This is a genomic window from Micromonospora antibiotica (genome assembly GCF_017599305.1).
GTDB lineage: Bacteria > Actinomycetota > Actinomycetes > Mycobacteriales > Micromonosporaceae > Micromonospora > Micromonospora antibiotica.
The window spans coordinates 288,357-403,699 of sequence record NZ_JAGFWR010000004.1 but is presented as its reverse complement, the minus strand read 5'-3'; the positions used below and the strand labels follow the sequence as shown (position 1 = coordinate 403,699).

The window sequence follows — 115,343 nt, the reverse complement described above, 5'->3', positions numbered from 1 at the left end:
ATAGGAGCATCATCCAGATTTGCCGCCCGTCGGATACGGCAGACCGACTGCGAGGCGACAGGGGTTCGTAGCATCGCGTCATGATGGGAAGTCGAGCTGGGCACCTGCGCCCGTCCGTTCCCACCGCCGATCCGCGCGGCGCCCATGCCGCCGGCCCTTCCACGGCACGTTCGGACGTTGTAGCCCCACCACCCCCACCACCCCCACCACCCCCACCGCCAGGTAGCAGGCGGACAGGTCGCACACCCGCAGGTCGGCGAGCCTGTCGCCGCGTCGGCCGTCGGGGGCGTCGGCCGACGAGGCGAGGGTCGTGGGAAGCAGAAGGGCGCCGCAGGTCAGGGTCGTCAGTGCGCGCCGAAATCAGATAGGTGCGGAATTGGTAGTGGGAGAGGACATCATGGGGGCGAACCTAGGGATCTGCTGCGGGCATGTCCTGATTAGTGCGTACTCAAACGTCGGCCGCACAGCGCGGTGATCGTCCCGGCCGCCGTGTGACGCAGTTCGAGGCCACCCCGGCGACCGCCGCGTTCGCCCGCAGCGGTCACCCGGCCAGCTCGGTGTCACCGCCCCGATGAACCGCAGTCCTGCCGCTGCGAAGCTCGACAGGTCCGTCCTCGACCAGGAAGTCGTCGACTGGGTCAGCGCCTGTTCCACCCGCTCCTGGACCCCGCTGACCAGGTCGACGTGCGGCTCCGTCGCTGCCGAGTGGATCATTGGCGGGGACCTGCGGGGCGGTCCTGCGACGACAGGCCTCTGACACCGTCACGGAGCGCCTTGCGATTCGCGTACCCGGTCTTGAGCAGCAGGCTGGCGACGTGTTTCTCCACGGTTCGCGGTGAGATGTGCATACGCAGGGCCAGATCCTGGTTGTCGTGGCCGTTGATCAGCAGTAGGAGAACCTCGTACTCGCGGACGGTCACCCCGAGATCGCGCAGCCGGGCCGGGATCCGGTCATGGCCGGAGCGTCGTTGCCCCCGAGGGGCCCCTGCCTGACGGAGCATTCCGCGACAGGCTCCGGCGATCACCAGCACCTCGGCGTTGTGGAAGTACTCCTCCGCTGCCCGCAGCCAGGCGACAGGATCGCCCCAACCGTCGGCGAGCGCGGCCTCAGCGACCAGCCGCAGCCCGAGGTGGTGAGCCATCGGGTACGGTGCCGCCGCCTCCAGAGCCAGGGTGATCTCGGCGGCGGCAAGGTCGACATCCCCCGTACGTCCGAATGCCACCGCCTTCGCCAGATGCAAGAACTGCCGGTTCCAGCGCAGAGTCGCCGCCGACGTGGCTGCCACTGCCTCCAGATCCGCCGAGTCAGCCGTGCCGCCCAACGCGTCGAGTAAGGGCCGAAGGCCGCTGCGGCCCGTCATGTAGTACGTGTTCGGGTGCTGGTCCTCCCACGCCCGGGCCAGGTCGAGGGCAGCTATCGCCCCCGCACGGTCCTCCTCGAGAAGCGCGCAAACAGCCTCGCAGAACCCGAACGCGAGAGGGATCTGACTCGACTCGCCCCCTCCAGCGGCACGGAAATCATCGAGTCTCTGCTCCATCAGCCGCCGCTGGCCACGGTGAGCAGCCGAGGCGGCGGCGGTGACCAAAGCGAACTGTTGGTCGTCAACATTGCGCAGACGTGCGGTGGCGGCGGCGCAGCGGGCGGCGATCTCGTCGCCCCTGCGGTAGTCGCCCTGCATCACGGCGTGCATGGCGTACACAACCTCGATGCTGTAGCCGAGCAGGATGGCCCCGGACAATTCAGCCGCCCGTTTCACCTGGTCGAGTAGCGTCTGCTCACTGGTACGCATGCTCTGGTTGACCCCGAGCCGGAACAACGCGCTGATCCGCCAGAGGGGAAGTCCGTGCTCCTCAGATATCGCCAGCATCCTGGTCAGGTAGCCCTCTGCTTCGTCGAAGCTCCTGCTGCGGGCAATCATGGCCAACAGTTGCAGCGCCTGGCAGGCGGTCTCGGCCAGCGGTGCCCGCTCCGCCACGGCGAGCGCCTGTTGCGCCAGCCGCTCGGCCAGTGCCGTCCGGTCACCGCCATCGCCATTGCCGAAGATCAGATGCGCCTCGACAACGTCGACCTGGGCGGCCCGCGCGGCTGGTGGGTCACTGCCGAGGATCGCGCGCGCGATGCGCACCTGGGCCGCACCGTCGGACCACCGGCCGGTGACGACGGCGACCCACGCCAGGCGGGTCCGCAGCAGCACGTGCTGCTCGACGCCGAGCGTCGAGGCGTTGATCCAGGTGGCCTGGTCGACGAGTGCGAAGGCTCGCTCGGCCTGGCCCACCTCGGCGAGCGCGTACAGCAGCGACTCGAGGATGCCGGCTCGCGCGTCCGGGTCGGGCTGGTCGGACATCAGCAGGTAGGAGCGCTCGAGCAGGGTGACGGCGGAGCTCGTCGCCCCGTCAGCGAGCGCACGGCGGCCGGCTTCGGCAAACAGCAGCGCGGCGCGGCGGTGGTCGCCTGCCATCTGCCGTAGTCCGGCCGCGAGCTGGCACCAGTGCCCGGGCAGCCCGGCGTGTTCCGGCTCCAGGGCGTCGGCGGCCCGCTGCGCCAACGCAGACTGCTCGGTAGGGGTAAGTGCGGTCAGGATCGCGTCGGCCGTGAGCGCATGGCGGAAGGAGTACCAGTCGGGCGTCGACCGGTCGGGGATGATGATCTCCGCGTCCACGCCAGCGCGCAGGTGGCCGAGCAGGGCGCGTTCCTCGATGCCGGTCGCCGCTCGAACCGCCGCTACAGGAAAGCGTCTGCCCAGCACGGCGGCGGTGTGCAACAAGGTCCGTGCCTCCGGGTCGAGGCCGTTCATCCGCCGGGTGACGCTGTGGGTGACGGTGTGTGGCACCGCGATGGCGGGGCTGGCGGTGAACCGCCAGCGGCCATCCCGCTGCACCAGCGCGCTGGCACTAATCATGCCGTTGAGCAGTTCCTCGGCGACGAACGGGTTGCCCTCGCTGTCGCGCACCAACCGGTCGATCAGCTCGTCAGGTAGGTCGTCGGCGTCCAGGCAGGCGGCGGCGAACTGGTGGACCTCCCGAGCAGACAAGGGACCGAGCTCAATGACGGTCGCACACCGGCGGGCAGCCGCAGCCCACGCCAGGTCGGTCGCCGGGCTCCGTCCCGAACGCATCGTGGCCATCAGCAGCACCGGCAACTCCGCCAGGTTGTCGATCAGGTACTCCACCACGGCATGGGTTTCCGCATCGGCGTCGTGGAGATCTTCCAAGATCAGTACGCTGCCCCGCTGACCGGCCACTGCGGTGAGCAGACGCAGCACGGCCTCGGCCAGTTCGACGACCGAGGCCACCCGGTCCCGCACGGCCGGGTCCCGCCACTCGGGTACGAGCCGGGCAAGAGTCGGCCGGTAGGGTGCCAGTTCCGCGTTGTCGGGCAGGCGGCCGGTACGCGCCAGCGACAAGACCGCCTCCGCGAGGGGACGGAACGGGACGACAGGACCGGTGGAGCTGCTGCGGCCACGCAGCAGCTCCATCCCGGCCGCTGTCGCGGCATGCGCGCATTGTTCTGTAAGTCGGGTCTTCCCGATGCCTGCCTCACCGACCAGGAACACTGCCCTGCCGGAGGATGCTCTCGCCGCCGATAGCCGGGCATCGATGACATCCAGTTCGGTATCACGGCCGATCACCACGGGCGACGAAAGGCGCATGCCGGCAGGCTAGCGCGCTGAGCAACATCTCGTGTCCTCAGCGTGACATCATCGCGAGGTCAGATACCGACTGATGTCAGCTTATACAAGGGTATAGCTGGTGTTACCGTCGTCCAGTATGGACGCTATGACGGGCGTCCAGAGCAGCAGGCCGGTCAGGAGGATGGATCGCCTTCCCGCCTGTGCGAGGAAACCGAGCTTGACCTCGCCCACCGGGTGCTGGTCCGCCGATTCGTCGCCCCCGACCGGCCCCTGCTGAACTGGCTCCGACAGCTCGTCCTGCATGCAGTCCTCCAACCTTCTACTTCTCGGCACCATGTCGTGGTGTCCTCGTCGGCTCGGCCTGCAGGAGCAGCACCGAGGGCACTTGGTCGGCGAAACCGGCCCGGAGAAGCCCGTAGCCGATTCCTGCCAGGCCGTCCAGTAGGCCGGGGACGACGACGCCTCCGGCTACGCCGCATCTCGGACCGCGGTGGTCCAGGTCGGCGAGCAGTTGTCCGGCCTGCACGATCCGGGCGGTGAGCGCAGCCGGTCGGCCCTGCGCCGCCGCAATCGTCAGCACTTCCTGCCTGCCGAGCTCGCCGTGGCAGAGGCTGTGGTCGCGAAGCAGTCCCGAACTGGGCATGGCTGCGGCGACCCGGTCCACGACGGTGGCCAACACGGGGTCCGCCAGCGACTCCCCCCGGTCGGCGACGGCAGCAGCGATCCCCGGAAGACCGTGGCACCACGTGTGGGCTGCCTCCGGCCCGGTTGGGTCCTGCGCGGCGCGGGCCAGCAGAGCGGTGCCGGCAACGCCACACCGTTCGTCGGCGGTGGCGTCGGCGAACCGCAGCAGGGCCCAACCGACCCCTGCCGCGCCGGTGGCGAACCCTGATCGGGTGGGCGCGGGCACCGTCAGGAGACGCTCCGCGCACTCCCGGGCGGTCTCGGCGGCAAGCGGCAGTCCGGTCAGCTCGTTGACGGAGAGCATCGCCGCGAGGCAGCCGGCGAGCCCCTCGAACATGCCCGTGCCGGTGTCCGTCGTAACGGCGAGCCCTGCGAGACGCACTGCCGTCTCGACGCAATCGCCGAGTACCGCGTCGCCGAGCAGAGCGGCGAGCCGGGCCGCCGAGTACGCCATGCCTCCGAAGCCGACGAAGCCGCCGCTTCCGATCTCGCCGGCCACATCGGGTCTTTCATTGAGCGCGGCGAGCAGCACGGGGAGTTGACGCGCCGCGTGGACGGCGGTCTCGGCGTACCGCCCGACGCCCGTGAGCCGGGCCAACTCGGCGAGGAAGAGGGCGACCCCCGGATATCCGGTCGCCAGCCCTGCCCCTAGCGGCAGCACGGTGCTGTGCCGCTCGTCCACCGGCTCCAGCCCGAGCCAGTTCGCGAAGTTCCCGTCGTCATAGGCGTCGGAGATGACCGCGTCGGCGATGCCGCATGCGACGGCGAGCAGCCGACCCGGGTCCGGCGCCGTCGCCTCCCGACGCACGCGAGTCGGCTCGGCACACCCGTGACGGGCCCCGCCGAGACGGGCGGCCAGCGCCGCCCGGATGACCCACTCCTGGTCTCGTTGATCGATCGCCGCCATACTGGCGATCTTGCGGCGTGCCGCGACGAGTCCCGATTCAGCGAGCACGCCGACCAGCGGAACGCCGTCGCCGCCGGTCAGATCATGGCTGTCGGGGCATCCGGTGAACACTGGGATGTCGCCGTCCCACAACTGCGTGGTCTCATGGCGCACCAGGTGGTTGCGCAGTTGGTCGCGCACCGACGCCGCCCACAGCAGGTCGAAGATCTGCTCCCGGTCCAGGGCGTCGCGCAACACGTCAGGGTGGGTGGACTCGGTCAACAACACCGCGTAGATCTGCGTCGGCCGGGGGATCACCCGCAGGTCGACGCCAGAGAACCGCTGCAGCAGACCGTCCGGTCCGGCGAGTTCGTCGCGTCGTCCCGCCACGGCGTGGTAGGCGGCCCGGAACCCGGCGAGCAGTTCGGTGCTGTAGTCGGCGGCGTCAGCGGGAACCCCCTGAAGCGTGGGTCGGTTCTCTCCCCGCCCCGCGGAGGTGGCCCGACGCACCAGCCGCATTCGGTCGGTGCCGGGCTCTGACCAGTCGACGGTGTCAAGGAACTGCTGTGCGACAGGATCACCGCCCAGCCCGGAGAAATCCAGCACACCTCGTTCCCCGAGGAACGGTCGCGGAAGAAGGGCAGTGCGGTACACGGACGCCCGCAGCGCCCGGGCCGCGGGATCGGGCACCGCACCCGGAACGGGGAGATCGGGATGCAGCAACGTCTCCACGTCGACGAGGACAGGCTGGTCACCGCAGGCGAGAACGTTCTCCCGGTGGACGTCCGTCATGCCCAGGAGGTAGAGCACCGCCAGTAGTGCCCCTTGGCGGTGGTAGAACAGGCCGACCTGCCCGGCGTTGGCACAGGGCGCGGGATCGACCAGCTCGATCCAGCCGTACCCTGAGCGTTCGAGCACGCTCAGGGTACGCAGTTGCAGGTCCGGCAGCAGGCCGTTCAGCCAGTCCAGCACCACGTTGAACCGGGTGTGGGCGGTGACCGGTCGCGGCCGGTAGACCAGCCGGGCTCCTGAGGTGAACTGCAGGATCGTCACGGCGCGGCCTCTCCCGTGAGGGTCACCCACCGCCTCGAACCCGGTCAGGAGACCAGGATCCTTGCCGGCGAGCACCGCCTGGAGTATTTCGCCACGGTCGGCCACGAACCGCGTTGTCAGTTCGGCCGCCGCTTCGGTCGCGTGCCGGCATGCCGTGGCCAGTATCCGGGCCAACACGGGATAGTCGACGAACAGCGCGGTCAGCCGGGCGCGGCCGCTGAGGCCGGTCGCGAAGGCGGCGAATCGGTGCTCGGGCGTGGGTCCGGCCAGTTGGCCGGCCTCGCGGGCGAGGTTGAGTTCCAGGACGAGAGTGCGGGAGGCCATCGCCACGAGCCGAGCACGGAGCCCGTCGGCGAAGGCCGCGGTGACCGCGGACGGGTCGAGTGCGCCGGGAAGATCTGCTGCCCGCATCTGGTGTCTCAGGTCCGCGCAGGCGGTCTCGATGAGCGGGGCGAACACGCGGCCGAACGCCGCGCTCCACGGGATATCGGCCGCAATCGTGACGGGCGGGTCGGGAGCGAGGGCGAGGGCACGCTCGACGAACTGGGCCCACTTCGGAGGGTCTGCCACATCTACGGCCGGCCACGTCGGACGGTCGAGCATCGCCAGCAGCTGTCCCTCGGTGACCCCCAGATCGGCCAGCCGGACCGCAAACTGCCCGGTCGCCGCCAGCCCGTGCGCGGTGCGCCACTGCTGCAACCGCAGGTGAGCGGTCTCGGAGGGAGGGGCGGCGCCGGTGAGGCCACCGGAACCGGCCGCCCGAACCCGCTCGACGAGCGTGCGGGCCTTGGCCCACCAGGGCCCGCCCGCGCCGCTCGGCGTCCCCGTCCGCCGCTGCCGCGATCTGTCCATGCCGGAATGATGCTGGTGCCCGTGGTACGGCGCATGGGTAGCGGCTACCACCATTCCCCGTAGACCACACCCACCACGAGTGACAGTCGAGTCACCAGAGGTCACTGGAGTTCCTCTGCGGCTCGCCGAACACGATCGCCCGGGCCGCGCCGCCACCGACACCCCGGCCGGCGGCCCGTCACCGACGGTTGGCGCGAGCCGGGCTGTCGCACCAGCCCGCGCGGGGTGGTCTGCCGTCTACGGATCCTCGGTGACGCGGCGGTCGTCGACTCCCCACCCACGTTCTTGGGAAAGCGGGGGGTCGCTGCCCATCTGCCCGATCGCCAGCGCTGGCATCGTCGGGTGAGGGCGGATCCACAGGCCGGGTCGAATCACCTTCGTCACCAGCCCTCGCCGGCCGACAGCCGGCCCTCTCCATGTGCGGTGCCAGCCGGGCTCCGGCCGATCCCGGCAGCACCGACGGTGCCGTCGCTCATACCCCACCCCTCCCGAGAGGAGCCCGACATGACCCACGTTTCGACCGTCGTTCGCCGCGCGACCGACGGGGACGAGACCGCGTGGCAGCAGCTCGTCGAACGTTACGGCCCGATGCTGAGCGCCGTCGGCGGCCGGTTTCGGCTGCGGGCCGGTGATGCTGAGGACGCCGCCCAGTTGACCTGGCTGGGGCTGTTCCAGAACGTCGACCGGATCAACGACCCGGAGAGCATCGGCGCTTGGCTGGCCACGACCATGCGGCGCAACTGCCTACGCCTGATCAGCCAGCGCCGCGACGAGCCCATGGAGGACTGGATGTGCGACACCCTGCCGGACGACCGGCGCGCAATCGACAGCAGCCTGCTGGCCCGGGAACGGGATCAACTCCTGTGGCGCTATGTCAGCCGGCTCCCGCCCCGGCAGAGCCTGCTGATTCGGGCCTTGTTCACCGGATCGGTCCCGTCCTACGACCGGATCGCCCGGGAGCTGTCCATCTCGGTGGGCACCATCGGCCCCACCCGGCAGCGGGCTCTACGGCAGCTCCGTCTGTTGCTCGACGAGTCCGGTGTGCAACGGCACGAGCTCGACGTGGCGTCCTGAGCAAACCCAGTGCCTGCAGCCGGGTCCACCGGCACGAGCGGCGGGGACGCGTGTCCGCGACGACACGCGTCCCCGCCGCCTGGTCAGGACTTCGCCAGGATGCTGGCCTGCACGGCCTGCGCCATTGCCGAGATGGTGGGGCCCTCGAACAACGCCCGCATCGGCAGCTTCACGCCGAACGTGGTGCGCACCCGCGCCATGAGCTGCGCGGCCACGAGCGAGTTCCCGCCGACCTCGAAGAAGTCGTGCGTCACCCCGATGCCGGTGGTTCCGGTCGCCTCCTCCCACAGGCGCACCAGCTGCTGCTCGACCTGATCCGACGGTGCCGCGTAGTCCCCGTCCGCCCTGATGTCCACGGCGTCCGCGGTCGGCACCTCGGACGCCACGTCGTCAACCTGAGCCAGGTCCGCGCGGGACACCCGGTCGATCAGGGTGGGCAGGTGTAGAGCGGTGACCACGACCTGCGGCCCGATGTTCAGCCCGAGCAGGCGGGCGAACGCCTCGCCCCCCTCGGTGGGTCGGATACCAATGGCATCGTCGCCGTCGGCCGACTGCCGACCCGTCGGATCACCGGCGGTCAGCCCGCTGCTTTCCGCGGGCGAGGTACTGCCCACGGTGGCGTCCACCGTCGCCTCGCCCGAAGCGGCGTCCCGGCCGATGGCGACGCCCTGCACGGCCGTGGAGACGGCACCGACATCGATGCGTCGCAGCATGAAGTCGCCGATCTCGACAAGCACCGTGCCGTTCTCGTCGACTAGGGTGAGATCGCAGGTCAACAGCTCAGGACCGACACTGTCCCGGTGCCGTAGGTGGCTGTACACGCGGGAGGGCAGCGGGCCCCGCACGATCAGCTGGCCGTAACCCAGCGGTAGGTACTGCCCCTCGGCACCGCTGAAGTCCCCGAAGCTCGTCGCCTCGTCCAGGACCGCCGGGTGCATCCAGTAGTCCGCCAGGTCGCCCGCGACGGCACCGCATGCCTCCAGCAGGGCCAGCTCCTCCCCCGCGCCGACGGTCACCTGTCGAAGGTTGCTCCACCGGGGACCGAACGTCAGCAGCCCACTCGCCGAGGGTCGCGCCTCCCGGCTGATGCGCCCACACCGCTCGCGCAGGGCCGCGAGGTCAACGGGTGGCACGGGTGCCGGGTCGGCCAGCTGAACGTGGCCGCGTACGTGCTCCCGCCGTACCCCGTTGTCCCAGCTCTCCACCACGAACGGCCCACCCGCCGCTGCGTCGGTGAGCACGACGCGCACCTCACGGCTTTCACCGTCGGGCACGCTCAGCGGGGTCAGGAACACCACGTCCCGCAGCTCGACGGCTCGGCCGGGATGGCTACGCCCGAAGGCCGCTCGCACCAACTCCAGGTGACCGGTGCCGGGCACCGTCGGCGTGCCGGCGATGCGATGTTCGTCGAGTAGCCAGTGCAGCTTGGGCGTCAGCCGACCCGCGCAGACCACGCGGGTGTCCGTGTCGCGGGTCTCGACCGTCTCCAGTTGGGGATGTCCCATCGGCTCGCGTCGTACCCCCCGCTCCAGGTCGCGGAACGCGGTGGGCGCCCACGTCTCGGCGGCCATACCGACCTCCAGCCAGGCACCCCAGTTGATCGAGATAACCGGCCAGGGGTGCGACCGGACGTGCGCGAACGCGTCGAGAAAGAGGTTCGCGGCGCAGTAGTCGACCTGCCCGAGACCGCCCGCGACGGCGGTGACCGACGAGCAGACCGCGAAGAAGTCGAGCCGGTCACCGTCGAAGGCGTCGGCCAGTGCCAGGGTGCCGTACACCTTGGGGTCGATGACCGCAGCCATGGTCTCCCGCGACTGGGCCTCAACGAGGGTGCCTCCGGCGATTCCCGCCGCGTGGATGATCCCGTCAACCGTGCCGAAGCGGGCCAGCGCTGCCTCGCGAACCAGGCGGGCCTGATGCGGATCCGTCACGTCGGCGGTCACGACGTGCACCTCACCGCCGAGCTGCTCGATCTCGCACAGCCGGGCCGCCTGCCAGCCCCGCTTGCCGCCAGCGTTGGCCAGCCGCGCCCAGTCCCCGCGTTCCGGCGGTGCCGACCGGCCCACCAGCACCACCCGGGCCTGCACCCGCCTGGCCAGCGACTCGGCGATGCTCAGACCGACGCCGCCGAGACCGCCCGTGATCACGTAGGTGCCGCGCTCACGCAGCGGCGCACGCACCGCCGCGTCCGCGTCCGCCCGGACCGCGTCGAAGTGTGGCACCCAGCGCCGACCCCGCTGGTACGCGACGAGCGGAGTGTCATCGGCCGCCACCTCCGCCAGTAGCGCCCCGGCGCCCGCTGCCGGATCGTCGATGTCGATCATCCGGCAGCGCAGCCCCGGGAACTCCATCGGCAGCACGCGCAGCGGCGCGCCCACCATGGCCCGGGCGGGGCTGCGTAGGCCGGCACCGTCAACGTCCTGGGTACCTCGGGTGACAACGACGAGGTCCAGTTTGTCGGTGAGGCTGCGCGCCGCGAACGCCTGCACGAGCCAGAGCAGCCCGGAGAAGGCCACCTCCACCGTCTCGCGGACCGCTGCCGGTGCGAGCTGGTCCGCGTCGCACTCCCCCGCCGCCCAGGCGTGCAGCACCCGCCGCGGCACGATCGAGTCCTGCACCAGCGCGTCGAGGACTCGCTCATGGTCGCCCGGCCGGTCCGCAGCGATCACGAAGTCCAGGCCCTGCCGGGCATACCCGCCACCCGGGGTCACCGTCGCCACCGGGCCACCCAATCGGCGCAGCTCGGCGACCAGCGGATCCGTCGATCCGGCGGGGTCACGCAGGACCAGCCAGGGTTCGGTCGACATCGACCCGGCGGGTGGCGGGGCGATGGTCTGCCGCCACAGCGGCACCCAGAACCAGTCCTCCATCGGTAGCTTCGCCGTCCGCGGTGGCACCTCCGGGGAGGCTACGCCGACCGTTGCGCCCGTCGGCGGCTCGATCCAGAATCGCTCCCGCTCGAAGGGGTGCCCCGGCACCGGTACCCGGCGACGGTGCGCCTGGTGGGTGGCGGCCCAGTCCACCTCGACGCCGAGCGTCCACAGCCGGCCTGCGGCACCCAGCATCATCTCCTGCTCGTCACCCGTAGTGGCCGGCAGCGAGGTCACCGGGTCCGGGGTGTCCGGCCGGGGTTGCATCCGGGCGAGGCCCGACAGGCTGGCACCGGGGCCCACCTCGCAGAGCACCGCCGGACCGTCGGCCAGCAGCGTCCGCAGGCCGGCCCCGAACAACACCGGCGCGCACAGGTGCTCCACCCAGTAGGCCGGGCTGGTCGCCTGCTCGTCGGTCAGCCAGTCGCCGGTCACGTTCGACACCACCGGCACCTGCGGCGGGCGCAGCTCGACACCCGTCAGCACCTCAGTGAACTCGTCGCGCAGCGGTGCCATCATCGCGGAGTGGAACGCGTGCGAGGTCCGTAGCCTCGTCACCGGCACCCCCGAATCGGCCAGATCCGACTCGAACCTGTCCACCGCGTCGGGCGGTCCGCTCACCACGCTCATCGTCGGCGCGTTGACGGCGGCCAGGTCCAGGCCGGTGTCCGCGAGTTCCAGGTCCTCAGCGGGCAGGTGAACCGCCAGCATCGCGCCGGCCGGTCGGCTCTCCATGAGGCGAGCCCGCATGGCGACCAGGCGCAGCCCGTCGGTGAAGGTGAAGACGCCGGACAGGCAGGCGGCGACGTACTCGCCGAGACTGTGGCCGAGCATAGCGGTCGGCTGGACGCCCCATGAACGCCAGAGCTGGGCCATGGCGTACTCGACGAGGAAGAGCACCGGCTGGGTCGTGCCGGTGCGCCGCAGCCGCTCGGTCGCGGCGGCCACGTCGTCACCGGAGGCGAAGAGTACCTCGGCCACGTCGAAGCCGAGCACGGGACGCAGCACCTCCCGACCCCGGTCGACGTGCTCACGCACCACCTCGTAACGCTCGTAGAGCCCACGGACCATGCCGACGCGCTGGGTGCCCTGCCCGGGGAAGAGGAACAGCAGCCGGGGTGCGGCGGTGGCCTTACCGGCAAGCAGGCGTCGGGGTGATGCGCCGCGGAGCACGCTGACCGCGTCGCCCGCACCGCTCGCCACCAGCGCCCTGCGGTACGGCATCTCCCGACGCCCCACCTGCAGGGTGTACGCGACGTCGTCGAGGACGGGGGCGGGGTCTCCACTCAGGTGGGTGGCGAGCGCACCGGCCATGTGTTCCAGCGCCGAAGGCGTCCGGGCCGACAGCAACAGGACCTGCGGCCCATCGGTAGGTGCGGGCTCGACGGCAGGTGCCTCCTGAAGTACCGCGTGGGCGTTTGTGCCGCCCATGCCGAAGGAGCTGACCCCGGCCCGGCGCGGCCGTTCCCGACGCGGCCACGGCTCGGCCTCCCGCACCACCCGGAACGGACTGTCGTCCAGGGCTGCGGCGGGATTGGGGCTGCGGAAGTGCAGCGTCGGCGGGAGCGTCTCGTGCGACAGCGACAGGGCGGTCTTGATCAGACCGACCACGCCAGCCCCGGCGGCAAGATGACCGATGTTGGTCTTGACCGTACCCAGCCGGCACGAGCCCGGTTCCCGACCGTCGAACACCTCCGACAGGGCGCGGATCTCGATGGGGTCACCGACCGTGGTGCCCGTGCCGTGCGCCTCGACGTAGTCGATGCCATCCGGCGTGACCTGGGCGACCCCGAGCGCCTGGCCGATGACCGCAGCCTGGCCCGAGACACTCGGCGCGGAGAAGCCGACCTTGTCGGCGCCGTCGTTGTTGACCGCCGAACCGAGGAGCACAGCGTGCACGGTGTCGCCGTCGGCCAGCGCCTGGGACAGCCGCTTGAGCAGGACGATGCCGCCGCCGCTGCCCCAGATGGTGCCCTGGGCGTCGGCGTCGAAGGCCCGGCAGTGGCCGTCCGGCGACAGGATGCCGCCCTCGTGGTACTGGTAGCCGCGGTACTGGGTGATCTCCACCGAGACGCCGCCCGCGAGCGCCATGTCGCACTCACCGTTGCGGACCGCTTCGGCGGCCAGGTGCACGGCGACCAGGCTGGTCGAGCAGGCCGTGGACACGGTCACCGCCGGGCCCCGCAGGTTCAGCCGGTACGACACGAGGTTGGCCACGTAGTCGGTGTTGTTGGACAGGGAAATTGCCATCCGGCCCACCGAGTTGAGCACGGACGGGTTGCGGAGCAGGTGATACCACTGGTACTCGCCTGTGCCGACGCCGCCGTACACGCCGATGTCCCCCCGGTAGCGGGCGGGGTCGTAGCCGGCGTTCTCCAGCGCCGCAACGGCGCACTCCAGGAAGATTCGGTGCTGCGGGTCCAGGATCTCCGCCTCGCGGCGGGTGAAGCCGAACAGTCCGGCGTCGAATTCTTCGATGTGGTCCAGCACGGGGGCGGCCAGCACGTACTGCGGGTCGCGGACCGACTCCGGGTTGGCTCCGGCCGCGAGCGCGATCTCGGGACCGAAGAACGTGACCGACTCGGTCCCCGAGCGCAGGTTCCGCCAGAACTGGTCGATATCCGCCGCGCCGGGTACCCGACAGGCCATTCCGACGATGGCGACGGGCTCCACGTACGTTGCCTGATCGCTGGTTGACTGCGTGTTCACACCAGGTCCTCTCTGCCGATGCTCGATGGGATGGGGCGGTAACGACGGGCGCGGCCGGCCAACCGGTCCGCGATCCGTCGTGTGGTCCGCTCGCGGGTCGCTCCGGTGGGGGCGTCGCCCGACAGGTGGGCGGCGAACAGCCGGATGGTCGGGTACTGGTACAGATCCACCACCGACAGCGCGCGCTGCAGGCCGGCCTGGAGGCGGGTCTGGACCGTGACCAGGCTCAGGGAGCTGCCGCCCAGGTCGAAGAAGTTGTCGTCGAGTCCCACGGTGGGCAGCGCGAGCACGTCGCGCCAGGCCGCCGCGATGAGTTGTTCCACCGGGCTACGTGGCGGGCGGTACGCCGGCACGCGCAGGCGTCGTCGGGGTGGGGATGGCAGGGCCGTCAGGTCGATCTTGCCATTGACTCCGATGGGTAATCCGTCGATCATCTGGATGGCGGTCGGCACGGCGTACGGCGGTAGGAATGCGCGGACGTACCCGTCCAACTCCTCGACCCGCACATCGTGACCCTGCTCGGCGACGGCGTAGCCGACGAGTTCGGGCTCACCGCCGGGTCCCACTGTCACCGTCGCCACAGCCCGCGCCACGTCCGGGTGTGCCTCCAGCATGGCGGTGACCTCAGCCAGCTCCACCCGGTAGCCACGGATCTTGACCTGTCCGTCCCGGCGACCGGCGAACTCCACCCTCCCGTCGGGCAGGTAGCGGCCCAGGTCACCGGTGCGGTAGCGGCGGTCGCCGGGGGTCGGCTCGACGAAGCGGTCAGCGGTCAGCGCGGGGTCACCGACGTATCCGAGCGCCACGTGGGGGCTGCGTACGACGATCTCGCCGAGTTCACCGACGCCGGCGAGTGCACCTGCGGCGTTCTCGATCAGCAGTTGAACGTCGTCGATGCCGTGACCGACCGGCACCCGGGGGCGCCCGCCCGCCTCCGCTGCGGCCTGCCACGCCATCGCCTGTGGGGTCTCCGTGGCCCCGTACAGGGCCACCACCCGCGCTTGCGGCGCCAGCGTGGCAAGAGCGGTGACGTCGGTCGCGAGCAGGACGTCGCCGCCGGTGGCGACGAGTCGCAATGCGGGTAGCCGGATCGGCTCGCCACCCGGGGGTCCGGTGGCGGAGCTGGCGAGCAGGCGTCCCAGCTGCGGGGTGCTGTGCAGGACGGTGACCTTCCGCTCGCCGAGCCATCGGGCGAGTTGGTCGGGAGCCCGGTGCACCTGTGGTGGGGGGACGTGGACGGTCGCCCCGAGGCACAGCGGCACCAGCAGGTCTCGTAGCACGGGGTCGTGGGCGACGCCGGAGGTGACGGCGAAGCGGTCGTCGGGTCCCAGCCCGAACTGTCCCGCGTACCAGTCGACGAAGTGGGCCAGCGACCGGTGCGCTGCCAGCACCGCCCGGGGCGTTCCGGTCGATCCGGAGGTGAACAGGATGTGGGCGGGATCGTCGGGCTGCGGATCGGGCCTGGATGGCGTGTCGTTGTCGGCCCGAACGTCATCTGCGGGCTCGTCCTGTCTTGGCCGTGACGACGCCTGCTGCAGGGTGGCGGCCACGTCGACCCTGCGCACGCCGGTGGAGTCGAGGTATCCGGCCAGAGCCGCTGGTGGAGTGGCACCGTCCACGGTGAGCCATGCGGCCGGGGTGACCGCGTGCAGCATCGCGGTCAGTCGGGCCGGGGGGTGGGCCGCGTCGAGGAGCGCCACGACGGCCCGGCTCTTGAGCACGCCGAGCAGCGCGGCCGCCATGCGGGCGGCGCGGACAGCGGGCACGGCGACGATGTCACCGTGCCCCACACCCGCGGCGGACAGGGCGTCGGCGAGCCGGTCGCTGTCCCGTTCCAGTTGCCCGTAGGTCATCGTGGCATCGGGGCCGGTGACCGCGATCGCATCCGGTGTCCGCCGCGCGGCGGCCCGCACCCGTGTCACGACCGTGGGGCCGCCCGCCCCGGACAGTGACCTGCCCGGGTCGGGCAGCGCCCCGGCGTCGTGTCCGGCGGCGCGGAGGCTCAGCTCGACAAGCCGCCGCCCGGGTTCGGTCACCGCCTGCGTGAGCAGCTGCACGTACTGTCCGAGTAGTACGCGCATCCGCTGGTGGTCGAACAGGTCGAGGTTGTAGACCAGTTCGAAGGCCAGCTCGTCGCCGTCCTCGCGGGCGTAGAGCGTGAGGTCGAGCAGGGAGCCGGGTGGGTCCAGCGGGATGGGGGTGACCTCGACGCCGTCCATCGACAGCCGCTCCGGCGGTTGGTTCAGCAGGTTGATGCCGACCTGGACGAGGGGATGTCGGCTGGCCGTACGCGGTGGCCGTACCGCCTCCACGACTAGGTCGAACGGAACGGAGGCGTGGGCCATCGCCGCCAGCAGCTGCTCGCCGACACGGGTCACGAGCTGGTCGAGGTTGGGCGTGGCGGACAGGTCCGCCCGTACGGGCACGGTGTTGACGAACAGCCCGACGACCCGTTCCAACTCCGGTTCGGGCCGGCCGGCCATCGGGGCGGCCACGACCAGGTCGTCCACGCCGGTGAGCCGGCCGAGCAGCGCGGTGAAGACCGCCAGCAGGCCGACGTACGGGGTGACCCTGTGTTGGGCGGCCACCGCACGCAGCGGGTCCGTCACCTCCCGGCCGACGCGGACCGCCAGCCTGCCGGCACGGTAGCTCTGCACGGGTGGCCGGGGCCGGTCGGCGGGTAGCTCCAACACCGGATCCACGCCGGCCAGCGTCCGCGTCCAGAAGTCGAGCTGCCGTTGGTGCCGTGCGCCGCTCAACGTCGCCCGTTGCCAGGCGGCGTAGTCGCCGTACCCCACCTGCGGTGCCACGAGGTCCGTGGGCGTGCCGGTGGTCCGGCCGTGATAGCGGCGGCCGAGTTCGTCCAGCAGGAGGCTCAGCGACCAGCCGTCGGCGACCGCGTGGTGGACCACAAACAGCAACGCCCAGTCCGAGTCGCCGCAGTGCACCAGGCGGGCCCGCCAGAGCGGACCCGAAGCAAGCACGAAGGGTAGTTCCGCCTCGGTCCGGGCCAGTTCTCCCAGCGCCGCGTCTCGGCGATCGGCCGGCACGTGTCGAAGGTCGGTGTGGGTCAGCAGGATCGGTGCCGGCTGGTCGACCCGCACCCGGGGTTCACCGTCGGCGGCCGGGAACGACATTCTGAGCGCATCATGCGTAGCCACGACGTCGCCCAGCGCCTGGGCCAGTGCGGCAGGATCGACCGTGCCGCGTAGCCGCAACGCGACCGGCAGGTTGAACGCTCCTCGGGCCGCGCCGAGCTGGTCGACGAACCAGAGTTGACGCTGGGCGTGGGACAGCGGCGCCGGTTCGTCGGGGTCGAGGCGCCGCAGCAGCGGCCGGTCAGGGTCGGCCGGTGTCGCCGCATCGATGTCGCGGGCCTGGCCGGCGACGGTGTCACCACGCAGCAGTGCGGCCGGGGGCAGTTCGACTCCGAAGACGCGGCGGACCCGGGCAAGCACCTGCATGGCCAGCAGCGAGTTGCCGCCGGCGTCGGTGAAGGGGTCGTCGACCCCGATCGGCCCGGGCGGAAGCACCTCCTGCCAGATGGCGAGCAGCTGCTTCTCGGTGGTGGTGCGTGGGGCGGCGCGCTCTCCGGCGGCCGGCCCGGGGGGCGGCAGGGCCGCCCGGTCGACCTTTCCGCTCATCGTCAACGGCAGGGAGTCGACGGTGACGAAGACCGATGGCACCATGTAGCGCGGCAGGTGCGTGGCGCACCATGCGTCGAGCTCGTCACCGCCGGGCGATGCGTCGACCGGGACGACGTAGCCCACCAACTGGCCGGCTACGACGGACACCACGGCGTCGGTGACTGCGGTGTGGGCCCGCAGCCGGGTCTCGACGTCGCCCGGTTCGATCCGGAAGCCACGCAGGTTGAGCTGCACGTCCACCCGGCCGAGGAACTCCAGCGTTCCGTCCTGGTTCCAGCGGGCGCGGTCACCGGTGCGGTACCTTCGCCCGCCCGGGGCGTCGCCCAGGTGGTCGGGGCGGAACCGCTCGGCGGTCAGCGCCGGCTGCCCGAGGTACCCCCGGGCGACCCCGGGGCCGGCGACCCACAGCTCACCTGGCATGCCCGGCGGCACCGGCAGCCCATCGTCATCGAGCACGTACACCCGGTGGTTGGGCATGGGCCGGCCGATCGGCACGCTCGGAAGGTCCTGCGCGGGACAGTCCATCATGGTGGCGGTGACGGTGGTTTCGGTCGGGCCGTAGTTGTTGATGACCCGCTTGCCGGCACGCACCCAGTGGGCGGTCACCAGCGGGTTCGGTGCCTCGCCGCCCAGGGGGACCAGCCGGATGTCGGGCAGCTCGGCAGGGTCCAGCAGTCCGAGCACCGACTGCGGCACCTCGGCGACCGTGACCCGCTCGCGGCGCAGCAACCGCCGCAGCCGGTCCACCGAGAGCCGGTCGTCGTCGGCGGCGATGACGAGCGTCGCCCCCACCGCGAGCGCGGTGAAGATCTCCGCGACCGACACGTCGAAGCCGAGGCTCGCCAGTGCGAGCATCCGGTCGGTGGGGCCCACCCCCCAGCATTCGGCGTTGGCGAGCACGAAGTCGACCACCGACCGGTGCTCGACGCAGACTCCCTTGGGGCGGCCGGTGCTGCCGGAGGTGTAGAGCACGTAGGCCAGGTCGCCGGGGTCGCCGTCGGGCAGGCGCTGTGGCGGGGGTGTCCCGGCATCGTCGGGTTCGTCCGTCATCAGCTCCCACGGGCCCGGTGGCAGGAGGTCCCGGGTGTCGTCGTCGACGACGCAGACGCCGACCGACGCGTCGGCGAGCATCAGCTCCATCCGTTCGGCGGGGAGTCCGGTGTCGAGTGGCACGTAGTAGCCGCCGGCCCGCAGTACCCCGAGCAGGGCCACCACCATGAACGGGGTGCGGCGTACACAGACGCCCACTGCGGTCTCGGGCCCCACGCCGTGGGCACGCAGGCGGTGGGCGAGCCGGTCGGCGGCCCGGTCGAGTTGCTGGTAGGTCAGCCGGCACGCTCCACCCACGAGAGCTGTCGCGTCCGGCCAGCGCGCTGCGGTCCGGGCCACGACGCCGGGAAGGGTTATCGGGGGGATGTCGGTGACCGGGCCCCGGCCCCACGCCAGCACCCGGTGCCGGTCGTCGAGGGCGGGCCCATCCTTGTTCGGCCAGTCCATACCCGAACAGAGCCCACCACGGTGCGGCCTGATGCCCGCCCGTCGGATGTCGGCATCGGCGCATCATCGGCGTCCGTCGGGTGCTCCCCCATGAGACGACCCGCAGGGAGCGCTGATGGCTGAACGAGTGGAACCGAGTACCGCTGTGTCGGTGTCCGGGCTGTTCAAGCGGTACGGACCACGTACCGCGGTGGCTGGGATCGATCTTGATGTCGGGGTTGGGGAGGCCTTCGCGCTCCTCGGACCGAACGGGGCCGGTAAGACCACGACGGTGAATGTCTGCACCACCCGTTCCCTACCCAGCGGTGGACGGGTGCGGGTGGCCGGTTGGGATGTGGCGTCGCAGGGGGTGCGGGTACGCCGCGACATCGGTGTGGTCACGCAACACAACACGCTGGACCGGTCGTGCTCGGTGGAGCAGAACCTGTACCTCCATTGCCGGCTGTTCGGCATGGGGCACCGGTCGGCGCGTACCCGCACCGTGGAGCTTCTGGAGACGTTCCGGCTCGCCTCCCGTGCGAGGGTCGACCCGACGCGGCTCTCCGGCGGCATGGTGCAGCGGCTGCAGATCGCCCGGGCGATCGCGCACCGGCCCCGGGTGTTGTTCCTCGACGAGCCGACGACCGGGTTGGACCCCCAGAGCCGGCTGTCCCTGTGGGAGCAGATCGATCTGCTTCGGCGGGAGGGGACCTCGGTACTGCTCACCACGCATCACATGGAGGAGGCGGAGCGGCTCTGCGACCGGGTGGCCATCATGGATCACGGCCGGGTCCTGGTCTGTGGTACCCCGGACGCCCTCAAGCGGGAGTGCGGCGTCGACACGGTCGTCGCCCTGACGCTCGCTGACCCCTCGGCGGTGCCCGCAGCCCGGCTGTCCGCCCTTGCGCACGTGCGAAGCGTCGACACCGTCGAGGGTGGCTACCGGATCGGGACCACGGCCGGGCAGGCGCACGTCGCGCAGATCGTGACGGCCGCGCTCGACGGCACCATCCTGCACCTGTCCGTGACCGAGCCGACCCTGGAGACGGTCTTCATCACCCTGACCGGGAGGGAACTGCGTGACTAGATCGAGTGTTCCGACGGTACCGGCGCAGAATCAGCCCACGACGACGGCAGCGCATGTCCCGGACGGCCCGCAGGGTGTCGGGCTGGGCCCGCTGCAGCTCCGGTCGTTCCTCGCGTTGCTGCTGCGAGACCTCACGGTGCTGCGCCGCAACGTGCCGGAGTTCGCGCTTCGGACGTTGCTGCAACCGGTGCTGTTCAGCTTCGTCTTCGCCTACCTGTTCCCACGCATCGGGCAGGGGCTCAGCAGTCAGGCCAACTTCGCCGACGTGCTCGTTCCCGGCCTGGTCGCGGTGACGGCCGTATTCTGCGGAGTCTCCACGGTGAGCTTGCCACTGGCGATCGAGTTCGGTGCCACCCGGGAGATCGAGGATCGGATCATGGCACCGGTCCCGGGCTGGGCGATCGCCACCGAGAAGATCGTGTTCGGAGCCGTACAGAGCCTCGCCGCCGGCCTGCTCGTGCTGCCGGCCTGTGTGCTGACCTCGGCCACCCCGGTGAACGTCGAGGTACGCGATCCGGCTCTGCTGGTGGTGGTGGCGCTGCTCGCGTGCTGGATCTCCGGGGCGCTGGGCCTGGTGGTCGGCACCGTGGTCGAGCCGAAGCGGATGGGTCTCGCGTTCTCCACCCTGATCGTGCCGCTGACCTTCTTCGGCTGCGTCTACTACCCCTGGCAGGCACTCACCCCGCTGCCCTGGCTGAAGGTCGCGGTGCTGGCCAACCCGGTGGTCTACCTCAGCGAGGGGTTACGGGCCGCCCTCACCCCGTCGGTGCCGCACATGAGCACAGCCGCCTATCTCGGCGCCGGAACGGCGTTCGCCACCGCGATGACGGTGCTGGGGCTTCGCCTGTTCCAGCGCCGGGTCAGGCTCTGACCGACGTCGTGCGGTTCCCGACCGGACAGCCGGGAACCGCACGGCGGGTCAGGCCTGCGGCGTCCTGACACTCGACCGCCAGGCCGCGACGTCGACGCCGGCCCCGATCTCGGCCAGGTGGGCGGTCCAGCGGGTGGCCTGCACGTCGTCCCAGTGGACGCACCTGCGGGCAACGTCGGATTCCCGCCCGGGTCCCCGCCCCACCAGCAGCGACCAGCGGGGCTCCACGAGCGCCCCCCGCCACACCTTCGCCGCGAGGTTGCTCGGGCCGATCACGTACCGGCCGATGCCCCGCTCGTACGCGAGGCGCATCGGTACGTGGTATAGCAGGTTGAAGAACGCCGCGGACTCCCCTCGCAACGATTCCCGGGCGGCGACCGCGCGTACGTACCAGGTGTCGGACCATTCGTAGATCAGCAGCGCTCCGTGTACGTCACCGCCACGCTGACAGAGCAGCACGCGGCTGCACCCGTCGAGGTGCTCGGCCTGTTGCCGCAGGTGTGCGGTCAGCATCTGCGGGGTGTCCTGGTGGCCGTAGCGGTGGTGGTGCGCGGCGAGCAGATCGGCGACCACACCGACCGTCTCCGACAGCCGGGCCTCACGGACCGTGAAGTCACTGTCGGCGAAGGCGCGGACCTCGGCGCGGACCCGGGCCCGGCGGCGCTTGGGCAGCGCGGCCACATGTTCCTCGAACGAGGCGGCGGTCGCCAGCGGCACCACCGCGATGGCCTCGGTGAGCACCGGGCTCGCCCCGAGCACCGGGGCCAACTCGGCCGCGGCGGCGGATGTCAGGTGCATGAACGCCGACAGCTGGACGTTCCACGCATCGGCCAGCCGGTGCGCCCGCGCAACGAGTGCGGCGAGCACGGTCGCCCGCTGCGGCAGCGGCAGACCCGGCTGTAGCAGCAGTTCCCCGTCGTATCCGGTCCGCGTGCCGGCCAGTAGCGCCGGACGCCAGCGGTGGGCTTGCGCCGGGTCCGACCCGGCAAGGACGGTCGCCGGATCGTAGTAGCCGTCGGAGCCGGCAGAGGCGGTCCCCGACGACAGGTACACCGGCAACAGTCCGAGAAGGTCGTCCCGTTCGTCCTTGGCCGCCAGGTACCACACGTCGTGCCATGGGTCGTCCTCGAGTGACCGCAGCCAGGGGCGGGACGTGTAGAGGCCACCGCCGGCGGCCACTGTGGCCCAGTCGGTCTCGTCGATTTCGTCGATGTTGTCCAGCACCTGGACGCGGATGTTCCCCGGTGTCGTTTCCACTCGCCTCATCGCCCATCTGCCTCGTCCGATCCGTCACCAGGACAGAGAACGTTCGGATCCTCGGCGATGCCTGTATCTGGCCGCGTTGTCCGACGCTCCATGTTGGTGTAGTCCGACGACCAGGAGGGGCAGATGTATCCGACCCAGGAACTGAGTGCCACGGCGGAGCGGTGGATCACCTACCCGAGCCCCGCGCCCGCTGCCCGGACCAAGCTGCTCTGTCTGCCGTACGCGGGCGGTGGGGCTTCGCTCTACCGTTCCTGGCCGGCTCTGCTGCCGGGGGTGGAGGTGGCCGCGGTGCAGATGCCCGGGCACGAGTCGCGTCTGGGCGAGCCCTCGCACGACCGCATCGAGCCGTTGGTGGACGCGCTCGCCACGGCCGCCGCACCGCACCTGGACAAGCCCTATGCGATCTTCGGACACAGCCTCGGTGCCCGTGTCGGGTTCGAGCTGGCCCGGGAACTTCGCCGCCGGTGCCTGCCCGGCCCCGTCATGCTCTTCGCCTCCGCCTGCCGGGCACCACACGTGCCCCGGATGCCCCATCCGCCGGTCCATGCGATGTCGGATCCGGCTCTGCTGCGCATGCTTCGGCAGATGCAGACCGTGCCGCCGGAGGTCCTCGACGACCCCGACCTGGCATCGGTGCTGCTCCCGGTGATGCGCGCCGACCTGAACATAGTCAACTCGTACGAGTACACCGACGAGCCGGCGCTGCCCTGCCCCATCCGGGTGTTCGGTGGTACGGGGGATCCGGAGGTCCGCGAGGACGACCTGTACGGCTGGCAGGCACACACCACATCGTCGTTCGCTGTGCGGATGCTGCCCGGCGGACACCTGATGATCCGGCAGCGGGCTCGCGAGATCACCCAGACGGTCGGTCAGGCCATGGCCGGAATCGGCTGCTGATCATGGAAGGACTGATGCGGGAGACGGAACTCCCGCTGACGACGGATCCCCTGACCCGGGACTACGTGCACCGGTGCCAGTCGGCCGCGGAACCGCTGCGCAGCGCTGTGGCGGACGCCGACCTGCCGCCGGCCCTGCTCGCGTCGTTCGGGGATCGCCTACTGCCGCGACCGCTGTTCGCCGAGCGGACGCAGATGCTCCGGTTCGCCGAGGACGTCACCGGCCTGTTCCACCTGATCACGTCGCTACCCGAGCGCCTGTACGACGGTGATCTTCGCCGCTACTGCGCCGACCTGGGTCTGCACGGCCGGGCCGCTGCGCTCATGTGCAGCCTCGGTGGGGTGGCACCGCCGCTGTATGCCCGTGCCGACATGTACCACGACGGCACGGAATTCAAGCTGCTGGAATTCAACATCGCCAGCGAGCTGGGCGGTGTCGACCGGGCCGGTGAGCTTCCCCGGGCGCTGCTGGAGGTCGACGCCTTCGCAGCCTTCGCTCGGGACCACGGCCTGGACTTCATCGACACCGGCCGGCAGGTGGCTCGGGCCCTGCGCCGGGCGGGCCGGGTAGTCACCGGGGACCGGGAACCGGTCGTCGCGCTGTTGGAGGGACGCGCCGGGATGGCCCGGTACGGCGGCGCGTGGCGTGCTTTCCAGGAGTTGATGCGGCGGCAGGGCCTGGGTGACCTGCTTCTCGGCGAGGTCCACGAGGCACGTCTACGATCCGACGGGCTGTACCTGCGCGATCGCCGGGTGGACGTGGTCGTACGGTGCTTCGCGGTGGACCAGATTCTCGCCGACCCGGCGGGAGAGGCTGTCGTCGAGCCGATCCTCCGGGCGCACCGGGAGGGCCTGGCGGTGCTGTGGACGCCGATGGAGAGCAATCTCTTCGGCAACAAGGCGTGCCTGGCGATGCTCTCCGATCCCCGTAACCGTCACGCGTTCTCAGCTGATGAGCTGGAGACCGTCGATCGGGTTCTGCCATGGACGCGTGCACTGTACGGCGACGTGCCCGACGAGGCCATGACGGACTGCCTCCGACGGCGGGAACAGCTCATCCTCAAGCCGAACTATCGCTACGGGGGCTCTGGCATCGTCGCCGGCTGGGAGACCGACGCCGCCGGCTGGCTACGGGCGCTGGAGGACGCGGCGGACTATGGCTGTGTCGTTCAGGAGCGGGTCGTCCCCCGTGCCGAGCCGGTCGTGGACCCGCGCACCGGCGACCTCGGGCAGTGGCAGGCCGCCTGGGGGCTGTTTCTCACCCCGGAGGGGTATGCGGGGGCGTACGCCAGGGCGTTGCCGGCTGACACCAGCGCGGTCATCGGGATCAGCGCCAATTCGGACACGCACACCGCCGGCGTCTTCCTCTACTGATGGTCTTTCGATAGCGGCAGCAGGGCCACGGCACGTCGGTCGGGGCGAACCGCCTGGTCGAGACGGCGGCCCGCGTCGCACGCAGGATGGCCATCACTCTCGTGGCCCAGGACCGATGACGACACGTACTCATCACCGCCAACCGTGAGCCATACCTTGACCGGCAGATTGCCGGTGCGGGCGTGGACCATGTACTCGGCGCGCTTGAAGCCGGGGGTGGACCGTTCGGTGAACGCTTCCGCCGGCTCCCCCGCACCCTGCGCTGCGCCGGCGGGAGTCATGTCCGTGACGTGCTGGGTCGTGAAGTGCCCCTGTCGGCCGGACACCTACCTGGCAGACCCGGATTCAGGGGAGCGACGGTGCCCACGACCTGATCGTCATGACCTGGAACGTGGAAAATCTGTTTCGACCCGACGGCACCGGCCACAGCGGCGGCCACGGGGCCCGTGGTGCTCCGGGGCCGCCGCTGGTTGAGAGCACGGTCTCCGACTGCTCGTTGACGGTGCCTGGTGCGGGCCTTCGGCGTGCTCGTTCCGGTCGGTGGCAAGCCATGGCGGTGACCTCGTGGCGGGCCGGACCGGTGGGCCCCTTGCCCTTCACCGTCGGCCGCCAGATGATGCCGTGACCGTCACCTCCGCCAGCACTTCCATCCGGGTCCGGCCGGCTCCCGATGCGCATCTCGCGAGGGTTGCCAGACGGTGAGCACCGCCGTACGAACGATCAGGAGAATTTGATCGAGCCAGCCCGGTTGTTCCAGCCGTCGCCGATGGTCCCGAGGTTGGAGGCTTCATCGATCCAGACCGACTGGGCACCGCCGAAGTTGATCCCGTCGAAGAACTTGACGTCGCACTGGTTGTAGGTGCGCACAGACTTGATTCGGTTGTTCCAGTTGCCCCCGCTGGTGGTCCGCAGGTCGTCCCACTGCAACTCGGCGTCGTACTCAGGGCTGCAGCTGCCGCTCTGAGCCCAGGTCAGCAGCGCGCCGCTGAAGCCCGTGCCGTCGTAGGTGCGGGCGATGACAACGCTGGCCTGCGTGGCCCCCACCGCGCGCAGCGCCTGCGTCTCGGTATCGGCGCAGCGCAGCACGCGGGTGTCCACGTTGACCGCGCAGTTGCGCGGCTGCTCCTTGGCGACGGCCGGCGAGCCGGGTGTTCCGAGCAGGCCCAGCACACCCAGCACGGCACCGGTCGCGACGATCGTTCTTGCGTCCACCGTCTTCTCCTTCAGGTTGACTGCGGCGGCAACCAGCACGGCGCCCACCTCGTTGCATTGATGATCGTCGATAACATTACCGGAACCGCGGCCTCCTCGCCCCAGTACCCGGTCGGGTAGTCGGTACCGTCCGTGCGGTGCCACGTGCTGACAGCGGACATGACAACCAACGCTCTGGTCATGGTCGCTCTTCTCCCCGGCAGGCGTCGTGGGCGGAAACGTGGTTCAGGCGCTGGGGTGAGTTCCCCCCGCTTTGATGGAGCGGTGGTTACCTGCTGCCGGCTGGTGCCGGGATGGCGGTAGTTGGTTCGGCTGGTTGCGTCTGGCGGGTGTGCCAGGCGGTCTCGTACTCGTTGGGGCTGAGGTAGCCCAGCTCGCGTTGGAGGCGGCGGGTGTTGTACCAGCCGTAATGGCAACCGAGGACGCCCGTACCAGCCGATGGCCGTCGAGCCGGGGAATCGAGAGCGGCGCCTCGTTGAGGATCGTGGCCGCTGCTGACGCCTGTAGAAGTGGCGGGGCGTTGACCCTGGATATCGAGAGGGGCGCGTGGCGGTCACGGCGATGGACGGGGATGATCGTTTCGTGGTTCGCTGGCGGGCTGAGCCTTGGTCAGTCGCAGGCCAGGAGCCTTGCGCGAGTTCGGGCGCCGCCGGTGGCGAGGCGAACGGCTCGTGAGATGTCGTGCGGCAAGCACTGTCCATTAGGGCGTCGCGCCTCGCTGTGGTCCATGACAGGGAGGAGCAACGGTGGTAGCGGTGGCGTGTGGCATCGACTGGGCCCAGGATCATCATGATGTAGCTGTCGTCGACGAGACGGGCGTCGTGGTGGCATCGGTCAGGATCAACGACGATGCCGCCGGCCTCAGTCAGGTCCTTGCGCTGCTGGCCGAGCATGATCCGACCGGCGGGAAACTGCCTGTAGCGATCGAGACGAGTCAGGGACTGCTGGTGGCTGGTCTCCGAGCCGCGGGTCGACAGGTGTTCGCGATCAATCCTTTGGCGGTGTCGCGGTATCGGGACCGGTATCGGGCCTCGCGCGGCAAGTCGGACGCGTTCGACGCGATGGTGCTGGCGAACATCCTGCGCACCGATGCGACCGCGCATCGGCCGCTGCCCGCCGACAGTGAGTTGCTGCAGTCGCTGCGGGTTCTGACCCGTGCGCAGCAGGACGCTGCGTGGGACCAGGTCACGCTCACTAACCGGATCCGGACGCTGCTGCGGATGTTCTTTCCCGCCGCCCTGGCGGCGTTCGAGCGCGGCGGACGGCACCGGCTCGACTCGCCGGCCGCGCGGGTGATCCTCGCCGCGGCGCCGACGCCTGCGGCCGCGGCTGCGCTGGCTCCCACCGAGCTCGCGACGTTGCTGCGCTGCGCTGGCCGCCAACGCGGCATCGCCGCCGAGGCGGACACGCTGCACGGCATCCTCCGCGGCGAGCAGATGCGTCAACCAGCAGCCGTCGAGCAGGCCATGGGCCTGCACCTTCAAGGACTGGTGCGGCAACTCGACGCGGTCTGCCAGACGTTGCAGCAGCTGGAGCAGCGCATCGACGAAGTGTTCACCGCCCACCCCGACGCGAAGATCGTCACCAGCATCCCCGGTCTCGGCGTGCAGCTCGGCGCTCGGCTGCTGGCCGAGATCGGCGACGACCGCGGCCGCTTCGCCGACGCCCGCGCGTTACGTGCTTTCGCCGGTGCCGCGCCGGTGACCCGTTCCTCGGGCAAGAGCAGTTTCGTGCACGCTCGCCGCGCCAAGAATGACCGGATCGCCGCTACCGGATACGTGTGGGCGCTGGCCGCGGTCCGGCATGACTCCCACTGGAACACCCGCTACCGATCCCGCCGTGCCGCCGGCGACAGGCACGTCGCCGCCCTGCGTCGGCTGTTCCACCTCATGCTCGGCAAGCTGCACCACTGCCTACGACACAACACCCTCTACGACTCCCGCAAGGCTTTCGCCGAACCCGCAACCTCAACTGCTTGACAGCCACCGTTGGTGAGATGTCTCGATGTATTCGAATATGGCCTGGCGGGCGGCTTGATGGGTGGGCCATGGCTGGCGGTGCAGCAGTTCTGTCTTGATGGTGGAGAAGAACGATTCGGCGACCGCGTTGTCCCAGCACTGTCCGCGCCGTCCGACGGACAGGCGGATGTCGTGACGGTGGGCGAGGCGGGCGTGCTGGGCGCTGACGTATTGCGTGCCGCGGTCGGAATGAAACACCAGCCCGGGCTCGGGTCGGCGGCGTGCGAGAGCGTCGGCGAGGGCGGCGTCGACCAGGTCGGTCTTCAGGTTGTCGGCCACGGCCCAGCCGACGACCCGACGTGATGCGAGATCGATGACGGTGGCTAGGTAGAGGCAGCCCTGCCAGGTGTTGATGTAGGTGATGTCCCCGCACCAGCGGGAATCGAGGGCGGCCGGATCGGTGGTGAAGTCACGCTCGACCAGGTCAGGGCGTCTGCTGGCGTTCGGGTCGGGGATCGTCGTGGCCCGCCACCGGCGAGGGCTCTTACCGGCCAGTTGCGCGGCGCGCATCAGCCGGGCGACGCGTTTACGGCCGTGCCGCATGCCGGCGTCGGCGAGATCGGCGTGGATGCGCGGCGCCCCATAGGTGCCCTTCGACACCGCATGGACCTGGATGATCTTCTCGGTGAGCTCAGCGTCAACGCGCCCGCGAATGGACTGGACACCGGATGTGCGCTGGTAGTAGGCGGACCTGGAGACCTCGAGCAGCTCACACGCACGCTTGACGTTGTGCTTGCCGGCTTGCTCCGCCTCGATGAACGGGTACACGTTCACCGGGTCTCCTTCGCGAAGAAAGCCGTCGCCCGCTTGAGAATGTCCACGTCTTCGCGCAGCCTGCGGTTCTCCCGCCTCAGCTGCGCGAGTTCGTCTCGTTCGTTGCTTGTCAGCCCGTCGGTGCGGGCACCGGCATCGAGGTCGGCCTGCTTGACCCAGTCACGCACCGCGGTCTCGGTCAGGTCGAAATCCTGGCTGACCTGTCGAAGCGTGCGGTCACCACGCTGGCACAACTCGACGATTTCGGCCTTGAACTCCGGCGTGAACGAACGACGAGGCCGCGGCCGCTTCTTCCCCATGCTCTCCATGATGATGGACATCCTCCCGGAGACCCCAGGTCCCCTGATCTCGGATGTCCGTCAAAACGGGGCAGGCCCAGGAGGCCCTCGGCTACGGGCGGCCTACCGCGTTGCGATCCCTCCAGGGGTGATGAGCGACATGCAGGACGTGGCCGCCATCATCGGCCGGGGGTACCAGTAGTTGCGATCCCTCCAGGGGTGATGAGCGACCCCCACAACGGCGGGTTGTCTGATCGCCCAGATAGTGGTTGCGATCCCTCCAGGGGTGATGGCGACGCCGACATCCCCGCCTGAGGAGGCACCCGCCGTGACGTTGCGATCCCTCCAGGGGTGATGGCGACCCGAGTCTTAAGTCGCAGGTCAAAGCCCCTTTCCACCCGTGGACTCGGCAGGTTTTTGCAGCGGACCGGCGGTTGTGTATTTGCGCTGGTCAAACACTCAGTCGCGGGAACGACCAAGGGTAGGGCACGGCTTGGTCGAGGCAACGCGCCACACACTGTCCTGGACCCGATCGCATCGATCCAACTCCCGGTCACTGTCGACACCGCCGTGCACTCGAACGATCTTGGCTCCGGTTGCACTCAACGCACTCACGTAGCACATGTAGTTGCTCGCATCCTCCTGGAACTGCCAGCCGAAGACCGACATGTGTTCCGATCGTCTCCCTGTTCGTCGCTGAACCACCATGAGGAGGAGCGGCCCATCCTAACCCGTAGCCAACCAGCACCATCGGGTTGAACTGAGTGCGCACGCGAATCACCACAGGCCGGGCATCGATGGGTACGTCCGCGAGAGTCCATTGGGTGATGTCTGTGTACCCAACCCGCGACAGCCGCGCAGCCCGGACAACCCACCGGCCCCTCCGGAGGCCGCGCCCGTACCATGATCCGCTCGCCGCTGTCCGTCACGTCGTCGGTCACCAGCGGCTACAGCCCCGAGAGTACTTTCGTAAGATTACCGATCTTGCACACACGGTTTTGACGACATCGGCTGTCTTCGGCCGCCATCGAGTGGTTGACAGAGTCGCACCTGTCCTCGCCGTACGTGTGTTTCCGGCGCTCCGCGGCTCGGAACCCGGCGCTGCCGGCCGACGCTGTCATCCGGCTGCTCGACGACGGCAGTGGCGTACGCACCACCATAGCTGCACACGCCCCGCACCTGGTTGATCCGGCCACAGCCGAACGCATCGACCGTGACTTCCGGGCGCGGCCGGTGGCGGAGGCGTTGCCGGAGCGCGATGACCTTGTCTATCCCCACGGCACGGTACGCGATGCCGAGGGTGTGGTTGTCGATGCCGGCACTTGCCCGACCGGCCGTTGCCGACCCGGCCTGACCTCGGGTGAGCTGGACGCCTTCGCCTTTTCAGCGACGCTGACGACCGGTCCCGCCGATCGAAGCCGAATCACGTTTCGTTTTTAGATACTTTTGTTGTTGAGCTATTTTCATCCCCCCTGTAGCGTACTGCTCGTGCACGTCTTCCCCGCCGAGATCCCTGCAGCCGAGGCACGACGAGCCGATGTCGTCGAGGTCCGAGTGGCCCGCAAGGTCGCTCCCCTGTTCGGTCTGGATGGCGACATCCCTCCGTTTCGTCGCTCCTGGGTGTGCGACTACACCGAGTTGTCCTTGACGGAGATCGGCCGAGGCGCGCCGAGCCCGGATCGCGCGGAGCGCTCCAGGTTGGATGTCACGCGTCCGGATCGCGCGCCAGGCACCTCGTCACCGGATGGCGATGATCCCGAATGGATGTGGGCCGGTCGGGCGGTGTGGTTCCGGCGTCAGAGCTCCCTGTCCGGCACGCTGAGCAACGCGACCTTGAACCGGTACGGCCCGGACACCAAGGCCGCCGCGGTGCTCACCGCCGCCAATCGCCTCCTTCGCGGGGCGACGGCCGCGGTGAGCGAGGCGTGTCGGCACCTGGCTGGCTCCGGCTGCGATGAGGAGGTCCGGCTCGCCGTCTGGGCCGGTCTGGTGCTTGAGGTCTACCGCGCTCAGCCCGCTTTGGTGGTCGCGGCCATCCAGGCCCGCCAGGTGCAGCGGTCGTTGTCCGCCCGATGGGGTATGCAGGTCGATCGAGCGGGTGTGACCGGCACTGACGCGCCGTCCGAGGTCCACCCTCCCACCCTCGGCGGCGGCGACAGCAGCGTCGGGGACGGGCCTGCGGCGCGATGGCGGCCGACCTCGTTCGATGTGGTGGATGCGACCCTGCCGGCCCTCGGGCTGGCTGATGACCCGACGACCGGCCCGGGTCTGGTGACCTCCGACGCGCTCGATGACATCGCGTCGGCGTGGTGTCACCGGCTGCTCGGCGTGGGACGACCCGGTCGCGGCGTGGTCTGGATGACCGAGGATGCTCGTGGCTCACGACATGTCCATGCCATGGTGCGGGTGGGTGCCGTGGTGGCGCCATTCGTGGCGGCCTGCCTCGGCGCGTCCACCGGCGGCCGGATGGCGCCGCCGACGCTGCCCACCCTGCCCGATGTGGACGTGTTGACCGCCGTTTCGGTGCAGCGCCGTCGCGCCTACCTGCTGACGGCGCACCTGGCCGCCAACTATGTGCGATACCGCGATGAGCTTCTGCAGGACTGGCCGCAGCTACGAGCATCGACCCGGGACCTGGTGTCCACCGCCGTTAACCGGTGCTCGGAGGTGCTCGACGCCGACGACCCGGTGGCGCTGCAGCTGGGCGCCTACTCTTCCTACCTGGACGTATGGGATCTCCCGCGTACGGGCCACGATACGAGTCCGGCCTCCTTCGACGCCGGCACGACCGACAACGGCGCTCCCGGATGGACGCCACCGATGCGGCGGCTCGTCGCCTCACAGGAGCGGGTGCTGCGGGCGTGGCGAGCCGGACACCTGGATCCGGGCGCTGCGGCGTACCTCCTGGAGGTCGGCTTCGTCGCGTTACGCGACGCGGAGATCACGTGGACCCTGCACACCGACCCGGCCGGTCCGAACACCGACATGACCTCCCCGGCCTCGGTTGGTGCCTGGTGGTCGGCGATCCTCGAAGCGCGTGGCCTCGACCCCGGGGCCGACCTGGCCAAGACCATCGACTCGCTCAGCCCCGCGCAGACCTTCCACCTTCACCACTATGCGGCCTGGCTGGCCCGCAGCGGGCGACGCGGCGATCTGCGTCAGGCCCTGACCCTGCAGGAACGCGTCGCCGCCGTACGCGCCGAGGTGACCCGGCGCGAGCCGGTTGGCTTCGCCGCCAAGTCGGCGGCCGCTCGTGCCAGCCACGAGCTGGCCGCCGAGATCGCCACCGAGCTGGCGCTGGCCACGCCGGACCGTGAACGTGGAGCACGGGTCAGGGCGCTGGAGGTTGCGGCCCGGCATGCACGCACGGTGCTGGCCGATCCCAGCACCGGCGGACTGCTGCGGCCCACGGTTGCGCAGCCGGCGACGCTGCGAACCGCGCGGGTGTTGGCCAGGGCATTCTGCACGGCGGTGGCGAACGGGTTGTCCGTGGACACGCGGGACGCCGCCGCGACGGTGACGCTGCTCGACGCCGTCATCGACAACGAGCGTGCGGACGGGCAGAGCGGTGGTGGCGGCCGTACCGGTCAGGGCGGCGGTGACCGGCACGGTGGTCGCCGGTCGGGTTCGGCGCTGTTGGCGACGTTACGTGTCTGGCGTACGGAGCTGGCCGGTGTATGCGATGACGGGCGTCGTCCATCCTGAGCGGCTCCCCGCGTTTCGGGCCGGATGGACTACGGCCCCGAGCGTTTCGTGTGAACGGAGAGCACCAGATGCGGTTCTACGCAGACGTCGCCGGGTCGCCCAGGGAGCATCCCTGCGACCGGTTTTGGCGTTGACGACACCTTCGCCGAGACCGGCCGAACAGAGACAGGAAAGGCGCTCTGATCCGTGACCGGGGTCCAGGTCGACGCCTCTGGAGCTGCAATCGGGTCGGCCGCTGAGCCCTCCGCATACCTCGGGCCACTCACCACCTGACGTTCGTCGGGTCGGGTGACCGTCGGCGGTGTGGTGACGAGGGCGTCATGGCGGACAGGACGGGGAGATAGGGAGTTTGGTGGCATGCCAGCGCAGATCGTGGTTTCGATGGAGCCGGTGTCGCCGTCGGCGATTCCTCCGCCGCAGACCGGTCCGGCGGTGAACGCCGCGTTTCTCAAGGCCGTTGACGCGGTCGATCCCGTGTTGGCCAAAGGTCTGCATGACAGTCCGCGTTACAAGCCGTTCACGGTGACCCCGGTCCTTGATGAGCAGGGGCGGGCGCCCATTACGGCGGGGCAGTCCGCGTGGTTCGGGGTGTCGATGCTGGTGGACGGCTACACGGCGGCGGTGCTGGCGGCGTTGCACGCCTGCGCGGGGCATCAGATTGCGCGGACCCGTTACCGGGTTACCGGGGTGCGGCTGCGGGCTCAGCCCTACGCGGAGCTGGCGGCCAGTGCCGATGCGGCGGCGGACGGGTGGTCGTTTCAGCTGGTCACCCCGGTGGGGTTCGCGACCGGGCTGGGTGACGGGGCACGGCGGGAGCGGCCGTGGCCGGACGCGGAGCGGGTGTTCGGAAACCTGGCGCGCCGGTGGGAGGCGTTCGCGGCCGGGTCGCCGTTGCCCGCTTCGGTGGTGGCGGCGATCGACGACCATCTGGAGACGGTGGATGGTCAGGTGCGGATCGTCCGGCATCTGATCGAGCCGCAGCAACGCAATCCGGAGCATCAGTTCCGCCGGGGGACGGTGGGGGTGGTCTCGTACCGGTTGGCGTCGGCACGGGAGGTGCCGGTCGAGGCCCGGCGGGGGGTGGACGCCTTGGCGCGCTTCGCCGGCTACGCGGGTTTCGGTGACCGGACGGCGATGGGGATGGGTTATGTCCGGCTGCGTCCGTCGCCGGGTGGGCGACGCGGCGGTGGTTCGTGACGGGCTGTCGCTGCCCGTCCGGCAGGGTGCCGTCGAAGGGCAGCGCGCCGAAGTGTCTGAAACCCGTCTCGCTACCGAGTGCATTCGACGCACTTCATCAGATAGCTTTGCCGGCTGCCTTCCGCGCAGCGCGGAACCCCGCTGGCCGGCGTCTCCACTGTGTGCACACGGGCGTCGTTTGCGGCGGCTGCCGTACCCCGCGTGTCCAGCAGGATCCGCAGCGTCGAAGGGATGTGGATGAGCAGTCCATCTCAAGGCTCCGGCGACCGCCGGCACTGGGTGGTCATTGAGACCGGCGCCAACCAGGCGTACGTGTTCGCCAGTAACAAGCAGGCCGTGAACGTCGGTGCCAGTGAACTGATCTACCAGGCGGGCACCGCATGGGTGCGGGACGCCATCGGCATGATCAACGTGGGTCGGGTGGACCCCGTTGTCGACATCGTCGTGGTCGCCTCCGGTAAGGCGCTGCTCCTTGCCGACGATGCCGAAACCGGCAGGGCTGTCATCCGGGCGGTGACCCACCGGGCCCTGGAGGAGGCACCGGGTCTGGAGATCTGGGGCACCGTGGATCCGGATCCGGCCGTCGAGGCGGACCTGGGCGCAAGGCTGGGTCAGGCGTACCGGCGGCAGGCGGCGTGGCGCAGTCGCCGCCCGTCGGCGCTGCTGCGGCACCCGACGTTGCCGTTCACCCGACCCTGCCACTACTCGGGGCAGCCGTCGACCGCGATGGGTTTCGAAGGCGACACCACGTACCCGAGGGCGGCGAAGGTCGACGCGGCCTGGCGGCGGCGCGACGCCGGCCGGGACCGGATGGCTGGCCAGTTGGGTGACTCGGCGGTGGTCCGTGCCGACACGATGGCCGACGGGGTCAGCAACGCCGGATGGGTGGCGGTGATGCACGCCGACGGCAACGGTATCGGTGGCGTGTTCCGCAGCATCGCCGAGGCGTACACCGGGCGGGAGTTCCTGGATCGGCTGGGTGAGTTCAGTGTCGCGTTGGACGAGGTGACGGTCGCCGCGCTGCGGTTCGCCGTGGGCCAGGTCGACGAGCGGAGGGGTTGGCTGTTGCCGCTGGTGGTCGGTGGTGACGACGTGACTGTGGTGATGGATGCCCGGCCGGCGTTCGAGGTGACCGCTACCTTCGTCGAGCGTTTCGCGCGTACTGCGGCCGACCATCCGGTCATCTCCCGGGTGCTCGCCGATGTGGGGCAGCCGGGGTTGACGGCGTGCGCCGGGATCGCCTACGTCAAACCGCATTACCCGTTCAGTGAGGCGTACGAGTTGGCCGAGCAGCTGTGCACGTCCGCAAAGCAGATCAAGCGGATCGATCCCCGCTGCGGTGCGGTGGACTTCCACGTGCTGCACGACTCGATCGGGCAGCCCCTCGATCGGATTCGTTCCTCGTTGACCGTGGCCGACGGCGGCGGGGCCGAGCTGCGGTTGTGGCCCGGCCCGGTGGTCATCGGCGAGGCGGAGGAAGGAGGCGAGGCGGCGGCCCGCCACATCACGTTGTTGCGGGCTGCGGTCGAGGAGTTGGGCAAGCGGTCGGGCGAGGAGGATCCGCCTGTGCTGTCTCGTAGTGCGTTGCACCGGTTGCGGCAGGCGCTGCTGGCCGGGCGCACCGAGGCTGAGCGGGCCCGGGACCAGGTCGCCGTCTGGGCGTCGGATCCGGCGGCGGCGGGTGCGTTCCTCACCAGGCATCTGTTGCTGCGTGCACCCTCCGGCGGCGACGGCGGACAGGGCAGAGCGCGGTCGCGGGGTGTGAGGGACCGGCAGGTGTGGTTCAGCCGGATTCTCGGCGCGATCGATCTGATCGACATGGCGACCGGCACCGCGCCGCACGCCGGTCACAGCCCCGGCCGCAGCCGGGAGACGGGATGGCGGCGTGATGGGTGACCCCGATTCCGTACGCGACACGGGCACCGGCCTGCGTAACGGCCAGCCGTTCACGATAGAGGTGGAGTTTCTCAGCGACTGGGCCTGCGGCACGGGCACCGCCCGGCACGGCGCGGTGGACCGTGAGGTGCAACGTGACGTCGACGGGCTGCCGATGCTGCGCGGCAAGGCGCTCGCGGCGGTGCTGCGTGACGCGGCGGAGACCGTCACCGTCGGGTTGGACGACGGCGCCACCGGCGGCACCTGGCACGACTGGGTTGAGGTGGTCTTCGGTAGTCAGCCCGGCGCGTCGTCGCGTCAGCGGCTCTACCCTGGTGAGCGGTTCCGGCCGCGGCCACGTGCCATGCCGGTCCCGGCGGCTCTGCATGCCCGGCCGCTGCGCCTGCCCGCGTCGGTGCGGGGTGCGATCGCCGCACTCGACGCACGCGACCGCGTCCTGGCCCGGGAGGCCGCAGTGCTGCTGCGCCCCGGGGTGGCGATCGACGCCGACCGGCACATCGCCGCCGACGACACGTTCCGCATCGAGGAACGGGCCGCGACCGGGTTGACGGTGACCGCCGACTGGCAGCTGTTCTTCCCCGGGCTTCCCGTCGGGCAACCGGTGCCGTGGGAGGCGGAGCTGCTGCTGCGGGCCGCCGCCCGGCTGGTCGACGCGATCGGTAGCAAGCGTCGCCGGGGTGCCGGCCGCTGCCGGGTCACCATCGCCGGTGACCAGGCGCGGGAGTCCGATGGCGACGTCAGCGAAGGAGCCGGCCGGGATGCCGGCCCAGACGCCGGCCATGGTGCCGATCTTCAACTGAACACCCTGCTGGATCAGGTCGACCAGGCCCGGTCCCCGTCGGAGGTGGTGTCGACAGCGGCGGCCGACCCGGCCGCCTCACCGCTGGGCTCCCGGGCCACCGACCCTCCCGTGCACCGGCATGATCTGCGGATAACGGCGCTCACTCCTCTGCTGTTCGCCCGGGGTGTGATCGGCAACATGGTGCTGACGGAGCAGTTCGTGCCGGGCACTTCGCTGCTGCCGATGGTGGCGCGGGCACTGGGCGGGCCGGCCACCGAGTTGATCACCGGCGGCCGGGTGGTGGTCACCAACGCCACGGTGGAAGTCGAGGGCGAGCGGTCGTTGCCGGTGCCGCGGGCGTTACACCGCCCCAAGGACACCGACCCGGACACGACACCCGGTGTTCGGCCGGACGGCGAACAGCCCGCCAGCCGGCGGGTGGACGGCCGGCACCCGGACGACGAGCTGACCGACGGCGGAGCGCCGGGCTCCGACCAGCCGGTGGAGCTGGTCAATCTGCTGCGTCCCCGTGCCGAGGACGGCCGGCGGCTGCGGCCGATGACGGGCTGCTGCATCGCCGACGGTGACGGCGGTATCCGCATCGGGGAGGTGGGCCTGGTGGCGCAGGCCCATGCTGTCGTCGACGACACGTCCCAGCGGCCGACCGAGGACTCCGGTGGCCTGTTCGTCTACGAGGCGATCGCCGCCGGCACGGTGCTGCGCTGCGAGCTGTGGCTGCCGGCCGACGCCGCGCTGGACACCGACCGGCTCGATGGCGAGCATGCGATCGGCCGGTCCCGCAAGGACGACTACGGCCACGTGACGGTCGAGGTGCTCAAGCCGGGTACCTCGGTGCTGACCGAACGGACGCCGCCGGCCCGGACCGGTTATGGCGGCGACGACGTGGACGACGGTCAGCTTGTTGTCTGGCTGCTGTCGGATCTGCTGCTGTCCGGGCCGGCCGGTGAGCAGGTCACCGACCCGAATGCGGTCGGTGCCGTGCTGAGCGAGCGGATCGGGGTCACGTTGACCCTGCCGGATCCCGGTCCGGACGAGCCGCCGAGGGAGCTGGTCACCACCCGGCGGGTCGAATCATGGCAGCGTCGCTGGTCGATGCCGCGACCGTCGTTGACCGGGCTGGCCGCCGGCAGCGTCATCCGGTTCCACATGACCGGGACACCCGATGAGGAGGCGCTGACGCGGATCGAGGCGACCGGCCTCGGGGAACGCACCGCCGAAGGGTACGGCCGGGTGGCGCTGCAACCGCGACTGCTCGACCACGCGACAGTCCGGCTGTCCACCCCGGATCCGCAGCGCGACGGCGGGAACGCCGGTGAGCCGATCACCGACCTGCGGTCCACCGCCGGCATGCCCGGCCTGGCGGTCGAGCTTTTGCGACGCGGCTGGCGGCGCGAGCTGCACCGCACCGCAGCGGTTCGGGCCGCCAGCACCGAGCTGCGACAGGAGTTCGTGCCGCCGGGGGTGACGGCGGCGCAGCTCGGCACCTTACGCACCCTGGCCGACCGGCTCACCGCAGCTGGCGGCCCGCAACAGATGCTGAGCTGGGTCGCGGCCACCGTCCGCAGCCGGCCCCGCAAGCAGACCTGGGGTGCCGACCGGCTCAACCGGTTGGCGGCGCTCGCGTCTGGCGCGGACCAGCTGTGGGAGCACCTGATGGTGCGTCCGCCGGCCGGGATCGCCGAGGAGCTGCATCCGGTGGCGGCCGGGTGGCTGCTGGCCGAGGTGGTGCGGGCCGAGGTCGAGCAGCGTCGCAACCGGCCGGCAGGCGACGAGCCCGCCGCCGCGCGGCAGGCGGGGGTACGGTCGTGAGCCGCCGGGTGAGCAGCCGGTGGGAGCTGACCGGAACGCTCGTCGCCCAGGCTCCGCTGCACGTCGGTGGGCTCGACGTCGGGCCGGCACAACTGGTGCAGGCCCGCGACGGTGCGGGTCGTCCACTGCTGCCGGGGACGTCGCTTGCGGGGGTGATCCGGTCGGCGTTGCGGGCACAGGGCCTGCCCGACTATCGGCTGTGGGGGCTGCCGTCCCGCGACTCCGGTGACGGCGGAGAGGCCTCCTGGGTACGGGTCGACGATGCGCCGGCCGTCGACCCACCGCAGCCGGCCGTCGACGCACCGCAGGTCGAGCTCCGCGACCATGTGTCGATCGACCGGGTGCACGGGGTGGCCGCCAGAGGGCACCTGTTCAGCCGGGAGGTGCTGCCCGCCGGCACCCGGTTCGCGTTCCGGATGGTGGTCGACGCGCCGGAGAACATGGACGCGGACACGGCGGAGGATCTCGTCCACGCGATCGCGGCCCGGCTACGCGGTCCGGGGATCAGCGTCGGGGCCGCTGTCACCCGTGGGCTCGGTCTGGTCAGGCTGCAGGACGCCGAACTGCGGGAGTCGCGCCTGTCCACTCGGGCTGGCATCGTCGCCGCGTTGCGCCTCGGCGGGGAACCGGTCGAGCTGCCGGCTGCCGACCCGGACGAGGTGCCGGCCGGTGTGCTGCGGATCGTCGTGCCGTGGCGCCCGCAGGGTCCGTTGGCGGTACAGGTCAGCTCGGACGGTGACGTGGTCAGCGCGTTTCCGTTGACCGGGCGCGACGGGGCCGGCGGTCACCGCCTGGAGCTACCGGGAAGCTCGATCAAGGGGGTGCTGCGCAGCCACGCCGAACGGATCACCCGCACGGTGACCGGTGCTGCGGCGCCGGTGACGTTCCTGGACCAGATGCGGGCCGACGGGTTGGGACCGGTGGCGGCGCTGTTCGGCACCGCCGCCGCCCGCGACAGCGACAACCGGGACCTGCCGGCCGGGCAGCGCGGCGCGTTGCAGGTCGCCACCTGTGTCAGTACCGCCGCCATGCCGGCCGCCCAGTGGGACGCGGTCCGCCTGCTGCAGCAACGACTCAGCGAGACGACCGGTCACGCCGGAAGGCCCGCCGACGGCGGGCAGAACGCCGACGGCGGGCCGGCGCCACGGAAGGTGGACGAGCAGCGGGTGGCGTTGGGGCGGCTGCAACACGCCGTCGACGACCTCAACGGTTCGGTCCGCGGGATCCGGTTCACCATCGCGCACCACGTGGCGGTGGACCGGTGGACCGGCGGGGCGGCTGAGGCGCTGCTGTTCGCGACGGTGGAGCCGCACGACACCAGCGGGAAGGCATGGCAGCCGATCATCCTCGACCTGGCGGTGGACCAGCTCGACCGGGATCCGACGAAGCCGGGCACCGACGCTGACGACGACCGGCGGGCCGCGCTGGCGTTGCTGCTGCTGGTGTTGCGGGATCTGTGCGACGGGTGGCTCGGTTTCGGCCACGGCACCACACGCGGGGCCGGTGCGGTGCGGGTCGACGCCACGGCGGTGACGTTCCGGGCCGGGCACCGGACCGGCTGGTTCGGCGTGCTCGATGACCGGTCGCTGGCCGATGTGCTCGCCGACGAGGAGTTGACCGCGCCGCTGACCGCAGCCTGGCTGGCGACGACGACCGGAGGTGGGGCGTGAGCACCGTAGGACGGACGGTTTCGCAGCTGGGGCACGGTCCAGCCGATCGGGCGTTGTGCGCGTTCGTCGACGGCAGGTCGGCGGGGATCGGGTTCTGCTACCGGCCGGCCGACGCCCGCTGGTTCCGCTTCGACGGCGACGGGGTGCCCCGGGGCGCCGACGGGAGTGCCCTGGACCTGACCGGGGTGTTCGAGTTGCGGGCGTTCACCGACGACGAGGAGCTGCGCTGGCGGAACCGCTCCGCCGGGTCCGGCACCGCCGCCGTGGTCTGCGGCCCCGGGCTGGGGCCACACGAGCGGCTGCTGTGGGGAACCGTGGTGGGTCCGGCTCCCGGCCCGGGCTGGGTGGCGTTGCACGACGCCCGGATCGGCGTGCTGCACGTCCCGGTCGACACCCCGGCCGGTGGTCGGGCTCCTGCCGACGGCGACCTGGTGTGGCTGCAAGCCGTCGAGTATGTCGAGGAAGACCGGCACGGCAACGCCGCCGTGGTCGACGAACGGCTGGTCGGGCTGGTCGCCCGACCGCACCCCAGGCAAACCAGTCGAGCAGGAGACGTCCGATGAGTAACCAGCAGCTGCCCATCGGTGCCACAGGCCCAAGAAAGTTGACTGAGGCCGAACGGAGTTTCCTCAACCCGTACGGCTTCGTCCCGATCCCGGACCGCGACGATCTGCCCGAGCCGCTGCGGGACGGACCGCCGGCCGGCCACGACCGGTACGACAGCATGAGGTGGAGCGGGACGATCGCGATAGAGATCACCACCCGTACTCCGATGTTGATCCCGGACCACGGGCGGCGCGCGGCAGATGGTGCTGACGCGCCGCTGCCGGTGCGGGTCGACCATGCCGGTCGGCCGGTGCTGGCCGGTTCTGCGGTCAAGGGGGCGTTGCGGTCGGCGTACGAGGCGATCACCAACTCCCGCTTCGGGGTGTTCGCCGGCCATGACCAGCAGTTGGCGATCCGGGCCACGGCCGACACGTCGGCGTTGCAGCTACGACCGGCCGTGGTCGACTCGATTGGCGACGGCACCGTCCGGCTGCAGGTCATCCGATCGTTGCAGCCGACAGGTCGTGAGTCGGACGAGGTTCATCCGGCGGCATGGCTACCTCGGCGGCTGGCCTGCCATCGGCCCGGCGGTTGCCGTGGGCGGTCGAGACACTTCGACGGCCCGAACCCTCCCCGGTGCAGCGAGGAACGTGGTCGGGAAGTCGACGCGTGGATTTACCTGGCCCGGCACCAGCGCCGTGATTTTCTGTTCTGGCGGGTCGCCGCGTACGCCGAGCCAGGCAAACTCGTCCCACTCGTCCGGGCAGAAGAGATCCGCGACCGGGACCCTCGGCCCGGTCCGCACATCGAGGACCATCCGTTGGTCCGGGTGCGGGGGGTGGTGCACTGGACCGGCAGCACCTTCCCTGCCGGCGGCAAGAACAAGCACGACGAGCGGCTCGTCGTCACCGAAGTCCTCGACGACGATGGCGCTGCCGACCTGGACGACGACTACATCGACGTTGGCGAGCCGTTACTCGAAGGCTGGACTGCGGTGATCGACTCCTATGATCGGGCGCACGACACCGAGGCGAATCTCAAGAGGCTTTACGGCGGCTACGTGTGGGACGTAGAGCGGTGGAAGAGACTGCGAGTCTGGGACACCCTCTACATCGAGTTCGACGATAACGGTGCACCGACCGGGCTGTACCCGGCGTTGATCGGACGCAAGCCGTTCCCGGGGGCACCGGTAACGAGCCTGCCGGCGTCGCACCGGCCGGCAACCGAACGTACCCTGCTCTCCCCCGCCGACCGGGTGTTCGGCTGGGTCCGCCAGGGTCGCGACGACGACGGAGTGGCCCACCGGGGGCATCTGCGGGTGCTGCCACCCGACGGTGGCGACGCGCTCCGCACCGACGCCATCCAAAAACTCGACCGACCGTTGACCCTGGTCGCGCTCAACTCGCCCAAGCCGTCCCAGTTCCTGTTCTATCTGGGCGACCACGACGGCGGGCCGCTGCGAAACGCGCGCCGCCATCCGTCGCAGGGCTTTCCGGATGCCGAGGACACCCGCCGGCTACGGGGCCGAAAGACATACCTGACGCATGCCGAGGTGCTGGACGGCGCGCAGGACGCGGAAACGTACTGGATGCCGCAAGCGGAGGAGGAAAGTGATCCACTGCGGCCCCTGCGAATCGGCGGACGGCGCCGCTACCGGGAGTACATCGCACCTGCCGGCACAAGCAGGGATGTCGCCACCAGAGTGTCGAGTTGGGTGAAGCCCGGCGTCACGTTCCGGCTGACCCTGCAGGTCGACAACCTCAGTCGGATGGAACTGGCCGCGCTCCTGTGGTTGCTGTCGCTGCCCACTGGGGCCTGTCTCAAGCTTGGACTGGGCAAGCCGCTGGGCTTCGGCGCGGTGCAGGTCGAAGTCGACTGGGCTGGCTGCCGGTTGTTCACCCGCGACCGGCTGCTGGACCGTTACCGCACGCTGTCGCTGGCACCCGCGCCGGATGACGCCGGGGCACCCCGCCAGCTGGCTGTCGCCTATGACAGCATGTTGCGGCAGCGCATGCCCGACGTGCGGGACGGGTTCCTCAACGCGGCGTACGGGTTCGCCGGTCTACCGGTGCACTACCCCCGGTTTGGTCCCGTCGGCGGGGGTGGGAATCAGGAAGCCGGGATCGCCCCGCGCGCCACCACCTACGACTGGTGGGTCGCCAACGACAAGATCGGCAACCGGCGCGACAGTAGTCGTGGCCGACGGCTCCCCCTCGGTGAGCTGTCCGCACCGGACTCGCTGCCGCTGCCGTACGACCCCACCACGAAGCCGCCAGCCGACCGGCGAGGTGGCGGTTCCCGGGGCGGGCGCAACAACCGACGCCATTGACTCAGTCGCTGGGCTCCGGTGGGACGTTCCGCTGCACCGGAGCCCGGCGTTCGCCTACCGTCGCCCGTCATCCCTCCGACATGACCGTTCTGGCCAGTTCATTGGCCCGGCGGACGTGTTCGTCGTCGCGCAGCGCCTGGACGTCGGCCCGCAGCCCGGCGAGCAGATCGACCAGCCGTGGACCACTGCCGGGCCGGCCACCGAGGGCGTCCCGGGCGGCGTCGGCCATCGCGGTCAGCAGTCCGCTGACGGTGTGCTGCTGTCCGTCGGAGCGTTGCCGGATCAGGTCGGTCAGCGTCCCGGCGTCGAACGGGCCGTCGCCGTGGGTGATCGGCAGCCGGTTGCGGGTCTCGAACAGCGGCCGCAGCAGCCTCTGCCGCATCCCGTTCTTGATCTGGTTGTTGTCGAGGGAGTTCTCGACGCTGGCGCAGGCACCGACGATCGCTCGCATTGCGGTCGCGGTGTCGGTGTCGACGCCGGGCAGCGAAGCCCACACGTCGATCCGTTCGGCGATCATGCGGATGGTGAGGTCTTCTGTGGCGGTGGCCGTCTGCTGGATCTGGACCGGCCAGCTACGCAGGCGCGTGGTGGTGCAGCGCAGCGCATCGGACAGGCCCAGCGCGCGGGCGCTCAGCGGCTGCCCGACGGTGAGAGTGCCGAGCAGCCGGGCGGCGGTGTCGAGTTCGGCGATGTCGAGGGCGTGGCCGGCGGCGGTGAGGATGGCCTGGTCGGTGCCGAAGCGCAGCGGTAGTCGGTGAGTGCCGGCGGTGGGCACGTCCCGGTTGTCGGTGACGAGTTGGCGCAGGAACAGCGGTATGCCACGGACCGCGGCGGCCCGCTGCGCGGCGGCGAGCAGGGTCAGGACGTGTTCCTTCGGGCCGGTGGGGATCAGCACGACCGCCCCGGTTTCCGGTCCGAGGTGCTGGCGCAGTAGTTCGGCGGCGGCCTGCTCGGTGAAGGCCGCCGGGTCGTCGGTGGGGACGCCGACGTCGGTGATCGGGGCGGCGACGGCGGTGTGGCCGGCGGTCCGCAGCCGGTCGGCGCAGTCGAGGGCGTGCGGATAGGTGCCCGACGCGGTGCCGAGGATGACGGCGTTCACCGCCACCGGGTGCCCGGCCGGCACCCCGAGGTAGGTCCGGACCGCGGGATCGAGGTTGTCGCGTCGTTTCGGGTCTGCTGCGGCGGCGGCGACCTGTTCGACGATGAACGGGCTGCCGTCGCGGGGTGGGTGGCCGAGGATGGTGAGGTAGCAGACGGTGTCGGCGGGCACCAGAGGCAGCGGTCCGAACCCCGGTGGGGCCGGGTGCGGGTCGGTGTCGACCGGTGGGGTGTCGTGCTCGGCGAGATGCCGGCGTAGGGCGGCGAGCATCGCCGGCTGCGGTGGGGCGAGTTCGTGCGCGCTGGCTTTGCCCATCTCGTTGAGCTGTTTGGCGATGGTGGAGCCGAGCCACCGGCCGCTGGGTGCGTTCTTGGCGGCGAGCACGGTGGGGTCCTGGCGTTCGTTGCGGACGATCCGCAGCATCTCGCCGAGGGTGGCGATCCGCGGCCCCGTGCGCCGCTGTGCCCAGTCGATCAGGTCGATCGGGGAGTCGTCGGATGCCCGCAGTTCCTGATAGCGGCGCAGGATGTAGGCGCGTACCGCGAATCCGCTGCTGCCGTCGCCGCGTAGCAGCGCGGCGGCCATCAGCGCCCGCATCCGGTCGGCGGTGGGGGCGGTGTGTGCCTGGCCGTAGTGGTCGGCTTCGGCGTCGATGATGCGCTGTTGTGCGGCGGTGAGGGTGAGCTGGCCGGTGTCGGCGAGGTCGCGCAGCAGGTCGTGGTAGCGCCAGCGGCGCAGCAGCGGCACGACCGGGTCGATGGGGAGGGCGTCGGTGGGGTCGTAGATGGCGTGCCGGGGCGCGACGGTCGGGCCGATGCGGATCAGCGACCAGGGCAGGCCGGCGTCGATCACGGCGTCGAGCGCGCCGAGGGCGGCTTGGGTGGCGCCGCTGCCCCAGACGACGTACGCCCGATCGGCTCGTCGCTTCGCGGTGCGGTCGGTCGCGGGGTGGTCGGTGTCGGGTCCAGGTTCGGCGCGGGTGCGGAGGATGCGGGTGACGGCGGCGGCGATGTCGGCCTCGGCGAGGCTGGCGGCTTCGGCGACCGTGGCCGCGGCGAGGTGCCTGCCGTACAGGTCGGGTCGGTGGCGGAGGGCATCGCGGATCGCGGTGGCGATCGGGGCGACCATCGCGGTGCTGACCAGCACCAGGTGTACGGCGACAGCGGCCGTGTCGGGGTCGGCCCGCAGGGCGGTGAGCGCGGCGGCGAGCGGCGCGGTGTCCCCGGTGGTCTGCGCCGGGGTGCGCAGCAGCAGGATCTCACCGTTGCGGGTGTCGTCGACCAGCGGCCGGGCGAGCCGCTTGAGCAGGTCGGCGGCGACTGTCGGGTCCGAGGGATGTACGCCCAGATCGGCGTGGCCGACGATGTGCAGCACGTAGACAGTGTGGGCAGACACAGCCGTCCTATTCGGTTGGATTCGACGATGGTGCCGAGCCGGACGACGTTACCAGCGGGGCGGCGGTCGGGGCGGTTGTGTCGGGTATCCGATGGCGGACCTGCCTGGCGGCGGGTTCCACAGTGGTGTGCTGGCGCCGATGATGGCACGGTGACGGATGATCGCTGGGAGGGCCCGGGGCTGACGGTGTTCGGTTCGGCCACCGGCGGCGGCCGGGCGGGCCGGGCGGGCGGCCGTTCGGGCGGTGACCGGGGCGGCTGGGCCGGCGGGCTGCGGGCGGCGTTGTCGGACGGGACGGCGGCGGTGGCGGTCGGCGGCGCGCTGGCCGGTGGTCTCGGGGTCGAGGCGGCCAAGTCGGTGGTGGTCGGTGAGTCGGCCGGCCGGTGGTGGTTCGTGGTGGGCAGCCTGGCCGGGACGGCGTTGCTGGTGGCCGGTTTCGGCCTCCGCGAGCGGGCGCAACGGCAGGTGCGGGTGCAGGTGGGGATCGTGGCGACCGCACGCGATGCCGGACGCGGGCTGGCTCGGGCCCGGCAGTACGAGCAGCAGGCCGAGGAGTTCAGCCGGTCGACGTGTGCGGTGACGGTGGCGACGGCGGTCACCCTGTCCGGCGATCCTGCGGTCGACAAGAACCGGGTCGAGGGCCTGGCGGATGAGACGTTCAACGCGTTGATGCTGGCGCAGCGGCTGACGCCGGAGGCGACCCGGGTCAATCTGATCCCGACGATGCCGCTGCATCTGGCGTTCTGGTTCGGGGCCCGGCTGGGTCACACCCATTCGCGTGAGGTGCGGGTCCACGCCGTCCGCCAAGCCGACGGGTCTCCCCCGTACTTCGCGGCGACGGCGTTGCGGGCCACCGAGTCGGCTACGACACCGTTGACGGCGAGCGTGGAGGCTATTGCGGGTGGGGATCCGTCGCGGGCGGCGCTCGCGCTGGACCTGCAGGGTTTCGGGCGGCAGTTCACCGATCCGGTACGGGAAACCTGCCGACAACACGCCATCGGCCATCTGCTGATACTGCGGAGCGCGGGTTCGGTGCTGGCCGAGGACGCGGTCACCTACACGGGGGTGGTGGAGCAGGCCCGCCGGGAGTGGCTGGCCGCCGCGTTGCCGAGTGCGGCCCGCACCGGCCGGTACGCGGTGTTCCTCAGCGGCTCGGTGGCGATCTCGCTGGCGTTGGGTGCCCGCCTGGCGGCGTCGGATCCGGGGCGGTGGACGGTCTTTTCGTTCGACCGGGACACCCACTCGTACCAACCGTTTCCCTTGCCGGAGCCGACCCGGTGAGCGACAATTTCCACATCGGCCTGTCGACGACCACCGGACAGGAGGTGAGACTTCCACGCCGGGCCCAACGACCTCCATCAAGGACAGTCAAAACATCGATGCATGCAAGATTATGTGTCAGAGTTGCGGTAGAATGTCGATTGCGGCAACTTCCGACACGCCCGGGATCCGGGGGAGGTTGGCGGAAAGATCCCAAAGTGCGCCCGAGCTGCGAGAACGCGCCTCACAGAGATCATCTGAGCCGTCGTCAAGATCTCGATGATCATGAGGTTGTTCTCCTGGCCACTGTTTGCCCAGCCCAGACCACCCGGCATTTCGGACACGGTCCCCGGGCACACGAAAACCGCGCCGGATTGAAACGTCTCCTCACGATGAGGCTCCTTTCAGGGTCCCCGGGCACACGAAAACCGCGTCGGATTGAACCCGGCCTCAGGTGCGAGGTATATGAAAGATCGAGCCGAATTTCAGGGCTGGTTTTCAGCGCGGCGGCGGTGTGGTGGTCAGCTCGCCGCATTTGGGGCACCAGCGGCTCTTGACCCGGAACGAGAACAGCCCGGCCAGGTAGCCGAGTAGCGCGGCGCTCGTCAACGCGCAGATGTCCGTGTTCCTCTGCCTTCTCTGCGGATCGGGACGGTGGAGTTGGGCCGGTGGTTGCCGCCACCGGCCCGGCCCCGGGAGGTCCGTCGGGTCGATCCCGGCGGAGTGAGAGCCCGGGGCGCGTGCACTGCAGCTACAGACGCCGATCGCGGCCATCCGCCCGTCCCGACCCGCCAAGGTGATCGTGGCGAGAATGCCCACGTCGAGGCCGTACCGGATGTCGGACACCCGGACCGTCATCGAGCGGTCGCCTACCGCCCCGTCCGCCTTGCCGAGATACAGCGTGCCGCCCACCCGAATCAGATCGCGCCCGCTCGTCGTGGACGTACCCGTCCGGCCACAACCCGGCGTACTGCAACACCGCCCGCACCCGACGCACCCGGCCCCGGTCACACCGATCCAACACCGCCAGCCCCCTGGTGAACGGTTGGCAGAACGCCGCCACGTCACACACCCGGCGCTCGGCCAACCGGCTCGGCATGTGCCCGGCGACGGTCTCGCGCGCCTTGGCCAGCGCCTCAGCAACCGGCCGGTTCCGCATCGCCGCGGCCGCGCCCAAGGGCGTCCGTTGCGGTTCTTCGCCAGGTGCCTCCGCCACCCCACGCGGCGCGGTGTCTTGCCGGCCCTGTTGGCGCCCCCTGTAGATCGGCGGCCACGTTCAGTGGGCGGTCCAACCGGGTTGGCGGGTGAGGTGGTGCGGCTGGCGAATCGGCAGCCACCTGGCCCGGCGTGCGCAGCCGGGGCAAAGGGCGTGGCCGTGGATCCGGTCCGCCGGGCCGGCGACCGCGGCGAGGTCGGCGACGACCCGTGCCGCGGTCAGGTTGACCTCCGGTGGCACCAGCCATCCGCTGTACTGGATGCGGTCGGCGATCGGACCGAGCCGGGCGCGTACCTCGGCGCGGCGACGGTCGTTCACGATGTCGTAGACGACGAGCACCGGCCGGTTCACCAGCCGGTCCAGCCCTGCTCGGGGAGGACTTCCAGCGGTACGCCGTACCCGGCGGTTTCGCAGTCGGGGCAGGACGGCAGGGCCAGCAGGTGCCCGCCGCCGGTGAACCGGTCGGCGGTGGTGGCGAGCAGCCGGTCCAGGTGCGCGTCGCCGATGTGGATGGTGAAGACGCTGTACAGCACCCGCACGCCGTGGCGGCGCAGCAACGTCGTCAGCTGCCGGCGGTCGCGGTCGTCGGGCAGGTCGAAGGTGACGGTCCACCAGCTGGGTTGCATCACGGTCACCTCCAGCGGAACGGTCGGTACTGCGTCTGCTCGCCGAGCAGCCAGCCGCGCAGCCGCAGCGCTTGGCGGCGTACGAGTTGGTGGTAGGTCGGCTGATCGGCCGGGGTCGGCCATTCGCGGGCCGGCATGGCCAGCCGGGCCTGATACCGCGAGATCAGCGCGGATGTCGCGCCGGGCGTCAGGCGGGTGCCGTCGAAGTCGGCGTCGGTCACGGTACGCAGGCCGAGTATCGCCAGTACGGTGTTCTCCAGCAGCGCCGGCCGCCACTCCTCCATCAGGTCGAAGGCGAGCGTCGGTCGGCCCCGGCTCGGGGTGTGCAGGAAGGACAGGTACGGGTCGAGCCCGGCGGCGATGATCGCCCCGTGGACGGTTTCCCGCAGCAGTGCCGAGCAGTAGTTGATCAGCGCGTTGATCACGTCCCGGCGGCTGCGGTCGCGGGCGGCGAAGCCGTACTCGACCGGGGTTATCACCCGGATGGCGCGGAAGTACGCGCCGGCCGCCGCGCCTTCGATACCGAGCAGTTGCGCGAGGTCGGTCGCGGCGCCGGCGGCCTGCTCGAACTCGGCGAGCCGGGTGACCGCCGCCCACACCGTCTCCGGGTCGCCGCTGCGTTTGGCGCGGCGACGCAGCAGCGTCGCCTGGTTGGCGATCTTGGCGGGGATGATGACGCGGGCCAGGTCGAGTCGGGCTGCCGGGTCGCGGTGCCGGTCGAGTTGCCGGAGCCGGGCGGCGATGTGCCCGGCGGTGGGCGGTTCGAGCCGGCCGAGCGGGCGGCCGGTGCTGCTGAGCAGGATCAGCGGAATGCCGTGGGCGAGCATGCTGTGCATGGCGTGTGGGGTGCGGTCACCCGGCCGGTGGTGACGACCTCACCGACCATCGTCATCGGCGCGGAGGCGCGCAGCACGCCGTCGCGGTGCACGACGAGCCGGCCGTCGCGCCGGCCGAGGATGCAGTCCGGGCCGATGACGTGGAACGCCTTGCCGATCATCGTGGGCTCCCGTTGCTGGCCGGCAGCTTTCCCTGCTGCGGGGCGTTGAGCAGCGGGTGGGTCCAGTCCGTGTTGGGTTGCTCGGGTCGGCCGTGCTCGCCGTCGAACACCCAGCCGAGCATGCTGAACCCGGCGTCGAACGTGGTGATCTGCGTCTTGTCGGGGTGCAGCCGCAGGTTGAGCGCGACCAACTCGGCCCAGATCTGCCGGGCGCCGCTGATCGCCGCGTCGAGGTCGCCGCAGAACAGCGCGAGGTCGTCGGCGTAGCGCACCAGCCGGCCGTGCCGACCGTCGACCCGGGCGTCGAACTCACGCAGGTAGAGGTTGGCCAGGGTCGGACTGATCGGCGCACCTTCGGGAACGCCCCGGACCCGGGTGCGCAGTCCGGCTGCGGTCAGCATCGGCGCGGTGAACCAGCCGCGCACGATCCGGCTGACCGCCGGGTCGGCGAGACTGCCGCTGACCATCTCGTGCAGGAGCTGGTGGTCGATGCTGGCGAAGAAGTCGGAGATGTCCGCACGGACCACATAGCGCAAACCCTTGTCCCGGTACGCGAGAGCCATCGTCAACGCGTCCACCCAGGAACGACCCCGCTGGTACGCGAAACTGACCTCGGCTCGGCGGGTCTCCCACCGGTCACCGGCGACGTGCAGGAAAGCGCGCTGCGCCACCCCGTCGGCGACGGTCGGAATGCCCCGGTCGCGGCGCTCGCCACCACGAGTGACGGCCATAAGCCGCAGCGGTTGCGGAGCGTATTCGCCGCTGCGCAGCAACGCGGACAACGACTCCAGCCGTGGGCCGAGGTGATGGGCGAACTCGGCGACGGTCACGCCGTCCGCTCCGGACAATGCGGTGCCGGCGGCGACCCGCGACCACGCGGCCCACAACGTCGGCTGGTCAGACATCCGACTCAACAGCCGGGAAGGAGAGGTATTCATGCCCAGATCGGACGGACGAACTCCGATAGAATCGGTGGCATCGACGCCACTCCGGAGATCAACAGGAGCTTATGTCCGGAAATGTCTATTGCGACAACCTCCGACACGGCCAGGATCCCGGGCAGGTTGGCGAAAAGATCCCAAAGTGAACCTGAGCTGCAAAGACGCTCCCCACAGAGATCATCTAAGGCTCCCCCAAGATCTTGATCGACAAGAGGTTGTCCCCGGATCACCATGTTTACCCAGCTCAGACCGCCCGACATTTCGGACAGGGGTCCCCGGACACGCGAAACCGCACCGGATTGAAACCGGGATCTCCTCGGTCCGGTCGTCCGGCTGACCGGGTCCCGGACACGCGAAAACCGCACCGGATTGAAACTCGCTTCCGATGCCGTAAAATGGCTGGACGTGGTCGTCTCCGAGCACACGAATTGGGCCGGATTAGGCCTGTGGAACGCCCGTCGACGAGCGCAGACGGGTAGCGTCTGCCACGACTGGCGGTATCAACCCACAACGCAATGCAGCGCGTGATCCCGTCACGGATCAAAATTCCGTGACGGGATCCACGAGATCTCATTAGGTCCATCGAGAGCCGGCGTCAGCCGGCCTGGGGTCAGGTGTCGTGGTGGTGTGACCCGTTGCGCGGGCCCGGCTCACTGGGTGACGTATATCGGGACGACTGGGTGTTCGGGTTCTGCGGTGCTCCGGCAGCGTCGTGCGCCGCTGGCGGCGCGGTGGTCCGGGCCACGGACGGTGGGCCGGCGGCGTCGCTGAGCCCCCGTGGCGAGTCCGGCCCGCATGCCAGGCACTGCGGGTCGCGGTCGGCATCCAGCGCCGTAGTTCCGTTTACCGCCGCGTCAACCAGCAGATATCGCACCGGCGGTCGCCACAGCGAGACGTAGTTCAGCAGCTCGCCGACGGCGTACCCGGCGATGATCTGGTTGAGGAAAACCACGCTGGGCGCCGGCTCGGCCGGATCGTCGACCCGGTATCCGGCCGCCCGGCGCGCAGCTGCCAACCCCGGATCGAGTTCGGCATCCACCAGGCGCGGGTCGTAGCCGCACAGGCAGAGCAGGCACGGTCCGCCGGGGCGGATCACCGCCAGATGCCCGCCGGCTTCCAGCCGTACCCGGGAACTGGCTTCTTGATCGTGGTCGTCGGGCTGCTCCGGGCGGGGTGCCGGTCCCAGCTCGACTCCGACGTCGAGATAGCAGCGGGCGTACTGCACGGCCAGCCGGTTCAACGCCCAGCGTGGCGCGTGCCCGTCCACCGCGCCGACGATCACCTCGGCCGGGCGCACCTGCTGCCAGACGACCGGGTCGAGGATGCTGCCGGCGATGCCGCGTACCCGAACCTGCGGGTTGATGGTCCGGACCGTGCGGGCCGCGACGGTGACCTTGGTCGCTGCCCGTGCCACGTCGGCCGGCTTGGCGCCTATCAGACGGTTCAGGTTGGTGGCGGTGACCGTGTCCGGGTCGACCAGCAGCAACCCGCCCACTCCGAGGTGGGCCAGCGACTGGACGACCTGGCTACCGACACCGCCGAGACCGACCACGGCGACGGTCAGTTCGGCGAGCCGGCCGAACGCCCGCACCTGCCGGTCGTAGCGGTCCTGGATCGGCCCGGTGGCACCGGTCGGTGGTGCCGGCCCGTCGAACGGCATGGTCAGGATCGGCACAGTGTCACCTCGGTCAGGTCGTCGTCGCCGAGGAGCACCAACCGGTCGAGCATCCGCAGCGTCCCGTCGTCCGGGTCGGTGTAGGCGCCGGCCACCGACGCCTGGCCAAGCAGCAGCGACGCCACCCCGACCGGTGGTACGGCCGGCATCCGGTCGAGGAACTCGGTGTGGGTCTGGCGCATGTTCTCCACGTCCAGGCCGGAGAAGTTGACCGTGTCGTCGGCGAACGGGTGGCTGTGCACGTCGACCGAGGGACAGGCCGGTCTCGAAGCAGGCGATCAGCACCTCCCGGGTCAGCCAGGCGGCAACCCTCGACCCGTACACTGTTCTGCACCGACAGCGCGTCGTCCGGGATCGGGATGGCCCGGGTGACCAACAGGTCGGTGACCGCCCCGGTGCCCTACGGGTCGGTCCACCGGCCGGCGCGGGCCAGCAGGTAGGCGCCGCGTTCGTCGTCGCTGTCGCGCAGATGCCGCCGTATCGTGTCCCAGATGTCGCGGCTGATCCGCAGCGCGCAGGCCATCAGTCGGCCGTGCCGAGATAGGTGCGGATCGCCTCGACGTAGCTGACCAGCTTTCATTCCCGCAACGCGTACGCGTCCGAGATGTTGTGATCCCTCCAGGGATGATGAGCGACATCGTCTCGACGAGATCGGGTGGGTGGCCTACCACGTGTTGCGATCCCTCCAGAGGTGATGAGCGACCCGCCTGCGTGAGGGCATCGTCGGGTTCGGGCCGTGTTGCGATCCCTCCAGGGGTAATGAGCGACATGTGGCGCGCGATGGGCCTGACCGTCTACCAGGTCGCGTTGCGATCCCTCCAGGGGTGATGAGCGACTTGCCTGTCGGTACCAGTGGCAGTTGCATGCTGCGTGTTGCGATCCCTCCAGGGGTGATGAGCGACCCGACGCAGCGGTCGCAGGCCCAGCTGTCCTACCAGTGTTGCGATCCCTCCAGGGGTGATGAGCGACACGCCACCAGCTGGGCGCCGAACAGGTAGATGTCGGGTTGCGATCCCTCCAGGGGTGATGAGCGACTCGACGGCGTCTCCGGCTGCATCGCCCTCACCCACATGTTGCGATCCCTCCAGGGGTGATGAGCGACTCGGTCGGGCTGTGGCAGATCCGCAGCCTGAAAGCGTTGCGATCCCTCCAGGGTGATGAGCGACCCGAGTACGTGGCGCACAGCCAGGCCAGGCCGGGTTGCGATCCCTCCAGGGGTGATGAGCGACAACCGGCAGGCACGCCGGGGCACTGTCACCCACGTTGCGATCCCTCCAGGGGTGATGAGCGACCCCGGCCGGTACGACGACATCGGTTCGCCGGTCGTGTTGCGATCCCTCCAGGGGTGATGAGCGACAGCGGCGTGCCGCCCTTGCCCTTCCCGGCGAACAGGTTGCGATCCCTCCAGGGGTGATGAGCGACCGGTTCGGCGCTGTCGCGTTGCGCGGGCGGTCGGTAGCTGTTGCGATCCCTCCAGGGGTGATGAGCGACTTGTTCTTCGCCACCGTCCACGCGCGGACGAACAGGCTGTTGCGATCCCTCCAGGGGTGATGAGCGACCACGGGGATGGTGGCGGTTAGCGTCTCATCAGACACAGTTGCGATCCCTCCAGGGGTGATGAGCGACTCGTCACCACCACCGCCGTCCGGATCCAGATCCGCACGTTGCGATCCCTCCAGGGGTGATGAGCGACCCGAGTCTTAAGTCGCAGGTCAAAGCCGCTTTCCAACCCTGGACTCGGCAGGTTTTTGCAGCGGACCGGCGGTTGTGCATCTGCGCTGGTCAGAACACTCAATCACGGGAACGACCAAGAACAGGGCACGGCTTGGTCGCGGAAACGCGCCACACACTGCCGTGGCCGGGTCGCATCAATCCAACTCCCAACCTCCCCATGCGCGCGAAGAATCTTGATGTCGTCGCGCTCAACGCGCCGACCTGGCTCATGTAGTTGCTCGTGCCATCCTAAGCTCCGATCCGGAGGCCGAATGTCCTCCTATCATCTCCCTGTTCGTCACCGGACCACCGGGGCGATCGGCGCGCCATGCCCTTTGGTGAGCATCTCGATGGGCGGCGCTGGCACCATTCGGGCTGAGCCAGGGCCGAGCTGAGTTCTTTGCGGTGGGAAGCAAACCGGTCAGCCCGGGCAGGCTTTGAGCTGCCGTGGGAGTTGAGGAGGGGAGCTGCTTCTCCGGTGACGTGTACGAGCAGACGCATGGACGCCATTGTGTACCTAGGCGGTCACCTGTCGTCACCTTGTGGGGTGGTGTTGCCTACGCTCGTGGGATGCAGCCAGCGGAGAGGCACGTGGTCGCCGAGGTGGTCAACCTGACTCCGCACGTGGTGCGGCTGGTGGGTTCTGGGGTGGTGGTGGACGTTCCCCCTACTGCGCCTGCGGCGCGGCTGGTGTTGCTGCCTGATCGTGTCGATGGTGCGGTGCGGGTCGGTCCGTTGCTGGTGCCGTTGAAGCGGACGGCGGCTTCCTCGCAGGTCAGTGGGGTGCCGGACCGTAGGGCGGGGGTGCTGCTCATTGTTGCGCGGGCTGTGGCGGAGGCGCTGCCCGCGCGGGATGATCTTGTTTATCCGCATGACACGGTGCGTGATGAGCACGGTGTGGTTGTCGGCTGCAGGTCACTTGCTCGGCCGATGATCGCTGACGGCGACTGAGGCCCCGCCGAGCTGGGGCTTCTCGCCCCTCGCCGCATGGAGTGTGATCGTTTCTGCAGCACGGGTGAACCTCCATCAACTTTCGGGTACTTTTGTAGTTGAGATACTCCTGTCGTCGATGTAGCGTCCTCGCTTGTGTACGCCTTCCCCGCCGTGATCCCGGCAGCCGAGGCCCGCCGCGCTGATCTGGTGGAAGTCCGTGTGGCTCGTAAGGTTGCTCTGCTGTTCGGGCTGGGCACCGATGTGCCGCCGTTCCATCGCTCCTGCTGAGGAATCTGTGCCCTACCTGGGCTGAATCACCACACCTCGCCATGCCGTTGTCCACTATGGATCTTTTCTGGCGCAACCGGCGATCAGGGCCGCATCAATCGCGGTCGTCGCTCGCTGCCCTCAGGGGTCACGAATATGAATGGAGATCAGGTACATGCGGTTCTACGTGGACGTCGCTGGACCCGACACAGCGCTTCCCTGGAAGTACGTGCACGGTGTGGCACACGCCGTGGTGTACAGCGTGATCGCCGATCAAGCACCCTCCCTGGCCACGCAGTTGCACGACGGGAGCTGGGCGCCGCCCAGCTCGCCGCGGCCCGTGGGGATCTCACCCCCGGTCTTCGTCGGTGCCCGACGGAAGCCCAGCGCGTACATGATGTCGGGCAACGGCCGAATCTGGTTCGGGTCACCGATTCCTGCGCTGGCCGCGTCGTTGCTGGCCGGTGTCACCAGCAGGCGCGAGCTGCGGTGGGGACCGGTCACCCTCACGATCAAGGGTGCGCAACTGGAACCGACCGCTGAGATGGACTCCTCCGCAGTGCTGGAGACCCGCTCACCCGTACTGGTCAAGGCCAAGCAGGATCGGTACCTGCTGCCCGACGACGACGGCTATGCCGACGTGCTGCTGGCGAACATCCGGCACAAAGCCGACCTGCTCGGCCTGCCGAATGACGCCGAACTACAGGTACTGGCGGCGGGGCAACGGCGACGGTTCGAGGTCTCCGGCGGGATCCGGATCGGGGCGACGGCAACGGTACGACTCGACGCCGACCCCCGCCTGATCGGTGCGCTGCGCGAATGGGGTCTGGGATTGTCCAACATCCAGGGATTCGGCTGGGTGCGGTGAGCTGTGCCGCTACGCGGCCGGTGCTGGCCTTGACCGGGCATCCATTGCAGCGGTGCGGTGCGTGGGCCGCTGCGCTGCTCGCCGGTCGAGCCGCACCCGACGCTGTCGACTCGGACGATCTTGACGCCGTTGCCCAACGGTTGGTTGACGACGTTGTCGCGGTCTCGGGCCTGGCCAAGAACGTCGCGAACCCGGACTGGTGGAAGGTTCTGTTCGCGCTCTACCCGAACGCCAAGGCGACTCACGCCTCGCGGACGCGAGACCCCGTCAGGCTTCGCTCACTGGTAGCAGAGCTGTTCGTCCCCGACCATCCCACCGCGCAGGCCCTACCCTGCACATTCTGTTCGGCGTCAACGGCGGTGTTGTGGGCCAAGTCCCACCTGCCGCTGTTCGACACCGCCCAGTCCGTGAACACGTTGCCGCCACGCACCGCGGGCTGGCCGGTGTGCCGGGGTTGCCGGATTGCGATGTGGGCGCTGCCGTATGGCGCGTGGGTCACGGCCGGCTCCGCGACCGTCGTCCGGTGTGCGAATCCTGCGGTGGAGCGGCGCTTCGTCGCCCGGAACGTCACCCGCGCTGTGCGCATCCAACAGTTGGGTTTCACTGGTCTACCCGGTGGTGCGAGCGCTGAGGCGGTGACCCTGGCCGCGTTACGCGCTCATGCGGTCGACGCGCCGGTCGACGCCGTGCTGTGGTCGTTCAAGAACGACAACCAGGATCCGTGGCTGAAGGTGAGCGGGACACGGCAGGCCATCGGACGGCTACTCGTCCGGATCGAGGCCGACCCGGCGACCCGCCTTGGGTGGCGTCGGTTACGTCGCGCGCTGGCCCGCCCGGACAGGGACCCCGGCGGGTACGCGGCGATTGCCAGAACCCTCTTCGTCGACGAGCACGGTGCGGTGGACCGGCTACTGCACGCGCTGCTATCGGCGTTCGCCGACCCGCCGGCCTCGCCGGTCACCGCCGACGGTTGGCGGCGGTTGGCCCGCATCTATCAGGAGGAGATGTACGGGATGGATGTCGCACGCCTCGCACCGGCCCGCCAACTGGTCGCAGCCTGGATCCTGGCCGAGCGCAACCCCCGGGGCCGTTTCAACGAATACATGAGGGCGGCCAGAAGCGGCTATGCCCTGCACGAGTTGCTGATGGAGGCCAGTGCCCGGCTGCTGCGCGACGGTGATCAGGCGCCCGATATCAGCGGTGTCGCCCCCACGCTGTTGTCGGCCGGCCCGGACGGCTGGCGGTGGCGGGCCCAGCTGTTCTTTGAGGTTGTTGCCGATCTGGTGAAGGCCGACGCGCCGATCGGACGTAAGCCCAGTGGCGAAGACGACGACGGCGAGATCGGCGATGAGATCCAGTTCGACCCCCACGAGGATGAGGTGTACGCCTGATGGCCTATCTGGCAGGCAAGATCGTGCTCGCGGTGACCGCGGGTGCCCCCAACAACGGTCGTGGTGAGGCGACGACCGCGCGGGTCAAGAAGACCGTGATCCGGCAGCAGACCTACCCGTACGTCTCGGCTCAGGCGTTGCGGCGCTGGTTGCGCGACACGATGACCGAGCGGGGTGCGCTGCCCTCCCCCACCGATCGGGTGGGCAGGAAGCAGGGCAAGGCGCAGAAGGCGACTACGGCAGCCGACCCGATCCGGTATGCCGACGACGACCTGTTCGGCTACTTGAAGGCGACCGCCAAGGCTGAGGGCACGGACACCACCCTGCGGGACAGCCCTTTCATGGTCGGCACTTTGTTGGCCGTGGAGCCGGCCCGGCCGACGGAGGACTACGGGGTGATGGCACGCGGCATCGACGACCCGGTGTTACACACGCACGAGTTCTACACCGCCGATCTCGCCGCGCCGTTCCTGCTCGATGTTCCCCGTATCGGCACGTTCACCCTGCCGACTGCGAGCGGCGCGGGCAAAGCGAACTACCTGACCCAGGAAGCAGCCATGCAGGTGGCCGACGCGGTCTCCGTCGGCGCGGAACCGGTCACGTTCCGGGGCCAGCCGGCAGTGCGGCTGCCCCTGGTGGTCCGTCGCGAGCGGGCCGCCCTGCTGCTGGAGTCGCTTGCCGAGATTGTGGGCGGGGCGAAGAAGGGACTGCACTACGGGGACCGGACGCCGACGCTGCTGATGCTGCTGGCCATGGACGGTGGAGTCAATCCGCTGGACTTCACGATCAGCGGCGCCGATGACGGCTCCGGGCTTCAGGTCAGGGGTGATGTGCTGCGCGCCGAGCTCCAGGCGTGGGATGCGCAGTGGCAACCGCCGGTGCGGGTGGGTTGGCGGCCCGGCTTCAGGGAGATCACTCGCAAGCAGTTCGAGTCCGACGTCGCGGCGGAAATCGAAGCCGGCGACATCCTCATCGACCATCCCCGCACGATGTTGCGGACTGTGGCTGCCGAGTTGCGAGACGGCACTCACGACTCGTGGTTCGACGATCCGGCGCGATGACGACCGACACGATGACGGCGCTGCCGGAAGGGGCGCTGGGGATCGAGGCCACCCGCGTGGAGCTCTTCGCGCCGGTGGCGTCGTTCCGCGATCCGATGTTCCCCGGTCTGACCCGGTGCCTGCCGGTGCCTGCGCCGTCTGCGCTGCGGGGCATGCTCGCCGCCGCGACAGGCAGGGCGGAGGAGCCGGTGGTCCTCGGGTACAGCGCTCACGCCGCCGGTGCCGGCGTCGACACGGAGACCTACCACCCGATTGCTGCAGGCGGTGTGAACCCGGCGGCCGGCGGCCGGGTTCGTGCGATCAAGAACGGCACGACGGTCAAGGATCGGCCGTTCCTGGCCCATCTGACGGTGACGCTGTGGATCCCCGAACCCGACGGTCACCGCATCGCAGCTGCCCTGCGCCGCCCGGTCTGGGCGCTACGGCTGGGCCGCTCCCAGGATCTGGTGTTCGTCCGATCAGTCTCTGCCGTGCTGCTGCGATCGACCGACGAAGCCGTCGTCGGGCACGCACTGGCACCACCGGGCGGACATGACGCGGCTACGGCGGTCACCGTCCGACTCGCCGAGACGATCCACGCCGACCGGATGACCAGCCGCTACGGCGACTACCTGTGGTGCGCCGAACCCGCCGCCCGGATGCCGGTGCGCCACGCACTGCACGACGGAGACCAGGCGGTGTGGTTGCGGCCCGCCCCGCAGGCGGAGCGACGATGAGCAGCACACTCCCGACCCTCGGCCAGGTCCTCGACGAGGTTTGGGCCAAATCCGTCGACCGCACGGGCCGGTCGGGGCACGCGGAACGACTCACCGAGCACAGCTCCGCCACCTGGGCTGCGGCCCGAACGGTCGCCGACCGCATCGGACCCGCCGGCGTCTTGGCGGACTGGCCCTCCTTCTGGGCCCTGGTCGCGCTCGCCGCACTGCTACACGACGCGGGAAAGGTCGCCGAAGGGTTCCAACGGCAGGTCAAGCTGCCAGGACACCGCTGGGGTGAACGCCACGAGGTGCTCTCACTGGCCTACGTCGACCTGCTTGTCGGTGGACTGCCGCCGGACGACCGTGCCCTGGTCGCCGCCGGGGTTGGTCTGCACCACCGCTGGCTACGCTCGGCCGACGGCAGCGGCGCGCTCCTCGACCTGTATCCGGCGTCCGCCGCCTGGGAACGGAAGTTCGGCCACGACCCGGATCCGCCGCCGGGCCAACCGGCCGGCCAAGTACCGCTGCGACGGCATCGTGCGGTCCTCGCCTGGTACGCCGACCAGCTCGGTGTTCCGGTGCCCGCCGATGGGGGCCGCAGGCTATGGCAGCGGGCGAGGGACCAGTTCGCCGGACTGCGCGCCGCCTGGGAGGAGCCCGTCGACGCCATCCGCGGCCTGATCGGTGTCCTTCTGCAGGGGGCGGTGACGTTGGCCGACCACTCGGCGTCCGCCCACGTCGCCCTGCAGACCCACCTGCCGCTACCGGGGAATTACCTTTCGGGCCTCGCCTACCCGCCCTACCCGCACCAGCGTCAGGCCGCCGAGACCGACGGTCACCTGCTGCTGATCGCGCCGACGGGGTCGGGTAAGACCGAGGCCGGCCTCGCCTGGGCGTCACGTCAGCTGCCGGCCATGCCCGGCCGGCCCCGGGTGGTCTGGGTCCTGCCGTACCGCGCGTCGATCGACGCGGCCGCCAGCCGGTTCCGCCAGGACCTGCAGCCCGCCCCCGAAGAGACGACAGCCGACATTGGCGTGTTGCACGGCTCGGCCGCGTTGTCGGTACTGGCCGACGCCGTCGGGGAGGACTGCGCACCGACCGCTTCCGACGCCAGCAGGGCCAACTCCCGCGCCGGGGCGATGCGGTTGTTCGCCCAACGGTTCCGGGTAGCGACGGCCTACCAACTCCTCGTCGGCGCGATCGCCGGCCCCCGCTATGCCAGCGTCCTGCTGGAGCAGGCCAACAGCCTGGTCGTCCTGGACGAACTTCACGCCTATGACCCGCAGACCTTCGGCCGGCTCTGCGCCTGCATGCGGCTCTGGGAAACGTTGGGCACCCGGGTCGCCGTGGTGTCCGCGACCCTCGCACCGCCGATGGTCACCCTCATCCAAGAAACACTCCGACACCCGGTGGCCCTGCACCGTGCACCCGCCGGGACGGCACCTGACCGGCACCGACTCGTGCTCGACGAGCTACCGCTGACCGCCCCAGCCAGTCTGGAGGTATTTCGCTCCTGGCTCACCGAGGGGTACAGCGTGCTGCTCGTGGCCAACACCGTCGCCACTGCCCAGGCGCTCTACACCGCGCTGGCCCCGACCGCCCGCGCGGCAGCTCACGAGGCGGATCGGGACACCGCGGCGCTACTCCTGCACTCCCGGTTCCGGGCCCGCGACCGCTCCACTATCGAACGACGGCTCCTCGCCCGCCACGGCGAACGCCGCCCTGGGCAACCCGCGCGGCGGGGCGGGCTCGTGGTGGCCACCCAGGCAGTGGAGGTGTCCCTGCGGCTGGACTTCGACCGCGGTGCCACAGAACTCGCCCCTATCGAAGCGGTCGCCCAACGTGCCGGCCGGGTCAATCGGCTCGGCCGCCACCCGCAGGGGCCCGTGCCGTATCGGGTGCACCGCGGCGAGAGCCCTCACCCCTACCAGCCGGAATCGTTGGACGCGGCATGGTCAGCGCTCGCCGCGGCACCCGACCCGGTGATGTCCGAACAGAGCATCGAGCACTGGTTGACCCTGGCGTACCAGACCGACTGGGGACGGCAGTGGGACGAACAAGCCCGCCACAGCCGCGACGCGTTCGCCAGCACCTTCCTGACCTTCACCGAACCCTTCAACGACCGGGAGGAATTCCTCGACGGACTACGCGAGTCCTTCGACACCGTCGAGGTCCTCCTGCAGGACGACAAACCGGAGTACGAGCGGCTGACCACCGGACGCGACGGCCATGCCCTGCTCGGTGCCGGCCTCCTCATCCCGATCCGCTACCGGCAGTGGCGCGCGCTGGGATCGACCGGCACCGTCGGCCGCAATCACCGCATCCCCCTCATCGACGCCCCGTACAGCGGCGAGACGGGCCTCGACCTGAGCCCAACCATCCGAAAGGCCGCCACCGTGCCGCGTCCCGTGGACACCATCCTGTGACCCCCCACCACCAGGCCGACGACGTCGACGAGATCGGCGGCGTCCACATCAAGTACCTGCTGCACTGCCCTCGACAACTGTGGCTGTACAGCTGCGGCTACCGGCCGGAAGCCCGCAACGACGCGGTCGCCTTCGGCGAGACCGTGGATGACACGACCTACCGCCGGCACGCCGACGTCGACCTCGGAGCAGCGAAGATCGACTGGGTCACCCGGGGAGCCGTCGTCCACGAAACGAAGTCCTCCCGGCAGCCCTCACCCCAACACGAAGCCCAGGTCCTGCACTACTGCCTCCTCCTCGCCCGACGCGGGGTGAACATTCGCGGCGGGATCGTCCACTACCCGCTGATCCGACGCACCACCAACGTCACCTGGGACGTGTCGGCCCGCCGCATCGCAGAAGACACCGAGGCACGAGCACGTCAGGTCATCACCGCCGACGCACCCGCACCCCGGCTCCCACGTACACAGTGCCGGGGATGCTCCTACCGCGACTACTGTTGGGGAGACTCGTGAGCGCCAGCGGACGCAGCTACTGGCTAACCGAACCGTGCCGAATCCGACGCGAAGACAACAGCATCCGCATCGAACGCACCGACGGGCAACCCGTCCGGATCCCCATCACCGACATCCGTGACCTCGTGGTCTTCGACAACGCCGACATCAACACCGCCGCCGTGTCACTGCTCAGCCGCCACGGCGTCACCGTGCACCTGCTCGACCACTACGGCAACTACGCCGGTGCCGTCACCCCCGCCGACGACATGTCCTCCGCACACGTCATCCGCGCCCAGGTCACCCTGACAGCCGACCCTCAGACGCGACTCGCTGTCGCACAATCCCTGGTCAGAGCAACCGCAGCCAACATCGCGTGGGCCTTGGACACAGACCTGCTCGACGGGCCACTCGAACGCCTTCCCGCGCAGGTCGAAGCCTGCACGTCGACCGAGGAACTCATGGGGATCGAAGGCAACTTCCGACGCACCGCTTGGGGAGTACTCGACACCCTGTTACCGCCCTGGCTGCGGCTCGACGGACGTACCCGCCGGCCGCCCAACAACGCCGGCAACGCCTTCATCAGCTACCTCAACGCCATCACGTACGCGCGGGTCCTGACCGCGATCCGCTGCACGCCACTGCACCCGGCGATCGGCTTTCTGCACAGCGACACCGACCGGCGCCGCAACACCCTCGCCCTCGACCTCGCCGAACCCTTCAAACCACTCCTCGCCGAACGGCTACTCCGCCGAGCAGCCGCGCAACGAACCCTGAGCACCACAGACTTCGTCAGCGACGTCCGTAGCGCTTCCCTGAGCCCAGCAGGCCGCAAGAAGGTCGCCGTCATGGTCCGAGAAGAACTGGCGACCACCGTCCATCACCGGCAACTCAAGCGGAAAGCCTCATACGAGGAGTTGATTCACCTTGAGGCGCTCAAGCTCGTACGGCTGTGTCTCGAAGGAACGACCTATAAGCCCTTCCGGCCCTGGTGGTGACCAATGTTCGTCGTCTTGGTCTACGACACCGCTGTAGAACGCAACCCCGCCGCCCTACGGACCTGCCGGCAGTACCTTCACTGGGTGCAACGCAGCGTCTTCGAGGGCGAACTGTCCGCCGCACAGCACCGAAGCCTCATCACCACCCTCCGACAGCAACTCGACCTGACCTACGACAGCGTCCGGATGTACCGCATCGGCTCACCGCATCTCGTCGAGGTCGAGACCCTCGGCACCGAACTGGGCCACCCAGATTCGGTACTCTGACCAGCACAAATGCACAACCGCCGGACCGCTGCAAAACCCTGCCAGATCCAGGCCCGAAAAGCAGCTCTGACCTGCGACTTAAGATTCGGGTCGCTCATCACCCCTGGAGGGATCGCAACGGGGTCATGACGCGCTCCAGCTTGAGCCGTCCAGTCGCTCATCACCCCTGGAGGGATCGCAACTCGTCGACACCAGCGAGCAGCGCATGCACGGGCTCAAGTCGCTCATCACCCCTGGAGGGATCGCAACAAGACCATGCTGGGTGTCGAGCAGAAGAACTGGTTCAAGTCGCTCATCACCCCTGGAGGGATCGCAACATGACGGTGTGGCCGTTGTCGGTGGCGTACTGGTCGAGGTCGCTCATCACCCCTGGAGGGATCGCAACATGACGTGACGGTCCCGGTCGGCGTCGGCGGTGCGGTCGCTCATCACCCCTGGAGGGATCGCAACGCGGTGAACCCGCTGCCGATGGACTGGCTCGGGCCTCGGGGTCGCTCATCACCCCTGGAGGGATCGCAACGCCGCCTCCCGTGCCTGACGGGTCAGGCGCTCCCGGTCGCTCATCACCCCTGGAGGGATCGCAACACCATAGCGCGGAGGATCTCGATTTCGGCCGGGTCGCTCATCACCCCTGGAGGGATCGCAACTAGCCTCGGGCCGGCGCGGCGCAGGTGTTGGTCGAGCCGGTCGCTCATCACCCCTGGAGGGATCGCAACCTGAACCACTGCGCCAGCATCAGTTCCGCGTAGCGGCCTCGGGGTCGCTCATCACCCCTGGAGGGATCGCAACGCCACCCGCCGCACGTCCCCGCCGCTCACCGGTTGCCGGTCGCTCATCACCCCTGGAGGGATCGCAACACCGCCTCGGACCGGCCGAGCTGGATGCACAGGGTCAGGTCGCTCATCACCCCTGGAGGGATCGCAACGACAACGCGGTGACGCTGCGGACGTCGATCAGGTCGCTCATCACCCCTGGAGGGATCGCAACGGCGACGAGCTGATGGCCCGGCGGGCGGAGCGTCAGGGTCGCTCATCACCCCTGGAGGGATCGCAACGGACATAGTCGGCCGTACCCCGCTGCGCGGTCAGCAGTCGCTTATCACCCCTGGAGGGATCGCAACGCGAGGATCTCGTCCGCGCCGGCCTCCGGCACCTCCCGGTCGCTCATCACCCCTGGAGGGATCGCAACCGCCGCGCGTAGCCCCTCGCGGTCCGCCGGGTGTACGTCGCTCATCACCCCTGGAGGGATCGCAACTGGCCGCCTGGTCGAGCGGGTAGTAGACCGTCCGGCCGGTCGCTCATCACCCTTGAGGGATCGCAACCCGCCGGCCTGCCGGGCGGCGGTGAATCCGTCCATCCAGTCGCTCATCACCCCTGGAGGGATCGCAACCGGATCTGCTGCACCATGCTCATCGGGTACGAGCTGGTCGCTCATCACCGATGAAGGCGTCCCCACACGGTCGGCATTCCGGACGAAATCGTGGTGCTGCGGTCGGGGTCGCAAGTACGTGGTTGGGCCAGGTGGGCGTGGCGGTGGCATCGGATGCGCGTGTCTTCGTATCGATCTCAACCGTAGGCGATGAGTATGGCCTGGTTGTGCACGAATGAGGCGGCGGTCGGGTCGTTGTCGCGGTCTGCTGGGGCTGCGGGGTCGGCGCGTTCGCCGACCCCGCAGCCCAGCAGACCGGCACAGGCACGCCGCGCCTGGGCAACGAGGGGGAAGCGGCGTGCTGTTGTCCCGGCGGAGCCGAGTTACCTCCCAGATGATGGTGGCTGGGTGGTGCGGCCCGTCGATCATGAAGCAGCCTTTGCCGGAGCGTTCACCACATTGGTTGGGGAGTCTCCCTGCAGGTGTTACAGGTGTGGTCGCCCCTGTCCCATCGTGACGCTTCCAGACGCGCAGCGTTGAAAACCGATGCCCACGCCAGCGTCTGCAGACTCGCTCCCCGATAAGCTGGCGGACCGCATCGACACTCACCCCCGCCGCTCGCTTAACGCAGCTCAGCCCTGATCAACTGCGCTTGCCGTGATACTGGCCCACCGTTGTGCGAAGTGAACGACCCAGCGGCGGAGGGCGCCTTATTCGTCCACTTCCACCACGCAGCCAGTTTCTTTAAAATCAAGAAGCCGTTCGGCGGAAGCGCTGCCATGTGGTGGATGACCGAGAGTCATCGATCCGACTGACCTCAAGTGACCAGCGGCGATGTTAGCATTCTCCGCCGGCAGTATCGCCTCTGCGGTGATTGACGACTTATCCGCATCGGTTTCGACGGCGACGTTGTGGAGTTGCCCGTTTTCTTCTTGAGTGATGAGCACGTCCATGAGGCGTGCGGCTTCCTGACGCAACACTTCTGCGGGCACCTTGTCTTCGCCCCTGCCTCGGGTGGCGACGTGCCAGGTGATGCGGACCCGCATTGTGATGCCTCGATCCTCTCATCGCGCTGCCAGCACTTGAGCCTCTCAGCCCACGAGAGCAGCTCCTGCGCATAGCGCTCAGGGCAGAAAGGCCGGTAGTGAGCTTGGCGGGTGTGCTTCTTACACGGACAGGTGACGTACCAGTACTTCGACGCCTCATCGAAAGTGAAACCTTTTAGGTGCAACCTCATGAGGGCGTCCTGCACGACGGGTGGGTGCGGGGACGAGAAGGGGTGAGGAGAGGACACAGCGAACTCCTGTTCGAGGGATGCATTTACCTCCACATCTCAACGAGGCGAACGATCGCAGGATTCGCGTTACGCAGAACACAGTTTTGGCTGCGTGTTGCTACCAATTCCATTCAGATGATCATGCTACCGGAGACGCACTCATGGTCCTCAACCACCCCCGGGTCGCGACGGACAGCCTGTGCGATTCCCACAGGTCAGCAAGTCGACACTACGTGTTTCCCACGCACCTCCACCCAGGCCACCTAGCCAGCGGTGCACGCTGCCAGGAGCGACTCACTGACATCGACATCGACATCGACATCGACATCGACATCGAACATACGTCGGAAGGGCGTGGATGAACCCCCGCCCCTCGGGTCCGACCTCGCATTACAACGCTGTTCACGGTGCGTCACTGCCGGTGGGGACTATTGGGATAGCGGGTAGCAAAGGTTCCTGCTTCGATCAGTGCTTCCGAGTCCAGTTCGACCATGTTTGGAAGGTGTTCGGACAGCCGGGTTTCCTGTCTCCATCAAACCCGATACAGAACAGGCAATCACCTCGTAGCTGCGTAGAGCTGGCGGGCTGGTGGTGCGCTCGTCACGGCGTTCCCTGGGTGGGGTGGATGCGCAGGGTGCAGCTGATGCGGCGGTGGTCGGAGGGCCAGGTCGTGGGGTTGTTGTCGGGTGGGATGTGGACCTGGTAGGTGCCGGGTACGACGGTGGCGGTGTTGAGGAGGGCGTGGTTGGCGAGGAGGTAGTCGATGTGTAGGCCGTGGGGGCCGTTGACGGTGGGTGGGAGCGGGGTGGGTGCGTGGGGGTCGAGTTCGGCGAGGTGGTGGTAGCCGGCGCTGTTGACGCGCCGGCTGGTGGTGGTGTCCCAGGTGCCGATGAGTCGGTCGATGGCGCGGGTGTCGGCCTGCCAGGCCCCATTGTGGTGGCGGCCTTTGTAGTCGCGGATGCTGGCGTTGACGGTGGTCCAGTCGCATGTGGGTAGGTGGGGGCCGGAGCTGGTGGAGTTGAGGTCTCCGGCGATCAGGGTCGGGGTGGGGCTGGTGCCGGAGGTGGCGAGGAGGCGGGCGCGGGCCAGGCGTTGCTCTCCGTCGGCGTAGGGCCAGTGCTCGACGTAGACGTGGAAGCGGTAGGTGGGGTCGGCGCGGAGGCTGAACCGGGCAAGGTTGCGTTTGTCGGGGAATTCGGGTTCTTCGGCGGCGTCGAGGCGGAGGACGCGCGGGTCGTAGATGACGGCGGTGGCGAGTGCGCCGGTGTGGAGTTCGCCGACGTAGGGGCGGCCGGTGACGTCGGTGAGGTGTGCCATGGCGGTGTGTAGTGGTCGTCTGCCCCGGGCGTTCCAGAATTTCGCTTCGCAGAGCATCAGCAGGTCGGGGTGGGGTCCGTCGAGGAAGGCCTGGGCCAGGGGTGCGAAGTTGTAGGTGCCGTCGGGTTGGAGTCCGCCGGCTTCGAAGTTGAACAGGGACAGGTGCAGGTCCACGGTCATTGGGTGCTCCTGGGTGCGGTGTCTTGGGTGGTGGCCGGTGGTGCCGGCGGCATCATCGGCTGTTCCTCCAGGTCGTGGAGTGCGTCCAGGGGAAGCCGAGGGCGTCGAGGGCGTCGATGCGGTCGCGGGGGACGAGGTCGTGTTTGCGTTTCTTGCGCAGGTTGTGGGCGATGATTCCGAGGTTGATGTCGCCTTCGCGGTGGTGGCGGGATACCCGCAGGTGTCCCTCGCGGGTGTGGAAGGCGGTGAACGCGGCGAGGTGTCGTTGCCAGCGGGCGTCGAAGACCCGCCAGGTGATGCCGCACTGTTCCAGGGCGAGGACCTGGTCGGGGGTCAGCTCGCCGCGCCGGTAGCGGCCTCGGCAGTTGTGGATGAAGCTGCCGAGGTCGATGTCGTCTTCTCGGTGGTAGCGGGGCACGTCCAGGTGGCCTTCGCGGTGTTGGAAGGCGCGGGCGGCGGCGATGCCCGCGGTCCAGCTTTCGGTGGGGTGGGTGGGTGCTCTGCCGGTGGTGGCGTGGTCGAGGATGCGGATGGTGATGTCCCGCAGGAGGGTGTCGGTGAGGTACCCGTCGGGCATGCGTAGGAGGACCCGTTCGGGGAGTTGTGGTTGTCGGCTGCCGGTGGTGGTGCGGGCGTGGCGGCGGCGGGTGTCGAGGTCGGCGGCGAGGGTGTCGTCGTGGGCGCGCATCGCCCACAGCACCTGTAGGGCGGCCATCCATTCGTCGTCGGCGTGCGGTAGCCGGGTGGGGTCGTCGGGCAGCAGCAGGGGAACGAGGATGGTGGCGATGCCGGTGCCGTGGGGGTTGCGGCGTAGGGCTCGTCCGACGGTTTGGACGACCTGGACGGTGGAGCGCATGGGTCGGGTGAGGACGACGGCGTCGACGGCGGGGACGTCGATGCCTTCGGTGAGGGCGCGGGCGGAGGAGATGACGGTCCATCCGTCGTCGGGGGGTTCGGCGAGGCGGTCGAGGTGGATCTGTCGTTGCCGCAGGTTCTGTCGGCCGTCGACGTGGCCGGTGGTGAGCCGGCCTTTGGGCTGTTGTGTGGCGGGGAGGCGGGAGGCGGTCCGTGCGAGTGTGGAGGCGAACTCTCTGCTGTCGGCCACGCGGGGGGTGAAGGCGAGTACCCGGCGTAGTCCGAACTCGGCGGCGGCGCGCAGCAGGGCGGTTTGTACGACGGCGGTGCGGAGTGGGGCGTCACCGATGGCGGTGACCCGATCGTCGTCGGTGCTCTGGAGGACCTGTAGGGCGTCGTGGGTTTGGACGCCGACGACGACGATGCGGAAGTCGTCGAGCCAGCCGTCGGTGATGGCCTGGCCGAACGGGTATCGGTGCCACACGGGTCCGAACACGCTCGGGTCGTCCATCGACAGCACCTCGTGTGACTGTCCCTTGCTGCGGTGGGCGGTGATGATGCGGGGTGTCGCGGTCATGTTCACCCGTGCCCTCGCGGGGAGGCGGGTGTCGTCGTGGACGCGGGCGAACGTTTTGCCCACGAGACCGGCGGTGCGGTGTGCTTCGTCGATGATCAGTAGGTCGGCGGTCATACCGGCGGCCAGGAGGGCGGCGCCGACGCGGTCGGCGGAGTTGTTGGTCACCGCGAGCAGCCGCATCCGCCTGTGCGGGGCGTGGTGTAGCCATGCGGTGATCTCGTCGGTGTCGGCCAGCACCGGGCAGTTCATCGTGTCGGTGTGGCCGGCGACGTCGGCGACGGAGTCGTCGCTGCACACCGCCGCCGTGTGGACGCCGAGGGGACGCCACACCCGCAGGGTCTGACCGACCAGCGCCAGCGACGGGCACACGATCACCACCAGACCCTGCGGGCAGCACCGCACTGCCGCGTGTGCGGCGATCAGTGTCTTTCCGGTTCCGCAGGCGGCGATGACCTGTCCCCTGCCGTCGCGGGCGGCACCCTCGACGATCGCTTCGACCGCCTCCTGTTGATATCCGCGCAGCGGAGGCAACGCGTCCGTAGGCAGGGATCGCCGGTCGGTGGCGTCGGGTCGGTGTCCGGCCGCGTTGCCGCATGCGGCCGTGTGCGGGGCGGTCATGCCCGCACCGGGGCGGGAAGGTTCACTGCTGCTCCTGGGCTGATGTTGTCGGGGTGGGTGGTGTGGTGGTGCCGCAGCCGGTCGAGGTGTGCGGTCATGCGGGCGGTGGCGGGGTGCCCGGGGTGGGCGCGGTGGTGGCGGTCGATGGTGTCGGTGAGGAGGGTGTGGGCGGCGTGGTGGTGGCCGAGGTCGTGTAGGACGAGGGCGGTGGTGGCGCGGACGGCGAGGGTGGCGTGCGCGTCAGGTCCTGCGGTGACGGACAGGTGGTCGGCGAGTTCCCGTAGGAGGTGGTAGGCGCTTTGGTGGTGGCCTGCCTGGCGGTGCGCGGCGGCGAGGGTGTGCGCTGCGGTCAGGGTGAGCGGGTCGGTGGGGCCGTGGAGGTGGGTGAGGCTGCGGTGGGCGTAGTCGGCCCAGCGGATCGCCGCCCGGCCGTGCAGGAGGGGGGCGAGCAGGTGCGCGGCGTCGGCGTGAACAGCCTCGGTGGCGGTGGTGGTGGGGTCGATGCCGGCGAGGATGTTCCGCAGGACGGTGCGGGCACGCTGCGGATCGGTGGTGGTGAGCTTGCGGGCGAGGTCGAGGTGTCCGGGCGGGACCGGTTGGGGTGGGCGGGTGGTGGGCCAGGTGATGCGCAGGTCGCTGGAGTGGCTGCCGGCGGTGATCCGGGTGATCAACCGATGGGCGTGGCCGGCGGCGATACTCGCCGCCTTGGGGTGGGTGAGCGCGGGTACGAGATGCGCGGCGTGGCGCAGGACCACCAGGCCGACGGCGGTGGCGACGGCTGTCGCGTTGAGTACGGGTCGGCGGCAGGGTGGTGGGCAGTCGTAGACGAGACCGGCCCAGGTGAAGACCGCCGTCATGGGGTGTCGGCAGAAGCGGCAGTGCAGCAGCCCGTCGGGCAGCAGGACCGGGTCGACGCCGGTGTGCGTACTCGGTGCGGTGAGCGGTGCTGAAGCAGCGTGGGTGCGGGCGTTGGTGACCCAGGTTTGCAGGAGGCGGCGGTCGAGGTTGAGTTCCCGGGCGACGGCGCTGATCGGGCCGCGTCGTCCGGCGGCGCGGGCGGCTTCGACCTGGTGTATGGCGTTGGTGATGACGTCGGAGGTGTAGGTGCGGCGCGTGGCCATCAGGAAGGTCGGTCCCTCGGCAAGACAAACGGGCAGGGAAGCAAACAGGGCGTTTGGCGGGCCTCATCAGGCCGGGCCGGTGGTCAGGGCGTGGGCGCGGTGGCGGGCGTGGTGATGTGGGGCACGAGTGCGGCGGCGGCGTCGATGGCGTCCTGCTGGTGAGGGCGCAGAGGTTCGGCCGTGTAGCCGGCGACGACCGTGGCGAAGGGATCGGCGACCCGGGTGGTGGTGCCGGTGAGTTCTTCGAGGACGGCGAGGACGCAGTAGGGGGTGTAGAAGGGGCTGTAGCCGCCTTCGTGGACGGCGATGAGTCGGCCGTGGCAGAGCCGGTCGGCGGCGTCGACGAGCAGGCGGGTCATGTGGCGGTAGGTGCTGGTGGTGAGCATCTGCCGGGCCATGGGGTCGAAGACGTTGGCGTCGACGCCGTTGGCGAGCAGGATGAGGTCGGGGCGGAAGCGGTCGAGGGCGGGGATGACGACCTGCCGCATGGCGTGGAGGTAGGCGGCGTGGCCGCTGCCGGCCGGTAGGGGCACGTTGAGGGCGTGTCCGGTGCCGTCGGCGATGCCGTTTTCGTGGGTCCATCCGGAGTCGGGTGGGAAGCAGTTGGCCTGGTGTAGGGAGATGGTCAGGACGGTGGGGTCGGGGTAGAAGATGGTTTGGGTGCCGTTGCCGTGGTGGGCGTCCCAGTCGACGATCGCGATGCGGGTCATGCCGTGGAGGGTTTGGGCGTGGCGGGCGGCGATGGCGATGTTGTTGAACAGGCAGAAACCCATGCCGGTGTCGGCGGTGGCGTGGTGTCCGGGTGGGCGGGTCAGGGCGTACCCGGTGGTGATGTCGCCGTCGGCGACGGCGGTGACGAGGGCGAGCAGGCCGCCGGCGGCGAGGCGGGCGATGTCGTAGCTGCCGTGCCCGACCGGGGAAAACCCGTCCCCGGCGTCCCCTCCCCCACGCAGGTCGCTCTGGTCGCGGATGTGTTGCACGTGTGCGGGGGTGTGCACGCGGAGCAGTTCGGTCATGGTGGCTCGCCGGGGCTCGATGACCAGCAGCTCGGCCATGAGTCCGCAGGCGTGGATCAGTTCGTGGGTGCGGCGTTTCGCCTCGGGGTTCTCGATGTGCACGGCGGGTTGCACCCCTGCGGTGGGGTCGGCGGGTAGCAGTCCGGCGCTGGTGCCGGTGTCGTGCCACAGGTATTCGGGGTGGAAGACGTAGCCGGTGGTCACAGTGGTCGCCTCCGCAAGGATCAGCAGACAGGTTCGGACAGCGGGTGAGCAGGTACGCCGAGGCTGGGGGGAGCCAGGGCTCAGGGAGCCGGGGCTGGGGGAGCAAGCAGCGGTCAGGGAGTGCCGATACCGGCGGCGGGTGAAGATGCTCGCCGGGGATGGGGGATCGGCCTCGGCGGGTGTGGGTGACCCGGGTCGGGGCTGCTGGCCGGCGCGGTGGTGTCGGTGAGGTCGGTGACGAAGGCGTCGATCTGGCCCTGGGTGACGCCGGGCATGCAGATGAGGTGGCTGATGTCCGCGTCGGTGGCGAGGAGCCATTTCGTCCGTACCGTGGCGGGTGGGGTGGGTAGGACGACGGTGAAGGCGTGGGGGTGTCGCCAGGCGGGCCAGCCAGCGGCGGTGAGCCGGTCGACGGTGTAGGTGGCGAGGCGGCGGGCTTCGCTGACCCGCCATCGGTGTCCTTCCCGGCCGTGGGTGGCGATGGCGTGCCAGAGCAGGGCGGCGGCCAGTCCGCAGCGGGATCCGGTGACGGTGGAGTCGAGGGTTGCGGTGTAGGTGACCGGGGTGCCTTCGCGGCGGAGGCTGTCGCGGATGAGGACCACCCCGCACGGTGTCGGTACCCCGAGGAACTTGTGCCCGGACACGGTGATGCTGCCGATGCCGCTGTCGTCGTCCAGGCGGAGTCGCCCGTCGAGGGCGAGGGGGATGCCGGACAGGGCGGCGTCGACGTGCACGTGCCGGCCGGGCACGTCATGTTCGTCGAGGATGGTGTGGATGCGGGTGGTGTCGTCGACGGCTTCGGTCATGGTGGTGCCGGCGGTGGCCACGACGATCGCCGGCCAGCGCCGGTGTCGGCGTACCCGCACGGCGAGGTGGTCGTAGTCCATCTCCCCGTCCGCGCTGGCGTTGACCACGACGCCGCGTGCCCCGAGCATTTCGATGATTTTCGGGATGGAGTAGTGGGCGGCGGTGGAGTAGTAGATGCGGGCGGTGGGGAGGCGGCGGCGGGCGGCGTGCAGGGCGGAGAGGTTGCCTTCGGTGCCGCCGGTGGTGACGTATCCCCATCGGTCGTCGGTGGGCATGTGGAGGGTGTCGGCGAGCCAGGCGATGACGGCTTGTTCGAGGATGCGGGTGTGTGGGGTGCCGCCGGTGTCGGTGGGGTCGCCGATGTTGTTCCACAGGCGGTGGCCGAGGCGGGCCATCACCTCACGGTGGTCGAGGTCGACTGCGCCGGGGAACCCGATGCTCGTTGGTACGGCCGTGTCTGCTTCGGCGACGAGGTGGTCCAGGACCGCGGTGATGTCGACCGGGGTACGGCTGAGGTCTGCGGCTTCGGCGAGGCCGCGTAGACGAGCGGGCGTGGGGGTGTGGGTCATGCCGGTCGTCCCGGGAGAAGGTGCCCGGCGAGGGTGTGGTGTAGGCGGGTGAGTTGCGTCCAGGTGTCGCGGGTGACGGTGTCGCCTTGGTCGGTGAGGTGTTCGTGGGGGTTGTGGTGGGTGATGCGGTCGGGGTCGAGGGGTTTGGTGCTGCGGACGCCGTCGGCGCCGATCGGGGCGTGGGGGTCGCGGTCGATGTGCAGGGCGGTGCCGTCGGTGAGTAGGACGAAGCACTGGCCTTTGAGGTCGAACACGGAGCGGCGGCGGTGGTCGTCGGGCTGGCGTAGGGTTCGGGCGAGTTGCTGCCAGCGGCCCTGGTCGGAGTCGAGGGTGGTCACCCCGACACCGACGTAGACGGCGCCTTCGGGCAGGGTCATGTCGCCGCCGTTGACCATCGAGCCGTGTGGGCCGAGGGGGTGCCATGGGCGGCCCGTCGCCCCGGCGCGGGTGATGCTGTCCCCGACGACGTCGGTGAGGTCGGCCAGGAGGCGGGGTAGGTGCTGGGATTCCGGGGAGGCCAGCCACAGCCGGTAGGCGGTGTGGAGTTGGTAGCCGTGGGGTTGGGCGGGGGCTTCGGAGACGAAGAACAGCATCACCCCGTGTGGGCCGAGCGCGTCACGCTGCCCGTACCGCTGGTCGGCCTCGAACATGTGCCCGGTGTTCAACCGCTTCCCCCGGAACACCACCTGCTGCCGCAGGTCGGCCCACCACCGGGCGTCGGTCGACACCCTGCTGTCGGGCTCTTCGGGCTGTGGGGGTGGTGACGGGGTGTGCTGGGGTGGAGCCGGGTGGACGGGGACGTCCCGGCGGTGGGGTCGTTCGTCGGGCATGCGGTAGTCCGGTGGGGGCTGGATCAGGCGGGGACCCGGTGGGGGTTGGTGGTCTGCTGGTCGGCGGGGGCCGGGTGGTGGCGTCGGTCGTGGGGGTTCGGGTCGCCAGGCCGGGTCCAGCGGGTCACTGCTGCGGTGCCCCGGTGCTGCTGCTGTGTGGGCGGTGTAGGTCTTCATGGTCGGGTTGTTCCTCGGGGTTCAGATGGAGATGTGCAGGGCGTCGGGCACGGCGTGGGTCTTCGGGGTGCCGTGGCCGATGCCGGCGTAGACCTCGGGTCGGGACCGGCGCAGGTGTGCGGCCCACAGGCCGCCTGTGGTGGCGGTGGCGGTGAGGATCGCCGGGAGCAGCAGCGGATACGGCGACCCGGGTGCGGCTCCGAGGAGAGGGCCGACGTTGCCGACCATCGCGACCAGGACCACCGACCCGCCGAGCACCCCCAGCACGGGTGCGACCTTCCACTGCCAGATTCCGGGCCGTTGACCTCGCACGGCGGGTGGGGCGGCCAGTGCGGCGATGGAGGCGGCGAGGAGGAGGCAGAGCAGGCCGAGTGCGCCGAGGGTGGACAGCCAGGTGAACATCACCGCGACCGGGTCGACCCCGGTGACGGCGAACGCGGCGACGACGAGTGCCGCCGTGCCGGTTTGGGTGAGGGAGCCGCCGCGTGGGGCGCTGACCCGGGTCGTGCTGTCGGTGCGGGCGAGGCCGGTGGGGAGGACGCCTTCGCGGGCCATGGCGAACACGTAGCGGGCGATGACGTTGTGGAACGCCAGCATCGAGGTGACGATCGCGAACACCAGCACCACCCCGGCGACGCCCGCCCACGCGTGGCCGGCGGGTTCGAGGATCGTGAAGGGTAGGCCGGAGGCCGGGTCTGCGGCGCGGGCGGCGACAGTCTGCGGGCCGACGGCGACGCCCATCGCCCACGCCGCACCGGCATACACACCACCCAGCACGAGAACGGCGGTGATGGTCGCGCGGCCGATCGACCGGCGGTCCACGGCTTCCTCGACGAACGAGCCGGGGGCGTCGACGCCCATGAACGCGGCCACGCACAACGCCACCGCCCCACCGATCCCCCCGACCGCCAGGCCGGTGGCGTCGAATCCCTCCCACGACACGGTCCCGTCGGCGGGTGTGCCGAGGCCGGCGGCGACGAACAGGCCGACGATCAGCAGGGACACCGTGAGGACCCCGCCGAGGACCAGGGTGGACAGGGCGATCGCCCGCACTCCGAGCGCGCCGACGACGGCCCAGGCGATGCCGGCCCACACCCACCAGGTGCCGCCGAGCTGGGCGGCGAGGGTGGCTCCGAACAGGCCGTACAGGCTGGTCTGGATCGCCGTGTACGCGACCAGGGCGACCAGGCCGGCGGCGACACCCCAGCTGCGGCTGATGCTGTGGGCGAGGATGCCGTAGTAGGCGGCCGGGTGACCGACCTGCCGGGCCAGTGCGGTGTAGCCGACCATCAGCACCGCCACCACTGCGGTGACCAGGAGGAAGGTGAGGGGTAGTGCGGTCACCCGGGTCGTGGCGTAGGTGGTGACCAGGCCACCGGCGAGGACCACCATCGGTGCGGACGCGGCAGCGCCGAAGATCGACAGGCCGGTCGGGGTCATCGTCCGGCGGGCGAGCGCCACCTGCTCGTGGATGCTCATCGCTGCCCCCGCTGCGGGGCGTCCGGGCAGGACGGCTTGCGGCAGTCCCGTACCGGGTGGGTGGTGACGTCGGCGGCGTGGACCGGCACCAGGTACACCGCCGTGGGTCGTACGGGGCCGGTGCGCCAGTAGCTGCGGTCGCGGTCGAGTCGCCGCAACGCCACGTCGGCGCGCGGGGTGAACCCGAACAGGTCGTGCGTGCCGTCGGGCCATTCCCGGCGGAGCGCATACCCCCACAGGTGCACCTGCGGCTCCGTGCCGGCGTCGTCCACGCGGCCGGGGGTGGTGGGGCGGGTGCGGGTGGGGGTCAGCCAGGGCGGCAACCACCAACCCGCCGTACGCCTACGCGGCGGAACCATGACCAACGGACGGTCGACAACGGTCAACATGAGACAAGCCCTCCTTCGAGGAAACGGGTGCACGGGGGTGACTGGCGGGCCATGCGGCCTCCGCCAGCTGCTGATCGGGGTGGATGCCCTACCGGGCGTGGTCAGCGAGGACGGTCAGGGAGAACCCGGGGGTGTCGGGAGGAGCCGGCCGCGTAGCGGGGTGATGCCACGGCGTAGTCGGGCCCGTGGGGGAAGCCCGCCACACGACCGGCCGTTGCCGGGGCTGGGTCGCCACATCCGCCACAGGGCGGGGCCGTCGGGCTCCAGCAGGATCGGTGACCTCGGCTCGTATCCCAGCCCGGCCAACAGGCTCTCCCGGGGACGACCACCCGGCAGCTGCGCGTACGCGGGGAGTCCTTCGGTGTCGAGGACCTGGTGGTGGGCGGTCAGCAACGCCCGCGCGGTGTCGTCGTGGCCGGGCCGGGCGGCGAGGTGCGCCAGGTGCGCGTGGGGGACGTGCGGGACCACGGCGTCGAGGTAGGCGTGCCACAGGGCGAACCGGGACGCATGCGGGCCGAGGACCCGGTGCAGGTCGTACATCCACGCCGCCGACGGCACCGGCACCTCCGGCCGCCGGTGCCACACCGCCACCACCGACCCGTCCCCCGTCGTGTCGACCTGGCCATGCTCCAAACCCCACGACACCAACAGCCGCGCGTACCGGCCCAGCACCAACGGACGGTCGGTGGCGTCCGGCGCCAACCAGACACCCACCGGGCTGGCCGAAAACGCCTCCGCGACGAGGACTGACAACACGTCGAGATCCACACCCGACGCCTGACGCACCATCACACTCCGCGTCACGACGCCTCCCCCGCCCGATGACCGTCGGCGTTGCCGCCGGACGGTACGGGCACCGGGGCGGCATCGCTGGCGGAGCATTGCCGGGACGCCCACCACTCCGGATCGAACCCGTGCCGCTGCCGATACTCACCGACCACCCGATCGGAATGGGCGACCTGAGCCAACAGCTGATCGGCACTGGTGGACGAACACACGAGGAACTGCGCCGCCAGCGGACGCTCTCGGACCGGCTCATCGACCACCCCACTCGACACGGCCAGCACCGCCACCAGCGCCTGTAGCCGGCCTGCAGCACGCGCCCGCTGCCCCGTCGACGCCACCCCCCACGCCGCGAACACCCACGTCGCCCCCAGCAACGCAAGCCGCCTGACAACATGCACAACGACTCCTCTCCGGCCATCTTGGCCGCGTCTACATTTCCAACGGATCAGGCTGACGCCTTACCAAGGGATTCGATTGGTCACTCAGTCGGTAGGCGACGCGAGTTCGATCACCGCTCTCTGATCCGACAGGAGAGCCCTTTGTGGGTCTGGTAGCCCCTAAAAGCTGGTCATCGACAGCTTCGGTTCGCTCCTGGGCCGCGGATCCGAAACATCAGCCCCTCCCTTAGTTGAGCAGATGGCTAGCCATCTTCGCGAGACTGTTTCTCGCCACGCCGCTGCCATGCTGCGGTATCGCCATCTGCGGAGACAGGACGACTAAAGGTGATGACTGTCGGTGTCGGTAAGTACCCTTACGCAGGTCTGACAATTGGACGACAACCGCGCCCACCCCTAAACGGAAGCGTCGGAAGCGGGCCCGCGCAGGAGGCTGCCGTCCGTGTCGGCAGGCCATCGAAGGTGGACGTCACTGATTTTGCATTCGGAATAGTCAAGCCATCAACGCCTGGGGTGCAGGAGACCCTGCGGGGGAATTATCACCGATCGGCGAAGAGATCTCACATTTGACCGATGGGCTGATCCGTCCGAGCGGAGGGATGTAGCCCACGAAGGCCAAGGTAGTTCGATGGCAGGCGGAAGCACTGCGCAGCAGCGCACAAGCGACCGTTCGTCGCCCACAGTGCCGTCGCCCACCGTCGTGACGTTGCTGAGTGGGCGGTGGTCAACTGACGACGAAAGGCAAGCGCAAAGCGGGGTTCGTGCCTGGCGCATACCCGCAACCCGTCCCACGCCCCTGAGACGGCGCGGTGGGAACGCCCTCGTCGGATTTAAGGCCTCGGCTGATCGAAGCTGCGGCCTGCTGGAGGACTAAATGCTGTTAAGAGGTGCGGCAGCTACCGTCGTCCATCGGTAGGTGTGGTTGTCGCGGCGCAGGGCGATCAGCGACACCTGGTTGAGCGTAGCCCTGGCCGGCGGTCGGTTGCGGAGGTTGGCCAGTTGGGAACGGATCGGTTCAGTCGGTGCCGGTGAACCGCTGTAGGCGATGGTGACGTGGGGCCGGAATCCGTCTGAGGATTCCGGAACAGCAGGCCAGATCGCACCTATGGCGGCGCGGAGGGTGGCACGGAGACGGTCTACGCGGTCCCACGGCTGAACGAGCAGGCCGACTCCTTCGGCGTCCGGGTCGACGGGGCCTAGCGTCAGCTCCAGTGGCGGCAGAAGGGCACATCGTCGGCGCGCTTCGGCGACGATCGCACGGACATCGACGTCGGCAATCTCGTCGGTGAAGCCGAGGCCTTGCATGGTCAGGTGTAAGCCATCGAGTGGGACGAGGTCCAGCCCGGGTATGGCCAGATGCTGGTGAAGGTCGTTGACGAGACGGTGGAGTTCAGGTTGCTGCTCGAACGTCAGGTGCCAGGTGTAGAACTGGCGGTCGGCTCGCCAGCCAGGGCGCCAGTACCAGTGGTTGGTGAGCTCGGGTAGGTCCTGGTAGGCGGTCCAGCGTTGGTCCAAGCTGGCAAGTTCCTGACTGCTCATGGCAGCGATGGTAAATCGGACGGCGCTGCAGCACCTATCTGCGAACGGTCGGCGAGTAGCTCCGCAACGTATCGCAACTGCGGGCGGTGGGTGTACGACTGGGAAGCAGTGAGGAACTGCCGGGCGCGTTGGTGGACCGATTCGAAACGCTGCTCCGCCGTGAGGGTTAGTGCTTCCACCGCCAAGCCGGCCGCCTGGTCGGGGTCGGGGTTCGGGCGCTGTAGGTGCGCGGTGGCCAGGTCGAGGCGGCTCAGTGCCTGTGGTCCGGCAAGGCCTGCGGCGTCGAATGCGGTGATGGCAGTCGTGAGGTGGTTGATGACGCCTGCGGTACGACCAAGGGCTAGGTAGGCGGTTGCCGCGTTGGCCGCCGTCCTGGCATGGCAGTACGGGCCGAGAGTAAGGCTCTCGCTGACCGGCGGGCTGCTTGGGTAGTCGGACAGCATCGTGAACGCGTCATCGACGGCCCGATCGACACCGCGTTGGTCTCCGAGTCGGGCGAGGGCACGGGCTTGTCCGTTGATCACGAGGCGGATTCGATGAGGGCTGGTGCCAGCGCGGCGAAGGCCGTCCTGGGCATAGGCCAGCGCGTCGTGATAGTTGCCGACGTAGTAGGCGATCAGGCTCTGGGTCGCCCGTGCCCATGCTTGAACGTCAGACTGCTGCGCGGCGTCGGCAAGGTCGAATGCCTCAGCGGCGTAGGCCTGCGCGACCTTGAACGCGCCGAGATCCAGGGTGAGTGCACCAAGTAGACCGGAAAGGTATGCGGCAGCGGTGTATAGCCGTGCACGCTGTGGCGGATGTTGACCTCCCGCCATGAGCTGATCCACATAGAAACGTAGCGGCTTAATTCGCGCCAGGAGGACCGCAGGGGTGAGTCGCTCGTTATCGGCGATCGCGTGACGCACTTCTTCCTCGATGTACGCCAAGCGGACGTCGTCAGTGGAAGATCTCAACGCCAACCGACGGGCCTCTATGCCCTCTTCTCCCTCCCACAGGACAGTCCCAGCAGCCACAGCAGAGGAGCTAGCTCCAGCCTCCGCGTCTGGCCTCGGCAGCGACGTTGCACGCATCCCTTGGATAGCCGACAAGCGGTGATGCTGACGAATCAGTACGGTGACTTGATCGTACTCTGCGGCGAGTACGCCCCCGGTTTGCAGAGCCTCGTCGCAGCGCGTCCAGAACGTACGGTCGGGGCGTTGGTGGCCAGTCTCAGTGTTGGCTACGGAACTGCGCCCGTACCGCACGAGCCGGGCAAAGTCGTGCTGAGTGTGACCGGCAGCCTTGCGCATCTGGGCGAGCCGATGACCAAGTGCGCGTTGAGCAGCCCTGATCTCATCGTTGACAACCATCGCTGTCAACCCCCGATCGTTTTGCAAGCGGCAATGTGTGCAGAGACGGTACTTGCAGGCTACGCGAATAACCTTACTCTGAGTGATGTCTTCGACGTATGACTTACGGATCGCTCGATACCATCGCGTCATTGTCCAGCATGGGGCGACTCGATGGTCGGTTTCTCTGTCAGAACTTTGTCAAACTGTCGTCGGCACCTGCCGACAACGCTAGGACTGGCGGGGGCGGCGTGAGCGGTCGGCGACAGATCCCCGAACGTCTCGATGAACGAGCCGCTGATGGTCTCGTCGGGAGCTGACCACCTCCTGCTGATCAAGGCGAGATGCATGTCAGCGAGGGGAGGCTCTCGCTGTGCGGTCGCCTTGATCACCCCCGAACGCACGGGAGTAGATCGCCTGCTGTGGCAAGCGATGGTGAGTCGGCGTGTGGCTTTTCAGTGCTGGTCAAGGCGTCCACCAGACGGCCGGTGGTGGCATCCACGGTCACGGGGTGGTCGACGAGGTCGACGAGGTGTTGGCAGCCGCCGATGCGGCGGATGCGGGCAAGCGATACCGGGGAGGTCGGGGTAGGTGGCGGTCAGGGTCTCTTGACCGGAGAAGGCCAGCGGATGCGAATCTTCAGCTGCGTGACTTGCGGCTCCGGGAATCCCTGTAGAGGTAACCTCATTTATGGGTTTCGTCTAAAATTGTCGGAGTTGAACTCCGACAATCAATGAGCTTGCGCGCCAGGTGTGTTCATCAATAGCTTTGACAAGGCGCGGGGTGTCGTTCGATTAAGGGCCTGGATGACTCGCGCGCCCATCCCCTGAGATCAAGGTGAACGGCAATCGATCGAACGGATATTGCCACACACCTTATTAAGAAAGAAGAGGCGATGGTCAGACGACCCGCAAGACTGCTACTCGCCACCATGCTGGTGACTTTGGGCGGCCCCACCGTAAGCGCCGTTCCCGCAGTGGCGGACTCCCGACCGAGCACGACGACGAAGGCGTACACCGAAGCCGCGACCGCATCGGGGGCGAGCCAGTGCTCCAGTCCGGTGAGCGTTCGGAAGGGTGCATGGGTCTGCCCAGACACGTCGAAGATCCGGGCCAACGGCGGAACGTGCTCCGTGCTCGGGTGCTGGTACTACGTCGCGAACTACTGGGCCGAGTTCAGCGGCGATGGCATCTACGGCTACAACGGCACCACGTTGGGAAGTACCGAGTTCTTCATCGAGGTGAAGTTCAGCGGAGGCTCGTCCACGTCGAAGCCCTTCCAGTTCGAGTCGACGCGTGGCACCAAGCAGGTCCGGGCATCCGGTGAGCGGCTGTACTTCAGCACCGCCCACCCCGAGGGCTACCCCGTCAGCGGAGGCTCGACCTATCAAATGTGGAGCGGTGGCCCATATGGGGCCGGCGCACTGGTGAACGGCTTCGGCTCCGGTGGCTACACCGCCTATGAGGGCAGCGTCGCCCACGCCGGGGTCGCCCACCAATTCGACTGGACGGACCCGTCCAGCTCGTACCCGGGCCGCTGGTACACCTTCATCAAAAGCCCGAAGTTCCACCGCAACTCCGCCGGAGCATACAACCTGGACGACCCGCCGCAACTGGGCAGCGCCTGGTACGGCTCCGGCTGGAGCCCTTCCTGATACATCCGAGGCGAGATCGATCTGAAAAGCCTTTCACGGGGTCGAGCGCCGCGTGATCCGAGAGTGATCACGCGGCGCTCGATCCGCTTCCCGGCCCGAGCCCACACGAGTCGGGTAGCATCCACTCATGGAGGACTCCCGCCGCCGAACGAACGCCTTCTACCTACCTGAGGAGATGCGCGACAGCAAAATTGCGCCTCAACAGGTCATGTCTGCCCCTCGCCCAGGGTTCGGCACTGTCTATATTCACAAGGGTCGTGACCTACATCGGCGGATTGTGTGGGTCGCGAAATGGGTAGACGAAATGCCTGACGGCCAATCGGCGGGTGTCGAGGAATTCGAAGGCACTCGGGACGAGGTTCTGAGGTGGGCAAGGTCGCGTCCGGCAGCGCTCCTCGTTGTGCCGGTAGAAAGGGAACCTTACTGGGTTCCGGCACCCGAGAACGATGACGAGATCGATCTCTGATTTCGGTCTGACTGCGTACGGGGGTTGGTGTAGGTCCGGCGCGGGACGTCCTTCCCTGCTGCGCGTAGGGCATTGACCTCGGCATGAGGTTCTCCCTTGGGTTGGTGATACCCCGCGCCGACAACGACACCGTGGCGATCGAGGATGACGCAGCCGACAGGCGGGTCGGACTGGTGGTGCCCAGACCGAACGACGACAGCGTGATCGCGTGCCGCTTCGTAGCCAACTCAAAGTGGACCGCTATCAGGGTGCCCCCTTGAGTTTCATCGAGGGTAGGTACGGACGCGGAAGCTGCTGGTGCCCGCGCGTGGCAGTGCCACGTCGACCGAGGCCGTCGAGGACTTGCCTTCACGAGCACGGCGTCACCGACCTCCTCGCCGGACTGCCGAGCTTCCGCCACCTCGACGCCGCCACCGCATCGACCCCCGCCACGCCCGAGGGGGTGAAAGCCAGCCTCGCAGGTGAAATCATGGTGCCGAGCGAGGCAGAGATCCTGCTTCGCTACCTGCTCGGCCGACGTCCCGGTGCCGACGCGAACGCCCCGCCGCAAGCGGAAACCGCCGGCCTGTACCGCCGACCCGAGGAGGTCAACTTCTCAGAGTTGGCGCAGGTCATCACCATGTGGATGCAACGAGTGCCCCACCCCCAGACCCGACGCGACATGCTGACCAAACTGACCGCCGCACTGGCCGTCGCCGCGACAGCACCCCTGACCGAGTTGACGGGCTTCACCGACAGCGCCACCGCCGCACCCACGCTCACCGACCCCGCACGGTTCGAGCCGGCCACCCTCGCGCACTGCGAAGCCATGATGCCCAACCTGCGTAAACAGGGCGACGTCCTCGGCGCTGCCGCCACCCTCCCCACCGCCCTGGCCTACCGCAGCATCGCCGAACACCAAGCCATAGCCGCACCGAACGGCCCACACCGCGACCGCGCCATCGCCACCTACGCCGAACTCACCCAACTCGCCGGCTGGCTCTGCTTCAACATGGGCGACTACCACTCCGCCCAACGCCTCTACGACGACGCACGCACCGCCGCCCACGACGCACGCGCCGTCGAACTCGTCACCTACATCCTCTGCACCATGAGCCACCTCGCCACCTGGCAAGGCAAACCCCGCATCGGCATCGACCACGCCGCCGCAGCCTCCGCCTGGGCCGACCAAAGCGGCAGCCCCTACGCCCGCGCCTACGCCGCCGACGTAGCCGTCCGCGCCCTCACCGCCGACAACCAAAACCACCAATCCAAACAAGCCCTCGACCGCGAGTACGCCGCCCTACAGGAAGCACTGGCCGACCAGAACCCCAGCCAGTCCTGGTGGTACTTCTACGACGAATCGTTCTACTGGAGCACGAGCACTCAGAACGCGTTGAAGTTCGACGGAGTCGATCGAATCATGGCAGCCTCAGAGAAGGCGTTGAGGCTCAGCGACAACGGCAACATTCACGAGCGGTCGTTCCGCCTTCTCTACCGCGCAGATGCTTTCGCACGTCAGCAGAACATCGGCCTGGCCTGCCAAACCACCATCGAAGTCGTAGAACTGACGTCGGTGAACTCGACTCGCCGCATCGAGCAGCGTTTGCAGGAGATGCGTCGAGGGCTCGATCCGTGGAAGCGCACTCGCGCTGTCAAGCAGCTCGACCAAGCAATCGCCGCCCACCGGTCGTCAACGCCCGTCAGGTAACGGGAGCGGACGCACGAACATCTCGTACTCCCGGTAGTACGCCCCCGGCCTGCCCGGAATGCTCCCTACCCGCTGCCAACCCCACCCCTCGTACAGAACATGAGTCGCGGTGGCAACCGGGTTGGCCGTCAACGTCGCACGCTCCTCACGCCGTCCCCTCAGGAACGAATCGTGCAGACCGCGCCCGATCCCCCGGCCCTGCCATGCCTTGCGTACCTCGATCTCGGCCAGGACCACCGTGCGCTCGCCACCACGCTCGTCGGTGAACCCCTCCTCCGGAGCCGGCTGAAGCCCCGCGAACCAGTCCCGATCCTGCCGCAGGCTGTACCCGAAGACGAACCCCACCAACTCACCCCCCGCCCGCGCGGTGACCAGCTCATAGTTCCGCGCACCCAACGCCGCCAAGGCCCGCCCCCGAAACGCGTCAACCTTGACCGTCGCATCCTCGCCAGGAACCTGCCCGTAGGCGTCCGCGTAGACCTCACACAGCTCATCCATCAACCCGCCAGCAGCCTCCGCACCAAGGCGGGCATACGTCACATCGCTCACACCCACCACCCTACGGACGCCGCCACAAACCATCCTTCCCCGTGCCACGGGGAACTACGCTGAGCAAGCACCGATGACTCTCGCTGGTCTTTAGCGCCGTGCCGGGCTATTCAGGACCTTCCTGAGGGCAACCGTCACCCTGGTCCGTGCCGCCGCCGTAGCCTCGTCGAGCTGCCGGCGCAGTTCTGCGGCCTCGTCGACCCGGCCCAGTCCGTCGAGGACATTGGCGAGAGTCTGGTAGGCGGCGAAAAGCCGCTCGGCGAACACGGCCGGCAGTTGTTCGGTCAGACGCTCGTAGATGTTGACCGCCTCAGTGACCGCTTCCAGGGCCTCGGTGAAGTTGGCCTGCATGGTCACACACAACCGCCCGTACGCCAACGACGACGACGCGAGGTCGGGTAGGTAGGCGGCGGGGTTAGCCTCGGCCAATCGCCGGCAGATAACGGTAGCTTCCTCGTTGAGGGCCAGCGCCTCCTCCCACCGCCCCAACTCGGACAGCCGGATACTGAGGTTGTTCACCGACATCGTGAGGTCGGGTAGGTAAGCAGTAGGGTTAGCCTCGGCCAACCTCCGGCGGATCATGACGGCTTCCTTGCTTAGGGCCAGCGCCTTCTCCCGCCGACCCAACCCCGACAGGCAGACGCCCAGGTTGTTCAACGACATCGCGAGGGCGGGCAGGTAAGCAGCCGGGTTAACCTCAACCAACCGCCGGTAGATACCGGTGCCCTCCTCGCTCGGGGCCAGCGCCTCCTCCCGCCGACCCAACCCCAACAGTATGGTCCCGAGGTTGTTCAACGACATCGCGAGGGCGGGCAGGTAGGCAGCGGGGTTAGCCTCCACCAACCGCCGGAAGATGCCGACGGCTTCCCCACTGAGGGCCAGCGCCTCCCCCCGCCAACCCACCTCGGACAGCCGGAGGCCGAGGTTATTCACCGACCTCGCAAGTTCGGGCAGGTAAGCAGCGGGGTTAGCCTCCACCAACCGCCGGTAGATACCGACGGCTTCCGCGCTCGGGGCCAGCGCCTCCCCCCGCCGACCCAACTCGGACAGCCGAACGCCCAGATTGTTCAACGACATCGCAAGGTCAGGCAGGTAAGCAGCCGGGTTAACCTCCACCAACCGCCGGTAGATGGCGGTAGCTTCCTCACTCGGAGGTAGGGCCTCCCCCCGCCGACCCACCTCGGATAGCTGGACGCCGAGGTTGTTCAACGACGCCGCAAGGTAGGGCAGGTAAGCAGCCGGGTTAGCCTCCACCAACCGCCGGTAGATACCGACGGCTTCCACGCTCGGGGCCAGCGCCTCCCCCCGCCGACCCAACCCCGACAGCATGTCACCGAGATTGATCAACGACATCGCGAGGTCGGGCAGGTAGGCAGCGGGATTGGCCTCCATCAAGCGCCAGCGGATCGTGAGGGCTTCCTCGGTGAAAGGTAGGGCTTCCTCCCGCCGCCCCAACCCCGACAGGCAGAAGCCCAGGTCGTGCAACGACATCGCGAGGGCGGGCAGGTAAGCAGCGGGATTGGCCTCCACCAACCGCCGGCGAATCATGAGGGCTTCCTCGGTGAAAAGTAGGGCTTCCTCCCACCGACGCAACTCGGACAGCACCGTGCCGAGGTTGTTCAACGACATCGCGAGGTCGGGGAGGTAAGCAGCCGGGTCAACCTCAACCAACCGCCGGTAGATGGCGGCGGCCTCCTCGCTCGGGGCCAGCGCCTCCTCCCGCCGACCCAACCCTGACAGCCAGAGGCCCAGGTTGTTTAACGACATCGCGAGGGCGGGCAGGTAAGCAGCCGGATTGGCCCCGGCCAACCGCCGGTAGATGGCGGCGGCCTCCTCACTCGGGGCCAGCGCCTCCTCCCGCCGACCCAACCCCCACAGCCAGAGGCCCAGGTCGTTCAACGACGACGCGAGGGCGGGCAGGTAAGCAGCCGGATTCGCCCCGGCCAACCGCCGGTAGATACCGGCCGATTCCTCAGCGAGAGGTAGGGCTTGGTCGCGGAGGCCGGCGTTCGCCAATCGCCGAGCATGGATGGTGTGCAGGCGGGCATGCTCGGCGGGATCGGTGGTGGCGGCCAGCCGGTGCGGGGTGAGGGCGGTGGTAACGGCGGCGGCGGCGATGTCGAGGTCGACGTGCCGGTGGGTGGGCAGGACGGCGTCGATGGCGTCGAGGACATCGGGATCGATGCCCGGGATGGTGGCCAGGCGGGTGATGGTGGTGCCGCCGGCGGCCAGAGCCAGGTGCGGATGCCTACGCAGGACGGGGTACAGGATGTCGGTGGCCACGTGGTCCCAGCGGCGGGCGGTCTCAACGAGCACCGTGACGGCGTGCGCCGCCCATGGCGGCGGATCGGTGTCAACGCGCAGCAGGTGCTCAACGGCGGTAACGGCCCAGTCGTCGCTGTCCCACCCATCCTCGTCGTCAGTGTGCTGGTGCCCGGGTGTGGACAGGGCGATCAGGTCTTCACCGAGCCGGTCGGGATGCAATGCCTGGAATACCGTGTGGTGGTCCTCGGGTGGGTAGCAGAACCGGTGGTCGTCGATGATCGTCGTGGCGGCGGGTGCGGTGAGCCCGACCCGGTGCAGCAGGTCGGTGGCGGTGGCGCGGGACACGGCGGCGGTCAGCGTGGCCAGATACACCGTACGACCCATCACCTCGGGCGGGGTCTGACGCGGCTCGACCGGGCGGTGGTGCAGCGCGTACCAGTGGTCACGCTCGCGTTCCAGCAGATACGACGACAGCGCGTGCGGGTCGGTCGGCGCTGTCGTGTTGCGGCGGTGGGCGTCGACAGCGACCAGGGCCGCCATGTGTACGGACAGCACCTGCCGGAACGTCTCGTCGGCCAGATTCGGCGGCGGGAGCCGGTCGGCGGCGGCGACGTCCATTGCGATGGCGAACCGGTCACGGGCCTGCCGGAACAACACCCGCCCGTCGACCTGTCCCCCCAACGGTGGTAGCAGCTGGCTGGTGGCCTCGACCTGGTGGTCGCTGCGCAGCCGGTTGCGCAACGCCGGCCACCATGCCGTTGTGGAACGGGCCAGCAGCAACACCCGCACGGTGACGCTGGTCTGCACGTTCATGCTCTTCAGGTGGGTCAGCAGGCTCTGTAGATGGGATACCGGCCACCGGTCGGCGTAGTCGACGACGACCAGCAGCGCACCACCGGCAGGCAGGTCCATCCGGTAGCCGCCGGTGTAGACCGGCTCGTGCAGCACCCGCCACACCGTCCACCCGGACTTCGCCCACACGTCGGCGACATGTCCCGCAAGCCGGGTTTTTCCCTGCCCTCCGGCGGCGTGGAGCAGCCGCACCAGCACCCCACCCGGCCGGCCCATCCACTGCGCCACCTCGGCAAGGTCGTCGTCACGCCCGACGAACGGCACCACCCGGTGCTGGGCCAACAACAGCCGACTTGGACGCTGCCGCGCCTGCTCCGTGGTCACCGTCTCCACCACCGCCGGGAACTCCTCCACCCGGTACGGCGGCCGCCCGGTGGTGATCGTGACGTCGCCACGCACCCCTGACACCATGATCACGTCACCGAACGCGACCACGCCGTCGAGCCGCTGACCACCCGCCGACCACGACCCGCCCACCGGCTCAGGCACCAACCTCGGCGACGACCACACGGGCGCAGTCACGAACTGATGTGCACGTCACTCCGACCCCGCCGAGCACCCTCACCCCGTTCCAACCCGTCACCCGCCCATCATCGACCGCGACACCCGTCACGGCACCCTCGCGCCGGGTCGCCTACCCGACACCTGCCCGAACCGGCAGTCATCAATCGACGATGCCACCGAGATCGGAGAAGACGGCTCCGATAGGGCCTGACCTCGCCGTACAGACCGACGCAGATCCAGAAGAGCGTGAAAATCAAATGATCATGGCAACCCATGCACGCCGATCATGAGCGCAGCAACGGCCGGGGGCGGTGATGCCGCCATTGCCGCATCGGTCCATGATGGCGTGATGACGCTTGGTAGTCGGCTTCGCGGCCGGGCGGTGGCAATCGCCGTCGGGGTTCTGGTCGTGGGGCTGGGTGGGTTCCTGGCGGTCCAGGGTCTCGATAAGGCCGACAAATGGGCCAGTGTGTTCGGGGTGTTCGTCGGCCTGTCAGGGGTGGCGCTGTCGGTGGCTGTGGGGGTCCGTGCTCGCCGGGAGGCCGGTGGGCAGTCGGTGACCGGTTCGACGATCGGCGGCGGGGTGACCCAGGTACGTGGGGTGGGCGGCAGTGTGCGCATCGGCCCGGCCTCCGCGCCGCCCGTGGTGTCCACGCCGCCCGGGTCCTCGCCGCCGCAGGTGTCGTCTCCTTCGCAGGGTGACGGGCAGGCGGTGACGGGGTCGTCGACGGCGGGTCCGGTACGGCAGATCGACGGGGTCGGCGGCGACGTCGAGCTTGACCGGTGACCCGCTGGTGGGGGCCGTCACCGGCCGCCGGACAGACGGTGACCGGCAGCGTGGTCTTCGGCGACACCGTGCAGATCACCGGTGTCGACGGAGACGTCACCGTCAGCCTGGACCAACCGCCCTACCAGGTCACGACCGCCGACGACGCCCCGGTGCCGTTGAGCGCGGCCCGGGCACGGGCACAGCCGAGCCGGCTGCTGTTGGCCCGGCACCAGATCGTGCCGTTCACCGGTCGTGAGCGCACCCTGGACCGGCTTGCCGAATGGGTCGGTGGGGATGAGCCGGTGGCGGTGTTGCTGGTGCACGGTGCGGGCGGTCAGGGCAAAACCCGCCTCGCGGCGCACGTCAGTACCTCATGCGCAGCGGCAGGGTGGGCGGTGTGGCAGGTGACCCACACGCCGACCCCGGTCGCCGGGTCCACGCCGGTGTCGCGGGTCGCGTTGCCCGGTGGTGCGGTGCTGGCGGTCGTGGACTACGCCGACCGGTGGCCGGCCTCCGCCCTGCTGGCTCTGCTCACCCAGTTGCGGGATCTGCACGTACGAGCGGGGGCCCGGGCTCCGCGACGACTACTCGCCTAGAACAACCTGGCCCGCCCGCCCGAAGATCTACGCGACTGCCACAATATGGCCGCTTATGGGTGGCTAATCCTTGTGTAGCCAGTGCACACCGGTAGGACGCAGCCCGGTAGCAACGTACTCGACGACCGCAGCCCGGGCTACGGCTGCCGTGATTCGCGTCAGGCCAGCGGGAATGCTCACCAGGCCGGTGTCTGGTGACTCATACACGGTGATGGGTACGTCGGGTTGAAGCTCGGCGGCGTAGCTGCCGTCAGGCAGCCATCGCACCGCCGCGCGGTCGGCATCGATGTCGATGTCGATACGGAGGGCGGGTTGGTCGTGGGTGCCGATGGTGAGGGTCTGTCCGCAGCCTCCGTGCGGCATGATCGTCTCGATCTGCGCATCGAAGCGACGTCCCGCGTCCTCGGCGTCGGTCAGTTCGAAGGTGTGGCCGTGGTAGTCGCGTAGCAGCAGCGTCAACGGGTGATCCTCTCTCCGGTGCCGGTATAGACACGGTGCCACCATGTGCCTCCGCCGTCGCGGGTGACCCAGACTCTCAGGCGGCTACCCTGCGGCAGGATGGCGGGAAGGATCTTGTCGCAGGTCCAGGGGTAGGTCTGGTCTCGGTCGTTGGTGCCGCAGACCGTGTTGTCGATGGCCAGGTCGGCTTGGACGGTACCGGTGCGGCGCATCCGCGCGGCGACTTTCGACTCGGCGTGGTCGTAGAAGGTGACCGGAGGTCCGCGTAGCGGATCGTGGTCAAGGTCGGCGGCAAGAGACCGTCCGCCTCCGCCGGAGTGGACTTCTTCGCCGTTGAACAGGCCCAGTGTGGGACGGGTGCTGCCGGCCGGACGCGGCTGCATGAGGGTAGCGGCTGTGCGCAGCTCGTCCGGTAGGACAGCCGCATCGGCCAACTCCCAGTCGGAACCGACCGGGCGCGGCGTGTCCACCGGCTGCGGCGCGGCTTGTGCGGCAGCACGGCCCAGGGAGACAGGAGCCACGTTCTGGTCGGGACCGGCGGAGGAATTACCGGGCGGCGGACTGACCTCGCCGCCGCCCACGGCCAGTTTCCCAGGTCACCTATCTGCCGCGCCTGCGCCAGCGCCGCATCGACGTCCTGCCGGGTTTCGGCACCTCGGGTACGGACGGCTTCAAGGTTTTGCCGCACCTGCTGTAATCGCGCCAGCGTCGGGCCGGGCTGCCCACCCTGCAACGCCACTGCAACCAGCCGCTGTGCATCCTCGATGGCGGAAATCGCTGCGGTCATGTTCCCGTCGACCGCGCTCAGGGCAGCGACCACCGGCGTAAGCGCGGCGACGGTTTCCTGTGGTGAGCTTTGTTTCGCCACAGTGCCTACCGATCGAGACGCCTCAGCCAGTGCTCCTGCGGCTCCTGTCAGTGGGAACCCGACCTGACCGAGCACCTTCCGCACCCGAGCCAGCCCCATCATGATGCCCGCGAACCCCGACGCCATCGCCCCGGCACCGATCCGCTCGATCCCGCGATCGACGGCCACGGCCTCCCGCTGCGACCGCTCTATGCCGGCCACCATCGCCAGCAGGCCCGCACCAATCCTGTCGATCAGCGACATCCCGCCCTCCCTCACCGGAACCCACTCGTAACCGTTGAGCCTAGACGGGTTTCAAGGGACAACAGTCAGTCTTACATCGACGAATGTTGATCAGATTTCGTGGATCACCGAAGTCCTCGACGGACTCCGTCCGCACCTCGTGCCGTCGGCAATACCGCCATGGGTGGGCGCGGCACCGATGATCGCTGGACGCGCTGGCCGACCGGGGTGCGTAGTAACCACTACGGCGTGGCCGGACTCATCGGCCGATAGGCCAACAGCAGAGTCCCCCAGCTCGTACCTCACCAGAGAGCGGACATGCCTGCAGGTGAGGAAGGGACCGTTACGCGCGGGCGATCACTCGGGGGCAGCCAGGCGGGGTGATTCGCCGCCGGTCCTGAGGAAGGCGACCGCCAGTTGGACGGCCGTTTCCGGCCGCAGTTGCAGGTGCTCGGCCGGGTATTCCGTGGGTACTCCGCCGAAGTCGAATCGGAGCCCTGCGGCCGGGGTTTCTGCGGTGGGGTCGGTGAGGTAGCCGCCGTCGTCGGAGATGTGTACCGCGAAGGCGTGGGTGGGATGACCGAGGCCGATCTGCATTCCGGGTGGCAGGTCGTCGGGGTCGTCGACGGGGTTGCTGAAGATGGTCAGCACGACGGGCTCGCCGGCCTGCTGGATCTCGCGCAGGAGCGCCTCCAGTGCGTCCGGGTCGGTCAGTTCGACCTCGTGGTTGTCGCGCTGGTCGCCCCGGTCGTAGGTCCAGGTCACCTTCATGCGATCGCCTTTCCGTTTCCGGTGTAGGTGCTCCAGTGGCAGACCTGCCCGTCATAGTCGCGTACGTACACCGCCAGCTGCGTGCCGGCTGGCAGTAGCCGGGAAAGGATCTTCTCGCAGCCGTAGGGGGTGTAGTCGCAGGGCGGATTGTTCGTTACCACCACAGCCTCCGAGAGGTGGTCGCGGCGCATCCGGGCGGCGAGCTTGGCCTCCAGATGGTCGATCGTGGTGGCGATGAGCTGGTAGGCCGGCTTGACGTCGGCGGCGGCAGCCGGATCACGGCCGACCGGCCGGCACATCGACCTCGACATCGCCGCCGCCATCACCGACACGCTCACCCACCACCGCCTCACCCACGCCACCGACCCCGCCCAACAAGCCCACCTACACGCCACCCACGCCTGGCGCCTCGCCAATGCCGGTCAACCGGAACAAGCCCTCACCCCGGCAGAAGAAGCGGGTTGCTGCACCGATAGGTGACATCTGAGATGGCTTGCCCTGACGGTGCAGCAGACCCAAGTGCGTTCAGTTACACGCGCTGCATGTCCGTTTAGGCGGGCGTGTCTGGCCCTTGAACTGCCACCCGGCTGCCTAGACTCTCGCCCGGTGGCCCAACTCGCGGACCGTGTCGGGACATGAGGGCCTGTCATAGCGCTGGGGGCTGGGGTCGATGAGTCATGCCAAGCTGGTCCGGGACAAGATTCCGGAGATCGTCCGCGAGCGGGGGGCGGAGCCGGTAACCAGGATCGCTGGCGCTGATGAATACCGTGGCTTGTTGCGGGACAAGCTGGTCGAAGAGGTCGATGAGTTCTTGGACTCGGAGGACCCCCATGAGTTGGCGGACGTTCTGGAAGTTCTGCTGGCGCTGGCGATTGATCTTGGTGTTGATCGAGACCAGCTAGAGAAATTGCGTATGGCGAAGGTGGCCGAGCGTGGGGGGTTCTCCCGTCGGATCGTGTGGTCAGGTAACACGCCCGCAGACGGTTGAGGTGAGGTGCCCGCCTGACCGTGCGAGCGGCACAGGACGGCGGACGAACCTCGCGGACCAAAACCTACACAGGCACGGGCAAGAGGATCAGGTCATGACATACCGCGTGGTGTTCGACATCTGCGAGCAGGAGCTACCTGACGCGGAGGCCGCCCGGGTGTTCCTCGACAAACAGACGCTGATGATCGGACCACACGGCACCCGGGCGCACGCGTTCTGGTTCGCACCGAGCGGGGCTGACGACGTCCTGCGCCTCGACATCGACTACGACAACGCAAGAGCCGCGCTGCGTTGGCTGCCCGATGGCGGTCACGCGGTGGAACAGCCGCCGGCCGAACCGATCGTGGTTCTGGAGTCGTCTGACTCCCCTCTGGTCACCATCCCCGCCGAGTTGGCCGTGCTGTCGGTGGAAACCGCCCACCGGGCAGTCATTGAGTACATCGCGACCGGTCAACGCCCATCGCTCGTCCGATGGGCAGACCACACGGCATCGCATAAGAAGTAGGGCTGCTCAGGTTTGGAGATGGTCGTGAAGCGGCAGCTGCCCGTTTCCGAACACCGTCACTTCACGCTCAAGTCGACGATGACTCCCTGGTCGGCGCATGCCGACTGCAACCCCGACAGGTGCGTCCCCAGCGGACCCATGAATGCCAGTCCCGCCATCCCACTGTCGTCGCCCAGCCCCTGCATCTGCCACGCCACGTCCACGATCGCCGTTCCGTGCTCACGCAGCTTCTCGTACCGTGAATCCTCGAAGATCGCCCGCGCCTTCCGGTACTCGGCCTCGGTCATCTTCTTGTCGACGGTGGTGTCACCGCCGGTGGTCTTGGGGCTGCCGTCAATCTTCTTCCCGGCGGCCATCGCCTTGCACGCGGCCACCCCTGAGTCCTCGCGGATGAACTGGTCGTACACGGCGTAACCGCCGAAGCCGAGGACGACGAACACGGCCAGGGCGACGGCCCCGGCAAGGAGGATCGGCCTGCCCGGCCTCCCACCCGAGGCGGGGGCCCAGGCGGTGGTAGTTGCGGCGTTCGGGTAGCCGTGCTGCTGCCCGTCGGGGTTGACCCACTGCTGCTGCGGGCTGCTGTCCTGCGGACTGCCGGGGTACTGCGGCATGGTCACGATGACTCCTTGGTCGGATACACGGTTGATGCTGGCCGGCCGGGTCGCTCCGATGGGGGTGACGTCGGCTTGGTGACAGCGAGTGTGGCTGGCCGAGGGATCCGTCTCCGCTGCTCGGGCCGGGCATTCATCAATTCGCACCCGGAGGCCGAGCCGAAAAGCCACGCCATTGCGCCGGTTTCCTGTGGGGTGGTGCCGCATGCGCAGAGATCGCCGTGCTTTCGGGTAGGGGCACACAGGTGGTGCGGCAAATCCTGCGGGGTGCCGCCGAAAGCGCAGTCGTCTTCTCGACAGACGCCCAACTAAAAGGACCATCCCGCCGCCTGGCTCACCGCCAGCACACTCGGCCGGTGACGAAAGCACTCACCACCAAACAAACCATCGGCATCACCCTCGCCGGACTACTCGGGCTGTGCTGCTGCGGCAGCGGCCTTGCCGGCGCATTCGGCGACAGCAATGAAACGAAGCCGGCATCGGCACCAACGGCGTCCGCAACGGTGCAGGCACGGAAGCTCGACGGGGCACTCGCCACCGTCACCCCCACCCCCGACGACACGCCCACCCCCACTCCGAGTCCCACCCCGAAGAGGACCAGCAAGCCGAAACCCGCCCTCTACTACAAGAACTGCGACGCGGTCAGGGCAGCCGACGACGCCCCGTTGTTCGAGGGCGAGCCCGGCTACCGGCCCGGGTTGGACCGCGACGGCGACGGAGAAGCATGCGAGCCGGGCGGCGGCAACGGCGACCTGGGCGGCTACGACGACACCAACGGCGACGTGTACTACGCCAACTGCACCGCGGTACGCGCGGCGGGCGCGGCCCCGATCCGGCGCGGTGACCCCGGGTACTCACGGAAACTGGACCGGGACGGCGATGGGATCGCCTGCGAGTAGCACCGTCGTCGTGCCGACTGGGAGGGAACCACCGTCACCTGACCCCGACCGACCGGCGACCGCGTCAGGTGATGGGGACGTGGGCTTGTGTGCGGCGGATGGCATCCCAGGCAAGGGCGCGGGCCCGCTGCGCCGGTGTCATTCGCCGGTTACCTCTCGGGCAGCCCGGTGGGCGGCGACGGCGGCCTGCCGGCGGGCGCTGGCTTCCGCGATGGCCTGGGCGACCCGGTCGGGCCGGCGCAGCGGATTGCGGGGCAGCCGAGGCACGGCTGCCGGGTGGACACCGCGGACACCGTCCGGCACCGGTCGGGTGGGATCGCCCCCGATCACCCGCAGGGGGGTCGGCCCGCTCGGGGTGTCGAGGGCGGAATCCGGGTCGGTGTCGCGTGGGCGCGCAACAGCAAGGTCCGTACGGACAGCGGTGACTTCTTCCTGGGTTGTCTCGCTCCTCGTGGTTCCTCCTGGTTCCTCTGTCCCCCGTTCTCCGGGGGACGTGGGGACGGTTTCCGGGGGACGTGAGGACGCATTTCGGGGGACGTCGTGCCCGGTTTCCGGGGGACGTGGCCGATCGGGCTCCCCGGTGTCGTCCCCCGCTTCCCGGGGGACGTGAGGGGTGTCGAGGTGCAGGCGGTACCGGGCGGTGTGGGTGCCGTCGCGCCGCAGGGACGCCTTCCGGTCGGTGCTGATCGCTCCTGCGGCGGCCAGGGGACCGATGGCCCGTTCGACGGCCTTGATGTCGGCCCGGGTGAGGGGTCCACTCCTGCCCCGGCCGAGGGCGAACTCGGCGAGGGCGTGGTGGCCCCGACCGAACCAGGGGCGGGCGTCGTCGTCTCTGGATACAGCGGCCATGTAGGCGAGTAGTTGCATCGAGGTGGCAGGTACCTTGCCGGCGTACAGGGCGTACGCGGTGAGGACGTTGCTGGCACCCACAGAAGCGGCTCCTGATCTGTCGTGCGGACATGACGGTGCCGAGCCGGACGGCGGGAAAGCGCCGCCCGGCTCGGTGGTCAGGGGTCATGCGCCGTTGCTGGCGCGCGGTTCATGCCTCCCGTATGAATGCCGATGCCATGCTCTGGATGCAAATTTCACATTGCATGTCGCGTGCGTCTTGGCTTACTGGGTTGGCCCGGGCCGCACGGAGGGGGTGACCCGTCCAGGCCTGATCGGATGCGGGCTGGCATCCTCGCCGGTCAGTGGTACCGGACAGTCGGACCATCTGTCCGACAGAGACGGCGCGTCGCAGTGGACGAAGTGCTCAGTGGCGTGTTATCCCGACCGCGGGCGGAGTTCGACGCGGCGGGGACGTCCGTGGTGTTCCACCACGATGACGAGACCGCCGCCGAGGCGCTCAAGGAGTGTGATCCCGGGGAACTCGTGGCCGTCGTCAGGGGAGGTCAGGCGACCACGGCGGTGACTGGCTCTACCCGGGCCGTTGGGTGCCCGACCTGGTCGGGTCGGTGTTCGTCGCCACGCAGGTGCGGTCCGCCGCGCTCCAGCCGCTGATCACTGCAACGACCGACGACGACCGGGCCGAAATGTGGGGCAGTGGCATCGGCAGGGCGCTACGGGCCGGCTCGCTGCGCCTCGACCAGCTCACCCCCGACGGCTACCGGCAGTATCCCCATCCGCTCCTGCGGCCACGGACGGCTCGCTGCTGGACGCGATGCGGGCGGCGAGCTGGACGATGAGCGCTCCCGACGGCCTGTGCGACATCGGTGCCAGCCTCGTGCGGCACGGGTACGACACGTCCGAGGTCAGTGTGTGGTCGACCCCCGCTGGTAACCGACCCTGGACCAGGTCGGCGACGACGCGTTACGACGACACCTGCGCGGGCTGCGCCTCGGCGGATGGCCGGCGCGTACCTCCTCGGCCCCGGCGAATACCCGGGTCCCCAGACGTGGATACTGCCGTCGCCGGTGGCGAATACGACCGTGCGGCCGCGCGGTGCCCGGGCGACCGAGCACACCCGGTGTGGCCTGACTACCGATCATGTGCCGGGTTTCGCCGGTCGTCACATCCCATACCCGGACGATCTGGTCACCCCTCACTTCGCTCGGTCACCACGTCGAGCTCGGGGGACGACACGTATGGCCTCCGCGTCGATGTCAGAGCCTCTGGGTAACCTGTGATCATCGCTCGTTACGAGCTGAAGTGATGAATCGGGCAAACAGAGGGTGACGGTGAGCGCAGTCGAGCAGGTGTTTCTGGAGCGCGACGCGGTCTCCCCAGTGAGCTACGGCGAGGTGTTCACCAGGCGATGGGTCGTCGACGTGCTGCTCGACCTGACGGGCTACACGGTTGATCGTGACCTCGGTGGCCTCTACCTCATCGAACCGTCCTGTGGTTCGGGGGCATTTCTCGGGCCCGCCGTCGAGCGTCTGATCGCCTCCGCGAGTTCCTGCAGGCGAGACCTAGCGACGCTGGCTGATGCGATCCGTGCCTACGACCTCCAGCCCGAGCACGTTCGTGCGTCGCGGGCTCTGTGCCGGGATCTCCTCGTTGCCGCGGGCGCAGCACAGCCGACCGCGACGTCGCTGGCCGCGACCTGGATCCGGCGAGCTGACTTCCTGCTCGACGATGTAGGTGACCGAGAGGCTGATGTCGCGATCGGCAACCCGCCCTACATCCGCTACGACGACCTCGACGACGTGACCACCGCCGCATACCGTCGGACCTGGCCCACGATGCGCGGCCGTGGGGACATCTACGTCGGGTTCATCGAACGCTGCCTCGCCATGCTCAAGCCGGAGGGCCGCCTCGGCTTCATCTGCGCCGACAGGTGGATGCGCAACCAGTACGGCGCTGCGTTGCGTGAGCTCGTCGCGACGCGGTACTCGGTCGAGCACATCTGGACGATGCACGACGTCGATGCGTTCGAGGCCCAGGTCTCCGCCTACCCGGCGATCACCGTCCTCGCGAACAGGCCGCAGGGCCCTGCGGTCGTCGCGGACACCACCGCGGATTTCGGAGCGGCGCAGGCGTTCGCGCTCGCGAAGGCCGCCTCGGACAGTTGGTTTCATGATTTCCTCGACGTCGGTGTCAAGGCGCACCGACTGCCACACTGGTTCGACAGCGGTTCCTTGTGGCCGACCGGATCCCCGGCCAGACTCGCCCTGATCGAGCTACTCAACGACCGGTTCGGCCCGCTCCATGACCCGGATACCGGCACCAGGGTGTCCATCGGGATCGCGACCGGCGCGGACAAGGCGTACGTCACCAAGGATCGCGATGCCGTCGAGCGGGATCGGATGCTCCCGCTCTCGATGCGGCAGGACCTGACGACCGGCTCGTTCGTGTGGCAGGGCAACTACCTGGTGAATCCGTGGGACGCCGACGGCCGGCTGGTCGATCTCGCCGACTACCCCCGGATGGCCGCGTACCTCAGAAAGCACCCGGGCCTGAAGGACCGTTTCGTCGCCAAGAAGGCACCGGGCTCCTGGTACCGGACCATCGACAAGGTGAACCCTGCGGTCACCGGCAGACCGAAGCTGCTGATCCAGGACATGAAGACCAGCATCCATCCCGTCCTGGAAAACGGTGGCTATTACCCGCACCACAACCTCTACTACGTCGTCTCCGACACCTGGGACATGGAGATGCTCGGAGGGTTGCTGCTCTCCCGGATCGCGCAGGCGTTCATCGAGGCCTACTGCGTGCGGATGCGCGGGGGAACCCTCCGGTTCCAGGCGCAGTACCTCAAGCAGATCCGCGTGCCGGCACCCGACGCGATCCCCCGTGACATCGCCGACGCGCTCCGTGACGCATTCCGCAGGCGGGACATCCTCGCGGCCACGAAGGCCGCAGCCAGGGCCTACGACATCGACCTTGCCAGCTACGAACTCACCGAAGGACTCTGACCCGTGGCCCGTGATGTGCAGCCGCTGCTGGAGAACTGGTGGAAGGCGAAGAACGCCGCCGTCGCCAAGCTCGCCGCCGACGGAAAGTCGAACACCGGGGCCCAGGCCCGCGACGCCCGGCACATGCAGAGCATCGCAGCGTTCGTCCGACAAATGTTCATCGACGCAGGGCTCCCCGAGCACGAGGTGACCATCGACAGCGTCGTCCCCGGCTACTTCCGCCGGTCGAAAAACTGGGACGTCGTGGCGATGCACAAAGGCCACCTGGTGGGCGTCGTCGAGCTGAAGTCGCAGGCGTCAAGCCCGGGCAACAACGCGAACAACCGCATCGAGGAGGCCATCGGCAGCGCCGTCGACGCCAAAACCGTCCAAGAGATGACCAAGGCCTTCGGTACGCTCGGGGTCTGGTCCGCCTGGTGCATCACGTTCAACCGCGACTGCGAGACCGGCGTGCCGATCAAGCCGGTTCCACCGAGGCAGCTACGCGTGCCGGCGATCGACCCCGCGTTCCAGCACATGACCTATGCGACCCAGTACGCAACCGCCATCGAGCGGTTCATCTCGCAGAAGGTCTACGACGCCGGCTGGATGGTCGTCACCTGGGTCAATGCCGACCAGACCGTCGGATACGACGAACCGATCCCGACGGCCACCGCAGAGACCTTATGGACGCAGATCGAGGCTCGCGTCAGGTTCGCCAAGCAGGCCCTGCGTAACGCTTAAAGACCGGCGTGTTGGCTCTCACCGTGCCGGTCAGCGCTGCGTCTTGCGATGGTTGAACGGGCGCGACCGAAATGCCCGGTCGGCCCTGCCTTGCTGCCGTCGACTGCTCGCTGATTCCACCCGATACCGGCCAGCGTGAGTACCCCACCGACGAGCGGACCAACAAACAGCGTGAGACCCTCTTGCATGGCGTCGGCTCTGGCGCATCCGCGTCAGCGCCACCCCGCCAAAGGTACGAGATCACAGACCCCCGTTGTCTGCTACTCCCCCACGGTCCACGCCACCCGGGAACTCATCCTCGCCTCACTCGGATAGACGACAGCACCGTCATCCGCAGGACGACGCCGCCAACGACCTGCTGCTGCCGGTGCAGCCAGGGCTGCTGGGGTGGATGCCGGCGGACCGTCGAGGGTCAGGCAGCAGGAGCGTCGAGGTAGGCAAGCATCGCTTCCCGGCTGCGTGGCAGACCGTAGTCGCCGACGAGCGAGGCGAAGTTGCCGAACGACACGCCGTCGATCAGCCACGCCCCGGGCGATCCGGCCAGCACCTCGACGAGCCGCCGCTGCCGGGCAGCCAACGCAGCACCGGCCACCCCGGCAGGCAGCCGGCCCCCAGGGAAGGCCAGGCGCAGCGCCTCGACCGCCACCGGCAACGCCTGTTCACCGACGGCGACGCACAGCCGATCGAGCAACGCGTCAAACGCCCGACCGGCGTGCCGGGGACCGAGCAGACGCAGCGACAGCCCCGCGTACCCGTTGAGGTCGCCGTCGAGGAAAGGCACCTCGGCCCCGCCGATGGCCGGCCGGTTGCCCGGCTCGACGGCGGCCGTCCAGGCGAGCAGCTCGTCGACCGTCGCCTCGTCGGCATCGACGCCAAGCACCCGGGCCCGGCCGACCGCGGCGGCCCAGCGGATCACCGGACGCGGATCAGCCAACAGCCCGGCGTCAGGCGCGGCACCGAGCAACCCGGCCGCCACCAGAGCCGTCGCCGCCTCACCCTCGTCCACCTCCACTGCAGCCCCGGCCGCCGCGACGAGCGCCGGGATACTGCCCGCCGCGTCCTGCGGAAACCAGGCGAGCGCGTACGCCGCACCGACGCGCAGTCCCGGGCCGGCGTCGGTGAGCAGCTCACGCAAGACGGACACGCCGGCCCGCACCGCGTCGTAGACGACCAGCTCGACGTACGCCCACAGCCGCTGCTGATCCGCCTCGTCGAGCGACTCCACGTACGCGTACTCGACGTACTCCTTGCAGGTCTCGTCGTCGCCGTGCCACGGAGGCGGTTTGGCGGCGAGCAGTTCCCGCCCGCCGTCGGCCACCCGACGCAGCTCGACCACCGGGATGCCCTGCGGCAGCCACCTCGCGTCGTGGCCCACCGCAAGCACCGTCACCAGATAGAGCACCAACTCCCGGTCAGGGGCGGCCGGATCGGCGAGCAACTCCAGCAGGAACGGCACCGCGTAAGCCGACGCCTCGTAGCGGGTGCCCTGATGGAAGATGCTGGCGTACAGCCCGCCGAAGGCGGCCTGGCGCTCCTCCTCGTCGGGCGACCGCAGGGCGCGGAGCAGGCCGGGCACATCGCCGGCCGAGCCGTAGGCGTGACCGAGCCGCACCCAGTCGATGCCGTCGATCCCGTCGAACACGCGCCCATCCTCGCGCACCACACCGACGATCCCCCCGGGCGGGTCGGCGCAGGGAGCTCCCCCAGGGAGCGGCGGCCCGGCCGCTCGCCGGACTGCCTGACTCGGGCCGGTGGTGCCCCGTGCGACGGGATGCTGTGCGGGGCAACGAACACCTTGTCGGCGCTGTCCATACGCTGCCCTTCCAGGGCCCAGGGCAGCTGGTCCAGGCCGGGGAACGCCTCGGCGTCATCCGTCTGCGCGGCAGCCAGTCGACCCCGGGACTCCCTCATCGGCCTGGGCGAAACCTGCATGGAGCTGCCGGCTCTGCATCGCGCCCCAAGCCGGGGTGACCGCCGAGGGGCGCGATGACCACAGTGCTGGAGCGGGTGAGCTGACGCGGCGGCCGCGAGCCCTGTCAGGTGACTGCTACGGCCTCGGGTGGGAGGCGCGTTCTTCGGCGGCGGCGATGACCTTGTCGCGGCGGGCCGGGGTGAGGGCGGCGAGGAAGTCGACGTACTGCTGTTCCTGTGCGGTGACCGGTTCGGCGAACGCCTCCCGGTAGGCCTGTCGGGCTGCTTCGTGGGTGGCTTCGATGGGTCCGTGCCGGTCGTAGGGCCGGGTGATGTCGCGCAGCTGCTGCGCTGCGGTGACGGGGTCGGTGGACAGGGTGGTGTCGTGGATGCGGAAGGTGGCCGGGAGGTCGGCGGCGGTGATCGCGGTGAGTAGGCACAGGTTGGCTTGGATGTGGTGGGCGAACGCCTCGTTGCGGGTGGGCGTCTCGCCGCGGGCACGCACTGCGGCGCGGCCGGCCTGCCAGTCCAGCCGGGTCTCTTCGGCCCGTTTGGCGAGGGCGAGCAGCATGCTGCGGGTGGGGTCCACGGGTGGTCTCCTGTCGTGTGGGTTGTGTCCGGGGGTCGGGTTATGCCTGGTCGTACGTGGAGGGCGGCAGTCCGGCCTGGAGGGTTTGCAGGAGCAGGTCGGCGAGTGGGTAGTGGGGGTCGATCTGGAGGGCGCGTTCGACGGCGATGAGGGCCAGGGCGCCGTTGCCGTGGCGCCAGGCGGTGAGGGCGAGGACGGTGGCGGGTGCCGGGACGAGGGGTTCGTCGGCGCGGCGGACGGCGTCGACCCAGAAGGTGATGTGGTCCTCCTCCGGTTCGGTGAGGTCCACGGCGGCGTCTCGTACCGGGGTCTGCGTCAGGAGCAGGGTGAGCCAGGCCATGTCGGTGTCGGGGAGTCGTTCGCCGTCGTCGTGTCGTCGTAGGGCGTGGCGGATGGCGTTCGTGCCGGCCTGCTCGAGGGCGGTGTTCCCGGCCGCGAGCAGGGTGATGAGGCGGGGTGCCGCTTCGACGGTGGCGAGGTGCATGGCGTCGCGGGCGGTGCCGGTGACGGGGGTGATGCGGGCGGCCAGGGCTGCCCGGTTCGGGAGGGTGACCTGCCCGGCGACGGTTGCCTGCACGGCGACGACGCTGGTGGTGGGGTCGAACGGGGTTCCCTCGGGTGGGCAGCAGGTGGGGTCGCCGCAGGTGAGGCTGGTGATCCGGGTGCCAGTGACGCACAGCAGGTGGCGGACGGTGATCCCGCTGGCGGTGAACGCCTCGTCGTAGAGGCGCAAGGCCGGGTCGATGCGGTCGACGGGTCCGTAGCCGATGATCACGGTGTCGGTGATCTGGTGCTGCCGGTGGATGACCGCTGCCAGGTGTGCGGCGTGGTCGAGGAACTCCTGTGCCGCGGCGTCGGCGGCGGGAAGGTCCCCGCGGGCGGCGAAGACGATGCGGCGGTTCCGCATGGCGATGACGACGGCGCTGCCGTCGTCGGGGTAGAAGCCGAGCAGGTACGGCACTGCGGTAGCCAGATCGCCGGAGGAACGGACGGTGAGCTTCTTGTCGGGGAACGACATGGTGCTGTCCTTGTCTGTGTTGGTGGGAGAAGCCGCAGCCGGGGAAAGAGGGGCGGCCCCTGGCGCTGCGGTGGCGCGGGTCGGGTCGGGACGCGGGCGGCGGTGTCACCAGGTGCGGTGACACCGCCGTACGGCGCGCGACGAGGCGAGGCCGGCGGCGGCTCACCGGAGGCGGGCCGCCGCGTCCAGGGAGCCCGTGGCGTGGGCAGCCGACAGGGGTGCGGGTATTCCCCCGGGGCGGGCACCTGGTGCCGCGCCCGGTGCTGTCAGCCCTGGTCGGTGGACGGTTCGGTGCCGGGGGTGCGGTCGCCGAGGACACGGACGGTGGTGCTGAGCTTGATCGGGAGGTCCTTGTCGCCCTTGAGGAAGGGGTGAATGTCGACCGGGCGGCGCAGGCTTCGGCCGGGGCCGTACGCCTGTTGACGTTCGTGGCCGGAGACCCAGAAGCGGTGGTCGGGCTTGGCCCGGATACGGGTGCCGGCGGGTGCGGATGGCTCCGGTGGGGTGGTGGGGTGCGGCGCGATCCGCACGATCCGCACGTCCGGGGCCGGTCGCCGGTGACGTTGGTACGCCCTGGTGGTGCCCTTGGGGAGCTTCGCCGCGACGGTGTCGGTCAGTTGTTGGTGGATCAGGAGCCAGGTGGTGATGAGGGGGCCGAGGGGATGGTGTCCATCGAGGGTGGCGCGGCGGGTGAGGTGTTCGGTGTGCAGGGGTGTCAGCCAGCCGATCTCGTGGCGTAGTGCGGGCATCAGGTCGTCGTCGAGGGCGGTGCCGATGCTGCGGTAGCCGGTGAGTTGCCAGCCGTCGCGGCGGGGAGTCCAGGACGCGGCAGCGAGGTGACCGGTGACGCCGACGGGGGTGGGCCAGGCGATGAGACCGGCGGGTGAGCCGACGAGATCGTCGGTGACCGTCGCCGGCGGCTGAGTGGTGGTGACGTCGGTGATGTGGTCGGTGAAGTCCTGGTTGATCCAGTAGAGGGGGGCGAGGTCGAGGTGGTCGGCGAGGGTGCGGCGGTGGCCGGGCTCGTGCAGGGGTGCGGGTAGGTGGTCGGGGCCGCGCAGGAGGCGGGTGAGCCGGTCGCGGATCTTCGGGAGCATGTCGGCGGTGATCCGGGCCGGCGGCCAGTCGGTGGCGGTCAGCAGCGTCCGGCCTTCCCTGCCGAGCAGGATGCACCGGTGCAGGGTGCGCAGGATGAGGTACTCGTCGCTGTGGGGTGGCCACTGCATGCGGGCGGCGCAGTGCGTGGTGAGGGCGTCGACGTCGTCGGATTCGATGTGGTGGGCGCACCGGTAGCAGACGTGCCACTGGTCGTTGTAGGTCTCGACCGCGCCCGCAGCGGCGATCTGGATGAGACCGGTGTGGTAGTTCCACACCGGTGGCGCACCGGTGCAGGTGTGGCAGCGGTCGAACACGTCCGGCAGCTGGCGGGCGTCGACGGGGACGACGGCATGCCGGCCCTCGGCGACGGGATGCCGGTACGCGGTGCGGCCCTCGTGCGTGGACTCGGTCAGCACCAGGTGGCAGGTGGCGCAGGCGGTGCGGGAGGTGAGGTTCATTCGACGCCCCCGGACCGGTCGTGGCGCAGGTCACGGGGGCGTGGTCCCCGACGGTGTCCCTGCTCGGGCATGACCATGCCGGGCGTGTAGAGCAGGTGCCGGTCGCCGCCGTGGTGTTTGGCCCGGTACATGGCGGTGTCCGCCCGGTGCAGCGGCCCGTCCTCCAGCCGATCGGTGCTGGCCATGATCGTCATGCCGACGCTGGCGGTGACGGTCACCGTGACCGGGCCGTTGTCGGACTGGACCGTGACCGGTGCGGCGATCGCCGTGGTGATCTGGTCGGCGAGGTCGTCAAGGCGGTGGCGCAGGGGCAGGATGGCGGCGAACTCGTCGCCGGACAGGCGGGCGGCGGTGCCGCCGGTGGCGTCGGCGACGTGCCCGAGCCGGTCGGCGACTTCCATGAGCAGGTCGTCGCCGGCGTCGTGGCCGTGGGCGTCGTTGACCTCCTTGAACCGGTCGAGGTCGAGGAGGATGACGATGAGCGGTCGCGGTGGGCCGGCTGCGACGGCGGTGTGGGCGGTGCGCAGGCCGATGCGGTTGAGCAGACCGGTGAGCGGGTCGTGGGTCAGCTGCCAGGCCGCATCGGCCAGTTCGGCGCGTAGCCGCTCGACGGTCCGCCGGGTGGCCAGGTAGCCGGCAGCGGTCCCGAAGGCGACGGCCACGGGGATGGCGGTCACGAGGAGTGTGGTGGACACGGGTTCCTCCCATCATGGGAAGGACCCGGGACGTACTCCTAGGGCAGGTGGAGTGTCCCGGGTCCTGAACGACGACGGCCCGCCTGCTGGCGGGCCGCATGTTTCGGTGGCCGCCGCAGCGGGGCCGGTGAGGTGAGGTCGACCGATCAGTCGGGCTCGGGGAGGGAGCCGTCGATGCTCCAGGTGGCGCCGACGTGGGCCGGCCAGCGACCGCAGTGGCCGCCGTCGCCGGGCTGCGCTGGCAGGTAGGGGTCGTCGGTGCGTGCACGCCGGCCGATGAGCCGGTCGGGTCTGGCGGGGCTGCCCGCCGGCCGGTAAGCGTGGCGTTCGGACCGCAGGGTGACCAGGTCGACGTAGGAGGCGTAGGACACGTAGACGCCGTGCAGAACGGTGCCGCCAAGCCGGTCGCAGCACGGCACCGACACCGGGTACCAGCCGCAGCGTTCGACGGTGACGAGGTGACCGCAGTTCAGCCACAGGTCGAACACCCGCACCCGGTACATCACCTCACCGTTCGGATGCTCACGCACGACGGCCCCGCCGCAGCTGCTGCTCGACGCCGGCCGCGGTGAGCGGAGCACCGGTGAGCAGGGTCGGGGTGTCGACGGGCTTCCAGCCGACGAACTCGCACGCCATCCAGGTGGTGTGGCCGCGGGCGGTGACCGCGACGACGTCTCCGGTGCACAGCGACCGCAGCCGCAGCAGCCGGTAGGTGCAGGCGATGAGGAAATCCGCCTCACCGTGCGGTGCCGCCCGGTTGGCCTCCAAGGAGTCGAGGTCGACGTTGAACAGTGTGTAGATCCAGTCGGCGGTGTACTGCGGGGTGGCGGTGTCGGGCAGATGCCGCCAGTGGGAGATGACCTGGGTGAGCGTGTGGCCCGGCTGGTAGGGCAGGAAACGACTGTCGGTGTTGTGGTAGACGGCGATGACGTGCAGCGTCATGGCAGGACTCCGTTGCGGGTTCAGGGGTGCGATGCCGGGCCGGCGGGGGTGCCGGCGTCGTCCGGCCCTAGCGGGGGCGGTCCGGTCGGGCGGACACGCAGGAACTGCTCGGGCAGCACCATCGCGGCGGGCTGACCGGTGAGAGGGTTGATGATCGGCTGGTAGTCGGTGGCCCAGAGCAGGTGCCACCGCTCGGCGGGGGCTGCCGTCCGGCTGCCGGTGGGGTCACCGTGGGAGGTGACGCCGAGGTCGGCCAGGTACGCGGCGGGGTCGCTGGCGCGGTGGTGGGGTAACCGGCCGGCCAGCATCGGGCAGCTGCGGGCGGAGTAGTCGGCGCAGACGGGATGCATACCCGGTTCGGGGCTGACGAGCAGCTTCAGGTCGCTGTCGCGCATCGCGAAGACGATCCGTGCAGGTTCGAGTGGACCGCCGCAGGTCTGGCAGAGTCGATCGCGCAATGCGCGGCGGTGCCGGTGGTAGTCGACGGCACCGAAGCGGTACCGACCGTCGGGCATCCGTACCGTGATCCACGGCACCGCGAGACCCCCCACCAGCGGGCGGGACGCCAGGAGCGCCGGAACGTCGGGCGCGATCATGCCGGCACCGCCGGAAGCGACCCGGGACCGGCGTCCGCAGGGCACATCCGGTGGATCGACCACCGCCGGCAGCTACCGGTGTCCGGGTCCGGGTATGAGTGGTTGGCCGAGGTGGCCCGTAGCGGGCCGCAGGGGTGTGGCATCAGATTCCTCCGCAGGGGTGGGAATCCGGGCACGACGCACGGCCGTGCCCGGACGGTGCGCGGGATCGCGCGGTCGGCCGGACACGGCCGGTGGAACAACAGGGAACGGCGTGACCGGTCCCGGGGCTACGCCGGGGTGTTACGGAGTCGTGGTCCGCAGCACCGTGTGGGCGTCCTTGAGGTGGCCGGCGAGGGCCTCACCGATCACACCCGCCGTGGTCAGACGTGCGGTCAGTGCATGCACGGTGGTGGCGGGCATCCGGGTCAGGCCGCGGAAGGTGCGGTTGTCGGCCTGCCGGGCGGTGTGCTGGATGATCTGGGTGAGGTGAGCCTGGATGAGGTTGAGACCACACAGCAGCCGCCCCAACTCAGTCGTGTCGTGGGTTGCGGCGGCGTACGTCATGGTCTCCCCGAGGTGCTCAAGGGCCATGAGAATCACGTGCGTGGCGGTGACGGTCGTGGCCGGCCCAAAGGACGCTTCCCCGCCGAACAGGTCACCGAGCTGACCGATGACGGTGCTGTTGTCGTCGGTCAGACGCGGCGCGTCGGGCAGGGTGGTGAACCAGTCGATGTCGTCCAGGTACCAGGTGTGCTGGAGCATGTCGTCCTCCGTAGGGCAGCACGAAACGGCGAGCACCGGGTGGTGAGCGCCTGACCATGGGTGGGAACGCTGCTCGCGATCTACGACGCGAGAGGGTGCAGCGTGGGATGAGCGCCAGATCCGAAACCGACGACGGCGGCCGACCGAACAAGGTGGGCGCGATGCCGTCGCGGAAGGCATCAGATCAGTGGCACAGGAAAGTAGGGAGAGTCCCCAGGTTAGTTTCCGTCGACGGCAGCGAGGCGACGTGTCAGGTTCGGTTGTCTGTCAACGCCTGACAGCCCGCAGGCAGCAGCGGTACCTGATCCGCCGCAGACCCCGGCGGCGTCCAGCCTGCCGTGGCGCACCCACCGGCAGCCCTGGCGGAGCGGACGGCGGTTCACACCGCCACCCGCCCCGGATCAGTTCTCCCACCGGCACGGGCTCAGGAACCGCTCGCGTCAACTACGGCGCAGGACCAGTACGTCCTCATGTGCCACCAGGTGCACCGGGGTGCCTCCATCCCTGGCCCGCCGCACGGCCAGCAGCCCGAACATGTTCGCCCGGTGCACGATCCGCCCGTCCCGCACGGCGGCGAGCATCGCCGCACACCGCTGCACCGGCAGCAGCCCCACCGCCCGGGCCACCGTGAGCAGCTCCCCCGGCAGGTCGATCAGGTCGTCGCGGTGGCGTCGCACCGGCCGGCACGTGATCACCACGAATCCACCCGGACGCAACAACTGGTAGCTGGCGGCCAGGATCGCGGCGAACCCGTCGAACAGCCGCGACCAGCCGCCGTAGGCGAGGTTGCCGGACTCCCGATCCCCGTACAGGTGGTGGCGCTTGCGGACCCCGCTGCTGGTGACCCGCACGAGCCCGTGGGTTCCCCGCCCGTACGGCGGGGAGGTGAGCACCAGGGCCACCCGCCCGACCACCGATGCCGGCACCAGACCCGGCAGACCCGTCGCGTCGCCGGTGAAGACCTGCCCGCTACCCGCCGCGCCCTGCGACGCCGCGAGCGCCACATTCGCGGCCGCCAACGCGGTGAACCGGGGCTCGATGTCCATCCCGATCCCCTGCCGGCCCAGGTGCATGGCCTCGACCACCGTGGTCCCGGACCCGCACATCGGGTCGAATACCAGATCCCCCAGCGAGGAGTAGGCACCGATCGCGTGCGCGGCCAGATGCGGCAGCATCTTTCCGGGGTGGCTGGACGTCGCCGACACGTACCGGCCCCGCCGCTGGTCCCGCGCCGGCTGCTGACATGTCAACCACACCGACGTCACCGGCATCGGCTCAACCATCGACGTGCCCGACCGGCGTCGTGCTGCGGGTGAGGATCAGCACGTCGGTGTGGATGTCGAGTAGATCCTGGTGGCCGTGTTGCGGCGGCTGGTCGGCCGCCACCACATGCTGCAGGTACGCCAGCCCGGCTTGCCTGGCGGCGACGACCACGTCGACGGGCACGGCCACGTCCCCGTGCGGCAACAGCACCGCCACACACCCACCCGGTTCGAGACTGGCCCTGCACCGCCGGAAGAACTCCACCGGGGAGGCGTCGCCAACCGGCCAACCGGTGACGATCAACATCGCCGGATCACGACCCCAACCCACCTGCCGGGCCTCTTGAAGGTGACTGCGGCGATGCGCAGCGATGACCGCGCGAGCCAACTGCGGCCCGACGGTTAGATCGATGACCAGCCCCGACGGGTGGGTGAGGTTGTGGACCAGCCGCACCCCCATCGCGATGGACATGGTCTCGCCGTCCCCGGGGGCGGGGACCGGCCACACGGTGATCGGCACCGGCGAATCACCGGGCACCACGTCCCCGACGGGGATCGGCGCACGGCGTGAATCTCTGTCGGCCATAGGCGCAATGGCCCCCGGACCGGCGGACGTACTGACGACCCTCAGTTCGCCGCTGACAGGCCGATCGAACCCACCCCCGGCCTGACAGAACCTGTCAACCGCCCGACCCAGACGGGTCTGCTGCGCCGGTAGGTGACATCTGAGATGGCCTGCCCTGATGGCGGGCTGGGAAGGATGTCGCTGTGCCCAAGCCCTACTCTCGTGAGTTCCGCGATGACGTCGTGCGGGTGGCCCGTGACCGTGACCCGGGCGTGACCGTCGAGCAGGTCGCGAAGGCGGCGACCAGGACCGGACGCGGGACGACAACCTCACCAGGCAAGGAGGCCACACCAGCCAAGCTGAAATCGATCATGCTTCCCCCAACGCAACAGACCCTGTCAGAGCCACTCTCGGGGATCGCGTTGGGCAACAATGTTGGGTAGCACGTGCCATTCTGGCGGCTCGCCCATCACGATGCTCTTGAACTCGCGCAGCTGCGGCTTACCTGGTGGGAGAACCGGCGCGAACAGCTCGAAAAGCCGGTCGGCGTGCTCCGGTCCGTACTCGTCCCACGTCTTTGTCGCCAGCAGCCAGCAACTGCCCTGCGCCAAGCGCTCAGCCTCGACAAATGCGCCGCTGTCGCGAAGCCGGGCGAATCCGCCCACCCGGTCGGCCATCTCGTCACTGAGGATGGTCAGCCAGCCGTAGTTCCGCAGCACGACGCCCGCTTCCTCGACACCTACCGCGTAACGGCTGAGAGCCTGCTCCAGCGGCGTCACCATCGGGTTCCACTGCTCGGCGAACGCGACAGCGACCGGCGCCGAGACCTCCGCCACCTCCCGGACCGGGGCCAGCAGCCGCCGCGAATCAGCGGCCTCCGCATCACCGATCGAACTGGCCAGCTCAACGAAACCCCCGTACCGCGCCATCGCCACACTGAGAACCGGGCCCGCCGCCCAATAAGTGGACGCTTCCCACGAACCCTGGTCAGGCAGGCTCTCCATCCGGCCGAGCAATTCCTCCCACGCGACGGCGGAATAGACGACATCCCACTCCCACGACTCACCCTGGTAGCCGACGGGCGGATCGACAGCCGTGCCGACCTGTGCCTTGATCTCGTCGGGCCGCTCGGCCACGAAGACCAGCCGGTCCTGCGGCGTGGACCGCACCACCTCACCGAACTCCCCCACCAGACGGTCCGAGCACACCTCAAACCATCGCCGGGTCACCCGACCGGCCCGCTCACGATCCGGCTCGATCGGAATCGTGAGCGAGACACCACACCGCTTCTTCACCCGTGCACTTCCGTCTCGGTCGACGCGGTCAAGGATCAGCCCGCAAGACCATACTGCTGCCCCTGCACCCCGGGGCCCGCCGCCCTGACTGCCGCGCCGCCCGCGGCGGCCGCTCCCGTGTACTGGCCGACGCAGCTTGCCGAGGATCTCGTCACTCATCTGCTCACCGCCGGCCCGGACGGCCCGGTAGCCGCCGGTTCCAGCAGCCCGGTAGCGGCTCAGGTCGGAACGATGGGTTGCCGGGTTGTCGACCTCGTCGGCGATGACCAGGACCAGCTGCTCGCGCATCGCCGCGTACCCGTCGATGCGTTCGAGCAGGTGTGACAGCACCACCTCGTGTGCCGGCTTTGGTGTGGCGTACCGACGGGTGAGGCCATGGCGGTCGACCCCTCGCAGGATGATCGTGACCTCGTGCGAGCCGATGGCCTTGAGCGCGGAGTTGTACACCGCGATTCGGGCTCGGGGTGGCAGACCTGTCCACGGCGCGCGGCCCTGGAACAGGCCGTAGCCGTGAAGCTCAGACTCCGCCGCGACGCCGTAGGCCTTCGCCGCGTCGAGCATCACCTCGTCCAAGGCCGTGCTCAACAGGATGGCCACGACGTCGGGGACAAGTAGCGCGTCCATCCAGTACCAGCGGTCGGTGTACGACTCGTCCAGGTAAGTCAGCAGCACCCGCAGACAGTAAGCGCGCGATCACCACACGCCGCGCGACGCGCCGGCGGATCCTCACCGCCGGCTGGGGTGCCGCAGAGGCGCCGGTCACGCCTGGCTGAGGTCGAGGATGCTCCAGCCGGTGGGCAGCACGGCGGTGGCCGGCTTGGGATCGGCGGTGGCCAGGTGCGCCCGGTGGGCGATGGCAGCGCGAGCGGCGTGGCCAAGGGCGATGTCCCCGCCTGCGGCACGGGCGAGAACGCCGACCTGGCGGGCGTCGTCGACGCCGGGTCCGGCACCGAGGGGCAGCACGGTGATGGCGGGTGTGGTGGTCAACAGGGTGAGCAGGGCGGTTCCGACGTCGCTGCTGGTGGCGGCGTAGGCGGCGGCGAGGCAGGCCGCCGGCACACCGACGGTGCGGTCTTCGTCGGCGACCTCGGCGATCAGTTCGCCGACGGCGACCTGCCCGTCGACGTACGCGGCGAGCGCGGTGGCGTCCAGGACCACGGCGACCTGGTCGTCGCTCACGCGGCCTCGTCGAGCATCCGCTGCCCCTCGGCGAGCGCCTCGTCGGGGATCGGGGCGGCGAGGCGGTCGCGCCAGCGGGCCTTGCCGGCCTCGGTGACCTCGATGCCAGCCCGGCGCAGCACCTCGTCGACCCGCGCGCCGGCCATCTGCGCGCGGACGGCTGAGGTGATGGCGGCGCTGACGTTGGGCTGGCCGTCAAGCCACTCGGCGACGTCGTCAGGGACGCTGATGGAGCGTTTCGCGGTCATGGTGGCAGCGTACCCCGCTGGTGGCACCGGCGGTGCTACCGCACTGGGGACGCCTGGGATACCTCTGGTCGGCCGGGCGAGGTGCTGATCCCTGCCCGCCGAGCCAACCCCTGCCACTCACCGGCTTACGTCAGATCTGAATCTAAGATCTGATTTAGAGATCTGATTGACAGATCCTCACGCTAGATCTAGCGTGGTGTCGACTGTGATCGGGAAGGGGAAGCGTGTGAGTCAGCAGAGGACGATTGAGATCGCCGGGGCACTGTGCGTCCAGAGGGGGACGCAGATGCTGCAGGCTTTCGCTGACGCCATCACCATCGCGAACCACCAGAATATCGACATCTACAACCCGGACTCGGGCGAGGGATATCAGCGGGCTCCTGTGACGGCCCGGGTACGCAAGGCGGCTCGGTACTACGACGACAAGCAAGGCCGGATGCCCAACCCCCTGCTCATCAACATCCGCAAGAAAGACATGGACGAACAGAAGGTAGCCGTCGTCGTGGACGTCGACCAGGCCGGCTACGAGAACGCGGTCCTGCAAGGCGGCAATTGGATTGGGACGGGCCGCATCGGTTTCACGGATGACCTGGAGTTGTGGATCTACGACGGTCAGCACCGCGCGGGTGGTCTCAACCAACTGCTCGGCGACCACGAAGGCTACGAGAACTTTCCTGTGCCCATCAGTCTTACCCTCGGCCTCGACCCCGGCGAGGAAATGCGGGAGTTCTACGAGGTCAACACGAACGCTGCGCCGGTCAAGACGGACCTCGCCTGGCAGCTCCTCACCAAGATGGCTGAGGACGACCCTGAGTTGCGGGAGATGCTCGCTGCTGAAGATCGGGACTGGGTAACGCGCGCGTACGCCGTCGTTGACGAACTGGAAAAACTCGACGGGCCGTGGAGGGGCTGCTTCCAAGAGGCAAACCGGCGAAAGACGCGAGGCGATGGTGTGACCATTCCCAAGCCACAGTTCGCCCGATCCCTGAAGCCCGTTCTGGACATGCCTTCGTTCAAGCGTGCCGACGCCGCAACCGTCGCGGTTGTCATCAATGCCTACTGGACTGGAATCCGGATGGTGATGCCCGAACCGTTCGAGGAGGCATCGGACTTCGTCCTGCAGAAGGGCAGCGGGGCGGTCGCGCTTCACCGAGTGCTGCCCCAGGTAATCGAGGTCGTGCGGAGTGCTGGAGGGCGCCTCGGCCAGCCCGAGGGATACGCGGAAGTAATGCGGGAGCTCCCCACCCTTGAAGGGGAATCGGTCGACAACGATGGCCAGAGGTCGATCCGCTCGGGAGCGGACTTCTGGCGAGTTGGTTCGGTTGCCTCCGGCTTTAGCGGCGACGCCGGCCGTAGGAGGCTAAGTCTGCTGATCCAGAGTCGGCTCCCCTCCCCTGCCGAGACAATCCAGCTCTGAACCCGGGCGGCCTGCGGGCTGTCCCTGGCCGCGATCGCCGCGACGCTGAACAGCGAGCAGGTGCCGACGTCTCCGGGAAGGAAACGTGGGCCAGAGCAGCGTCAAGTACGTGCTCGACCGACACAACGTGCAGGTGTCGGCGGTAGCCCGGTCGGGCGGGGTTTGCAGGCTTGCCCGCGCGGAGGCCTGGGGTGGGGGTGGGATCTCCTCGTGTCGGCCGATCTCCGATCGACCGGGTCGGCTCTGGGGCGGCCAGGCTCGGCGTAGCCGACCGCGGAGCGGCTTGGCCTGGCCGCCCCAGAGCCGGTCTGGTAGCCCTCTGGGCGGCCGGCGCGAGGAGATCCCCCTGCCTGACCACTTACCCATCTGGTACCTGCGGCCCCCCGCCGGATCTCCGAGAGAGGCCCCGCCGGAGGCGTCGAGAAGGAGAGCGCGACCACGGCGGCTGGGGGCCGGCGGGCGTCTCCTGGGCTGGGTCGCTACCCGTGGCCGTGATTCCACGCCATCGCTGCCTCGGGTAGTGCAGCGTGGGCTCGCATCCCAGCCCGAGAGTGCAGTGCTGCGCGGGTGGTCCACAATGGGTCGCTACACGCTGTCAGGGAGGCAGTGATGAGGAGTCGGACCCCGAAGTCGGCGAGCCGGCGCCGCGCGGACATCCCCGAGCGCTCGACGCAGAGAGTGGATCGCCATTCGTGGACGATCCGAATCAACGTCGCGCTGTTCGTGCTGTCGCTGTTCATAAGCTTGGCCGGGCTCGCGGCCGACTTCTTCGACTGGGAAAAGCCTGCAAGACCCGCCCCAACCCCAACGGCAGGCACTCAGGCCGAACGGTCGCCATCGGAGCAGTTCCACTACCAGGCGACCATGCAGGACGGCCGCCTGGACCTGTTCGAGGGCGAGCTCTACGTCACCACCGACCGGACCGTGGACGTCACTGAGTGGTTCACCGTCAGGGTGCTCATCTGCGGGCCAGCCAACAGCGACGACCTCTGCCTATACCCGACGGAGCTGGCTAGCCCGGGCGCGACGCCGCAGCGCCCGTCGAAGAGCATGACGGTGCCGATTGGCGGTCGCGTCGGAGTCATCCTGACCGCGCCCTACTCCGACGTCGAGATTATGGACGACCTGAACCCCGAGGGGTCCGCCCAGCCGCTCACCGATCCCACCGATGCCGGCACCTGGTGGTGGGACGTCCGCGCCAGTAAGCCCGGCACCTATCAGCTGAGAGGCGCGGTGTTCGTCCTAGCAGCGGACACCGACCGGGAGCTGGTCACCCGGGAGACCTTCACCATCACACTCACGGTGGAGAGGACGAAGGAGTACGCCGCCAAAAAACTCTGGACCATGACCCTCAACGTGACGGAGTGGTCAGTGCCCCAAATCATCACCGTCCTCGCCGCGCTTATCGGCGCAGGCGCGTTCGCAGCATTGATCCGCCGCCGCCTCGGCTGAGCGGCTACGCGACTTCCGTTGGTTCCGCAACGCCTATCGACCAGATGATGCGCGGCACCGTCGCCCGAGAGATCGAGGACGTCTCCGACGAGGCCCTCCAGGCCCACCAAATCAAGGCCATCGCCACCGGCAACCCGCTGCTCATCGAGAGGGAAGAGTTGGGATGGAGCTGGCCCGACTGGAACGGGCCAACCGATCCCACCCAACACCCACGCCGCCCTGGAGAGGCAGATCCGGGAGCTGCATCAGTGGATCGCCGTCGACGAGCGGCGCGTTGACGCCCTCGACCAGACGATCGCCCAGCGCCAAGACGTACGCGGGGACAAGTTCCGGATGACCGTGGCCGGCCACCACCTCGACAAGCGGCCCGACGCCGGCCGCGCGCTGCAACACGCCCTCACCGCCGCGTCCGCCGGACTCGGCTCCACCGAGCAACGCGACCGGGTGCCGCTGGCCACGCTGGGAGGCTTCGACGTCACGGCGACGATCTGGAACGGCCGCGACGGCGTCCTGGTCTCCCTGACCGTCAACAACGACTCCGGCATGACCACGCAACTGTCACTCACCGACGCGACCGCCGGTGACGCCACCGGCCTGATCCGCCGCCTCGAACACCACCTCGCCTCCCTGGAGACCCGACGCGGCCAGCTCGTCGCCAACATCGCCGGTCAACGGAAGAAGATCGAGCGGGCCCGCGCCCAACTCGGTCAGCCCTTCGCCCGCCACGACGAACTCGTCAGCACCCGCCGCCGGATGTGGGCCGTGTCCGCCGCCGTCGACGCGATCGCCGACCTCGACTCCGTCCCGGTCAGCACCGCCACCGCACCGGCCGTACCCGTCACCATCGACGACACCTG

Annotated in this window: 94 protein-coding genes, 3 pseudogenes and 3 CRISPR repeat arrays (1 of these 100 only partly in view); of the genes and pseudogenes, 39 read left to right on the top strand and 58 right to left on the bottom strand. The window is 69.4% G+C overall.

The window, feature by feature from the left end; all coding sequences use genetic code 11:
- Nucleotides 1-710: 710 nt before the first annotated feature.
- The 3 genes from JQN83_RS11800 to JQN83_RS11790 form a co-directional block, all read right to left on the bottom strand.
- Nucleotides 711-3,650, bottom strand: coding sequence for a helix-turn-helix transcriptional regulator (locus JQN83_RS11800; RefSeq protein ID WP_208567134.1), 2,940 nt, complete (start codon nucleotides 3,648-3,650; stop codon nucleotides 711-713).
- Between the two features lie 81 nt (nucleotides 3,651-3,731).
- On the bottom strand, nucleotides 3,732-3,935 hold the full coding sequence (locus tag JQN83_RS11795) for a hypothetical protein (protein ID WP_208567133.1): 204 nt from the start codon (nucleotides 3,933-3,935) through the stop codon (nucleotides 3,732-3,734).
- Between the two features lie 16 nt (nucleotides 3,936-3,951).
- Complete coding sequence (locus tag JQN83_RS11790; protein WP_208567132.1) at nucleotides 3,952-7,263, bottom strand: type 2 lanthipeptide synthetase LanM family protein; 3,312 nt, start codon at nucleotides 7,261-7,263, stop codon at nucleotides 3,952-3,954.
- Between the two features lie 348 nt (nucleotides 7,264-7,611).
- Here JQN83_RS11790 and JQN83_RS11785 point away from each other — a divergent pair, with 348 nt between their 5' ends.
- Entirely contained in the window at nucleotides 7,612-8,181 is a 570-nt protein-coding gene (locus tag JQN83_RS11785; protein WP_208567131.1) for an RNA polymerase sigma factor, read from the top strand.
- A gap of 83 nt (nucleotides 8,182-8,264) precedes the next feature.
- Here the strand turns inward: JQN83_RS11785 and JQN83_RS11780 are convergent, their stop codons facing one another.
- Nucleotides 8,265-13,760 (bottom strand): type I polyketide synthase, encoded by a 5,496-nt coding sequence (locus JQN83_RS11780; protein ID WP_208567130.1) that lies wholly within the window; start codon nucleotides 13,758-13,760, stop codon nucleotides 8,265-8,267.
- Nucleotides 13,757-18,904, bottom strand: a complete 5,148-nt coding sequence (locus JQN83_RS11775; protein WP_208567129.1) for a non-ribosomal peptide synthetase — start codon at nucleotides 18,902-18,904, stop codon at nucleotides 13,757-13,759. Before JQN83_RS11775 ends, JQN83_RS11780 begins: the two co-directional genes overlap by 4 nt.
- 115 nt (nucleotides 18,905-19,019) lie before the next feature.
- Between JQN83_RS11775 and JQN83_RS11770 the strand changes: the two genes are divergently transcribed.
- On the top strand, nucleotides 19,020-19,970 hold the full coding sequence (locus tag JQN83_RS11770; RefSeq protein ID WP_208567128.1) for an ABC transporter ATP-binding protein: 951 nt from the start codon (nucleotides 19,020-19,022) through the stop codon (nucleotides 19,968-19,970).
- Complete coding sequence (locus JQN83_RS11765) at nucleotides 19,963-20,841, top strand: ABC transporter permease (protein ID WP_208567127.1); 879 nt, start codon at nucleotides 19,963-19,965, stop codon at nucleotides 20,839-20,841. Before JQN83_RS11770 ends, JQN83_RS11765 begins: the two co-directional genes overlap by 8 nt.
- Nucleotides 20,842-20,889: 48 nt before the next feature.
- Here JQN83_RS11765 and JQN83_RS11760 read toward each other — a convergent pair whose 3' ends face one another.
- Nucleotides 20,890-22,107: a peptidogalycan biosysnthesis protein gene (locus tag JQN83_RS11760; protein ID WP_208567126.1), complete on the bottom strand. Its 1,218-nt coding sequence runs from the start codon at nucleotides 22,105-22,107 to the stop codon at nucleotides 20,890-20,892.
- Nucleotides 22,108-22,230: 123 nt separating this feature from the next.
- Between JQN83_RS11760 and JQN83_RS11755 the strand changes: the two genes are divergently transcribed.
- Nucleotides 22,231-23,004, top strand: a complete 774-nt coding sequence (locus tag JQN83_RS11755) for a thioesterase II family protein (protein WP_208567125.1) — start codon at nucleotides 22,231-22,233, stop codon at nucleotides 23,002-23,004.
- A 2-nt stretch (nucleotides 23,005-23,006) separates the two neighbouring features.
- Entirely contained in the window at nucleotides 23,007-24,377 is a 1,371-nt protein-coding gene (locus JQN83_RS11750; protein ID WP_208567124.1) for a hypothetical protein, read from the top strand.
- Here the strand turns inward: JQN83_RS11750 and JQN83_RS11745 are convergent.
- Together JQN83_RS11745 and JQN83_RS11740 are read right to left on the bottom strand one after the other, a co-directional pair.
- Nucleotides 24,371-24,658 (bottom strand): hypothetical protein, encoded by a 288-nt coding sequence (locus tag JQN83_RS11745; RefSeq protein ID WP_208567123.1) that lies wholly within the window; start codon nucleotides 24,656-24,658, stop codon nucleotides 24,371-24,373. The genes JQN83_RS11750 and JQN83_RS11745 overlap by 7 nt on opposite strands.
- Nucleotides 24,659-25,097: 439 nt before the next feature.
- Nucleotides 25,098-25,628: a peptidase inhibitor family I36 protein gene (locus JQN83_RS11740; protein WP_208567122.1), complete on the bottom strand. Its 531-nt coding sequence runs from the start codon at nucleotides 25,626-25,628 to the stop codon at nucleotides 25,098-25,100.
- Between the two features lie 707 nt (nucleotides 25,629-26,335).
- Here JQN83_RS11740 and JQN83_RS11735 point away from each other — a divergent pair.
- Nucleotides 26,336-27,568 carry an IS110 family RNA-guided transposase gene (locus JQN83_RS11735; protein WP_208567121.1) on the top strand — a complete coding sequence of 411 codons (1,233 nt, stop codon included), beginning with the start codon at nucleotides 26,336-26,338 and terminating at the stop codon, nucleotides 27,566-27,568.
- Here the strand turns inward: JQN83_RS11735 and JQN83_RS11730 are convergent.
- From JQN83_RS11730 to JQN83_RS34435, 3 genes and pseudogenes are all read right to left on the bottom strand, one after another.
- Nucleotides 27,557-28,381 carry an IS3 family transposase gene (locus tag JQN83_RS11730; protein ID WP_208567120.1) on the bottom strand — a complete coding sequence of 275 codons (825 nt, stop codon included), beginning with the start codon at nucleotides 28,379-28,381 and terminating at the stop codon, nucleotides 27,557-27,559. The two genes, JQN83_RS11735 and JQN83_RS11730, sit on opposite strands and share 12 nt — an antisense overlap.
- Nucleotides 28,378-28,701 carry a transposase gene (locus tag JQN83_RS11725; RefSeq protein ID WP_208567119.1) on the bottom strand — a complete coding sequence of 108 codons (324 nt, stop codon included), beginning with the start codon at nucleotides 28,699-28,701 and terminating at the stop codon, nucleotides 28,378-28,380. Before JQN83_RS11725 ends, JQN83_RS11730 begins: the two co-directional genes overlap by 4 nt.
- Before the next feature lie 718 nt (nucleotides 28,702-29,419).
- Nucleotides 29,420-29,603: pseudogene (locus tag JQN83_RS34435) on the bottom strand (ISL3 family transposase); the annotation flags it as partial.
- A 91-nt stretch (nucleotides 29,604-29,694) separates the two neighbouring features.
- On the opposite strand from JQN83_RS34435, the gene JQN83_RS33005 reads away from it, so the two are divergent.
- From JQN83_RS33005 to JQN83_RS11685, 8 genes are all read left to right on the top strand, one after another.
- Nucleotides 29,695-30,099, top strand: coding sequence for a hypothetical protein (locus JQN83_RS33005; RefSeq protein ID WP_244252212.1), 405 nt, complete (start codon nucleotides 29,695-29,697; stop codon nucleotides 30,097-30,099).
- A 48-nt stretch (nucleotides 30,100-30,147) separates the two neighbouring features.
- The gene (locus tag JQN83_RS11715) at nucleotides 30,148-32,364 is read left to right on the top strand and encodes a hypothetical protein (protein ID WP_208567118.1); all 2,217 of its coding nucleotides are present in this window, start codon (nucleotides 30,148-30,150) and stop codon (nucleotides 32,362-32,364) included.
- 288 nt (nucleotides 32,365-32,652) lie between these two features.
- Entirely contained in the window at nucleotides 32,653-33,561 is a 909-nt protein-coding gene (gene cas6, locus JQN83_RS11710; RefSeq protein WP_208567117.1) for a CRISPR system precrRNA processing endoribonuclease RAMP protein Cas6, read from the top strand.
- 237 nt (nucleotides 33,562-33,798) lie between these two features.
- The gene (locus JQN83_RS11705; protein WP_208567116.1) at nucleotides 33,799-35,457 is read left to right on the top strand and encodes a Cas10/Cmr2 second palm domain-containing protein; all 1,659 of its coding nucleotides are present in this window, start codon (nucleotides 33,799-33,801) and stop codon (nucleotides 35,455-35,457) included.
- Nucleotides 35,450-38,068, top strand: coding sequence for an RAMP superfamily CRISPR-associated protein (locus tag JQN83_RS11700; protein WP_208567115.1), 2,619 nt, complete (start codon nucleotides 35,450-35,452; stop codon nucleotides 38,066-38,068). Before JQN83_RS11705 ends, JQN83_RS11700 begins: the two co-directional genes overlap by 8 nt.
- Entirely contained in the window at nucleotides 38,065-39,738 is a 1,674-nt protein-coding gene (locus JQN83_RS11695; protein ID WP_208567114.1) for an RAMP superfamily CRISPR-associated protein, read from the top strand. The genes JQN83_RS11700 and JQN83_RS11695 overlap by 4 nt, the downstream gene beginning before the upstream one ends.
- A complete protein-coding gene (csx19, locus tag JQN83_RS11690) occupies nucleotides 39,735-40,301 on the top strand; it encodes a type III-D CRISPR-associated protein Csx19 (RefSeq protein ID WP_208567113.1) in 567 nt (188 codons plus the stop codon). The genes JQN83_RS11695 and csx19 overlap by 4 nt, the downstream gene beginning before the upstream one ends.
- On the top strand, nucleotides 40,298-42,613 hold the full coding sequence (locus tag JQN83_RS11685) for an RAMP superfamily CRISPR-associated protein (RefSeq protein WP_208567112.1): 2,316 nt from the start codon (nucleotides 40,298-40,300) through the stop codon (nucleotides 42,611-42,613). Before csx19 ends, JQN83_RS11685 begins: the two co-directional genes overlap by 4 nt.
- A 67-nt stretch (nucleotides 42,614-42,680) precedes the next feature.
- Here JQN83_RS11685 and JQN83_RS11680 read toward each other — a convergent pair whose 3' ends face one another.
- A complete protein-coding gene (locus tag JQN83_RS11680) occupies nucleotides 42,681-45,107 on the bottom strand; it encodes a hypothetical protein (protein ID WP_208567111.1) in 2,427 nt (808 codons plus the stop codon).
- A gap of 150 nt (nucleotides 45,108-45,257) precedes the next feature.
- Here JQN83_RS11680 and JQN83_RS33760 point away from each other — a divergent pair, with 150 nt between their 5' ends.
- Nucleotides 45,258-46,388 (top strand): SAVED domain-containing protein, encoded by a 1,131-nt coding sequence (locus JQN83_RS33760; protein WP_208567110.1) that lies wholly within the window; start codon nucleotides 45,258-45,260, stop codon nucleotides 46,386-46,388.
- Nucleotides 46,389-46,865: 477 nt separating this feature from the next.
- Here JQN83_RS33760 and JQN83_RS11670 read toward each other — a convergent pair whose 3' ends face one another.
- The 9 genes from JQN83_RS11670 to JQN83_RS33755 all read right to left on the bottom strand — a co-directional run bounded on the left by JQN83_RS11670 (nucleotide 46,866) and on the right by JQN83_RS33755 (nucleotide 52,345).
- Nucleotides 46,866-47,279 (bottom strand): hypothetical protein, encoded by a 414-nt coding sequence (locus tag JQN83_RS11670; RefSeq protein ID WP_208567109.1) that lies wholly within the window; start codon nucleotides 47,277-47,279, stop codon nucleotides 46,866-46,868.
- A 364-nt stretch (nucleotides 47,280-47,643) separates the two neighbouring features.
- On the bottom strand, nucleotides 47,644-47,934 hold the full coding sequence (locus JQN83_RS11665; protein WP_208567108.1) for a CRISPR-associated endonuclease Cas2: 291 nt from the start codon (nucleotides 47,932-47,934) through the stop codon (nucleotides 47,644-47,646).
- Nucleotides 47,931-48,209, bottom strand: a complete 279-nt coding sequence (locus JQN83_RS11660) for a CRISPR-associated endonuclease Cas2 (RefSeq protein ID WP_208567107.1) — start codon at nucleotides 48,207-48,209, stop codon at nucleotides 47,931-47,933. The genes JQN83_RS11665 and JQN83_RS11660 overlap by 4 nt, the downstream gene beginning before the upstream one ends.
- A 5-nt stretch (nucleotides 48,210-48,214) precedes the next feature.
- On the bottom strand, nucleotides 48,215-49,045 hold the full coding sequence (gene cas1, locus JQN83_RS11655; protein ID WP_208567106.1) for a CRISPR-associated endonuclease Cas1: 831 nt from the start codon (nucleotides 49,043-49,045) through the stop codon (nucleotides 48,215-48,217).
- Nucleotides 49,012-49,206, bottom strand: coding sequence for a hypothetical protein (locus tag JQN83_RS11650; protein WP_208567105.1), 195 nt, complete (start codon nucleotides 49,204-49,206; stop codon nucleotides 49,012-49,014). Before JQN83_RS11650 ends, cas1 begins: the two co-directional genes overlap by 34 nt.
- Nucleotides 49,203-50,111: a reverse transcriptase domain-containing protein gene (locus JQN83_RS11645; RefSeq protein WP_208567104.1), complete on the bottom strand. Its 909-nt coding sequence runs from the start codon at nucleotides 50,109-50,111 to the stop codon at nucleotides 49,203-49,205. The genes JQN83_RS11650 and JQN83_RS11645 overlap by 4 nt, the downstream gene beginning before the upstream one ends.
- A 646-nt stretch (nucleotides 50,112-50,757) precedes the next feature.
- Nucleotides 50,758-51,822 carry a HesA/MoeB/ThiF family protein gene (locus JQN83_RS11640; RefSeq protein WP_208567103.1) on the bottom strand — a complete coding sequence of 355 codons (1,065 nt, stop codon included), beginning with the start codon at nucleotides 51,820-51,822 and terminating at the stop codon, nucleotides 50,758-50,760.
- Nucleotides 51,810-52,064 carry a hypothetical protein gene (locus tag JQN83_RS11635; protein ID WP_208567102.1) on the bottom strand — a complete coding sequence of 85 codons (255 nt, stop codon included), beginning with the start codon at nucleotides 52,062-52,064 and terminating at the stop codon, nucleotides 51,810-51,812. Before JQN83_RS11635 ends, JQN83_RS11640 begins: the two co-directional genes overlap by 13 nt.
- Before the next feature lie 158 nt (nucleotides 52,065-52,222).
- A complete protein-coding gene (locus JQN83_RS33755) occupies nucleotides 52,223-52,345 on the bottom strand; it encodes a hypothetical protein (protein ID WP_279632719.1) in 123 nt (40 codons plus the stop codon).
- Between the two features lie 83 nt (nucleotides 52,346-52,428).
- A CRISPR array of direct repeats spans nucleotides 52,429-52,924; the repeat unit is 30 nt; unit sequence GTTGCGATCCCTCCAGGGGTGATGAGCGAC.
- Between the two features lie 96 nt (nucleotides 52,925-53,020).
- A CRISPR array of direct repeats spans nucleotides 53,021-53,515; the repeat unit is 30 nt; unit sequence GTTGCGATCCCTCCAGGGGTGATGAGCGAC.
- Between the two features lie 611 nt (nucleotides 53,516-54,126).
- Here JQN83_RS33755 and JQN83_RS11630 point away from each other — a divergent pair.
- The 10 genes from JQN83_RS11630 (at nucleotide 54,127) to cas2 (ending at nucleotide 62,938) form a co-directional block, all read left to right on the top strand.
- Entirely contained in the window at nucleotides 54,127-54,486 is a 360-nt protein-coding gene (locus JQN83_RS11630; protein ID WP_208567101.1) for a hypothetical protein, read from the top strand.
- Between the two features lie 135 nt (nucleotides 54,487-54,621).
- Complete coding sequence (locus tag JQN83_RS33750) at nucleotides 54,622-54,756, top strand: hypothetical protein (RefSeq protein ID WP_279632718.1); 135 nt, start codon at nucleotides 54,622-54,624, stop codon at nucleotides 54,754-54,756.
- A gap of 139 nt (nucleotides 54,757-54,895) precedes the next feature.
- Nucleotides 54,896-55,603: a CRISPR-associated endoribonuclease Cas6 gene (cas6, locus tag JQN83_RS11625; protein ID WP_244252211.1), complete on the top strand. Its 708-nt coding sequence runs from the start codon at nucleotides 54,896-54,898 to the stop codon at nucleotides 55,601-55,603.
- Nucleotides 55,604-55,623: 20 nt separating this feature from the next.
- Complete coding sequence (locus tag JQN83_RS11620) at nucleotides 55,624-56,994, top strand: hypothetical protein (protein ID WP_208567100.1); 1,371 nt, start codon at nucleotides 55,624-55,626, stop codon at nucleotides 56,992-56,994.
- A complete protein-coding gene (gene cas7i / locus JQN83_RS11615) occupies nucleotides 56,994-58,055 on the top strand; it encodes a type I-B CRISPR-associated protein Cas7/Cst2/DevR (RefSeq protein ID WP_208567099.1) in 1,062 nt (353 codons plus the stop codon). The genes JQN83_RS11620 and cas7i overlap by 1 nt, the downstream gene beginning before the upstream one ends.
- On the top strand, nucleotides 58,052-58,771 hold the full coding sequence (gene cas5, locus JQN83_RS11610; protein WP_208567098.1) for a CRISPR-associated protein Cas5: 720 nt from the start codon (nucleotides 58,052-58,054) through the stop codon (nucleotides 58,769-58,771). The genes cas7i and cas5 overlap by 4 nt, the downstream gene beginning before the upstream one ends.
- Nucleotides 58,768-61,179 carry a CRISPR-associated helicase Cas3' gene (gene cas3 / locus JQN83_RS11605; RefSeq protein WP_208567097.1) on the top strand — a complete coding sequence of 804 codons (2,412 nt, stop codon included), beginning with the start codon at nucleotides 58,768-58,770 and terminating at the stop codon, nucleotides 61,177-61,179. Before cas5 ends, cas3 begins: the two co-directional genes overlap by 4 nt.
- Nucleotides 61,176-61,694, top strand: a complete 519-nt coding sequence (locus tag JQN83_RS11600; protein WP_208567096.1) for a CRISPR-associated protein Cas4 — start codon at nucleotides 61,176-61,178, stop codon at nucleotides 61,692-61,694. The genes cas3 and JQN83_RS11600 overlap by 4 nt, the downstream gene beginning before the upstream one ends.
- Nucleotides 61,691-62,671 carry a type I-B CRISPR-associated endonuclease Cas1b gene (gene cas1b, locus JQN83_RS11595; RefSeq protein WP_208567095.1) on the top strand — a complete coding sequence of 327 codons (981 nt, stop codon included), beginning with the start codon at nucleotides 61,691-61,693 and terminating at the stop codon, nucleotides 62,669-62,671. The genes JQN83_RS11600 and cas1b overlap by 4 nt, the downstream gene beginning before the upstream one ends.
- A 3-nt stretch (nucleotides 62,672-62,674) precedes the next feature.
- Nucleotides 62,675-62,938 (top strand): CRISPR-associated endonuclease Cas2, encoded by a 264-nt coding sequence (gene cas2, locus JQN83_RS11590; protein ID WP_208567094.1) that lies wholly within the window; start codon nucleotides 62,675-62,677, stop codon nucleotides 62,936-62,938.
- A gap of 89 nt (nucleotides 62,939-63,027) precedes the next feature.
- Nucleotides 63,028-64,192: a CRISPR direct-repeat array (repeat unit 30 nt; unit sequence GTCGCTCATCACCCCTGGAGGGATCGCAAC).
- An 824-nt stretch (nucleotides 64,193-65,016) separates the two neighbouring features.
- On the opposite strand, the gene JQN83_RS11585 is transcribed toward cas2, so the two are convergent.
- From JQN83_RS11585 to JQN83_RS11525, 13 genes are all read right to left on the bottom strand, one after another.
- Nucleotides 65,017-65,352: a hypothetical protein gene (locus JQN83_RS11585; protein WP_208567093.1), complete on the bottom strand. Its 336-nt coding sequence runs from the start codon at nucleotides 65,350-65,352 to the stop codon at nucleotides 65,017-65,019.
- An 830-nt stretch (nucleotides 65,353-66,182) separates the two neighbouring features.
- The gene (locus JQN83_RS11580; protein WP_208567092.1) at nucleotides 66,183-67,079 is read right to left on the bottom strand and encodes an endonuclease/exonuclease/phosphatase family protein; all 897 of its coding nucleotides are present in this window, start codon (nucleotides 67,077-67,079) and stop codon (nucleotides 66,183-66,185) included.
- Nucleotides 67,080-67,131: 52 nt separating this feature from the next.
- Nucleotides 67,132-69,129, bottom strand: coding sequence for a DEAD/DEAH box helicase (locus JQN83_RS11575; RefSeq protein WP_208567091.1), 1,998 nt, complete (start codon nucleotides 69,127-69,129; stop codon nucleotides 67,132-67,134).
- On the bottom strand, nucleotides 69,126-70,250 hold the full coding sequence (locus JQN83_RS11570; RefSeq protein WP_208567090.1) for a transposase: 1,125 nt from the start codon (nucleotides 70,248-70,250) through the stop codon (nucleotides 69,126-69,128). The genes JQN83_RS11575 and JQN83_RS11570 overlap by 4 nt, the downstream gene beginning before the upstream one ends.
- 83 nt (nucleotides 70,251-70,333) lie before the next feature.
- Nucleotides 70,334-71,470, bottom strand: coding sequence for a histone deacetylase-like amidohydrolase (locus tag JQN83_RS11565; RefSeq protein WP_208567089.1), 1,137 nt, complete (start codon nucleotides 71,468-71,470; stop codon nucleotides 70,334-70,336).
- A 113-nt stretch (nucleotides 71,471-71,583) separates the two neighbouring features.
- The gene (locus JQN83_RS11560; protein ID WP_208567088.1) at nucleotides 71,584-72,846 is read right to left on the bottom strand and encodes a histidine decarboxylase; all 1,263 of its coding nucleotides are present in this window, start codon (nucleotides 72,844-72,846) and stop codon (nucleotides 71,584-71,586) included.
- Entirely contained in the window at nucleotides 72,843-73,574 is a 732-nt protein-coding gene (locus tag JQN83_RS11555; RefSeq protein ID WP_307799185.1) for a hypothetical protein, read from the bottom strand. Before JQN83_RS11555 ends, JQN83_RS11560 begins: the two co-directional genes overlap by 4 nt.
- Before the next feature lie 300 nt (nucleotides 73,575-73,874).
- Entirely contained in the window at nucleotides 73,875-75,332 is a 1,458-nt protein-coding gene (locus JQN83_RS11550) for an APC family permease (RefSeq protein WP_208567087.1), read from the bottom strand.
- Entirely contained in the window at nucleotides 75,329-75,721 is a 393-nt protein-coding gene (locus JQN83_RS11545; RefSeq protein WP_208567086.1) for a hypothetical protein, read from the bottom strand. Before JQN83_RS11545 ends, JQN83_RS11550 begins: the two co-directional genes overlap by 4 nt.
- Before the next feature lie 114 nt (nucleotides 75,722-75,835).
- Complete coding sequence (locus tag JQN83_RS11540) at nucleotides 75,836-76,525, bottom strand: N-acetyltransferase (protein ID WP_307799184.1); 690 nt, start codon at nucleotides 76,523-76,525, stop codon at nucleotides 75,836-75,838.
- On the bottom strand, nucleotides 76,522-76,794 hold the full coding sequence (locus JQN83_RS11535) for a hypothetical protein (RefSeq protein ID WP_208567085.1): 273 nt from the start codon (nucleotides 76,792-76,794) through the stop codon (nucleotides 76,522-76,524). Before JQN83_RS11535 ends, JQN83_RS11540 begins: the two co-directional genes overlap by 4 nt.
- 978 nt (nucleotides 76,795-77,772) lie before the next feature.
- The gene (locus JQN83_RS11530) at nucleotides 77,773-78,441 is read right to left on the bottom strand and encodes a 2'-5' RNA ligase family protein (protein WP_208567084.1); all 669 of its coding nucleotides are present in this window, start codon (nucleotides 78,439-78,441) and stop codon (nucleotides 77,773-77,775) included.
- On the bottom strand, nucleotides 78,438-79,730 hold the full coding sequence (locus JQN83_RS11525; RefSeq protein ID WP_504739794.1) for a helix-turn-helix domain-containing protein: 1,293 nt from the start codon (nucleotides 79,728-79,730) through the stop codon (nucleotides 78,438-78,440). Before JQN83_RS11525 ends, JQN83_RS11530 begins: the two co-directional genes overlap by 4 nt.
- Before the next feature lie 1,171 nt (nucleotides 79,731-80,901).
- Here JQN83_RS11525 and JQN83_RS11520 point away from each other — a divergent pair.
- Nucleotides 80,902-81,423: a hypothetical protein gene (locus tag JQN83_RS11520; RefSeq protein WP_208567082.1), complete on the top strand. Its 522-nt coding sequence runs from the start codon at nucleotides 80,902-80,904 to the stop codon at nucleotides 81,421-81,423.
- A gap of 127 nt (nucleotides 81,424-81,550) precedes the next feature.
- A complete protein-coding gene (locus JQN83_RS11515; RefSeq protein ID WP_208567081.1) occupies nucleotides 81,551-81,889 on the top strand; it encodes a hypothetical protein in 339 nt (112 codons plus the stop codon).
- On the opposite strand, the pseudogene JQN83_RS34315 reads toward JQN83_RS11515, so the two are convergent.
- Nucleotides 81,844-82,065, bottom strand: a pseudogene (locus JQN83_RS34315) (hypothetical protein); the annotation flags it as partial. The gene JQN83_RS11515 and the pseudogene JQN83_RS34315 sit on opposite strands and share 46 nt — an antisense overlap.
- 80 nt (nucleotides 82,066-82,145) lie before the next feature.
- Here JQN83_RS34315 and JQN83_RS11505 point away from each other — a divergent pair.
- Nucleotides 82,146-83,579, top strand: a complete 1,434-nt coding sequence (locus tag JQN83_RS11505) for an NsdA family TPR-like regulatory protein (protein WP_208567080.1) — start codon at nucleotides 82,146-82,148, stop codon at nucleotides 83,577-83,579.
- On the opposite strand, the gene JQN83_RS11500 is transcribed toward JQN83_RS11505, so the two are convergent.
- A complete protein-coding gene (locus JQN83_RS11500; protein ID WP_307799183.1) occupies nucleotides 83,562-84,128 on the bottom strand; it encodes a GNAT family N-acetyltransferase in 567 nt (188 codons plus the stop codon). The two genes, JQN83_RS11505 and JQN83_RS11500, sit on opposite strands and share 18 nt — an antisense overlap.
- Before the next feature lie 90 nt (nucleotides 84,129-84,218).
- Nucleotides 84,219-87,734: a tetratricopeptide repeat protein gene (locus JQN83_RS11495; protein WP_208567079.1), complete on the bottom strand. Its 3,516-nt coding sequence runs from the start codon at nucleotides 87,732-87,734 to the stop codon at nucleotides 84,219-84,221.
- Between the two features lie 301 nt (nucleotides 87,735-88,035).
- On the opposite strand from JQN83_RS11495, the gene JQN83_RS11490 reads away from it, so the two are divergent.
- The gene (locus JQN83_RS11490; protein ID WP_244252209.1) at nucleotides 88,036-88,536 is read left to right on the top strand and encodes a hypothetical protein; all 501 of its coding nucleotides are present in this window, start codon (nucleotides 88,036-88,038) and stop codon (nucleotides 88,534-88,536) included.
- Nucleotides 88,533-89,114: a P-loop NTPase family protein gene (locus JQN83_RS11485; RefSeq protein WP_208567078.1), complete on the top strand. Its 582-nt coding sequence runs from the start codon at nucleotides 88,533-88,535 to the stop codon at nucleotides 89,112-89,114. Before JQN83_RS11490 ends, JQN83_RS11485 begins: the two co-directional genes overlap by 4 nt.
- A 63-nt stretch (nucleotides 89,115-89,177) precedes the next feature.
- Here the strand turns inward: JQN83_RS11485 and JQN83_RS11480 are convergent, their stop codons facing one another.
- The 5 genes and pseudogenes from JQN83_RS11480 to JQN83_RS11465 form a co-directional block, all read right to left on the bottom strand.
- Nucleotides 89,178-89,573 carry an Imm1 family immunity protein gene (locus JQN83_RS11480; RefSeq protein WP_208567077.1) on the bottom strand — a complete coding sequence of 132 codons (396 nt, stop codon included), beginning with the start codon at nucleotides 89,571-89,573 and terminating at the stop codon, nucleotides 89,178-89,180.
- Nucleotides 89,570-90,154, bottom strand: coding sequence for a DddA-like double-stranded DNA deaminase toxin (locus JQN83_RS11475; RefSeq protein ID WP_208567076.1), 585 nt, complete (start codon nucleotides 90,152-90,154; stop codon nucleotides 89,570-89,572). The genes JQN83_RS11480 and JQN83_RS11475 overlap by 4 nt, the downstream gene beginning before the upstream one ends.
- A gap of 26 nt (nucleotides 90,155-90,180) precedes the next feature.
- Nucleotides 90,181-90,540 (bottom strand): annotated as a pseudogene (locus JQN83_RS32990) (DUF6244 family protein); the annotation flags it as partial.
- A gap of 480 nt (nucleotides 90,541-91,020) precedes the next feature.
- Entirely contained in the window at nucleotides 91,021-91,434 is a 414-nt protein-coding gene (locus JQN83_RS11470) for an Imm1 family immunity protein (protein WP_208567075.1), read from the bottom strand.
- Nucleotides 91,431-91,772, bottom strand: coding sequence for a DddA-like double-stranded DNA deaminase toxin (locus JQN83_RS11465; RefSeq protein WP_307799182.1), 342 nt, complete (start codon nucleotides 91,770-91,772; stop codon nucleotides 91,431-91,433). The genes JQN83_RS11470 and JQN83_RS11465 overlap by 4 nt, the downstream gene beginning before the upstream one ends.
- 332 nt (nucleotides 91,773-92,104) lie before the next feature.
- Here JQN83_RS11465 and JQN83_RS11460 point away from each other — a divergent pair, with 332 nt between their 5' ends.
- Together JQN83_RS11460 and JQN83_RS11455 are read left to right on the top strand one after the other, a co-directional pair.
- The gene (locus JQN83_RS11460; protein WP_208567074.1) at nucleotides 92,105-92,422 is read left to right on the top strand and encodes a nucleoside triphosphate pyrophosphohydrolase; all 318 of its coding nucleotides are present in this window, start codon (nucleotides 92,105-92,107) and stop codon (nucleotides 92,420-92,422) included.
- Between the two features lie 94 nt (nucleotides 92,423-92,516).
- Nucleotides 92,517-92,927 carry an Imm1 family immunity protein gene (locus tag JQN83_RS11455; RefSeq protein ID WP_208567073.1) on the top strand — a complete coding sequence of 137 codons (411 nt, stop codon included), beginning with the start codon at nucleotides 92,517-92,519 and terminating at the stop codon, nucleotides 92,925-92,927.
- Nucleotides 92,928-92,983: 56 nt separating this feature from the next.
- Here JQN83_RS11455 and JQN83_RS11450 read toward each other — a convergent pair whose 3' ends face one another.
- Complete coding sequence (locus JQN83_RS11450) at nucleotides 92,984-93,544, bottom strand: hypothetical protein (protein ID WP_208567072.1); 561 nt, start codon at nucleotides 93,542-93,544, stop codon at nucleotides 92,984-92,986.
- A 350-nt stretch (nucleotides 93,545-93,894) separates the two neighbouring features.
- Between JQN83_RS11450 and JQN83_RS11445 the strand changes: the two genes are divergently transcribed.
- A complete protein-coding gene (locus tag JQN83_RS11445) occupies nucleotides 93,895-94,437 on the top strand; it encodes an excalibur calcium-binding domain-containing protein (protein ID WP_208567071.1) in 543 nt (180 codons plus the stop codon).
- Nucleotides 94,438-94,575: 138 nt separating this feature from the next.
- On the opposite strand, the gene JQN83_RS33745 is transcribed toward JQN83_RS11445, so the two are convergent.
- Nucleotides 94,576-94,704 (bottom strand): hypothetical protein, encoded by a 129-nt coding sequence (locus JQN83_RS33745; RefSeq protein WP_279632717.1) that lies wholly within the window; start codon nucleotides 94,702-94,704, stop codon nucleotides 94,576-94,578.
- 1,169 nt (nucleotides 94,705-95,873) lie between these two features.
- Here JQN83_RS33745 and JQN83_RS11440 point away from each other — a divergent pair.
- The 3 genes from JQN83_RS11440 (at nucleotide 95,874) to JQN83_RS11430 (ending at nucleotide 99,017) form a co-directional block, all read left to right on the top strand.
- Complete coding sequence (locus JQN83_RS11440) at nucleotides 95,874-96,125, top strand: hypothetical protein (RefSeq protein ID WP_208567070.1); 252 nt, start codon at nucleotides 95,874-95,876, stop codon at nucleotides 96,123-96,125.
- Between the two features lie 492 nt (nucleotides 96,126-96,617).
- Nucleotides 96,618-98,294 (top strand): HsdM family class I SAM-dependent methyltransferase, encoded by a 1,677-nt coding sequence (locus tag JQN83_RS11435; RefSeq protein WP_208567069.1) that lies wholly within the window; start codon nucleotides 96,618-96,620, stop codon nucleotides 98,292-98,294.
- 3 nt (nucleotides 98,295-98,297) lie between these two features.
- Nucleotides 98,298-99,017 (top strand): PaeR7I family type II restriction endonuclease, encoded by a 720-nt coding sequence (locus tag JQN83_RS11430; protein WP_208567068.1) that lies wholly within the window; start codon nucleotides 98,298-98,300, stop codon nucleotides 99,015-99,017.
- 412 nt (nucleotides 99,018-99,429) lie between these two features.
- On the opposite strand, the gene JQN83_RS11425 is transcribed toward JQN83_RS11430, so the two are convergent.
- The 14 genes from JQN83_RS11425 to JQN83_RS11360 form a co-directional block, all read right to left on the bottom strand.
- Complete coding sequence (locus JQN83_RS11425; protein ID WP_208567067.1) at nucleotides 99,430-100,659, bottom strand: hypothetical protein; 1,230 nt, start codon at nucleotides 100,657-100,659, stop codon at nucleotides 99,430-99,432.
- A 405-nt stretch (nucleotides 100,660-101,064) separates the two neighbouring features.
- Nucleotides 101,065-101,517 (bottom strand): hypothetical protein, encoded by a 453-nt coding sequence (locus tag JQN83_RS11420; RefSeq protein ID WP_208567066.1) that lies wholly within the window; start codon nucleotides 101,515-101,517, stop codon nucleotides 101,065-101,067.
- A 40-nt stretch (nucleotides 101,518-101,557) separates the two neighbouring features.
- Nucleotides 101,558-102,535 carry a DUF4192 domain-containing protein gene (locus JQN83_RS11415; protein ID WP_208567065.1) on the bottom strand — a complete coding sequence of 326 codons (978 nt, stop codon included), beginning with the start codon at nucleotides 102,533-102,535 and terminating at the stop codon, nucleotides 101,558-101,560.
- 266 nt (nucleotides 102,536-102,801) lie between these two features.
- Nucleotides 102,802-104,091 (bottom strand): hypothetical protein, encoded by a 1,290-nt coding sequence (locus tag JQN83_RS11410; protein WP_208567064.1) that lies wholly within the window; start codon nucleotides 104,089-104,091, stop codon nucleotides 102,802-102,804.
- Nucleotides 104,088-104,786, bottom strand: coding sequence for a GGDEF domain-containing protein (locus JQN83_RS11405; RefSeq protein ID WP_208567063.1), 699 nt, complete (start codon nucleotides 104,784-104,786; stop codon nucleotides 104,088-104,090). The genes JQN83_RS11410 and JQN83_RS11405 overlap by 4 nt, the downstream gene beginning before the upstream one ends.
- A 146-nt stretch (nucleotides 104,787-104,932) precedes the next feature.
- On the bottom strand, nucleotides 104,933-105,316 hold the full coding sequence (locus tag JQN83_RS11400; RefSeq protein WP_208567062.1) for a hypothetical protein: 384 nt from the start codon (nucleotides 105,314-105,316) through the stop codon (nucleotides 104,933-104,935).
- Nucleotides 105,309-105,728, bottom strand: coding sequence for a hypothetical protein (locus tag JQN83_RS11395; RefSeq protein WP_208567061.1), 420 nt, complete (start codon nucleotides 105,726-105,728; stop codon nucleotides 105,309-105,311). The genes JQN83_RS11400 and JQN83_RS11395 overlap by 8 nt, the downstream gene beginning before the upstream one ends.
- Before the next feature lie 20 nt (nucleotides 105,729-105,748).
- Nucleotides 105,749-106,324: a hypothetical protein gene (locus JQN83_RS11390; protein ID WP_208567060.1), complete on the bottom strand. Its 576-nt coding sequence runs from the start codon at nucleotides 106,322-106,324 to the stop codon at nucleotides 105,749-105,751.
- 282 nt (nucleotides 106,325-106,606) lie between these two features.
- Nucleotides 106,607-107,068, bottom strand: a complete 462-nt coding sequence (locus tag JQN83_RS11385; RefSeq protein ID WP_208567059.1) for a hypothetical protein — start codon at nucleotides 107,066-107,068, stop codon at nucleotides 106,607-106,609.
- Nucleotides 107,069-107,508: 440 nt separating this feature from the next.
- A complete protein-coding gene (locus JQN83_RS11380) occupies nucleotides 107,509-108,339 on the bottom strand; it encodes a TRM11 family SAM-dependent methyltransferase (protein ID WP_244252208.1) in 831 nt (276 codons plus the stop codon).
- Nucleotides 108,340-108,343: 4 nt separating this feature from the next.
- A complete protein-coding gene (locus JQN83_RS11375; protein ID WP_307799179.1) occupies nucleotides 108,344-108,850 on the bottom strand; it encodes a hypothetical protein in 507 nt (168 codons plus the stop codon).
- Nucleotides 108,851-109,293: 443 nt separating this feature from the next.
- The gene (locus JQN83_RS32985) at nucleotides 109,294-110,862 is read right to left on the bottom strand and encodes a hypothetical protein (protein WP_244252207.1); all 1,569 of its coding nucleotides are present in this window, start codon (nucleotides 110,860-110,862) and stop codon (nucleotides 109,294-109,296) included.
- Nucleotides 110,863-110,949: 87 nt separating this feature from the next.
- Nucleotides 110,950-111,369, bottom strand: a complete 420-nt coding sequence (locus tag JQN83_RS11365; protein WP_208567057.1) for a hypothetical protein — start codon at nucleotides 111,367-111,369, stop codon at nucleotides 110,950-110,952.
- Nucleotides 111,366-111,617, bottom strand: coding sequence for a hypothetical protein (locus JQN83_RS11360; RefSeq protein ID WP_208567056.1), 252 nt, complete (start codon nucleotides 111,615-111,617; stop codon nucleotides 111,366-111,368). The genes JQN83_RS11365 and JQN83_RS11360 overlap by 4 nt, the downstream gene beginning before the upstream one ends.
- 193 nt (nucleotides 111,618-111,810) lie before the next feature.
- Here JQN83_RS11360 and JQN83_RS11355 point away from each other — a divergent pair, with 193 nt between their 5' ends.
- The 3 genes from JQN83_RS11355 to JQN83_RS11345 form a co-directional block, all read left to right on the top strand.
- Nucleotides 111,811-113,034, top strand: a complete 1,224-nt coding sequence (locus JQN83_RS11355; protein ID WP_307799178.1) for a DGQHR domain-containing protein — start codon at nucleotides 111,811-111,813, stop codon at nucleotides 113,032-113,034.
- Nucleotides 113,035-113,643: 609 nt separating this feature from the next.
- The gene (locus tag JQN83_RS11350; protein ID WP_208567054.1) at nucleotides 113,644-114,486 is read left to right on the top strand and encodes a hypothetical protein; all 843 of its coding nucleotides are present in this window, start codon (nucleotides 113,644-113,646) and stop codon (nucleotides 114,484-114,486) included.
- Nucleotides 114,487-114,819: 333 nt separating this feature from the next.
- Nucleotides 114,820-115,343, top strand: partial view of a hypothetical protein gene (locus JQN83_RS11345; RefSeq protein WP_208567053.1) — the 5' portion only. The gene runs 592 nt beyond the window's last position; the window shows 524 of its 1,116 coding nt (coding positions 1-524); the start codon lies at nucleotides 114,820-114,822; the stop codon falls past the right edge of the window.

Coding starts and splice junctions, on each gene's coding strand:
- cas2 (WP_208567094.1), top strand. CDS start 62,675: ATGTTCGTCGTCTTGGTCTACGACACCGCTGTAGAACGCAACCCCGCC.
- JQN83_RS11785 (WP_208567131.1), top strand. CDS start 7,612: ATGACCCACGTTTCGACCGTCGTTCGCCGCGCGACCGACGGGGACGAG.
- JQN83_RS11390 (WP_208567060.1), bottom strand. CDS start 106,324: ATGATCGCGCCCGACGTTCCGGCGCTCCTGGCGTCCCGCCCGCTGGTG.
- JQN83_RS11395 (WP_208567061.1), bottom strand. CDS start 105,728: ATGACGCTGCACGTCATCGCCGTCTACCACAACACCGACAGTCGTTTC.
- JQN83_RS11470 (WP_208567075.1), bottom strand. CDS start 91,434: ATGAAGGTGACCTGGACCTACGACCGGGGCGACCAGCGCGACAACCAC.
- JQN83_RS11515 (WP_208567081.1), top strand. CDS start 81,551: ATGGAGGACTCCCGCCGCCGAACGAACGCCTTCTACCTACCTGAGGAG.
- JQN83_RS11550 (WP_208567087.1), bottom strand. CDS start 75,332: ATGAGCATCCACGAGCAGGTGGCGCTCGCCCGCCGGACGATGACCCCG.
- JQN83_RS11700 (WP_208567115.1), top strand. CDS start 35,450: ATGGGTGACCCCGATTCCGTACGCGACACGGGCACCGGCCTGCGTAAC.
- JQN83_RS11530 (WP_208567084.1), bottom strand. CDS start 78,441: ATGAGCAGTCAGGAACTTGCCAGCTTGGACCAACGCTGGACCGCCTAC.
- JQN83_RS11570 (WP_208567090.1), bottom strand. CDS start 70,250: ATGGCCACGCGCCGCACCTACACCTCCGACGTCATCACCAACGCCATA.
- JQN83_RS33755 (WP_279632719.1), bottom strand. CDS start 52,345: ATGGCCTGCGCGCTGCGGATCAGCCGCGACATCTGGGACACGATACGG.
- JQN83_RS11645 (WP_208567104.1), bottom strand. CDS start 50,111: ATGTCTGACCAGCCGACGTTGTGGGCCGCGTGGTCGCGGGTCGCCGCC.
- JQN83_RS11725 (WP_208567119.1), bottom strand. CDS start 28,701: ATGTCCATCATCATGGAGAGCATGGGGAAGAAGCGGCCGCGGCCTCGT.
- JQN83_RS11795 (WP_208567133.1), bottom strand. CDS start 3,935: ATGCAGGACGAGCTGTCGGAGCCAGTTCAGCAGGGGCCGGTCGGGGGC.
- cas5 (WP_208567098.1), top strand. CDS start 58,052: ATGACGACCGACACGATGACGGCGCTGCCGGAAGGGGCGCTGGGGATC.
- JQN83_RS11650 (WP_208567105.1), bottom strand. CDS start 49,206: ATGATCGGCAAGGCGTTCCACGTCATCGGCCCGGACTGCATCCTCGGC.
- JQN83_RS11490 (WP_244252209.1), top strand. CDS start 88,036: ATGAGCGCAGCAACGGCCGGGGGCGGTGATGCCGCCATTGCCGCATCG.
- JQN83_RS11525 (WP_504739794.1), bottom strand. CDS start 79,730: ATGCGCAAGGCTGCCGGTCACACTCAGCACGACTTTGCCCGGCTCGTG.
- JQN83_RS11660 (WP_208567107.1), bottom strand. CDS start 48,209: ATGCAACCCAGCTGGTGGACCGTCACCTTCGACCTGCCCGACGACCGC.
- JQN83_RS11460 (WP_208567074.1), top strand. CDS start 92,105: ATGAGTCATGCCAAGCTGGTCCGGGACAAGATTCCGGAGATCGTCCGC.
- JQN83_RS11575 (WP_208567091.1), bottom strand. CDS start 69,129: ATGACCGCCCCGCACACGGCCGCATGCGGCAACGCGGCCGGACACCGA.
- cas1 (WP_208567106.1), bottom strand. CDS start 49,045: ATGCACAGCATGCTCGCCCACGGCATTCCGCTGATCCTGCTCAGCAGC.
- JQN83_RS11360 (WP_208567056.1), bottom strand. CDS start 111,617: ATGACCGCGAAACGCTCCATCAGCGTCCCTGACGACGTCGCCGAGTGG.
- JQN83_RS11545 (WP_208567086.1), bottom strand. CDS start 75,721: ATGTTGACCGTTGTCGACCGTCCGTTGGTCATGGTTCCGCCGCGTAGG.
- JQN83_RS11685 (WP_208567112.1), top strand. CDS start 40,298: ATGAGTAACCAGCAGCTGCCCATCGGTGCCACAGGCCCAAGAAAGTTG.
- JQN83_RS11800 (WP_208567134.1), bottom strand. CDS start 3,650: ATGCGCCTTTCGTCGCCCGTGGTGATCGGCCGTGATACCGAACTGGAT.
- cas6 (WP_244252211.1), top strand. CDS start 54,896: ATGGAGATCAGGTACATGCGGTTCTACGTGGACGTCGCTGGACCCGAC.
- JQN83_RS11745 (WP_208567123.1), bottom strand. CDS start 24,658: ATGACTCCCGCCGGCGCAGCGCAGGGTGCGGGGGAGCCGGCGGAAGCG.
- JQN83_RS11415 (WP_208567065.1), bottom strand. CDS start 102,535: ATGTCGTTCCCCGACAAGAAGCTCACCGTCCGTTCCTCCGGCGATCTG.
- JQN83_RS11750 (WP_208567124.1), top strand. CDS start 23,007: ATGGAAGGACTGATGCGGGAGACGGAACTCCCGCTGACGACGGATCCC.
- JQN83_RS11705 (WP_208567116.1), top strand. CDS start 33,799: ATGAGCAGTCCATCTCAAGGCTCCGGCGACCGCCGGCACTGGGTGGTC.
- JQN83_RS11350 (WP_208567054.1), top strand. CDS start 113,644: ATGAGGAGTCGGACCCCGAAGTCGGCGAGCCGGCGCCGCGCGGACATC.
- JQN83_RS11585 (WP_208567093.1), bottom strand. CDS start 65,352: ATGCGGGTCCGCATCACCTGGCACGTCGCCACCCGAGGCAGGGGCGAA.
- cas7i (WP_208567099.1), top strand. CDS start 56,994: ATGGCCTATCTGGCAGGCAAGATCGTGCTCGCGGTGACCGCGGGTGCC.
- JQN83_RS11380 (WP_244252208.1), bottom strand. CDS start 108,339: ATGCCGGTGACGTCGGTGTGGTTGACATGTCAGCAGCCGGCGCGGGAC.
- JQN83_RS11770 (WP_208567128.1), top strand. CDS start 19,020: ATGGCTGAACGAGTGGAACCGAGTACCGCTGTGTCGGTGTCCGGGCTG.
- JQN83_RS11410 (WP_208567064.1), bottom strand. CDS start 104,091: ATGAACCTCACCTCCCGCACCGCCTGCGCCACCTGCCACCTGGTGCTG.
- JQN83_RS11755 (WP_208567125.1), top strand. CDS start 22,231: ATGTATCCGACCCAGGAACTGAGTGCCACGGCGGAGCGGTGGATCACC.
- cas3 (WP_208567097.1), top strand. CDS start 58,768: ATGAGCAGCACACTCCCGACCCTCGGCCAGGTCCTCGACGAGGTTTGG.
- JQN83_RS11560 (WP_208567088.1), bottom strand. CDS start 72,846: ATGACCCACACCCCCACGCCCGCTCGTCTACGCGGCCTCGCCGAAGCC.
- JQN83_RS11760 (WP_208567126.1), bottom strand. CDS start 22,107: ATGAGGCGAGTGGAAACGACACCGGGGAACATCCGCGTCCAGGTGCTG.
- JQN83_RS11455 (WP_208567073.1), top strand. CDS start 92,517: ATGACATACCGCGTGGTGTTCGACATCTGCGAGCAGGAGCTACCTGAC.
- JQN83_RS11385 (WP_208567059.1), bottom strand. CDS start 107,068: ATGCTCCAGCACACCTGGTACCTGGACGACATCGACTGGTTCACCACC.
- JQN83_RS11580 (WP_208567092.1), bottom strand. CDS start 67,079: ATGACCGTGGACCTGCACCTGTCCCTGTTCAACTTCGAAGCCGGCGGA.
- JQN83_RS11775 (WP_208567129.1), bottom strand. CDS start 18,904: ATGGACTGGCCGAACAAGGATGGGCCCGCCCTCGACGACCGGCACCGG.